The 115,343-nt window shown below is 48.4% G+C and carries 108 protein-coding genes and 1 pseudogene (2 of these 109 only partly in view); 68 read left to right on the forward strand and 41 right to left on the reverse strand.

Translation table 11 applies throughout. The features are described 5' to 3' along the window. From C558_RS0100825 to C558_RS0100835, 3 genes are all read left to right on the forward strand, one after another. Positions 1-180, forward strand: the 3' end of a protein-coding gene (locus C558_RS0100825; protein ID WP_018754305.1) for an ABC transporter permease. Its footprint begins 1,419 nt before the window's first position; the window shows 180 of its 1,599 coding nt (coding positions 1,420-1,599); the start codon falls outside the window, past its left edge; its stop codon occupies positions 178-180. A 508-nt stretch (positions 181-688) separates the two neighbouring features. Beyond that, positions 689-2,185 (forward strand): malate dehydrogenase (quinone), encoded by a 1,497-nt coding sequence (mqo, locus tag C558_RS0100830; protein ID WP_018754306.1) that lies wholly within the window; start codon positions 689-691, stop codon positions 2,183-2,185. 106 nt (positions 2,186-2,291) lie between these two features. Continuing rightward, entirely contained in the window at positions 2,292-2,888 is a 597-nt protein-coding gene (locus tag C558_RS0100835; RefSeq protein ID WP_018754307.1) for a Crp/Fnr family transcriptional regulator, read from the forward strand. Here the strand turns inward: C558_RS0100835 and C558_RS0100840 are convergent. Next, positions 2,885-3,598, reverse strand: coding sequence for a DUF4386 domain-containing protein (locus C558_RS0100840; RefSeq protein WP_018754308.1), 714 nt, complete (start codon positions 3,596-3,598; stop codon positions 2,885-2,887). The two genes, C558_RS0100835 and C558_RS0100840, sit on opposite strands and share 4 nt — an antisense overlap. A gap of 151 nt (positions 3,599-3,749) precedes the next feature. On the opposite strand from C558_RS0100840, the gene C558_RS0100845 reads away from it, so the two are divergent. Beyond that, a complete protein-coding gene (locus C558_RS0100845; protein WP_018754309.1) occupies positions 3,750-4,286 on the forward strand; it encodes an AAA family ATPase in 537 nt (178 codons plus the stop codon). Positions 4,287-4,443: 157 nt separating this feature from the next. Here C558_RS0100845 and C558_RS0100850 read toward each other — a convergent pair whose 3' ends face one another. Further along, the gene (locus C558_RS0100850; protein ID WP_018754310.1) at positions 4,444-5,103 is read right to left on the reverse strand and encodes a TetR/AcrR family transcriptional regulator; all 660 of its coding nucleotides are present in this window, start codon (positions 5,101-5,103) and stop codon (positions 4,444-4,446) included. Positions 5,104-5,396: 293 nt separating this feature from the next. Here C558_RS0100850 and C558_RS0100855 point away from each other — a divergent pair, with 293 nt between their 5' ends. The 10 genes from C558_RS0100855 (at position 5,397) to C558_RS0100900 (ending at position 15,144) form a co-directional block, all read left to right on the forward strand. Then, positions 5,397-6,251 (forward strand): SDR family NAD(P)-dependent oxidoreductase, encoded by an 855-nt coding sequence (locus C558_RS0100855; protein ID WP_018754311.1) that lies wholly within the window; start codon positions 5,397-5,399, stop codon positions 6,249-6,251. After that, a complete protein-coding gene (locus C558_RS0100860; RefSeq protein WP_018754312.1) occupies positions 6,248-7,411 on the forward strand; it encodes an SMP-30/gluconolactonase/LRE family protein in 1,164 nt (387 codons plus the stop codon). The genes C558_RS0100855 and C558_RS0100860 overlap by 4 nt, the downstream gene beginning before the upstream one ends. Before the next feature lie 295 nt (positions 7,412-7,706). Then, on the forward strand, positions 7,707-8,132 hold the full coding sequence (locus tag C558_RS0100865; RefSeq protein ID WP_018754313.1) for a DMT family transporter: 426 nt from the start codon (positions 7,707-7,709) through the stop codon (positions 8,130-8,132). Positions 8,133-8,168: 36 nt separating this feature from the next. Next, positions 8,169-8,885: a Crp/Fnr family transcriptional regulator gene (locus C558_RS0100870; protein WP_018754314.1), complete on the forward strand. Its 717-nt coding sequence runs from the start codon at positions 8,169-8,171 to the stop codon at positions 8,883-8,885. Beyond that, the gene (locus tag C558_RS0100875; protein ID WP_018754315.1) at positions 8,882-9,349 is read left to right on the forward strand and encodes a DMT family transporter; all 468 of its coding nucleotides are present in this window, start codon (positions 8,882-8,884) and stop codon (positions 9,347-9,349) included. Before C558_RS0100870 ends, C558_RS0100875 begins: the two co-directional genes overlap by 4 nt. Before the next feature lie 104 nt (positions 9,350-9,453). Further along, positions 9,454-10,023: a sigma-70 family RNA polymerase sigma factor gene (locus tag C558_RS0100880; protein WP_018754316.1), complete on the forward strand. Its 570-nt coding sequence runs from the start codon at positions 9,454-9,456 to the stop codon at positions 10,021-10,023. Then, on the forward strand, positions 10,020-11,117 hold the full coding sequence (locus tag C558_RS0100885) for a DUF4179 domain-containing protein (RefSeq protein ID WP_018754317.1): 1,098 nt from the start codon (positions 10,020-10,022) through the stop codon (positions 11,115-11,117). Before C558_RS0100880 ends, C558_RS0100885 begins: the two co-directional genes overlap by 4 nt. A 282-nt stretch (positions 11,118-11,399) precedes the next feature. After that, entirely contained in the window at positions 11,400-12,401 is a 1,002-nt protein-coding gene (locus C558_RS0100890) for a LacI family DNA-binding transcriptional regulator (RefSeq protein ID WP_018754318.1), read from the forward strand. A gap of 95 nt (positions 12,402-12,496) precedes the next feature. Next, positions 12,497-14,146: a glycoside hydrolase family 13 protein gene (locus tag C558_RS0100895; protein WP_018754319.1), complete on the forward strand. Its 1,650-nt coding sequence runs from the start codon at positions 12,497-12,499 to the stop codon at positions 14,144-14,146. Between the two features lie 95 nt (positions 14,147-14,241). Beyond that, positions 14,242-15,144: an aminoglycoside phosphotransferase family protein gene (locus tag C558_RS0100900; protein ID WP_018754320.1), complete on the forward strand. Its 903-nt coding sequence runs from the start codon at positions 14,242-14,244 to the stop codon at positions 15,142-15,144. Between the two features lie 113 nt (positions 15,145-15,257). On the opposite strand, the gene C558_RS0100905 is transcribed toward C558_RS0100900, so the two are convergent. Then, complete coding sequence (locus C558_RS0100905) at positions 15,258-16,247, reverse strand: P1 family peptidase (protein ID WP_018754321.1); 990 nt, start codon at positions 16,245-16,247, stop codon at positions 15,258-15,260. A gap of 44 nt (positions 16,248-16,291) precedes the next feature. On the opposite strand from C558_RS0100905, the gene C558_RS30100 reads away from it, so the two are divergent. Next, positions 16,292-16,675 (forward strand): RTX toxin, encoded by a 384-nt coding sequence (locus tag C558_RS30100; protein WP_156825950.1) that lies wholly within the window; start codon positions 16,292-16,294, stop codon positions 16,673-16,675. 159 nt (positions 16,676-16,834) lie between these two features. Next, positions 16,835-17,116 carry an alpha/beta-type small acid-soluble spore protein gene (locus C558_RS0100915; protein WP_018754323.1) on the forward strand — a complete coding sequence of 94 codons (282 nt, stop codon included), beginning with the start codon at positions 16,835-16,837 and terminating at the stop codon, positions 17,114-17,116. A 102-nt stretch (positions 17,117-17,218) separates the two neighbouring features. Here C558_RS0100915 and C558_RS0100920 read toward each other — a convergent pair whose 3' ends face one another. The 5 genes from C558_RS0100920 to C558_RS0100940 form a co-directional block, all read right to left on the reverse strand. Further along, complete coding sequence (locus C558_RS0100920) at positions 17,219-17,776, reverse strand: SMI1/KNR4 family protein (RefSeq protein WP_018754324.1); 558 nt, start codon at positions 17,774-17,776, stop codon at positions 17,219-17,221. An 82-nt stretch (positions 17,777-17,858) separates the two neighbouring features. Continuing rightward, positions 17,859-18,869 (reverse strand): DMT family transporter, encoded by a 1,011-nt coding sequence (locus C558_RS0100925; RefSeq protein ID WP_018754325.1) that lies wholly within the window; start codon positions 18,867-18,869, stop codon positions 17,859-17,861. Positions 18,870-18,935: 66 nt separating this feature from the next. Next, positions 18,936-19,523, reverse strand: a complete 588-nt coding sequence (locus tag C558_RS0100930; protein ID WP_018754326.1) for a TetR/AcrR family transcriptional regulator — start codon at positions 19,521-19,523, stop codon at positions 18,936-18,938. 255 nt (positions 19,524-19,778) lie between these two features. Then, entirely contained in the window at positions 19,779-20,621 is an 843-nt protein-coding gene (locus tag C558_RS0100935; RefSeq protein WP_018754327.1) for an aldo/keto reductase, read from the reverse strand. Between the two features lie 64 nt (positions 20,622-20,685). Then, the gene (locus tag C558_RS0100940) at positions 20,686-21,915 is read right to left on the reverse strand and encodes an MFS transporter (protein WP_018754328.1); all 1,230 of its coding nucleotides are present in this window, start codon (positions 21,913-21,915) and stop codon (positions 20,686-20,688) included. Positions 21,916-22,058: 143 nt separating this feature from the next. Here C558_RS0100940 and C558_RS0100945 point away from each other — a divergent pair, with 143 nt between their 5' ends. From C558_RS0100945 to C558_RS0100955, 3 genes are all read left to right on the forward strand, one after another. After that, positions 22,059-22,454, forward strand: coding sequence for a winged helix-turn-helix transcriptional regulator (locus C558_RS0100945; RefSeq protein ID WP_018754329.1), 396 nt, complete (start codon positions 22,059-22,061; stop codon positions 22,452-22,454). A 255-nt stretch (positions 22,455-22,709) separates the two neighbouring features. Further along, positions 22,710-23,123 carry a VOC family protein gene (locus tag C558_RS0100950; RefSeq protein WP_018754330.1) on the forward strand — a complete coding sequence of 138 codons (414 nt, stop codon included), beginning with the start codon at positions 22,710-22,712 and terminating at the stop codon, positions 23,121-23,123. A gap of 10 nt (positions 23,124-23,133) precedes the next feature. Next, positions 23,134-23,628: a GyrI-like domain-containing protein gene (locus C558_RS0100955; protein ID WP_018754331.1), complete on the forward strand. Its 495-nt coding sequence runs from the start codon at positions 23,134-23,136 to the stop codon at positions 23,626-23,628. An 87-nt stretch (positions 23,629-23,715) separates the two neighbouring features. Here C558_RS0100955 and C558_RS0100960 read toward each other — a convergent pair whose 3' ends face one another. The 3 genes from C558_RS0100960 to C558_RS0100975 all read right to left on the reverse strand — a co-directional run bounded on the left by C558_RS0100960 (position 23,716) and on the right by C558_RS0100975 (position 28,032). Next, positions 23,716-25,005: an MFS transporter gene (locus C558_RS0100960; protein ID WP_018754332.1), complete on the reverse strand. Its 1,290-nt coding sequence runs from the start codon at positions 25,003-25,005 to the stop codon at positions 23,716-23,718. A gap of 86 nt (positions 25,006-25,091) precedes the next feature. Next, positions 25,092-26,246: a winged helix-turn-helix domain-containing protein gene (locus tag C558_RS34910; protein WP_018754333.1), complete on the reverse strand. Its 1,155-nt coding sequence runs from the start codon at positions 26,244-26,246 to the stop codon at positions 25,092-25,094. Between the two features lie 340 nt (positions 26,247-26,586). Then, on the reverse strand, positions 26,587-28,032 hold the full coding sequence (locus tag C558_RS0100975) for a DEAD/DEAH box helicase (protein ID WP_018754335.1): 1,446 nt from the start codon (positions 28,030-28,032) through the stop codon (positions 26,587-26,589). 225 nt (positions 28,033-28,257) lie between these two features. Between C558_RS0100975 and C558_RS0100980 the strand changes: the two genes are divergently transcribed. Then, positions 28,258-28,698: a hypothetical protein gene (locus C558_RS0100980; RefSeq protein ID WP_018754336.1), complete on the forward strand. Its 441-nt coding sequence runs from the start codon at positions 28,258-28,260 to the stop codon at positions 28,696-28,698. 75 nt (positions 28,699-28,773) lie between these two features. Here the strand turns inward: C558_RS0100980 and rsiV are convergent, their stop codons facing one another. Together rsiV and C558_RS0100990 are read right to left on the reverse strand one after the other, a co-directional pair. Then, positions 28,774-29,652: an anti-sigma-V factor RsiV gene (gene rsiV, locus C558_RS0100985; RefSeq protein ID WP_026263660.1), complete on the reverse strand. Its 879-nt coding sequence runs from the start codon at positions 29,650-29,652 to the stop codon at positions 28,774-28,776. Between the two features lie 5 nt (positions 29,653-29,657). Then, entirely contained in the window at positions 29,658-30,167 is a 510-nt protein-coding gene (locus C558_RS0100990) for an RNA polymerase sigma factor SigV (RefSeq protein WP_018754338.1), read from the reverse strand. A gap of 335 nt (positions 30,168-30,502) precedes the next feature. Here C558_RS0100990 and C558_RS32270 point away from each other — a divergent pair, with 335 nt between their 5' ends. The 8 genes from C558_RS32270 (at position 30,503) to C558_RS0101025 (ending at position 44,174) form a co-directional block, all read left to right on the forward strand. After that, positions 30,503-34,576 (forward strand): fibronectin type III domain-containing protein, encoded by a 4,074-nt coding sequence (locus tag C558_RS32270; RefSeq protein ID WP_018754339.1) that lies wholly within the window; start codon positions 30,503-30,505, stop codon positions 34,574-34,576. An 80-nt stretch (positions 34,577-34,656) separates the two neighbouring features. After that, complete coding sequence (locus C558_RS33555; protein ID WP_211220723.1) at positions 34,657-34,821, forward strand: hypothetical protein; 165 nt, start codon at positions 34,657-34,659, stop codon at positions 34,819-34,821. A gap of 144 nt (positions 34,822-34,965) precedes the next feature. Continuing rightward, on the forward strand, positions 34,966-36,429 hold the full coding sequence (locus tag C558_RS0101000; protein ID WP_018754341.1) for a protein adenylyltransferase SelO: 1,464 nt from the start codon (positions 34,966-34,968) through the stop codon (positions 36,427-36,429). A 125-nt stretch (positions 36,430-36,554) separates the two neighbouring features. Beyond that, entirely contained in the window at positions 36,555-37,541 is a 987-nt protein-coding gene (locus tag C558_RS0101005; protein WP_018754342.1) for a sugar-binding protein, read from the forward strand. After that, positions 37,541-39,001 (forward strand): sensor histidine kinase, encoded by a 1,461-nt coding sequence (locus C558_RS0101010; protein ID WP_018754343.1) that lies wholly within the window; start codon positions 37,541-37,543, stop codon positions 38,999-39,001. The genes C558_RS0101005 and C558_RS0101010 overlap by 1 nt, the downstream gene beginning before the upstream one ends. Continuing rightward, complete coding sequence (locus C558_RS0101015) at positions 38,976-40,346, forward strand: response regulator transcription factor (protein ID WP_018754344.1); 1,371 nt, start codon at positions 38,976-38,978, stop codon at positions 40,344-40,346. Before C558_RS0101010 ends, C558_RS0101015 begins: the two co-directional genes overlap by 26 nt. A 256-nt stretch (positions 40,347-40,602) precedes the next feature. Beyond that, positions 40,603-41,988, forward strand: coding sequence for a sugar porter family MFS transporter (locus tag C558_RS0101020; RefSeq protein WP_018754345.1), 1,386 nt, complete (start codon positions 40,603-40,605; stop codon positions 41,986-41,988). Positions 41,989-42,206: 218 nt separating this feature from the next. Continuing rightward, complete coding sequence (locus C558_RS0101025; protein WP_083927059.1) at positions 42,207-44,174, forward strand: methyl-accepting chemotaxis protein; 1,968 nt, start codon at positions 42,207-42,209, stop codon at positions 44,172-44,174. A 96-nt stretch (positions 44,175-44,270) separates the two neighbouring features. Here the strand turns inward: C558_RS0101025 and C558_RS0101030 are convergent, their stop codons facing one another. The 8 genes from C558_RS0101030 to C558_RS0101065 form a co-directional block, all read right to left on the reverse strand. Then, a complete protein-coding gene (locus C558_RS0101030) occupies positions 44,271-45,929 on the reverse strand; it encodes a histidine kinase N-terminal 7TM domain-containing diguanylate cyclase (protein WP_018754347.1) in 1,659 nt (552 codons plus the stop codon). 104 nt (positions 45,930-46,033) lie between these two features. Then, positions 46,034-47,398, reverse strand: coding sequence for a TrkH family potassium uptake protein (locus C558_RS0101035; RefSeq protein ID WP_018754348.1), 1,365 nt, complete (start codon positions 47,396-47,398; stop codon positions 46,034-46,036). A gap of 156 nt (positions 47,399-47,554) precedes the next feature. Then, a complete protein-coding gene (locus tag C558_RS0101040) occupies positions 47,555-48,715 on the reverse strand; it encodes an MFS transporter (RefSeq protein ID WP_018754349.1) in 1,161 nt (386 codons plus the stop codon). 81 nt (positions 48,716-48,796) lie between these two features. After that, on the reverse strand, positions 48,797-49,108 hold the full coding sequence (locus C558_RS0101045) for an ArsR/SmtB family transcription factor (RefSeq protein ID WP_026263662.1): 312 nt from the start codon (positions 49,106-49,108) through the stop codon (positions 48,797-48,799). 86 nt (positions 49,109-49,194) lie between these two features. Then, the gene (gene mraY / locus C558_RS0101050; RefSeq protein WP_018754351.1) at positions 49,195-50,148 is read right to left on the reverse strand and encodes a phospho-N-acetylmuramoyl-pentapeptide-transferase; all 954 of its coding nucleotides are present in this window, start codon (positions 50,146-50,148) and stop codon (positions 49,195-49,197) included. Positions 50,149-50,223: 75 nt separating this feature from the next. Then, a complete protein-coding gene (locus C558_RS0101055; RefSeq protein ID WP_018754352.1) occupies positions 50,224-51,318 on the reverse strand; it encodes an amidohydrolase family protein in 1,095 nt (364 codons plus the stop codon). 184 nt (positions 51,319-51,502) lie between these two features. Next, a complete protein-coding gene (locus tag C558_RS0101060; RefSeq protein WP_156825951.1) occupies positions 51,503-54,637 on the reverse strand; it encodes a hybrid sensor histidine kinase/response regulator in 3,135 nt (1,044 codons plus the stop codon). A 72-nt stretch (positions 54,638-54,709) separates the two neighbouring features. Next, entirely contained in the window at positions 54,710-55,711 is a 1,002-nt protein-coding gene (locus C558_RS0101065; RefSeq protein WP_018754354.1) for a DMT family transporter, read from the reverse strand. A 175-nt stretch (positions 55,712-55,886) separates the two neighbouring features. On the opposite strand from C558_RS0101065, the gene C558_RS0101070 reads away from it, so the two are divergent. Beyond that, a complete protein-coding gene (locus C558_RS0101070; protein WP_018754355.1) occupies positions 55,887-56,741 on the forward strand; it encodes a LysR family transcriptional regulator in 855 nt (284 codons plus the stop codon). Positions 56,742-56,952: 211 nt separating this feature from the next. Beyond that, positions 56,953-58,530, forward strand: coding sequence for a glucose-specific PTS transporter subunit IIBC (gene ptsG / locus C558_RS0101075; RefSeq protein ID WP_018754356.1), 1,578 nt, complete (start codon positions 56,953-56,955; stop codon positions 58,528-58,530). A gap of 102 nt (positions 58,531-58,632) precedes the next feature. Here the strand turns inward: ptsG and C558_RS0101080 are convergent, their stop codons facing one another. Next, positions 58,633-59,490: a class II fructose-bisphosphate aldolase gene (locus tag C558_RS0101080; protein WP_018754357.1), complete on the reverse strand. Its 858-nt coding sequence runs from the start codon at positions 59,488-59,490 to the stop codon at positions 58,633-58,635. 560 nt (positions 59,491-60,050) lie between these two features. Between C558_RS0101080 and C558_RS0101090 the strand changes: the two genes are divergently transcribed. The 4 genes from C558_RS0101090 (at position 60,051) to C558_RS0101105 (ending at position 65,113) form a co-directional block, all read left to right on the forward strand. Then, positions 60,051-60,332 carry a hypothetical protein gene (locus C558_RS0101090; RefSeq protein WP_018754359.1) on the forward strand — a complete coding sequence of 94 codons (282 nt, stop codon included), beginning with the start codon at positions 60,051-60,053 and terminating at the stop codon, positions 60,330-60,332. A gap of 195 nt (positions 60,333-60,527) precedes the next feature. After that, positions 60,528-62,111 carry a sigma-70 family RNA polymerase sigma factor gene (locus C558_RS0101095; protein WP_018754360.1) on the forward strand — a complete coding sequence of 528 codons (1,584 nt, stop codon included), beginning with the start codon at positions 60,528-60,530 and terminating at the stop codon, positions 62,109-62,111. 327 nt (positions 62,112-62,438) lie between these two features. Next, the gene (locus C558_RS32275) at positions 62,439-64,553 is read left to right on the forward strand and encodes an S-layer homology domain-containing protein (RefSeq protein ID WP_018754361.1); all 2,115 of its coding nucleotides are present in this window, start codon (positions 62,439-62,441) and stop codon (positions 64,551-64,553) included. 92 nt (positions 64,554-64,645) lie between these two features. After that, positions 64,646-65,113 (forward strand): acetyltransferase, encoded by a 468-nt coding sequence (locus C558_RS0101105; protein ID WP_018754362.1) that lies wholly within the window; start codon positions 64,646-64,648, stop codon positions 65,111-65,113. A 23-nt stretch (positions 65,114-65,136) separates the two neighbouring features. Here C558_RS0101105 and C558_RS0101110 read toward each other — a convergent pair whose 3' ends face one another. Further along, positions 65,137-65,826, reverse strand: coding sequence for a Dph6-related ATP pyrophosphatase (locus C558_RS0101110; RefSeq protein WP_018754363.1), 690 nt, complete (start codon positions 65,824-65,826; stop codon positions 65,137-65,139). Positions 65,827-65,968: 142 nt separating this feature from the next. Here C558_RS0101110 and C558_RS0101115 point away from each other — a divergent pair, with 142 nt between their 5' ends. Next, positions 65,969-66,655, forward strand: coding sequence for a YdeI/OmpD-associated family protein (locus C558_RS0101115; RefSeq protein ID WP_018754364.1), 687 nt, complete (start codon positions 65,969-65,971; stop codon positions 66,653-66,655). Positions 66,656-66,696: 41 nt separating this feature from the next. Here the strand turns inward: C558_RS0101115 and C558_RS0101120 are convergent, their stop codons facing one another. The 4 genes from C558_RS0101120 to C558_RS0101135 form a co-directional block, all read right to left on the reverse strand. After that, a complete protein-coding gene (locus tag C558_RS0101120; protein WP_018754365.1) occupies positions 66,697-67,515 on the reverse strand; it encodes a GNAT family N-acetyltransferase in 819 nt (272 codons plus the stop codon). A gap of 137 nt (positions 67,516-67,652) precedes the next feature. After that, positions 67,653-68,954, reverse strand: coding sequence for a glycosyltransferase family 2 protein (locus C558_RS30120; RefSeq protein ID WP_018754366.1), 1,302 nt, complete (start codon positions 68,952-68,954; stop codon positions 67,653-67,655). A 202-nt stretch (positions 68,955-69,156) separates the two neighbouring features. Continuing rightward, positions 69,157-70,203, reverse strand: coding sequence for a stalk domain-containing protein (locus tag C558_RS0101130; RefSeq protein ID WP_018754367.1), 1,047 nt, complete (start codon positions 70,201-70,203; stop codon positions 69,157-69,159). Positions 70,204-70,291: 88 nt separating this feature from the next. Then, positions 70,292-70,672: a winged helix-turn-helix transcriptional regulator gene (locus C558_RS0101135; protein WP_018754368.1), complete on the reverse strand. Its 381-nt coding sequence runs from the start codon at positions 70,670-70,672 to the stop codon at positions 70,292-70,294. A gap of 254 nt (positions 70,673-70,926) precedes the next feature. Here C558_RS0101135 and C558_RS0101140 point away from each other — a divergent pair, with 254 nt between their 5' ends. Next, entirely contained in the window at positions 70,927-71,466 is a 540-nt protein-coding gene (locus C558_RS0101140) for an NAD(P)H-dependent oxidoreductase (protein WP_018754369.1), read from the forward strand. An 8-nt stretch (positions 71,467-71,474) separates the two neighbouring features. On the opposite strand, the gene C558_RS0101145 is transcribed toward C558_RS0101140, so the two are convergent. After that, positions 71,475-71,825, reverse strand: coding sequence for a VOC family protein (locus C558_RS0101145; protein ID WP_018754370.1), 351 nt, complete (start codon positions 71,823-71,825; stop codon positions 71,475-71,477). A gap of 146 nt (positions 71,826-71,971) precedes the next feature. Between C558_RS0101145 and C558_RS0101150 the strand changes: the two genes are divergently transcribed. Further along, positions 71,972-72,751 (forward strand): GNAT family N-acetyltransferase, encoded by a 780-nt coding sequence (locus C558_RS0101150; RefSeq protein WP_018754371.1) that lies wholly within the window; start codon positions 71,972-71,974, stop codon positions 72,749-72,751. 232 nt (positions 72,752-72,983) lie between these two features. Here C558_RS0101150 and C558_RS0101155 read toward each other — a convergent pair whose 3' ends face one another. Then, complete coding sequence (locus tag C558_RS0101155; protein WP_018754372.1) at positions 72,984-73,970, reverse strand: ABC transporter substrate-binding protein; 987 nt, start codon at positions 73,968-73,970, stop codon at positions 72,984-72,986. Positions 73,971-74,155: 185 nt separating this feature from the next. Here C558_RS0101155 and C558_RS0101160 point away from each other — a divergent pair, with 185 nt between their 5' ends. The 4 genes from C558_RS0101160 (at position 74,156) to C558_RS0101175 (ending at position 77,839) form a co-directional block, all read left to right on the forward strand. Further along, positions 74,156-75,166: a FecCD family ABC transporter permease gene (locus C558_RS0101160; protein ID WP_018754373.1), complete on the forward strand. Its 1,011-nt coding sequence runs from the start codon at positions 74,156-74,158 to the stop codon at positions 75,164-75,166. Further along, entirely contained in the window at positions 75,163-76,203 is a 1,041-nt protein-coding gene (locus tag C558_RS0101165) for a FecCD family ABC transporter permease (RefSeq protein WP_018754374.1), read from the forward strand. Before C558_RS0101160 ends, C558_RS0101165 begins: the two co-directional genes overlap by 4 nt. Positions 76,204-76,229: 26 nt before the next feature. Then, positions 76,230-77,030, forward strand: a complete 801-nt coding sequence (locus tag C558_RS0101170) for an ABC transporter ATP-binding protein (protein WP_018754375.1) — start codon at positions 76,230-76,232, stop codon at positions 77,028-77,030. Positions 77,031-77,200: 170 nt separating this feature from the next. Beyond that, entirely contained in the window at positions 77,201-77,839 is a 639-nt protein-coding gene (locus C558_RS0101175; RefSeq protein ID WP_018754376.1) for a DUF2306 domain-containing protein, read from the forward strand. On the opposite strand, the gene C558_RS0101180 is transcribed toward C558_RS0101175, so the two are convergent. After that, complete coding sequence (locus C558_RS0101180; protein ID WP_018754377.1) at positions 77,811-78,812, reverse strand: quinone oxidoreductase family protein; 1,002 nt, start codon at positions 78,810-78,812, stop codon at positions 77,811-77,813. The two genes, C558_RS0101175 and C558_RS0101180, sit on opposite strands and share 29 nt — an antisense overlap. Positions 78,813-78,986: 174 nt before the next feature. Between C558_RS0101180 and C558_RS0101185 the strand changes: the two genes are divergently transcribed. The 5 genes from C558_RS0101185 (at position 78,987) to C558_RS0101205 (ending at position 82,189) form a co-directional block, all read left to right on the forward strand. After that, positions 78,987-79,697 carry a helix-turn-helix domain-containing protein gene (locus tag C558_RS0101185; RefSeq protein ID WP_018754378.1) on the forward strand — a complete coding sequence of 237 codons (711 nt, stop codon included), beginning with the start codon at positions 78,987-78,989 and terminating at the stop codon, positions 79,695-79,697. 45 nt (positions 79,698-79,742) lie between these two features. After that, entirely contained in the window at positions 79,743-80,693 is a 951-nt protein-coding gene (locus C558_RS0101190) for a helix-turn-helix transcriptional regulator (RefSeq protein ID WP_018754379.1), read from the forward strand. A 66-nt stretch (positions 80,694-80,759) separates the two neighbouring features. Then, the gene (locus tag C558_RS0101195; protein WP_018754380.1) at positions 80,760-81,293 is read left to right on the forward strand and encodes a DinB family protein; all 534 of its coding nucleotides are present in this window, start codon (positions 80,760-80,762) and stop codon (positions 81,291-81,293) included. Then, a complete protein-coding gene (locus C558_RS0101200) occupies positions 81,290-81,781 on the forward strand; it encodes an EVE domain-containing protein (protein WP_018754381.1) in 492 nt (163 codons plus the stop codon). Before C558_RS0101195 ends, C558_RS0101200 begins: the two co-directional genes overlap by 4 nt. A 66-nt stretch (positions 81,782-81,847) precedes the next feature. Beyond that, positions 81,848-82,189, forward strand: coding sequence for a zinc ribbon domain-containing protein YjdM (locus tag C558_RS0101205; protein WP_018754382.1), 342 nt, complete (start codon positions 81,848-81,850; stop codon positions 82,187-82,189). Positions 82,190-82,264: 75 nt separating this feature from the next. On the opposite strand, the gene C558_RS0101210 is transcribed toward C558_RS0101205, so the two are convergent. Continuing rightward, positions 82,265-82,696, reverse strand: a complete 432-nt coding sequence (locus C558_RS0101210; RefSeq protein ID WP_018754383.1) for a MarR family transcriptional regulator — start codon at positions 82,694-82,696, stop codon at positions 82,265-82,267. A 116-nt stretch (positions 82,697-82,812) separates the two neighbouring features. On the opposite strand from C558_RS0101210, the gene C558_RS0101215 reads away from it, so the two are divergent. Together C558_RS0101215 and C558_RS0101220 are read left to right on the forward strand one after the other, a co-directional pair. After that, positions 82,813-83,400 carry an NAD(P)H-dependent oxidoreductase gene (locus C558_RS0101215; RefSeq protein WP_018754384.1) on the forward strand — a complete coding sequence of 196 codons (588 nt, stop codon included), beginning with the start codon at positions 82,813-82,815 and terminating at the stop codon, positions 83,398-83,400. Positions 83,401-83,476: 76 nt separating this feature from the next. Further along, complete coding sequence (locus C558_RS0101220; protein ID WP_018754385.1) at positions 83,477-83,833, forward strand: nucleotide excision repair endonuclease; 357 nt, start codon at positions 83,477-83,479, stop codon at positions 83,831-83,833. Positions 83,834-84,024: 191 nt separating this feature from the next. On the opposite strand, the pseudogene C558_RS30125 reads toward C558_RS0101220, so the two are convergent. Together C558_RS30125 and C558_RS0101230 are read right to left on the reverse strand one after the other, a co-directional pair. Continuing rightward, a pseudogene (locus C558_RS30125) lies at positions 84,025-85,070 on the reverse strand (LLM class flavin-dependent oxidoreductase). A gap of 260 nt (positions 85,071-85,330) precedes the next feature. Next, the gene (locus C558_RS0101230; RefSeq protein WP_018754387.1) at positions 85,331-85,747 is read right to left on the reverse strand and encodes a VOC family protein; all 417 of its coding nucleotides are present in this window, start codon (positions 85,745-85,747) and stop codon (positions 85,331-85,333) included. Positions 85,748-85,898: 151 nt separating this feature from the next. Between C558_RS0101230 and C558_RS0101235 the strand changes: the two genes are divergently transcribed. The 12 genes from C558_RS0101235 (at position 85,899) to gpmA (ending at position 96,126) form a co-directional block, all read left to right on the forward strand. Next, the gene (locus C558_RS0101235) at positions 85,899-86,852 is read left to right on the forward strand and encodes a helix-turn-helix transcriptional regulator (RefSeq protein WP_018754388.1); all 954 of its coding nucleotides are present in this window, start codon (positions 85,899-85,901) and stop codon (positions 86,850-86,852) included. Positions 86,853-86,881: 29 nt separating this feature from the next. Beyond that, a complete protein-coding gene (locus C558_RS0101240) occupies positions 86,882-87,823 on the forward strand; it encodes a phosphotransferase family protein (protein WP_169445265.1) in 942 nt (313 codons plus the stop codon). 112 nt (positions 87,824-87,935) lie between these two features. After that, positions 87,936-88,421: an anthrone oxygenase family protein gene (locus C558_RS0101245; protein ID WP_018754390.1), complete on the forward strand. Its 486-nt coding sequence runs from the start codon at positions 87,936-87,938 to the stop codon at positions 88,419-88,421. A 105-nt stretch (positions 88,422-88,526) separates the two neighbouring features. Beyond that, positions 88,527-89,327: an alpha/beta fold hydrolase gene (locus tag C558_RS0101250; protein ID WP_018754391.1), complete on the forward strand. Its 801-nt coding sequence runs from the start codon at positions 88,527-88,529 to the stop codon at positions 89,325-89,327. 105 nt (positions 89,328-89,432) lie between these two features. Continuing rightward, the gene (locus C558_RS0101255) at positions 89,433-89,867 is read left to right on the forward strand and encodes a YciI family protein (protein WP_018754392.1); all 435 of its coding nucleotides are present in this window, start codon (positions 89,433-89,435) and stop codon (positions 89,865-89,867) included. Continuing rightward, entirely contained in the window at positions 89,864-91,129 is a 1,266-nt protein-coding gene (locus C558_RS0101260; RefSeq protein ID WP_018754393.1) for an RNA polymerase sigma factor, read from the forward strand. Before C558_RS0101255 ends, C558_RS0101260 begins: the two co-directional genes overlap by 4 nt. 114 nt (positions 91,130-91,243) lie before the next feature. Further along, complete coding sequence (locus C558_RS0101265; protein WP_018754394.1) at positions 91,244-91,681, forward strand: YciI family protein; 438 nt, start codon at positions 91,244-91,246, stop codon at positions 91,679-91,681. Between the two features lie 15 nt (positions 91,682-91,696). Next, on the forward strand, positions 91,697-92,038 hold the full coding sequence (locus tag C558_RS0101270) for a DUF1801 domain-containing protein (RefSeq protein WP_018754395.1): 342 nt from the start codon (positions 91,697-91,699) through the stop codon (positions 92,036-92,038). 177 nt (positions 92,039-92,215) lie between these two features. Beyond that, positions 92,216-93,133, forward strand: a complete 918-nt coding sequence (locus tag C558_RS0101275) for an esterase/lipase family protein (protein WP_026263666.1) — start codon at positions 92,216-92,218, stop codon at positions 93,131-93,133. Positions 93,134-93,271: 138 nt separating this feature from the next. Further along, positions 93,272-93,970 (forward strand): ABC transporter ATP-binding protein, encoded by a 699-nt coding sequence (locus C558_RS0101280; RefSeq protein WP_018754397.1) that lies wholly within the window; start codon positions 93,272-93,274, stop codon positions 93,968-93,970. Between the two features lie 25 nt (positions 93,971-93,995). Next, positions 93,996-95,231: an ABC transporter permease gene (locus C558_RS0101285; RefSeq protein ID WP_018754398.1), complete on the forward strand. Its 1,236-nt coding sequence runs from the start codon at positions 93,996-93,998 to the stop codon at positions 95,229-95,231. Positions 95,232-95,394: 163 nt separating this feature from the next. Continuing rightward, complete coding sequence (gene gpmA, locus C558_RS0101290) at positions 95,395-96,126, forward strand: 2,3-diphosphoglycerate-dependent phosphoglycerate mutase (protein ID WP_026263667.1); 732 nt, start codon at positions 95,395-95,397, stop codon at positions 96,124-96,126. Between the two features lie 97 nt (positions 96,127-96,223). Here the strand turns inward: gpmA and C558_RS0101295 are convergent, their stop codons facing one another. The 3 genes from C558_RS0101295 to C558_RS0101305 are packed head-to-tail and all read right to left on the reverse strand — an operon-like array spanning position 96,224 to position 99,160. Then, positions 96,224-97,231, reverse strand: a complete 1,008-nt coding sequence (locus tag C558_RS0101295) for a FecCD family ABC transporter permease (protein WP_018754400.1) — start codon at positions 97,229-97,231, stop codon at positions 96,224-96,226. Then, positions 97,228-98,235, reverse strand: coding sequence for a FecCD family ABC transporter permease (locus tag C558_RS0101300; RefSeq protein WP_018754401.1), 1,008 nt, complete (start codon positions 98,233-98,235; stop codon positions 97,228-97,230). The genes C558_RS0101295 and C558_RS0101300 overlap by 4 nt, the downstream gene beginning before the upstream one ends. A 4-nt stretch (positions 98,236-98,239) precedes the next feature. Next, the gene (locus C558_RS0101305) at positions 98,240-99,160 is read right to left on the reverse strand and encodes an iron-hydroxamate ABC transporter substrate-binding protein (RefSeq protein ID WP_018754402.1); all 921 of its coding nucleotides are present in this window, start codon (positions 99,158-99,160) and stop codon (positions 98,240-98,242) included. A 205-nt stretch (positions 99,161-99,365) separates the two neighbouring features. On the opposite strand from C558_RS0101305, the gene C558_RS0101310 reads away from it, so the two are divergent. Next, the gene (locus tag C558_RS0101310; RefSeq protein ID WP_018754403.1) at positions 99,366-101,405 is read left to right on the forward strand and encodes a Na+/H+ antiporter; all 2,040 of its coding nucleotides are present in this window, start codon (positions 99,366-99,368) and stop codon (positions 101,403-101,405) included. 84 nt (positions 101,406-101,489) lie between these two features. On the opposite strand, the gene thrC is transcribed toward C558_RS0101310, so the two are convergent. Further along, on the reverse strand, positions 101,490-102,878 hold the full coding sequence (gene thrC, locus C558_RS0101315; RefSeq protein WP_018754404.1) for a threonine synthase: 1,389 nt from the start codon (positions 102,876-102,878) through the stop codon (positions 101,490-101,492). 169 nt (positions 102,879-103,047) lie between these two features. Here thrC and ade point away from each other — a divergent pair, with 169 nt between their 5' ends. The 6 genes from ade (at position 103,048) to C558_RS30135 (ending at position 109,243) form a co-directional block, all read left to right on the forward strand. Next, positions 103,048-104,841 (forward strand): adenine deaminase, encoded by a 1,794-nt coding sequence (ade, locus tag C558_RS0101320; RefSeq protein ID WP_018754405.1) that lies wholly within the window; start codon positions 103,048-103,050, stop codon positions 104,839-104,841. A gap of 27 nt (positions 104,842-104,868) precedes the next feature. After that, positions 104,869-105,843: an aldo/keto reductase gene (locus C558_RS0101325; protein WP_018754406.1), complete on the forward strand. Its 975-nt coding sequence runs from the start codon at positions 104,869-104,871 to the stop codon at positions 105,841-105,843. Positions 105,844-105,992: 149 nt separating this feature from the next. Then, positions 105,993-106,376, forward strand: coding sequence for a GntR family transcriptional regulator (locus C558_RS0101330; protein WP_018754407.1), 384 nt, complete (start codon positions 105,993-105,995; stop codon positions 106,374-106,376). After that, positions 106,373-107,239, forward strand: a complete 867-nt coding sequence (locus C558_RS0101335; protein ID WP_018754408.1) for an ABC transporter ATP-binding protein — start codon at positions 106,373-106,375, stop codon at positions 107,237-107,239. The genes C558_RS0101330 and C558_RS0101335 overlap by 4 nt, the downstream gene beginning before the upstream one ends. Beyond that, a complete protein-coding gene (locus tag C558_RS0101340) occupies positions 107,232-107,864 on the forward strand; it encodes an ABC-2 transporter permease (protein ID WP_018754409.1) in 633 nt (210 codons plus the stop codon). The genes C558_RS0101335 and C558_RS0101340 overlap by 8 nt, the downstream gene beginning before the upstream one ends. A 5-nt stretch (positions 107,865-107,869) precedes the next feature. Then, a complete protein-coding gene (locus tag C558_RS30135; RefSeq protein ID WP_018754410.1) occupies positions 107,870-109,243 on the forward strand; it encodes an erythromycin esterase family protein in 1,374 nt (457 codons plus the stop codon). 60 nt (positions 109,244-109,303) lie between these two features. Here the strand turns inward: C558_RS30135 and C558_RS0101350 are convergent, their stop codons facing one another. The 4 genes from C558_RS0101350 to C558_RS0101365 form a co-directional block, all read right to left on the reverse strand. Then, positions 109,304-109,780, reverse strand: a complete 477-nt coding sequence (locus C558_RS0101350; RefSeq protein WP_018754411.1) for an SRPBCC family protein — start codon at positions 109,778-109,780, stop codon at positions 109,304-109,306. Positions 109,781-109,860: 80 nt separating this feature from the next. Next, entirely contained in the window at positions 109,861-111,144 is a 1,284-nt protein-coding gene (locus C558_RS0101355) for a histidine--tRNA ligase (RefSeq protein ID WP_018754412.1), read from the reverse strand. 324 nt (positions 111,145-111,468) lie between these two features. After that, on the reverse strand, positions 111,469-113,229 hold the full coding sequence (locus C558_RS0101360) for a methyl-accepting chemotaxis protein (RefSeq protein ID WP_018754413.1): 1,761 nt from the start codon (positions 113,227-113,229) through the stop codon (positions 111,469-111,471). A 245-nt stretch (positions 113,230-113,474) separates the two neighbouring features. Continuing rightward, on the reverse strand, positions 113,475-114,059 hold the full coding sequence (locus tag C558_RS0101365) for a GNAT family N-acetyltransferase (protein ID WP_018754414.1): 585 nt from the start codon (positions 114,057-114,059) through the stop codon (positions 113,475-113,477). 119 nt (positions 114,060-114,178) lie between these two features. Here C558_RS0101365 and pdxR point away from each other — a divergent pair, with 119 nt between their 5' ends. After that, on the forward strand, positions 114,179-115,343 hold the 5' portion of the coding sequence (gene pdxR / locus C558_RS0101370; RefSeq protein WP_018754415.1) for a MocR-like pyridoxine biosynthesis transcription factor PdxR. It continues 287 nt past the right edge of the window; the window shows 1,165 of its 1,452 coding nt (coding positions 1-1,165); its start codon is at positions 114,179-114,181; the stop codon falls past the right edge of the window.

Below are 115,343 nucleotides of genomic sequence, written 5' to 3' on the forward strand. Positions count from 1 at the left end.
ATTGTGGCCATGCTTATAGGCTTCATCAGTCTAGTCATCCCATTTGCATTAGTTCTTCTTCTGTCCAATGTAAATGGCAATCTGATCTTGTTAGGGATTGGACTGATCATGATAGCGGTGTGCAGCGTGATTTTAAGATATATCCGAACGAATGGGGAGCAGTTGTTCCAGACGCTTTAACCATCAGCGTGAAAAGTGGGAGGGGGATTCCCTCCATAAATGCAACGCAGCCAATGCTACTGCGTTGCATTTCGCTGACGTGAGCAAAATGCGAATCACATTTTCCATATGGTTCATCCAGTCCGAATCCTCCAGTAGCGGCAAATTTTTTTTAAGTATTTTTTAAGCGATAATCAAATTCGGTACTAACAATTGGATATTTTTATGATATGATATATAAATAGTTCTCAAAATGAAGAAAATCGTGATTTTTTGCTGTTAACATTGCTTTTTTCAAGTCGTTGGTGAGCATGGCGAACCAAAGCCACAACCCTTACAAGTACCTGGGTTAAGGCCTTGGTTTTTGTGTTATTCCTAGGGTTTTGTGTCATTACCTAAAATTTATCGGTTTTTTATAGCATGTAACTATCATATAATAGTAAATATCTTAATCTATTATTAGTGAGCCTAAACAGGCAGGAGCGCCTACATTATTTCTTTCAAATACTAGCGTGTAAGGACGGTAAACATGAGCGACAGACAAACCGAAACAGACGTTATTTTAATTGGTGCCGGAATCATGAGTGCGACTTTGGGGACAATACTGAAAGAATTAGTACCGGACTGGAAAATTACAGTGTTTGAGAAGCTAGCAAGTTCAGGAGAGGAAAGCTCTAACGAATGGAATAATGCGGGAACGGGCCATGCTGCACTGTGCGAGCTTAACTACACGGACGAAAAACCGGATGGATCGGTAGATATCAGCAAAGCTGTAAAGGTTAATGAACAGTTTCAAGATTCCATGCAGTTTTGGTCTTATCTTGTACACAGCAATCTGATTCGTAATCCGCAAGACTTTATCATGCCGTTGTCCCATATGAGTTTAGTACAAGGGGAACAGAATGTAGCTTTTTTGAAAAAACGTTTTGAAGCGATGTCAGCCAATCCTCTGTTTCCAGGAATGGAATTTTCCGATGACCCGAAAAAACTGATGGAATGGATTCCGCTTATTATGAAAGACCGTGCACTGAACGAACCGATCGCGGCAACAAAAATTGACTCGGGCACGGATGTTAACTTTGGCGCTTTAACGCGCATGTTGTTCGACCATCTAAAGAGTAAAAACGTCGGTATCCATTACAAGCATAGCGTAGATGATATTAATCGTACTAGCGATGGCTTGTGGGAATTGAAAGTACGGAATGATAATGGTAAAGTCGAACGCCATACTGCAAAATTCGTCTTTATCGGCGGCGGGGGCGGGAGTCTTCCTTTGCTTCAAAAATCCGGTATTCCTGAAGGAAAACATGTTGGTGGATTCCCGATCAGTGGACTATTTATGGTGTGTAATAATCCGGAAGTGGTGGCACAGCATCATGCCAAAGTTTACGGCAAAGCTAAGGTTGGCGCACCTCCAATGTCTGTTCCGCATCTGGATACCCGATTCATCGATAATAAAAAATCGTTGCTCTTTGGACCGTTTGCCGGCTTCTCGCCAAAGTTCTTAAAAACCGGTTCCATGTTCGATTTGTTAGGTTCGGTGAAACCAAATAACGTTACAACGATGCTCGCGGCTGGTGCCAAAAACCTCTCATTGACCAAATATTTAATTCAGCAAGTGATGCTATCGAAAGAAAAGCGGATGGAAGAGCTGCGAGAGTTTATCCCGAACGCCAAAAGCGAGGACTGGGATTTGCTAGTCGCAGGCCAGCGTGTGCAAATTATTAAAGATACGGCTGCCGGCAAAGGAACGCTTCAATTTGGTACGGAAGTGATTAGTGCTGAAGATGGCTCGATCGCTGCATTGCTCGGCGCCTCTCCGGGTGCTTCTACCGCCGTATCCGTCATGCTTGAAGTCATCAAAAAATGCTTCCCGCAGCATATCAAGGCGTGGGAGCCGAAAATAAAAGAAATGATTCCTTCTTATGGCGTGTCCCTGTTGAAAAACCCAGAGCTTATCCATGAAATTCATACTTCAACAGCACGGACGCTTGGTCTAAACAAAGAACTGCAGCCCGTCAGGTAGACAGCACAAAGAATACAAATCAGTTAAGCGGCCTTCGTCCTGAGTTCCATGGGATGGAAGGCCTTTTGAGTAGATAACGGTATCTTCGCGATGAAAGGAACGAAAAATGAAAGAAATATTGTTCGAGTACATGACGAGATTGACATCCTTGAACGAAGATGAACAACAGGCGATCGTTGAAGATATCCTGATTGAGGAATACAAAAAGGGAACAGTGCTCCTTCGACAAGGAGATGTCCCCACGAAATGTTATTTTGTGTTAAAGGGATGCGTAAGGCAGTATTCAATTAATGAAGCGGGAAAAGAGGTCACCTCCAATTTCTACACGGAGGAGCAAGCCATCGCGATCTCCAATTCTTATAAACGAGATAAGTCATCCGAGTACACATTAACGTGTCTTGAAGATGCGGTATTGGTCGTTGGCGATCTAGCGATCGAAGATGACATGTATAACAAATACGATCAATTGGAATCCATGATACGCAAGATGATCGAGGAGAAGTTCGGTCAAGTCCAAGATGAATACGCTGCTTTTATCGCTTCTACACCTGAAGAACGCTTCAAGTCACTATTACTGAAACGGGCCCATTTAATCGATCGCGTGCCTCAATATCAATTGGCAAGTTATCTCGGCATTACCCCCGAGTCATTAAGCAGAATTAAGAAGCGAGTCCATACAGACAATCATGAAGCAGATATTTAGGCCGTTATCGAGACTTTTCCGCCTTTGAACAGCAGCCATAACCCAAAGCCCAATTCTCCTACAATCATTGGCACAGTAAATATAAATTTAAGTACGGTAATGACCCCATCGAATTGTGGGAGAAACGCGTTGCATAGGTGAATGATTATATAGCCTGCACCAGCAATCATCAATAAGATACTAATGATTCTAGGTATGCCGTTGGATTTGACAGCCACCCCACCCACAATGAGCAAGTGCCCACCAAAAACAATTAAACCAATCGACCACATAGATTCAAAAGCATTTAAATACAGCATGACTTGTGCTTGAAGCGGATCGGATATCGCTAAAGGGTCAGCACTGTTCGCGAGCAGCCGCACAAATAGTAAATTCAATATGGCTATTCCCAATATCGCCGTATAGGTCAGACGGAACCATGCACCGAGCAGTGAAAGGCTGTTGTTCATTGGCTTCAGGAACATATAGAATGCCCAAGTAACCACGATGTCACTCATCAGGATGATGACCCAACCGAAGATTTCAGCTTTGAAAAGCGTGCTTGATGACATGAGATGATGAAATGTGGCGCTGGCATCTCCTTGCACCACAAGGCTTGCATGGACATAGCCATACGAAAAAAATGAAGCAAGTGTCATGATGATAAGCGATATGCCCGCAATCAGAGCAGGTTGTCGCTGATCCGTTCGTTGTATTCCTGTGGTAACCATCCAAATAACCCCCTTGTTAATCTCATTGTAATCGGAGGGTTATAACGGTTCATTGACTTAAATCAAGGGAATTCGTATTTGGTGGTAGTGGTTGGATCGTCGCTTTGAATAAGGGACATCTCAATAGATCCGAGTGGAGGGATTATGAATAATGAATCATATTCCATGTATCATTCTAGTAACCGGTATTATGGCTAGCGGTAAATCGACAGTTGCGCAACTTCTTTCCGAACATTTTGATAAATCAGTACATCTTAGGGGGGATGTATTTCGTAAAATGATTGTGAATGATCGTAAGGAGGTTCATCCAGATGCAGATAAGGATGAGCTTAACCAACTTCGACTCCGCTATCGACTGACTGCTCAAGCTGCAGAAACATACGTGAAGGATGGGTTCACAGTCATTGTACAGGATGTAGTTGTTGGCCCTATGTTGAATGAATTCATTTCGTACATTTCATATCGTCCGTTCTATGTGGTTGTTCTTTGCCCTGATCCCGATGTCGTCGCACAAAGGGAAGCAGAACGGACTAAGACAGGATATGGGATATGGAGCGTATCCGCACTGGATAACGTTCTCCGGCAAGAGACACCACGTACTGGAATGTGGTTAGATTCATCGCAATTAACTGCAGAAGAAACCGTCGATGAAATATTAATGCGAGTGGAGAAAGAAGCGCTCGTATAGAATATCGAATTGATAGGATAATCTTGCCGTTACAGACAGCGCGGAGAACTGTATCACAAGTAACGGCAAGTTTTGGCGACCTGCCAAGAACTTCGAACATAAGTGTCGAAGTTTTTTTCTGTGTAAATTTTTCTTGAATGAAGATTGCTTCTACTGTCTAGAAGCCGCGACTTGAAAACAACGATCCAACAATCAAAGACAACGTTTGCTTATAAACGGCATGAGCGGCTTGTACATCACCCAAATGGCCACCCATGTAGAGATGGATAACGCCGTGAAGCGACGCCCAGAAGATACGGACGACGGTTTCCGTGTCATGCGGACCGGTAATCAGTCCTTGCACTTGCGCATTGCCGATTACCGTCAACAATTGCCGCATGGCTGTCACGGTACCTTTCATGCTCTCCTCGTCCGGCTTAAAATCCGCGAAGGCTCCTCCGAACATCAGCTTGTAATAGCTGGAGTAACGCTGTCCGAATTGCCAGAAAGCCTCGCCTAAATGGTGCAGCTGCTGTGCAGGATCGTCAGTGTGCGGCGTTTCCTCGAGTTCGTTGGCGAGAAGCTTGCAACCGTCGAGATAAAGCTGCTGAGCCAGCCCTTCTTTATTGACAAACAGACTATATATGATTTTGGTCGAGCAATCCATCTTCTGCGCAACTTTACGGACTGTCACGGCTTCAGGACCCTCATCGTGCAAAATCGTTGCCGCAGCATCGACGACGAGCTTGCGGAGATTTTCAATATTTTGGAGGCGAGCCTCCTGATACGTTTTTAACTTTCGTGTATTTGCAGCGGAGGGACTATTTCGGTCGGTCATCGCTATCACCCTCTATTCATGCGTTTTCGATAAGAAACAAGGTTTCCGACTCTTAACAGGAATTTTAAATCGTTGTCGGACCGTTGTCAATGCGACGCGGGATGCTCAGAACCAGCGATTTAAAAAACGATGTTGACATTTTAAAAAAGCGAGATTACAATGAATCAAATTAGAAACAGTGTTACCGAAATGCGCAACAATTCTTGACTCTTATGGGAGTCAGGAATTATTTTTAACTTTTTGGTAACAGTGTTTCCTAATAAAAACAATGAATTCGATAGGAGAGTTGTCATATGAACATTCAAGGAAAATGGGCTCTTGTCACGGGAGCTTCTTCCGGCATCGGAGAGCAGTTCGCCCGGCAATTAGCCAAAGAGGGCGGCCACCTCGTACTCGTAGCCCGATCGAAGAACAAGCTGGAGAGCCTGGCATCGGAGCTTAGAAAGAAGCATGGCGTCAAGATCGAGGTGATTCCTGCCGATCTTGGCAAAGAGGGTGCATCAGGCGGTTTGTATCGGCAATGTCAGCTTCTGAATTTGGAGATCGAACTGCTGGTCAACAACGCAGGCTTTGCCACGCACGGTTTATTTGAACAAGTGTCAGGCGTGCGCCAGCATGAGGAAGTCATGCTCAATGTTGCCGCTGTTGTAGATATGACGCACTTGTTCCTGCCGGAAATGCTGCGCAGAAACTCCGGCGCCGTTATCAATGTCGCTTCGACCGCCGGATTTCAACCCCTTCCCTATATGGCCGTATACGGAGCGACGAAAGCTTTCGTGTTGTCGTTTACCCAAGCTTTGTGGTGGGAAAACCGCAATAGCGGCGTCCAATTTTTCACACTTTGTCCGGGAGCGACGGACACCGCATTCTTCAGCGTCGTAGGCACGGAAGAAGCGGCCGTCGGTAAGAAAGACACGCCGGAGAGAGTCGTAGAAGTTGCGCTTCGCGCGCTGAAGGATGGGAAGCTGTATGTTGTTCCGGGTACGCAGAATTATATAGGTACGCAGATCGGACGATTCATGACGAGGAAGCAGGGACTTCGGCTCGTTGGCGGCATGCTTCGCCCGCGCGACGGCTCCGTCAACCATAAGAAACCGCCCGGTCCGTCCGATCTTGCAGGATGGATGATCCAGGAGGTGAACTCATGACTCATTCGCCAAATATTTCAGCTCATGCTGCAGCACAAGCAAACCGTCCCAAACGTTCGCGATTGAAACGAATACGGAGCGTGGGATTATCTCTGCTCGCTATAATCCTTCTTGGAATCATCATTTTCGTGGTCGTGCCCTCGCCTGTCGATCCGGTGAAATGGAACGCGCCGACAGGCCCCTCTTTTACGGAACCGGGGCCGTGGCAAGAGAACGACAAGCTCAGTCCGGCCGAACTGGTCTCGGATGCTCCTCAATTCCCGGAGTTCATTACGTTTGACAAGGTAGGCGTGCTCTATACCGGGGATTCCAACGGAGTAATTTACAAGGTTGGTTTCGATGCGGAGGGCAAACCGCAGAAGGCCCAGGTGTTTGCAGACACCCATGGGACACCTAACGGGCTCAAGTTCGACACCAACGGCAATTTGATCGTTACAGATATCAAGAAAGGGCTATTGTCCATCAACCCGTCTGGGACCGTACAGGTGCTGGCTGATCATGTGGATGGCAACCCGATCTACTTGGCTAACGAGCTCGATATTGCGCAGGACGGCTCCATTTATTTCTCCGACACCTCGACCTATGGTCGCGTGCTGTTCAAAGAAATGGCTGAGGGCAAGCCGCATGGACGCTTGCTGAAGTACGATCCGGCAACCAAGCAGACGAGTGTCCTGTTGGAAGGACTCTATTTCGCCAACGGAATCGCCCTGTCCAGTGACGAAGATTATGTGCTTATTGCGGAATCCTATCGTTATCAACTGACCAGATATTGGCTGAAGGGTCCGAAGAAAGGCACATCCGACATTTTCACGGACAATCTCGCAGGTTTTCCTGACAACATTTCGCGCGACGAGCAAGGCCATTTCTGGGTTGGGATCTTCACGACGCGCCTATCTTTTGTAGATCAGATGCATGGCAACCCGTGGCTGGCCGGTCTTATGGCCAAAGTGCCGCAGGCGCTGCTTAACGGGGCAAGTACGCCAGTGAAGCACGGGCTTGTTGCGGAGATCAGTCCGGATGGGAAAGTCATTGAAAGCTGGCACGATCCGAAAGGCAAGCTGTATGGGGTAACTACGGCAGTCAACCATAACGGATATTTATATATTGGAACCGCGCCGGGAGGCAGCAAGGGTGTTCATCGGGTACCTTTGATCCAATAATATGAAGAATCGAGGCACATGAGCCATCAAATTCGGCGTGAACGCGATAGCGCCGCATTGTGGTTGGAGATCAACGCTCAGGGAATTCGTGTGACGACAATTCAGCCTGGAAGTAACTTGCCATTATAGAGATGCTCAAGTTCTGCTTGAGTTTTGGGGCTTTCCTAGCAACGGGGAAGCCCTTATCTTCGTCTATTTGTTCCTCATCTTATGAATGAGGACATATGTCCTTTCTCGATTCCTCGACTCATTGTTAAATAAGAGAAAGCGTTGGAGATGGGGAGGAAATCAGAAGATGAAAGGCTTAATATATGCATGTCTGGGAGGTGCTTTCCTGACCTTGCAGGGTGTAGCGAATGCGGTCATCGGAGAGCATATCGGGACTTGGCAGGCTGCCACGATGACTCAGGGTACAGGATTTGTAGCAGCAATGCTGCTCGTCTGGTTGGTCGGCGACAGGTCTTGGCGAAATCTCAAGCAGGTGAAGCTGGTATATCGGTTCGGCGGGGCTTTTGCAGCCTTCATCCTATTCAGCAACATAACGGCGTTTCACCAGAATGGTGCGGCATTGACCGTATCGGCTGTCCTAATCGCCCAAATTACTGTAACTTTAGTGATGGAGAAGATGGGCTGGTTCGGTTCAGCCTCGCTGCACCTGCGGCCTTCTCAATGGATCGGCGTAGGGTTCATGGTTATTGGCATCCTATGTTTAACATTCTAAAGATTGTAATACCTAGCATGGGAGGAATCGTTACGTATGAAAGAGATCATGGACAAGGGAAAGATCGATCATTATCTCAGCCAATTTGGGTTGGAAGAAGTTTTCCCAGAACCGTTGCGACAACATCTGGCCTTATATCGTTTTGAACCGGACGAAGCGCTTTGTTTGCAAGGCGAAGAACCCCAGTTTTTATTTTTGCTGGTACAAGGAAAGGTAAAAGTATATACAACATCAACGGAAGGCAGAACATTGCTGATTAATTTTACAAATCCGCTCGGGGTCATTGGGGAAATTGAATGTCTGAGGGGTAAGGAGAATCTAAACACGGTGACGGCGGTGTCCCCGGTTGAGACGATCGGAGTCTCTAAACGCTGGGTAGCCCAGAATGCGTTGGAAGCATCGTTTTTACGATTTTTACTTGACATGGTGGCCGAAAAATTTTACATGAAATCGATCTCACTGAGCTCCAATCTGCTATATCCGGTCGAAGTCAGGCTCGCTAGTTACCTCTTGTCAGTCTCATATGACGACGAGGTGGAGGCAAATCCAAGAGTAAGCATGTCGAATATGAAGGATACGGCGAACCTGATCGGTACGAGTTACCGGCATTTGAATCGGGTTCTACAAAGCTTCTGTTCAGCAGGGTTGTTGGAGCGGAGAAGAGGCAAACTCGTGGTGATAGATAGGAAGGGGCTAACCGCTGTGGCTGGCCAGAATATTTACGAGAAAGGCGAAAGGAGGAATGGAATATGATCATAGGAATTGTGTTGGCGTTAGCAGCAGGCTCTCTGATAAGTGTTCAAACGATGTTTAATAACAAAGTTAGCGAAGCTGTCAGCTCCCAGACGACGACAGCTCTGGTGCTGGGTATGGGATTCTTAGCATCGTTGTGTATGGGCGTGTTGTTCGAAGGAACGGAATACTTTACGCTCGGGCCTATACAGCCATGGTTCTGGTTCAGCGGCTTGCTAGGGATAGGTGTCGTGACATGCGTAGTAAGGGGAGTGAAGCTGCTGGGACCCAGCAACGCGATCGCCATTGTCATGGCTTCTCAGCTTATCTGTGCTTTATGGTGGGATTCCTTAGGCTGGTTTGGGCTGGAGACCGTTCCTTTTACGTTTCAAAAAGCAATAGGGGCGATTGTGTTGATCAGTGGCCTGATTTTATTCAAGGCAAAGCCGAAAAAAGTACAAAAGGTGGAATCGTCTATCCTATAGGGATGGACTTTTTTATTATAAGAAGGAGTACAGGTGAGAGAAAAAAATTTTCAGTTCGTTGTATAGAGTATAAATCATTTTACAACAAGGGGGAGGGGCTGAGCTTGAGATCCAATGAGAACAACTACATACAGCGATTACAGCGGAAAAAAGAAGATGCGCTAGAGTATATCATTGATAACTATATATCACTAATCAAAGGGACAGTGGTTAAAGTCCTTTCGCCACTTGCGAACGATGGCATCATCGAGGAATGCATCAATGATATTTTCCTGACGATATGGAACAATGCGAAAAAATTCAGTGGGGAGGGAGAGGATTTCAAGAAGTGGATTTATGCTATTGCGAAGTTTAAGGCGATTGATTACTACCGCAAAAATCGGAGGAAGTCCGATGGTCTCTCCAGTTCGGATGTCGACGTGTTGGCTGAGAGGTCCGCTGAAGATGAACTGATCCGAAGAGAAGACCAGACGGAACTCGTTCATTTGATTAATCAGCTGGAGACTGTAGATCGGAATATTTTCATCATGAAATACTTTTTGGGTTTGAAGACGGAGGAGATCGCAAGAAAGCTCGGGTTGACGAGAGCTTCGATCGATAATCGAATTTATCGAGGGAAGAAGAGACTCCATTCCCAAGCGATGAATCTGAATATGGAGGGTCATGGACTATGAAGGATATCTATGAACTATTGAACGATGTGGATATCGATGACAAGGAGTTGGAGGAGATGAAGGTGAACGATTTGGAACGGGCTAGAGTCAAGAAAGCCGTGAAAGCATCCATCCATCGGAAGAAAAGAATCTGGACAAAGGGCATTGCAGCCGCCGTTATTGTAGCTGGACTATCCACTGCAGCATTAGGAGTGGCGTTCCCGGCGTATGCGAGCAATATTCCTGTGATCGGAAATATTTTTAGATTTTTGGATATTGGAATGGGGGTTTATCAGGATTACAAGGAATATTCCAGTGAGATCAACATGTCGCAAGAAAGCAACGGCATTAAGTTCACCATCAAGGATGCGATTTTCGATGGCGAGACGGTGTCATTAACCTATTCGATAGACAGTAATCGAGATTTAGGAGCTAACCCGATCATCCATGGGTTCTTAGACATTAAAGACTCGGAGGGGGTGGGTGGCAGCGATAAAATTACGAAGGTAAGTCCCAACAACTACGTTGGTCTATTGAGGGGAACAGGCTCCCATCGGAAGGGAAAAGACACTGTTGAGTTTAGTTGGAACGTAGAGGGGATCACGATTCAAGACAGCAAAGAACAAATTAAAGGAAATTGGAATTTTGCTCTTGCACTGAAAGCGACAGAAAGCAAGACACAATTGATTTCCCGTCAGGTGGAACATACTGGTGTAGCCGTAAATATCGATAAAATATCCTTCACACCGATGTCTTTCATCGTGTATTACGACCAAGAGGTGAGCGAGAAGGTTAGAAGTAAATGGGGCGGGGTCGATGTATCGCTTGAGATCAAAGATGACCTAGGGAATGTTTACGCGGGTCAAGGTAATGGAGGATCAGGGGATAGCGAAGGTTATCGCATGCAGTGGAGCACAACCTTTGAGAAATTAGATCCAAAAGCTACGAAGCTGATGATTACGCCTCATCTCTCCTTATATGAATACACGGCAGATAACCATGGTTCGGTGGAAATCACGAGGGATGGAACGAAAGAAGTCGCGATACCGCAAAAATCGGGTAAAGGGAAAGAAGAATATACATTGGAAGACATCGTGATTGATTTAAAGAAATAATGGAGCGAAGCGAGAGGGATAACGCGCACTTCGGGTGCTCCAAGAGTAGAAATAAGGCCAGCCTGTTAAGGGTGGCCATTTTCTCATAGATAGAGGATGTATCTCCCGAGAAATTATGAGTAGATATTCCCAGCGGCTTTCAAATGGTTGCTGGGAAAAACCATTGACAGAAGAAAACCAGGGTACTAATATAGGTTACGTAAACGTTTACCTTACAAGATAGAACATGAATATATCAATAAAATTCGATTTTTAGAAAACGTTTACGTGGAGGGTAGCTGGATGGCAGCAACGATTAAGGACATTGCGAGAGTAGCCGGCGTCTCGACCGCAACGGTATCTCGAGTAATCAACAACCTCGGCGGCTATAATGAGGAGACCGAGAAGAAAGTGAACGCTGTCGCCAAGGCATTAGGATACCGCAAGAACGAAAATGCCCGCAGCCTGGTGCAGAAGTCAACCAATACGATCGGCGTCATTATGCCGGATGTAACGACGTCCTTCTATGGCGATATCATTCGAGGTATCGAGGATATGTCGTATGAGCATGGATACAGCGTGATCTTAACGCATGCCGGCAGCAGTGGGTCTCGGATTCTTGAAAGCCTGAATCTTATGGGGGAACGCAGGGTCGATGGGCTGATCATCGTATCGATTGAGCTGCATGACGCCGCGATAGACGCGCTAACATCGCTTGATATTCCCTTTATTCTGCTCTCGACGATGACGAATCGGGCAGATACGCCATATCTGAAAGTGGACGATTACGCTGCAGCCTATGCCGCCGTCGAATATCTCATTGCGAACAATCATCGCGTCATCGGCATGGCCGGAGCGAACCCGAATGATCCGATTTCCGGGGCGCCGCGAATTCTTGGTTATACGCAAGCGCTGCGTGATCACGGCATCAAGGTCGACTTGAACCTGATCAAGGCTGGGGACTTTAGCTTCGAATCCGGGCAAGCGGCGATGAAGTCGTTCCTCGAAGATCAAGCGCCGATGACTGCGGTGTTCTGCGCAAGCGATGAGGCCGCACTAGGGATTATCTCGACGTGCTTCGAACATGGCATTGGCATTCCCACGGACCTGTCCGTCGTCGGCTACGATAATTCCAAAGTATCGTATATGTCGATTCCACCGCTTACGACAGTCGCTCAGCCTTTATACGACATGGGGCGGGAAGGCTGTTCGGAATTGATGGACGCGGTTCAACATAAAATTAAGATTGAGTCCAAAGTGATTCCGCATGAACTGGTGGTGCGCAAGTCGGTCAGGTCATTATAAATTCCTCGTCAGAGGTTTTTATTACGCTTTACGTAAACGTTTACGTTGAATGATAGAAACTACACTCGAATTTCAAATGGGGAGGAATGAGTTCAATGCAAGAGACAGTGACGAACGAAAAAGAAGTGAAATGGTGGCAGACCGCCGTTGTCTATCAAATTTATCCGCGAAGCTTCCAAGACAGTGATGGGGACGGGATCGGGGATTTGAGAGGGATCATTAATCGGATCGACTACCTGAAGAAGCTAGGGATTACGGCGATCTGGTTGTCGCCAGTCTACAAATCGCCGAATGATGATAATGGTTATGATATTAGCGATTACGAAGACATCATGGACGAGTTCGGCACCATGGCGGATATGGAAGAGTTGCTGGACAAGGCGAACGAGGCCGGCATTAAGATCGTTATGGATTTGGTCGTGAACCATACGTCCGATGAGCACAAATGGTTCATCGAGGCGAAGAAGAGCCGAGATAACGAGTACCGTGATTACTATATTTGGCGCGATCCGGTGAACGGGGGCGTTCCGAACGGACTTGGTTCCATATTTAGCGGTCCAGCATGGGAATGGGATGAAGCCAGCGGCCAGTATTTCCTGCATTTATTCAGCAGACGCCAGCCGGACCTGAATTGGGAGAACCCGAAGGTTCGTCAAGAAGTCTACGATATGATGAATTTCTGGCTGGATAAAGGGGTCGGCGGTTTCCGGATGGATGTCATTGATTTGGTCGGCAAGATCCCGGATCAAGAAATTACAGGCAACGGACCGAAGCTGCATGAGTATTTACAAGAAATGAACCGCAAAACATTTGGATCTCACGATGTCCTTACGGTAGGTGAAACCTGGGGAGCTACGCCGGAAATTGCGAAGCTATACTCCGATCCTGCACGCAACGAGCTGTCGATGGTATTCCAATTCGAGCATGTCATGCTCGATCAGCAAGAAGGCAAAGATAAATGGGATTTGAAACCTCTAAATATCGCGGAATTAAAAAGCGTGCTGGCGAAATGGCAGACATCGCTTGGCAACCAAGGCTGGAACAGCTTGTTCTGGAACAATCATGACCTGCCGCGCATCGTGTCTAGATGGGGAAATGATAAGGAATTCCATGATCAGAGCGCGAAGATGTTCGCTGTCCTCCTGCACATGATGAAGGGTACGCCTTACATTTATCAGGGTGAAGAGATTGGCATGACGAACTGCCCGGTCTCGAGCATTGATGAGGTTGAAGACATCGAGGCCGTGAATATGTACCATGACCGCTTAGCTAAAGGGTACGCCGTCGAAGATATTATGACTTCGATCAACGCTAAGGGACGTGATAATGCCCGCACACCGATGCAATGGGATGACAGCAACAACGGTGGCTTCACGACCGGCAAGCCTTGGCTTCATGTCAATGCGAACTATACGAGCATTAACGTGAAGCAGAACCTCGATAACCCGGATTCAATCTTTTACACCTATCAACGATTAATCAAGTTGCGCCAAGAGAATCCGATTGTCGTCTGGGGCGATTTTGAATTGATAGAGCATACGGCTGAGGAAGTATTCGCCTATTACCGCATATATGAAGGAGAGAAATGGCTTGTCGCTGCGAACATGACGGCGAAGGAGAATGTTTTCGCAGCAGATGATCGAGTTATGGAGATCATTATGAGCAATTACAATCGGACCGAGATCGATGTTGCGAACTTGACCATGAAACCATACGAAGCCTTTGCAGTCAAAGTACAAGGATAAAGCAGAAGAAGCCCACATGCCATTTGTGTGGGCTTTTTGCTTGTGGGATAATAGGGGGGAGTGAGCCCGAAATATGGGAAGTGGAGGGCGAGGAAATGAAGGATATTGACGTGAATCTGGTAACACGTCTGATCGAGGAACAATTTCCCGAATGGTCTGCATTCGGGATTAGACCCGTTCAGGTGAGCGGAAATGACAATAGAACATTTCATCTAGGAGAGCGGATGAGCGTAAGATTGCCAAGTGCTGCTGGTTATGTACCTCAAGTGGAGAAAGAACAACGATGGCTTCCGATCTTAAGCAAGCAGTTATCTCTGCCGATTTCACAGCCGATTGCCATGGGACGTCCTAACGATGAATATCCTTGGCCATGGTCCGTGAATCAATGGTTGGATGGCGAGGCATTGTCTCAGAGCATTCTGGAAGATGAAGATCGGGGTCAATTGGCTCGGGACTTGGGGGCATTCCTTCGCGAACTGCAGTCGATCGACGCTTCAGAAGGTCCTCTGGCTGGACCCCATAATTTCTATCGGGGCGGGTCCCTATCGGTCTATGACGAAGAGTCACGCACGGCGATCTCGAGCAATCAGGAGGTATTCGATGCTGAGCTATTGATGGTGATATGGCATCAGGCGTTGGCATCGGAGTGGACGTGGGAACCGGTCTGGGTTCATGGCGATGTCGCTCCTGGAAATCTGTTAGTCCAGTCAGGGAAGCTCTGTGCGGTCATAGATTTTGGCATCCTGGGCGTGGGCGATCCGGCTTGCGATGCCGCGATGGCATGGACCTTCTTCGATGAAGGGAGCCGGGAGACCTTCAAGCAGGCCTTGCAGATGGACGAAGAGACATGGGATCGTGCTAGAGGATGGGCGCTGTGGAAAGCGCTAATTACGTACGACGGGAATAAAGATACGGATAAAGTGCGCGCGGAAGAAGCCTATCACGTGATTCGTTCCGTCATGGACGAATACGCGTCGGCGAAAGCGAACCGCGCCTGAAGGTGATCGTCGAAAGAGGGCTTCTATCTATCCACGGTAAAAGAATAAAGAAAACGTGTTGAACACAAAAACAACCATGGCCTGTATTGAACTCGGCCATGGTTGTTTTTGTGTTATTTCGGCTCGGGCTTTACGTATCCATTGTAAGCCATCCGTACGCCCCGTACGATTGCCTTCTCCAACACGATCGCTGCGGCGGTACCGACTGCGGAGACGGCGAAATCGCCAGTCAATCCGCTCGTGTCGGACCCCGTAGCCATACAGAAGACTGTGTCGCCATCGCTCTGAATATGCACGGGTGAGATGGCTCGTGCCATGCCGTCGTGGGCAAGGGTCGCGACCCGTTCGGCTTCCGCCTTCGTCAGACGCGCCGTTGTGGCGATGACGGCAATCGTGGTGCCTCTTACCTGTGCGTTCGGCGGAATGTCGCCTTCCAAGATGGCTCGCGTCTGATTGACGAACGTATTGTCCGGCCGCAGCGCACCGGCAATAATGTGTCCGCTGTCCCAGACGTCGCCGAGCGCATTCACCACCGCGATTGCCGCTACAGTCGGCCCGCCTGGGATCGTCCACGATGCCGTTCCTATGCCGCCTTTCATCGGCCGGCCATATATTTTTCCGACCGTGGCACCTGCCCCTGCGCCTACGCTTCCTTCAGCCACCGGGCCTGTGTTCGCTGCGACACAGGCGGCGTACCCCATATGCGCATCGGGTCTTCGAGCGCCTTTGGAGAACACGATGTCGAAGATCACAGCGGCAGGTACCGTTGGCAGCGGCCCAGCCTCCGTCATATAGCCGATACCTTGCTCGGCCAGCCAGTGCATGATCCCATCGGACGCAGCCAGTCCGAAATAGCTGCCGCCCGTCAAGAGGATGGCTTCCACCACATCCGTCGTCGTGCCTGGGCGGATGGCGTCGGTCAACTGCGTCCCCGGTGCGCCGCCTCGAATATCTACCCCTGGAACGGCACCTTTCGGGCACAGGATGACAGTGCATCCCGTACGGCCGCTCTCATCCTCTGCATGACCGACCAAGATCCCCGGCACGTCTGTCAATCCACCCGTGAATTTTAATTCTTCGTTCTTCTGCGCTTCCTTCCTCATGTCCTCACCTCTTGATATGAACGTATGAGATGGGAGCTGAATGCTTGCTAGTACGGAGAAAAAATATTGTTTTGATCGGTGACTACCCTGGCTTTCCGTTAATCCGTGAGGGGTATATTGACCCTTATATTTTTATTGGTAACATTTTCTATGATGCGTTTGATATCACGAAAATCACGTACTACAATGATGAACTCCCTCTATATAACCCAACGGAGTATAACACCGTAGCCATTGTTCTGAAAAGAAACGGGCAGGTGGTGGATGTGCTGGGAGATCCGAACTCCACAACGCAATTTATGCCGAACGGCGGGACGCTTGTGCGCAAGTCAGGAATCTATACCGGTTCCGCTGCATTTTCGTTAGCTGGAGAATGGAACGCTTTTTCTAAGGGTACTTATGAATATCTCGGAACGCATAAGAAGTGAACGATTTCAACAACTCTTGAATCGGTTGCAGGGCTGCTTTGCTCTCTCCGGTTTAAGAGTTTTTCTTTTCCCTCTTGGTTATTAACGGAAGCAATAATTAGGCGTCGATATCGTCTTCTCTGGGCATGCTACTGAAAACAGGACTAGGAGGGGTTCCAAATGTCTCGAAGAAGGAAATATGCAGTGCCCGGCGTTGAGCGCGGGATGCAGCAATTTAAGGCTGAAGTGATGAGGCGCGAGGGGTATAACGTGAATCCAGATCGTCCAGATGATGTGAAATACGAAGTCGCCAAAGAACTCGGTGTGCCCCTTGAGCCGGGGGACAATGGGGATTTGAGCACCGGATCTGCAGGCAAGGTAGGCGGTAGAATCGGCGGATCCATGGTTCGAGAAATGATCCGACTCGCGCAGCAGGAGTTAGTGGATCGGAAAAAGGAGTAGCGATCTTGCGCATAAATGTAAAAGTCGGGCTTTCCCGATTTTCGGGAAAGCCTCTTCTATTTGCAATCCATTACTGCGGGTTCATTCGAATATGGCCTTGGGCTAGTATTCGTTCAATTCATCGTCTATTGATGTCGTCCCTATGCATAGTTCTGCAAAAGAATCAGCGACCTTCTTGCTGTCCTCATAGCCCAAATTACCGGAGTGGGCCGCAAGAATCGGGTATTCCCCATCTCTCATGTCAGCTCGCATATCAAAAACATAATGATTGCCGCATCCGTCCATGCCAAAAGAAACCGCTCCCTGCATATACTCCGGCAACTCATAGGCTAGATTCATCTCTCTGAATTCAGCCGCGCCGAAAAATTGAAAGTATCTGTCCCCGTTGCCGAACTCTCCACCGTTGGAATACCTGAGGAATTGGAGATAGCTATCGGGTAGCTTCATTTGCGGGATCGTCCACCGAGAGGGATCGAAGGGCGTATATTGACGATGGAGTGGATCGGTCACGGGAAAAGGATTCCGCTGCCGCTCCACGATTTCCGCGATCTCTTGTCCGGCCATCTGCATATTCCAGGTGCTCAGGAAGTGCTGCAGTTCGTTTTCGGGCAAGCCTTCCTCTTTCATATATTCTTTTTCGAATACCGTATTCCAGTTCATCATTAGAGCCTCCCAACACAAGCGTGATATAGCCCCACTATACCGTTCGTCTCGTAAGCTGTCCATGTGTGGCGGGTCCCATTTACATTTGGGCAGCGCTTTGTACAGGATCTACATCTGGACTCATCATTTTCCGGGCAGGTTCCGCCGCTCTCCGCCCCATCAGATTCGTTCCAATTACACCAACGATAATCATCACCGAACCGATAAGATGATACCAAGTGACTTCTTCACCGAGGACCCAGGCACCGGCGGCGATGGACACGATGGTCGAGAGATTCGTAAATACGCTCATTTTCGATGCTTGGATGCGGGACAGAATATAACTTCCCATCAACGCGGTGGCGAGCTGGACCACACCAAGATAGGCGATCAACAAGAGAAAAGAAATGTCTGCGAGTGGTGCGAATAGGCTGCTCAGCGTTTCATTTGCCGCATGGGTGGTGAATGAATGAACGAGAGTCGCGACCAAGCCGGTTCCTATCATGAAATAACTAATTTCTGTCACGCTAAAATGTCGGGAAATGGAACGAGCGAGCACACTGTACCCAGCAAGAACGACGCATGCAAGCAGCAGTAGGAGAATCCCTGTCATTTTGGAGAAATCGATACCGCTTCCCTTCATGATGAAGATAAATAGAACGCCTGATACGGATAGCAGTGTGGACAGTTTTTGCAAGAAAGACGTTGCTTCTTTCAAAAAAACCGAAGCGAGGATCATGGTGACGACGGGGGTAAACGAGCTTATGATGCCTCCCTCTGCGGAGGTAGCGTGCTGCAGTCCAAATGTTTGTAACATGAAGAATCCGAGTGGATACATCGTCGCCAGCAGCAGCAGTTTATAGAGCGGCTTGCCACGGTAGTTCAGCTTGACGAAGCCGAACGCTACTGGGATGGACAGCATCACAAACGCTGCGGCAAAACGGAACGTCAGGGTATCGAGCGGGTTCGCATAGTCTAACGTCATTTTGACAAACAAATAGGATGCGCCAATTACAACAGCGTTAATCACAGCCAACAGATAAGCCAGCCGTACCCCTTTCAAGCGGATAGATGCAGCTGGATGATATTTCATATTTTTTTCTATCGTCATCTCAATGAACCTCCAATTTGGTTGTTTGTCCGTCAGTACTTACTGACACTCTGTTTGTAAAAAAAGCTAGGGGGTTAAAGCCCTAGCGAATATCTTCACACTCTCATGCATGAAAGGTTCAAGCGCGATATCAGGGTAGTTCTTCCCTGCTTCCAGATTGTTAACGAACGCTCCGAACTGCGACATCATGAAGGTAAAGGCCTGCATCTTCGGATCCGTGCGAATCATCTTGCCCTTCTCACCCATCGCGATGAAGTAATTCGTCAGAATCTCCAGTAATTGCAGCGGATGCTGTTGTGTCCGTTCCTTGAATCCGGGTAATTGAACCTCATCTCTGGTACTGATCTGGATCAACTTCCGGTTGCGGTTCATGATCTCATGGTACGTCCTGGAGACCGTAAGCAGGTCCTCTTCTAGCTCCCACACCAGCTTCTCTTTGAAAAGCTTGCGCATCTCTTCGGCATAGTGATATCGGTCGAAGGCGGATTCGAGGAGCTTCTGCTTGCTTCCGAAGTGTCGGAACAGCGTCTTCTCGCTTAGCCCGGCAGCTGTGGCAATCTCCTGCGTGGTTACACCATTGTAGCCTCTCTCCGAGATCAGGTTAATCGCAGCCAACAACAGTCTGTCGCTGCTTCCCAAATTGTTGTTCTCCATATGCCAGAATCCTCTCTCTACACACAATGTCTGTCAGTGATTACTGACATCATAATATTCGCATTCCATCCACCTGTCAAGGGCTACTTAACCAATTTCTTGATATAGATGGTCTACATCATTTAACAGGTCAGGTATCCAAGCGTCTGATCCCGGAATGATATCGATGCCGTCATATACACTTGATATTTTTCAAGACTCATTTTTTATACAAAAAAACGCCAATCCTCCATGCGGGGATTGGCGTTTCGTGTATTAAAAATCAAAATTATCCGGATCCGGGCCAACGCGCAGATCCTGATTCAATCCATCAATTTGCGACATATCGTCCGTGCTCAACTCAAAGTCGAACAGCTCAGCATTTTCAATAATGCGCTGCTCTTTAACGGATTTCGGAATGGTGATGACGCCATGCTGCAAGTCCCAACGTAGAATGATTTGCGCGACGGATTTACCGTACTTGGCCGCTATCGCAACCAATGTCGGGTTATCCAGCAGTTCGCCTTGCATTAAGGGAGACCAAGCTTCGAGCTGGATGCCCTGCTCCTTCGTGTAGCGAAGTAATTCCTTCTGTGTCAATCGAGGGTGGAACTCCACTTGGTTCACCATTGGTTTGATTTGACCCTTCGAGATCAAATCCTCCAAATGATGAATTTGGAAGTTGCTCACGCCAATGGCTTTGACGCGGCCTTCATGGTACAAGGTCTCCAGCGCTCTCCATGCTTCGTTATATTTCCCCTGCACCGGCCAATGGATGAGGTAGAGATCGAGATAGTCGAGGCCTAATTTCTCTAAGCTGGCTTCATAGGCAGCCAATGTGGACTCATATCCTAAGTCGGCGTTCCACACCTTGGATGTAATGAATAGATCTTCCCGTGCAAGTTGGTTCTCCTGCAGTGCTTCTCGAATGGCCTGTCCTACACTGCGTTCATTCCCGTAAATGGCAGCGGTGTCGATGCTACGGTAGCCATGGGCAATAGCCGATTTGACGGCTTGCACCAACGTGTCACCTTCTTCAACCTTGAATACCCCGAGTCCGAGTCCGGGCATGTTCACGCCATTGTGTAAAGTCATTGTATCTTGCATGTGTTTCATCATCTGATGTCATCCTCCTAAGATGTTGTTTGTTATCGTTAAATTTCAGCTATCGACCCCTGGCCGATTAGCTTGCCTGAGAGCGTAAATTTGTGCGTGTATCGTGTGGTGCGGTTCCTTGATCTCTTTTCTCCAGGGCACGGGCCCAGGCTGTCAAGAATACGGCCCCTAATACCATCAAGGCTCCGATCCAGGTGGTATGAATTATTCCGATTGAATCGGTAACGACACCACCCAGATAGGCCCCAATCGCAATACCTGCGTTGAATGCGGCGATATTGACGGCGGAAGCGACATCTTTGGCCTCTGGGGCTAAGCGTTCAGCCAACATGACGACATACACCTGCAAGCCAGGTACATTCATAAAAGCGAACATCCCCATGAAAAAGATGGTGATCAGCCCAGCGATTTTGAAGGGGGCCGTGAACGTTAATAGGAACAGAATAACGGCTTGAATGGCGAACATATAGAATAATGCCCTCAAAGGCTTGCGGTTAGCCGCTTTACCTCCGATCATATTGCCAATCGCAATGGCAACGCCATAGACCAGAAGAATGATGGCGATCGTCTTCTCATGAAATCCGGTTATATCGTGGAGCAGCGGGGATAAATAAGTAAAGACGACAAACGTACCCCCATAGCCTAAAGCCGTAATTGCAAAGACAAGCAGTAATCGAAAGTTTGTAACGAGCTTGATTTGATCGCCAAGACGTACTTTGGCGCTTTTACGCAAATTCGAGGACACCAGCGTCATATTGGCGATAAAAGCCACAACCCCGACAGCAACAATGGCAACAAAAGCCGCCCGCCATCCCATTTGCTGCCCGATAAAGGTCCCCAGAGGAACCCCGGTTACCGTGGCGATGGTAAGTCCGGAGAACATGATCGAGATCGCACTTGCCCTGCGATGCTCTGGTACGAGATCCGCTGCAATCGTAGAGCCAATCGACATGAAGATGCCATGAGATAACGCGGAAATGACGCGTGCAATGAGTAGAACAGTGATCCCACTAGCCATCGCGGCGAGCATATTGCCGGCTATAAATACGACCATGATCCACAGCAGCAGCGTTTTCCGTGACACATTAGAGGTCAGGGAAGTCAGGACAGGCGCTCCGAAGGTGACGCCTAACGCATATAACGTAACGGTTAATCCAGCAGTGGTAACCGATATATGAAAATCTTCAGCGATTAAGGGCAGCAGTCCCACGCTGATAAATTCGGTTGTTCCGATTGAAAAGGCGCTGATGGCTAATGCGAGTAACGCCAACATGCTTCTTTTATTCTCTATCATCATGGTTCACACCCTTGCATTATTTATTGTGATATCCGGCCGGTAACTGCTATTATGAATGGTATAGTTCAAAATGAACAGTAGGTACTTTTTTGTGCTATAGGTACTTAAAAGTACCTGTAAATAGATAGCAAGGGGATGAAGCAATGGCGGAAGAAGCTGTAGGGAAGAAGAAATATAATATTTCTGTCGAGGCGACGTTGGAAGTGATCGGCGGCAAGTGGAAATGCGTCATCCTATGCCATCTCACGCATGGAAAGAAACGGACAAGCGACCTCAAACGACTGATGCCTGCCATTACGCAGAAGATGCTAACTCAGCAATTGCGGGAGTTAGAGGACGACGGCATTCTGAATCGGATCATCTACAATCAAGTGCCACCAAAAGTGGAGTATGAACTGAGTGAATACGGATGGAGCTTGAAGCATATTCTGGATTCCTTATGCGCTTGGGGAGAGAATCATATCATTAAGGAGTATGGCGATAAATTCGCCGTGTTAGAGGATAACATCCTCAATAATAAAGAACAGATTGATAGCTAAAGGTGGAAAATTACAGTTAGGAAGGCCTATTCCAAGAAAAGGGAGTAGGTCTTTTTGTTATGCAGAGAAGGTTAGAAGCCCGTGTGGGATGGTTTGCGAGAATTCAGACTTGTACAACAATGGGATATTTGCTATCCAGCAAAAGGATTTTACCGTTATCTCGCGAATATGTTCTGTAAAATATTGTATATATAGAAATTGGATGAACGAGACTGTGGTTTTACGAGATTGAAAATGATACATGGAGGTAGATCAATGAACCAGCAGAAACAAACCAAAGAAGAAAACGATACGCAAACCAGTCCGATCAAGAACAAGGTTGGTAGTATTTTTGTCCCCGTTCGAGATATTGAGAAATCGCGCAGTTGGTATTGTCAGGTTCTGGGATTGAAGGAAGCGGACTGCAGCATTATGAATGGCCACTTGTGCCCGTTGCCCATGGTTGGAACCGGAATTATTCTAGATACGATGCCGATGTGGGGAGGCGATCAACCAGGCGGCGCCCCTTCCATTGATACACCTGCCTTTATGTTATTGACGGAAGATCTGAAGGGTTCACTCGAATTTATGAAGAAGATAGGTGCGGAGCTCGTAACCGAAATTGAGCATGATCATTGGTTTGTCGTGAAGGATCCAGATGGCAACAAATTAATGATTTGTGCTGAATAGGGGGATATGAATGAACGAGACCGTAGTTCCTGTTTTGCCTGAGATGGTGGCTCAGATTGTGGATCACAGTGAAATGAAGTTGATCGGTATTCCGTGTATTGGTCTAAATGACATGGGTAGCAAATATCAGCTTGCCAAAGATAGCTTGCTTGGGCTCTCCGCTCATATGCCTCAGATCATCGAAGCTTCTGTCCAGTATGGCATGTGGCCGCAGGTTACCGGTCAAAATATACCCGATACGCATGCATACATTCTCTGCGTGGAAGTGACTACTTTCGATGGCATACCGGAGTGGTTTGCACGTATGACGATTCCAGCGCAGCGCTGTGTCGTAGCGGCTAGCAAAGAAGGGGACTTCGATGGAGCTGGACGTGTGATCGATGCTTATATCGCCGAGAAGGGATTGAAAGTGGATCATCAAGGGTACCCTTACACCATCTGCGAGCGGTACCGCTACAACGCTGAAGGTTTCGCGCGATACTCTTTACCGATAGTGTCTGAGTGATAACGAACGAAAAGGCCTTCCTTTACAGGATGGCCTTTTTCATGTTGGGTAAACAAACCTTCATCTTGACCATACGAGACTGGTGAATTACGCACTTTTGAACGCAACAGCTTGGTTGGCTGGCGCAGGCCACAACATTTTTCCGAATAATATGCCTACTAACCCGATCAGGGCGATTACCATCCCGAAATTCAGGAAGGTGACCGCTGGACCTGTCACTTGAACCAGCAGCCCCCCAAGCAGCGGCGCTCCAATCATCACAATCCCTAAGATCGTGTTCTGAATCCCGAATATGCGACCGATCATATGCGGGGGTGTTTCTTTCTGCAGACAATAGTTGAACGTAACGATAAATATCCCATTGCCGACGCCCATGATGAATCCTAATATAAGTACAGGCAGTACGGAAACCCCGACAGGGAGCAGCCCAAGCCCTCCAATCGATAGGCCGATCAAGGCATAACTACTCCCAAATCTCCACCCATAACCGATTGTCCGCTTGATACGATTCATTGTGATAATGATGAGGATGGCTCCAGCACCCGATGCCGCTACCATCCAGCCGAGTAGTGATTCCTGATCCGGGGCAACCGTTCGGAAAAGGCTGGTGAACTGAAAGTCGACCATCTGAATGGCGAGTGCCCCGGTTAATCCGAACAGCATGGTGACGAGCAACAGTCGGCTGTGCAGGATGAAGCTCCACCCTTCTGCCCACAGCGTACGCAGCGGAATGGGCTGCTCTGGCGCGGACGCAGATTGATGCTCTGCATCGAGCAATTCCCTGCTATTTCCCGTTTCGGTATGCTTGACGGTGAGAAGCAGCAGATAAGAACCTAATCTTAAGCAGGCACAAATCAAAATACACCATTGCGGCGATAACACGGATAGCGCGAAGCCGCCTAACAAGGGGCCAGCGATTTTGGAGCCTTGGTTCACGATGCCATTGAGCGAGGTGGCCTGAAGCAGCTGATCCTCCCTGACGATGCTGCGCGTGAGCGCTTGCTGTGCAGGCACGTTTAACGTCGAGATGGCTGCACGCAGCATCAGAAGCGGGAGCAGCCATGCCATGTTGGGCGCGAACAGCACGAGTAAGGTCAGGATTGCCGTCAACAAATCGCAAATTCGCATGAGTTTCAGCTTGTTCATCCGGTCGGCTGCGGCGCCTGCAACCGAACCGAGCAGAATGCTGGGCAGCGCATTGGCGACCGGAATGAGGGCCAGCATCAGTGGATCGGCCTGCCAGCGATACCCGACAAGCACCTGGATGGCGAGCATATCGAACCAGTCCCCGAAGGATGCAGCGGCAAAGGCACTATAGACGCGCATGTATATTTTGTTGCGAAGCAGGCTGGTCCCTGCTTGTTGCGAAACGATCATGAGTTATTCCTCCAAATCACGATTAAGATCGAATAGGGCATGACCTTACTGTAATGGAGAAATGTCAGAGGATAATCAGAGCGTAATCAGCAACGGCCTAACTCGCTGCGTATCACAGCTTCCAACGGCCCTAACAGCTTGAGGAGGCCAATCTGCTCTTGTTCTTCTTTAAACATATCTGCATATTTCTGCTGCAATTCTTGCTTCGGAGGAAATGTGCCGCAGTAATGATGAATTCGGTGCAAGGCATACAGCTTCAACGGCACAAAACCGGACCTGTCCAGGACGTGAAGCCCCTCGTCCAGCAGATTCTCGGCTTCGCGCCATGCCTGACGCTGCAACATCCACAATCCTTTGACCACCTTATAACTGCCGATCTCCCGCAAAAAAGGCTTGGCGGACAATATCCCATCCTCAATTGCTGTCGCCATCTTCTCCAGCTCGTGATCCTCCGTCCCTGCAACAAGATGCACAAACATCTCTGTAATAGCCGTCTGCGGAATGAAGCTCTCGTATTTCGGTTCTGCGATCACAGCGTGACTCAACTTCAAGCGTTCAAATGCTTTACTAGGTTCACCAGCCAGCGTATAAAAATCAAGAATGTTGAGAATCTCCATTTCTCGGTGCTGCGCGGGAGTTAATAGCTTCTTCTCAAGGACTTGTTCGCAAAGCGCTAGATTCTGCTTGGGGTCTCCCGTGAACATATAGAACAACAGCAGCCAATAGAATCGTTCTCTCAGCGGCACCTCGTCCGTATTCAGCAGCCATTCCAGATTTCCTTGGACAAAATGGACATACACCGAATAAAACGGGTCCAGTTCAAATCCAAGCACATCCTGTTGACGTGCAAGGGTCAGCATCGAACGGCCCTGACCGTATAGATGGTATTTCCCGAACACATCCCGCATCGTCTTATGCAGCTCCGGATCTCGGGTGGTGGGGTTCGCTTCTCTTGCGGTTGAATGCTGCAGCGACAGGCTGTAACCTAATCCCCGGACCGACTTAATCTCTACATCTGCAAAAGGACGCAGCTTCTTACGCAGCCTATATATATGATCATCCACCGTACGTTCAACCGGGTATTCCATCGGCCACACGTGATCCAGCAGTTGCTCCCGGCTGAATGTACGGCCTTTGTTGCGGTAGAGAAATTGGAACAGAGCGAACTCCTTCGGGAGCAGCACAACCGTTATGCCTTCGGCAGAAACCCGATATTCACTTGCGTGTAATTCCAGTTGCATGCAGGCAACCCTTCTTTCCCATGGAAAAACTTCTTAACTTGAGTATACCAACCAACCCTTGCGCAACTCTAGAGAAAATGTGCCCTCCGACCGACTTTATAAAGGTTTTTCAACGTCATACAACGGCGATGGTTACGGCCGGTTTAGCCAAAGTTACAGTACATAAAAAGATTAAAGGTGTCGTTTTTCCTTTCGAAATAACGGATATGGATGAAATACTTTCTGAAATCAATTGTAAAGACATCGTTTTGAAGGAATTTATTACAAGATGAGTAGAGGAATAGATGAAAGAATGCCACCCCTTGGATTGGGGTGGCATTTTCACTTGGGATCTCGGCGTTTATTTTTTCCCTTTGCGTACCTTTAACAGCTTACCTTTTACTGTCGTATCTTTCATCATTTCAAGCACAAGCGGTCCTTTGCCATTCAGAATCTCGACATCCGTCACGAAATCGAGGATGGTAATGATGCCGATATCCTCTGCGGTTACGCCGTCAAGCTTAGCGATTGTCCCGACAAAATCTACGGCGCGAAGCTTCTTCTTCTTGCCGCCATTGAAGTTAAGCTTCATAATCTGCTTGTTCAATTGCTCGCGTTTATCTTTTTTGAGTTCAGGTCCAATATGAAGCTTCTTCTCGAAATCGGCTCTATGGCGATCAACCTCCTCTTCGGAGGGAGCGTTCACTTTCGGAATCGCAAATCCAATATACGCCTCAATATCGGCCAATCGTCTGCCATCCCTCGGCGTGATGAAGGTGATGGCTTTACCCGTCTTGCCTGCACGTCCCGTACGCCCCGTACGATGAACATAGCTTTCCTTCTCTAGCGGAATATCGTAGTTAATCACATGGGTAATATCTGTGATATCAATCCCCCTGGCGGCTACATCTGTTGCAATCAAGTAGCGGAATTGTCCCCTTCGGAACGCATGCATCACCTCGAACCGCTCTTCCTGCTCCATCCCGCCATGGATCCGATCACATGGATAACCGAGATCAGCCATTTCCCGGAATAGTTGGTCCACATGCTCCTGCGTACGGCAGAACACGATACAGCTGTCAGGGCTCTCAACAATTAGAAGATCCTGAAGCAGCGCTAGCTTGCCCGCCTCCGATACCTGAATAACAGCGTGCTCAATCGTGGCCGTCGTAATCCCGCTGGCTTGGATTTCAATTTCAGCAGGATTGTCCATATATTGATGTGACAGCTGGGCCACATCCTCAGGAAACGTAGCGGAGAATAACATGGTAACTCGGTCACGAGGCAGCGCCTGAATGATCGACTGTACCTGTTCAATAAAGCCCATATTCAGCATCTCGTCCGCTTCATCGATGACGAGGTAGGCCATCCGCTCTAGCGATAGTGTACCGCGTTCAATATGGTCCAGCACACGTCCCGGCGTACCTACAACGATATGCGTTCTTTGCTTTAACTCGGCCTTTTGTATATGAAAAGGGTGTTTCCCAAAAAGAGGCGTTGCCTTAATTCGCTTAAAGCGCCCAATGTTCGTTATATCTTCGTTGACCTGTAGCGCAAGTTCGCGGGTTGGCGTTAGGATCAATGCTTGCGGCTTATTCTCGTTCCAATCCACAAGCTCGCAGAGCGGAATGCCATAAGCAGCTGTCTTGCCGCTCCCTGTCTGCGATTTAACGACAAGATCCTTCTTCTGAAGCGCAACAGGAATGACTTCCGACTGCACTTCTGTTGGGGTTTCAAAGCCCAAGCTGTTCAGTGCTCTCACAATCTCTTCACTTAATGGATACGCTGTAAATCGTTTCTCACTCATCAATTAACCTCTTCTACACTATATTCAAAACCTTATACATACAGAGTTCCACCATGTAACTGTCGTATACACTCTATTATACTCCGAATCTACATCGATCGGTGGAAAGACTGTTTTGTTAGGAGATGGATGGATAAAAAAGGAAAAAGAAATAGATTGTCGTTTTTCAGAAAATATTGTAAAATACAATGTGGAAAATATTAACTCTGTAGGGGGAAGATTGCTTTGGAAAGTAACAAAATCGCATTACCAATAATAGGCGCTTTGATCGCAGCGATTGTTGGTGGTGCAGCGTGGGCAGTTATCGTGGCATTGACGGACTACGAATTGGGTATTGTGGCGTGGGCGGTCGGCGGTCTTGCTGGATATGTGGTTGCCACCCTTGCTAATAAACAAATTACTGCAGCACATCAAGTGATTGCAGTGATCGCGAGTTTGCTCGGTATTCTGCTCGGCAAGTATTTTACCGTTGGTTATATTTATACGGAGAGTATCTCTGGGATCTTCGGAAGCGAAGTGATGACGGTATTCCAAGAGAATCTATCGAGCTTGTTCAGCACGATGGATATCGTATTTACAGCACTTGCCGTTGTTACAGCATGGCAGCTACCGAAGAAAATGGCGAATCAAGCCGCTCCGCAAGAATCGACGCATGCTGCTGAATAAATGATGATTAGCCAATAGAAAAGCATCTGACTCATCCATTCGTTGTGTGGATGGTCAGATGCTTTTATCGTCTTATTATTTAATATATTCGCTGCTCACGAGATCCGATGCAATCACATCCGTAGGAATCACGAATTCTACAATCCCCATGTATCCAGGAGCCACTTCATATTTGTCGAAGGAGATAACCAGTTTGCCATCTTTGTTAATGTAGAAGCTCTGGTCTTTTTGAATCGATTGGTAATCATTCATTGGGTCCGTATCCTTGTCGTCCTTCTTCACCCAATAGGTTTTGTCCGGATCGGATTTCATTTGGTCCAGCATCTGCTGCTTGATGTTCTCGCTAATTAAGGCGATATAGGCATTGTCCTTGAACAAGCTCGGAAGACTTATCAACACTTGGTTCTTCTTATCGATCGTATCATATTTCATCGTCGTTGAAGATGAACCTACGGTGTTGACCTCATAACGGCCGATCGAGAGAATTTGGTCATTATCTGTTTTTACCTCATATCCCGTATCGATCCCGAGGTGCCCCCCGCCTTGTTTTTTCAGGTCATCTATATCCTTCTGAAACTCAGCATACAATTTCTTATTCTCGTCAAGATATTTGTTGTTCAGCATCTGTTCGAGTGTTTTATTCTCAAGATTCGTCACTGCAGGCACCTTCAAATGGGCATTGTACGTATCTTCGTCCACTTTATACTCTCGGAAGGTAATCACCTCCACGATTTTGCCGAGCACTGGAATGTTAGAGAAGGCATTTGCAAATACCGGACTACTATTCACACCGGACACGAACACGATAACGGCTGCCGCTGTACCGATAATCCATCGCATATTTGTTCGTTTCATGCGGCTCTGTCGAATTGCTTTCTTCACAATGAAGTCCAGTTCCTCAGGAATCGGAATTTCCGTGTAACTTTGCTTTAACTGCTCTATATTATTATCCATGATCATTATACCTCCATAGTGGATTTATCATTTAACTTTACACGCAGGACACGGAGTGCTTGATACAACCTTGTTTTGACGGTATTGATATTCTCATTCAACACTTCTGAAACTTCCTCAATCTTGAGGTCTTCGAAATATCGCAGTACCACGACGCTTCGGTACTTAACAGGTAACTCCTCTAATGCTCGTTCAAGATCAATATCGTGATAGGAATCCGACGTTCCTTGGCTATAGGCCTCAAGTGTTTCTTCATCAACGACTTGAACGCGCTTTTGCTTCCGAAGGAAGTCCAATGAGGTATTCACGACGATTCGATAGAACCAACTTTTGATGGCGTCAGGGTTCTTGAGGGATTCTGCATTCGCGAATGCCTTATGTATGGAATCCTGTACAATATCCAGTGCGTCTTCTTTATTTCGTACATAGCTATATGCAAGCCGATAAATACTCTCTTTGTGCTCCGTAATGCACTGAATAAGTGAGTTCTCGAATTTTTTTTTAATGCTGGGCATGATTTCTTGCCTCCACCTCTACGTAATTACTTGATGTAGCTATGACGCTGGAACGACGTCAAAAAGTTTTATTTTCGAAAAGACATCTTCATAACCTCCTTCGCGTGTGTCCTTCGTGTGATTTGTATAGGCAAGACGGCAATTGTTCCGAAAAAGTTTGTAGCAGGTTGGCATGACAACGACAGGTCTATTCCATTTTTGGAAGCGGGATAGGCTTTTTTGATATGTCGGAAAAGGGTTTGTGAGGTTGTTTTGCGAGAATTTTGAGAGAGGCGTTTGGTAGAATGCGGGAGAGCGACAGATGATTGAAGTGTCAGAGGAGGAGGATATTCGTCATGATTGACAGACAAGTACAACAATGGGTGAGAAAGCTGTGGATCGGAGCAATGGCCGTTATGATTGCAGCGCTCGGAATCACGCCAATTCCGGTGCAAGCGGGAGCAGCTGAGCATTGGATGCAATACGCAAAAATCGGTAAAAAAGAAAATATGTATCTCGGCTCATTCTCAAATCCAAGAAGTGTTGTGGTGGATAGCAAAGGGAACGTATACGTAGCCGATTCAGGTAATAATCGTATCGAGAAGCTTACGATTGCAACGGGCAAATGGAGCATGTGGGGGACAACAGACGGAAGATATGGGGAGAAGTTAGGCGAGTTTCAAGGTCCGCAAGGGTTGGCCATCGACCAGGAGGATAACTTGTACGTGGCTGACAGCTCTAATTATCGTATTCAGAAGTTGAATATAAAGGATGACAAATGGAGCGAGATTGGTCTCGGCAAAGGAACGGATCTAGGCATGTTCATGGATCCGAAAGGCGTGGCGGTGGATAAGAGCGGGAATATCTATGTCGCTGACTCGGGTAACCATCGCATTCAGAAGCTGGATTCTAATGGACATTGGAAAGCATGGAATCGTGCGAACGGAGGATATGGCAGCGGATTAGGCGAGTTCAGAAGCCCCACGCGCATTGCGGTAGATGGCACAGGTAACCTATATGTCGCGGATCGGGATAATCACCGGATCCAGAAGCTCGACGTATCGGCTGGCGGAGAAGGCGTATGGCATGAGTGGAAAGGTAGCGATGCTCTGGGGGGGTTCAAGTTCCCTACGGATGTGGCGGTCGATCGCAGCGGCAATGTATACGTCGCGGATCGCGATAACCATCGCATTCAGAAGCTGGATCTATCATCGGGCGGGGAAGGCGTATGGAGCGTCATTAGCGATGGGTTAGGCGATGCGCCAGGACAGCTGAAAAATCCGAGCGGCGTAGCGCTAGACAGCAGCGGGAATATATACGTTGCAGACACGTCGAATCATCGCATTCAGAAGCTCACGGTCAGTACTGAACAGTGGAGTGAATGGGGCTATGAAGGCCCGGTTGCCGGGACAAGCCTCGGTGAATTTCACAATCCAAGCGGTGTGGAAGTGGATAAGAGTGGGAATATGTATGTCGCCGATTTCTATAACAATCGGATCCAGAAGTTTGACGCAGGTAATAAGAAATGGGTGGTGGTAGGCAACGGCATGGGCGCAGAGGTTGGTCAATTGGATGGCCCAACTGACATCGCGATTGATGGCAGCGGTAATCTCTACGTGGCGGATAAGTACAATCAACGGATTCAGAAGATGACGCCAGATGGTGTATGGAGCCTTTTTGGCACAACCGCCGGACTTAGCTATCCTAGCGGAGTTGCTGTTAGCCAGAAGGGGGATGTCTATGTGGCAGATCCCTATGAAAAAGTCCTGAAATGGAATGCCGTATCCGAGAAATGGGACAAGATAGGCGGTAAAAAGGAATGCAAACCGGAAGAAGCCAATCTTCCAGGTCATGAAGACGGCTGCGAGTTAGGCGGGTTCAATGAACCAGGAGGCGTAGAAGTTGATGACGCTGGCAATATCTATGTTGTGGACACCCTGAATCACCGTATTCTGAAGCGTGATGAATCCCAAGGCGATGCAACGCTATGGAAAGAGTGGGGAGTAAGCGGACAAGCCGGCAGCGGATTGGGCGAGTTCAACGAGCCTTACGATATCGCGATTGATAGCAAAGGTAATCTCTATGTGGCCGATTCGGAGAACCATCGCATTCAGAAGCTGAATGCAGTGACGGGCGTGTGGAGCGAGTGGGGTAAACCTGGTGCTAGACCAGGTGCCGGCTTAGGCGAATTCAACAGTCCACTAGGCGTGGCGGTAGATCGCGATGGGTATCTCTACGTGGCCGAATTCGGGAACCATCGGATCCAGCGCATGGTATCCGAAATCGTGCCGCCAAGCGCGCCAACGGATATCAAGGCAGAGGTCGCGGCTGGGGAATCCCAAGCTACGGTGGCGTTCAGCGCCCCAGCGAATGATGGCGGCAGCGATATTACGAGTTATACGGTTACCTCGAGCCCGGGCGATATCACGGTAACCGGCACGGGCAGCCCGATCTCGGTTACGGGCTTAACGTATGGTACCGCGTATACGTTCACCGTCGTCGCAACGAACAGCGCAGGGAGTTCTGCGTCTTCAGCGGCATCGAACGCCATAACGCCTACAGAATTGACGGTGCCGACCGTACCTGGCGCGCCGACTGACGTCACGGCCGTGGCTGTGATGGGCGAGTCGCAAGCGACCGTGAAGTTTAGCGCCCCAGCAAGAGATGGCGGCAGCCCGATCACAGGCTACACGGTCACCTCGAACCCGGGAGGCTTGACGGCAACGGGAACGGATAGTCCGATCACGGTGACGGGGTTGACGTACGGTACGGCGTATACGTTCACCGTCGCGGCAATCAATGACCTAGGGGTCTCGAAAGCGTCGGCTCCATCCAATGAGGTCGTGCCGCTGGAACAGCGATCCGTACCGGGGGCACCGACGAAGGTGACCGCTGTTGCAAGCGACGGGGAAGCGACGATCGCTTTTACCACTCCGGTAAGCGATGGCGGCAGCCCGATAACGAGCTATACCGTGGTTGCATCGCCGGGAGGCCGTATCGCGACGGGTACAGGAAGTCCGATCAAGGTCACCGGTTTAACGAATGGAACGAAGTATACATTTATCGTGATCGCGACGAACGAGATGGGCAGCAGCCTCCCTTCAGTGCCGTCGAACGACGTAACACCAAGGGGTTCAGAGACGATTCATGGCGGAGGAAGCGGACCAGTTACGACACCGGCACTGCCATCGGAACCGGATGCGATTGTGTTCGTGAATGGGAAATCTGTTAGTGCTGGCAAGCTGAAGGTAACGAAGAACCAGTCGCAGCAGGTCTCGACGATTACGATCGACCCGAAAAAGTTAGAAGAGAAACTTGCGAAGGAAGGCCAAGCGGCTGTGGTCACCATCTCGGCTGCCAAGGGCTCGGATGTCATGATCGGTGAGCTGGATGGTCAGATGCTCCAGAACATGGCTGCGAAGCAAGCAGTGCTTCAGATTAGAACCGAGCAAGCTACGTATACACTCCCTACGCAGCGGGTTGATCTTCAAGCGATCTTAGCACAGTTCGGCAAGTCGGCGGCACTGAAGGACATTACGATTCAGGTTGAAATTGCTAAGCCGAAGCAGCAGGTACCGGCAATTCTTCAGGAGAAGATGTCGATGGTCGTGCCGCCGGTTGCTTTTATGGTGAGAGCGCAGTATCAAGGCAAAACGGTGGAGGTCAAATTATTTAGCGGCTATGTCGAACGAACCCTCGCAATTCCGGCCGGGGTTGATCCGAATAAAATTACGACAGGTGTCGTCGTGGATGCCGATGGAACGCTGCGGCATGTGCCGACGAAGGCCATTCAGGAAGATGGCCAGCATTATGCTGTGATCAACAGCTTGACGAATGGCCAGTATGCTGTAATTTGGAATCCGCTGACGTTCGCGGATGTCACGCAGCATTGGGCGAAAGACGCCGTCAATGATATGGGATCTCGCCTTGTCGTGCAAGGCGACGGACAGGGTGCGTACCATCCGGACGCAGCCATTACGCGTGCGGAATTCGCAGCGATCGTCGTTCGCGGCCTAGGGTTAGAGCCGAAGGCGGAAGCGGGCGAGTTCTCGGACGTCGAGGCGAAGGATTGGTTCGCTGGCGCAGTGGGCACGGCATGGAAGCATCAATTGATCATGGGATTCGAAGGCAGCGAGTTCCGTCCGAACGATAAAATTACCCGCGAACAAGCGATGGCCATTATGGCTAGAGCAATGGACGTGACAGGGCTGAAGGCGAAGTCTGCGCAAGCGAAGTATGGCCAGCCATTGGCGTCGTTCGCGGATGCTGAGCTTATATCCGGCTGGGCGAAGAAAGGTGTCGGGGATTGCTTACAATTCGGTATCGTATCCGGAAGAAATCATACAGAGCTGGATCCGAAAGCCGATGTCACCCGAGCTGAAGTTGCGGCAATGGTTCAGAAATTGCTGAAAAATTCCGATCTAATTTAATATCGTAAACCATTGAAAAATCCCTTGAGCGCAGAGATGCGACTTGATGCGGCTGGCTTCAGGGCTTGGTCTGCGTGCCGATGCGAAGGCAGCAGCACTGTCCGACGTTTACCCATCAAGAAGAAGCTGTGATTCTAAGCCGTGTCCTCACGTATCTCCATAAAGACGTGAAACCGGGCCATATCGTGCTGGATCAATTCCGCGATGGAGATTCGGTATCGGCGTATGCTGTGCATACATCCTAAAACAAGTTCAATGCCATCCTGATTTGGGGATGGCATTTTTACATCCGGCAATAAACGGTATAATAAATGGGAAGATGTGGACATTAACAATGCAATGGTAAATGACCAGGATTGAATACGTCATAAAGAAATAAAGGAGATCGTATGACAATACATCATAACGTAGGTTGGAATTTCGATAACAGCTATGTGCAGCTGCCGCAATCCTTCTTCACGAAAATAAACTTAGCGCCTGTCCGTTCACCGAAGCTGGCCGTCTTGAATCATTCACTGGCCGCTTCGTTAGGTCTGGATGCAGGGGCGCTGCAGAGCGAAGAGAGTGTCGCAGTGCTTGTGGGGAATGAGGTGCCTGAAGGCGGCATACCGCTTGCGCAAGCATATGCAGGGCATCAATTTGGATATTTCAACATGCTAGGAGACGGCCGAGCGGTGCTGCTCGGTGAGCAGATTACGCCGCAGGGCGAGCGAGTGGATATCCAGCTGAAAGGGTCGGGCCGAACACCGTATTCTCGCGGGGGCGATGGCCGAGCAGCGCTTGGACCGATGCTGCGCGAATATATCATGAGCGAAGCGATGCACACCCTAGGCATTCCGACGACGCGCAGCCTTGCTGTCGTCGCCACGGGGCAGTTCATTACCCGTGAGAAGGACCTCCCGGGTGCGGTCCTGACACGTGTGGCCGCCAGTCATTTGCGCGTCGGCACGTTCCAATACGCGGCACAATTCGGCACCGTGGATGACCTGCGCCGTCTTGCTGATTATACTTTAGCGCGCCATTATCCAGATGTTGAAGCGGGAGATAACCGGTATCTTGCGCTCCTCTCCGAAGTGATCAAACGTCAGGCGGCGCTCATCGCCAAATGGCAGCTGGTTGGTTTCATTCATGGCGTCATGAATACCGACAATATGACGATTAGCGGGGAGACGATCGATTACGGTCCTTGCGCCTTCATGGACGCCTATGACCCTACAACGGTATTCAGCTCTATCGATTCGCAAGGCCGCTATGCCTATGGCAACCAACCGTATATTGCGGGATGGAATCTGGCGCGCTTTGCGGAGACGTTGCTGCCGCTGCTGCATGAGGATCATGAGCAGGCCGTTAAGCTAGCCCAGGAGAAGATCTCTACGTTCATGGATTTGTACACCGCGAATTGGAACGAGGGCATGCGGGCTAAGCTGGGGCTCTTGGGCGAAGAGAAGCAGGATGAGGAATTGATTAGCGATCTTCTCGGATTGATGGAAGCCTACCGTGCGGATTATACCAATACATTCCGCGCCCTAACCTTGAATCAACTGGAAGGGTTAGACCTGTTCGGGTCTTCGGAATTCGCTTCATGGCACGCGCGCTGGAAGGATCGGCTGGGCAGACAAGAGGCATCGAGAGAAGATGCCAATCAATTGATGCGAAGCAGCAATCCGGCAGTGATCCCCCGGAACCATCGCGTCGAAGCGGCGCTAGAAGCTGCAGAAGCGCATGGCGATTACAGTGTGATGGAGCGGCTGCTCGCGGTTCTATCTGAACCTTATGCCTATACGGAGGAACAGACAGAGTACTGTGCCTTGTCTGAATCGAATAAACCTTACCGCACCTATTGCGGTACGTAATGGAAGGATTGGCCGGAGGACACGATGTCCTTCGGTCAATTTCGTACATACGGGGGCATTTCCGTTTCGAACGGAGCCTCTGTATAATAATACTCCATACTTATCTTACAGCTTGGAGGTACGCCATGAGCAATAAAAAATGGACGATGGCGCTCGTCGGCATACTCCTTGTATTCAGTTATTTCCTGTACAAGTTCATGTCGCCAGCGATGGAGATCAATCATTTGGTTCGGGACATGAATCAGAGCAGCACCAAGAGTGAACCGATGAAGCACGTCGTGCTTATCGCGCAAGAGCTGGACAATCCCTTCTGGAGAACAGTCGAGCAGGGAGCGAGAGCATCAGCGGCACAGCGCGGGATCGCGATTGAATATATGGGTCCGAATCGCATAAATCCTTCTGAGCAGAAGAGACTGCTAGAGAAAGCAATCGCGGGCAAGCCGGATGCCATTCTCCTGCAAGGGGTGAAGGATCCGAACTATGCAAGGTTGATCGACCAAGCTGTCAACCAAGGCATTCCTGTGATAACTGTCGATGCAGATCAGCCGGATAGCAAGCGGCTCGCTTATGTGGGAACAGATAACCTTGAAGCTGGAAGACGCATGGGAGAGCTGGTGGTGAACCATGCTGACGGAAAGGGAAAGATTGGCGTCATCATTGGGAGCGAGATCGCGGATAATCAGCAGCTGCGATTAGAGGGGTTCCGTTCCGTCATTTCAAGGACGCAGGGGTACGAGATCGTTGCTGTCCGCGCTTCGAATATCTCCCGCATTCAAGCGGCGACGCAGACAGAAGCGTTATTGAACCAACATGCGGATATGAAGACAATGGTTGGATTTAGCGCCTTAGATGCGGCAGGCATCGTCGAAGGGATGAGAGCAGCGAATCGGTCAGATCTGCGTGTGTTCGGGTTCGATGATGTCGAAGCAACGGTTCAAGGCATCGCGAACGGCGTTATTGCCGCTTCCATCGTTCAGCATCCTCGCGAGATTGGCGCTAGATCGATTGAATTGCTGGCAGCGTATTTCGAAGGGACAGCGCCACCGGTACAGCAATTTATCGCAACAAGTATGCTGGATCGCAATCATTTGGGTTCGAAGGTGAGCAGCTGATGAATATCCGCAGAATGTTGTTTATTGTGATTCCGACCCTTTTTATCGCGAGCAATGCGGTGGCGTTCTTCATCTTCCAGAGCGGCATCACAGTGCAGAAGAGTTATAATGTGATGCTGGATCGGGTATTATTATACAAGCAAATTGCCGGGCAGACGCAGAATAACCTTAGGACACTAAACGTTTATTTATCGGATCGGAGCGAGATGAGCCGTAGTAGCTTTATACTGCAGAGCAATGAGCTGAAGCATCTGCGGGAAAGCCTGTCTGCACAAGAGACGATCTCATCGACAGCGATGCTCGTCCGCAGCTACCTTCATATGATAGACACCTTCATGACGCAAGAGAACGATGTCATGCAGGCATTGAGCCGTACAGATTCCTTGGCGTATGCGGGCTTCTATGCGAAGACGGAGCAGACCGCAGCGTTCATTCAAGAAGAGGGCCATCAGCTCGTTGACCTGGAACTTAGCTATTATCAACCGTTCTACCGGCAAATTTTCACCCATACGAAATCCATGAATGGTTGGGCTGTCGCCGTATTCGTCCTGAATACGCTGATTAGTGTTGCATGTGCTTATTGGATTTCGCTAGGGATTACAAGACCCATCAGGCAGTTGACGCGGACCGCGCAGCAAATATCGAAAGGGAATTTACATGCCCCTTCTCCACGAATCAGCGAGCATCATGAGTTTGGCGTATTATCGGAGGCATTCGAGCGTATGCAAGACAGCTTGAAGACGCTGATTGCGAAGGAGAAGGAAGGCTTAGAGCGGGACAAGCTGGTCAAGTCGCTTGAGCTCGAGGTGCTGCAGAATCAGATGAATCCCCACTTCCTCTTTAATTCGCTGAATGTTCTATCCAAGCTTGCTCTGCTCGAGGGTGCGGAGAAAACAAGCGATCTCACCGTCACCATGTCCAATCTTCTCCGATATAACCTTCGGAAGCTGGATCATCCGGTAACCCTCCGGGACGAGGTGGAGCATGCCAAAGATTACTTTACGATTCAACAGGCCCGGTTCCGTGATCGCATTCGGTTCATTACTGATATCGATGAGCGGGGATTGAACATATGGGTTCCAACGTTGACGCTGCAACCCCTGCTGGAGAATGTGTTCGTGCATGGTATCGAGGGGATGGAGCAGGGGGCTGAGATTAAGCTTGCTGTGTCCTACAGTCCCGGGGAAGTCAGAGTCTCCATCTCTGACAACGGGATCGGCATGAGCGAAGAGGTACGTCAGTCCTTGCTTCAAATCGATGCTAGGCCGCCGGTTGCAGAGGCTAAGGGACAGTCTACGGGCCTTGGCACACGCAATGTGTTCAGACGATTAGAATTGTTCTATGGCAGGGAAGATCTCGTAGACATTGATAGTAAGCCGGGCCTCGGAACGACGGTTCTGATTCGGCTTCCTGCTGCAGGAAAGGAGGAGGAAGATGTATCGTTTATTGATCGCAGATGACGAGGCGCTTGAACGGGAAGGCATCGAATGGATCGTGAACCGAATGCTGCCGAATACCTTCGAGATCATGCATGCGGAGAATGGGCGCATCGCGATTCAGAAGGCATATGAATTCCGTCCGCATATTATTATGATGGACATTAAGATGCCGGGCATTCAAGGGCTTGAGGCGTTAAAAGAAATCAAAGCTCACCACCCGCAGGTCAAAATGATTCTGGTTACCGCCTATGAATATTTTGAATATGCCAAAGAGGCGCTAGCACTCGGAGTCAAGGAGTATTTGGTTAAACCGGCCAAACGCGACCATATCGCCGCACTCCTGCAGCGGTTAATCGACGAGATTGACCAAGACAAGCGGAAGCGCGATGAGGCGATCGCAATGAGGGATAAGTTCTTCCAGCTGCTCCCGCTGGCGGAGACGGAAATGGCGCTCGTCTTTATGTCTGACCAAGTGAATGAGACGGAAGTGGGGCAGCTGGCAGACATCCTTGGTGTCTCCATCGATAAAGGATGCGCGATCGTGCTAGCCCTGCCGGAAATGGGGAAGCTGCCTCACAAGGAGATCGGCAATGACAAAAAATATCTGTTCGAAACCGTAAAAAACGTAGCGAAAGGGTTCATCAAGCAGCGCACCGGCTGTGTGGTCAGCTCCATGGTGTACTGGCATATGGCCATTTTCCTGCTGGAGAAGGATTCGTCGAAGGACGCGGTACTCCGGGAGGAGGCGCATGGTCTTGGCATGAAGCTGATTGAGATTCTTCGCGAGCAGCACGGGATTGACGCGACGGTAGGGATTGGCACGGTGGGAGCAGAAACCCCGGGCATCCGAAGATCCTATTTTGAAGGCGTCTTCGCATCGACATATGAGCAGCAATGGGGCAGCCTGTGTCTATTTGAAGATTTGGCGGTGCCGCCTACGGAAGGATCATTGGACCAACCTGCCGATTCTACGTTCACAGAACATGTCGCTGAGCGTACGTATGTGGAGTTAGCCATCCAGCATATCCGAGAGGAGCGGGAACAGCGTACGTGGAGCGTCATTGATAATGCCGTGACGTTCATTCAAGAGCGATTCCGTGAAGAACTCTCGCTTGAGGATGTGGCGGAGCACGTCCACTTGAACCCGCATTATTTCAGCAAAGTGTTCAAGCAGCAGACCGGAGAGACCTTCATCGATTATGTGACGAGGCTGCGTATCGACAAGGCCAAGGCATTGATCGGAGAAGGCCAGCTCAGCTTGAAGGAAGTCTGTTATCTCGTAGGCTATAAAGATCCGAATTACTTCAGCCGTGTATTCAAGAAGGTCGCTAAGGTATCGCCAACCGAATATCGCAATCAACTCTAATTCATGAGGTTCATGCTGTGATGCATGGACTTTTTTGTTTTTGGGGGACAATAATGTGCTAGCCGATGGCTCTGATGCTAGGCAGCGGAAGCTTGGCCTAATATTATGCTGGTATACGACAAATAAGTGAAGGCAATCGAACCCTGACCTGGGCTCAACCCATGCTATAATGGGCTCTCAGTAACGAATATACCTTGTGTGATCAGATAAAGGACTCGTATGCAAGTACGAAAAAAGTCAGAAAGGATAATCTTCCGTGAGCTTAAAAGAACATCATGAAGAGCAGCAGCAAGTCAGCATGAAATTTGTAACTCTTGTCTCCATGGTTGCCGCATTGGGCGGATTATTGTTCGGATTCGATACCGCTGTCGTATCGGGTGCGATTGGATTTATGAAAGACCATTTCAGCTTAAATGAAGTCGAAGTGGGGTGGGCTGTCTCCAGCTTGATTATCGGTTGTATTGCCGGAGCTGCAAGCTCTGGTGTGCTTGGTGACAGATTCGGCCGGAAGAAGGTGCTTATTACCGCTGCGATCCTGTTTATTATCGGGTCTATCGGATCTGCCATTCCGACGACCTTCAGCGCTTATATCATCGCTAGAATTATCGGCGGTATTGGTATCGGTATTACCTCTACCCTTTGTCCGCTCTATAATGCGGAGATCGCGCCTGCGAAATACCGAGGTCGGCTGGTAGCCTTGAACCAGTTCGCAACGGTGACGGGGATCTTCCTTACCTATTTCATTAATCTCGGTATTACCGGGTATGGGAATGACGCATGGGATATTGCGATGGGTTGGCGCTATATGTTCGGTTTCGGCGTCCTACCAGGCCTATTATTCTTGGTACTGCTATTCTTCGTGCCGGAGAGCCCAAGATGGTTGATTAAGCAGGGCAAGGCAGCTGAATCTCTGCCGATCCTGCTCAAGATTCACGGTGAGGAACTGGCGAAGCAGGAAGTATTGGACATTAAGAAATCGTTCGCACAGGAGAGCGGTTCGATCCGTCAGTTGTTCGGTCCTACGTTGCGGATTGCGCTAATCGTAGGCGTTGGACTTGCGATTCTCCAGCAAGTTACGGGGATTAATGCCGTGATGTATTATGCACCGGAGATCTTTAAGGAAACGGGTGCGGGCACGAACGCTGCGCTGATCCAGACCATCCTGGTTGGATTCATTAATTTCGTGTTCACTATTCTTGCGATTTGGCTGATTGATAAGGTTGGGCGTAAGGTTCTGCTAATGGTTGGATCGGCTTCCATGGCGGTGAGTCTGGCCGTGATTGGTACGGCGTTCTATACGGGGCATACGTCAGGGCCGCTGGTGCTCATCTTTATTTTGGTATACGTCGCCTCCTTTGCGATATCGCTCGGACCTGTCGTATGGGTCATCATATCGGAAATTTTCCCGAATCGGATTCGCGGAAAAGCGACGGCCATTGCATCGATGTCGCTGTGGGCGGCTGATTACATCGTATCCCAGACCTTCCCTCCGATGCTTGCTTCGGCAGGTCCAGCGATTACCTTCTGGATCTTCGGTGTGATGTCCGTGATTACGTTCATGTTCACATGGCGTATTGTACCTGAGACGAAGGGGAAATCGCTGGAGGAAATCGAATCCTTGTTGGCCTCCTCAAAAGGTTAAAAATATAGATGCCGGGACAATTGTCCCGGCATCTTTGTTGTGTATCATTGGCGATTGAACCTTCCTCGCTTTCAAAGCGAGTTTTGTAAGCAAAACTTGTAGGTCAGTCGCTTGCTCCGAAAATGCCTCGGTAGAGGTGTAGTCTATATCGTCAAATGCCGATAATAGTAAAGCGGTGAGAAGGCGTCAAGAATTACATAACTTCAAAAGGTGGGAACATGATGAAATGGAGATTCACAATACGGGCGAGACTTATTATATCTTTTATAGTCATATTGATCGCGCCCAGTCTAGCTATTGGCCTATTCTCCTATAATAGCGCCAGCTCCATTGTAGAGAAGCAAATCAGGCAAGGTACGGAGCAAAGTGTCAAGTTATTGAATGAAAAATTGAGTTCGGTCATTCTGGAAAATAAACAGAATGTTGCCTTCCTAGCCAACACAATCCGAGATCAAGGGGATAAGGAACAGAGTTATACTTCTGCTCGGCAACTCATTGAACAATTCCAGCTTCAGCATAAGGGGATCGAGGGCTCCTATGTAGGCACGTTCGACGGAATCATGATTCAATTTCCTGATGTGAAAATGCCTGATGACTATGACCCGCGCAACCGGGATTGGTACAAGGCGAGCATGGAGCAAAAAGGAAATTCCATCGTTTCTCCTCCTTATAAATCATCTACAACAGGCAATATGGTCATTACGATCTCGCGAGCCCTTGAAGACGGCTCGGGGGTCGTCGCTGTGGATGTAAATCTTGAACAGATCCTAACGATAGCTCAGAACATGAAGGTAGGGGAAAAAGGTTACTCTGTTATTCTAGATCAGAATCGAAGAGTCATCGTTCATCCGACACACAAAGCCGGGCATGTATTGAAGGAGAGTTGGCTGGATGATGTATATGCCAAATCTTCCGGACATGTGGATTATGTACACGAGGGCAGTCCCAAGATCATGGACTTCGTGACCAATGAGCAGACAGGCTGGAAGATAACAGGAACCATCAATGTTCAGGAATTTACGGACGCTGCTGGGCCGATCTTCCGAACGACTGTTATTGTGATCGCTATTGGCCTGTTGGTTGGAGCCGTCTTAGTATATGTTACGATCAGATCGATCCTTAAACCGCTAAGACGATTGATTCAGGCAGCCAATATGGTTAGCGATGGCGATTTAACGAAACGGGTGCATCATAAGACGCAGGATGAGTTCGGTATTCTAAGTGAAGCTTTCGATAAGATGACAGACTCATTGTGCAATGTATTGCAGGAAGTGTCGGATACGTCGATGCAGCTGTCCGCTTCTTCCCAAGAGCTGGCGGCTGCTTCCGAGCAATCAGCCCAAGCCTCCCAGTATACGGCTGAGAGTATAATGCGGCTGGCAGAAGGATCGGATGAGCAGATGAATAACATGAACCGTGTCGATCTCACGGTTCAAGAGATGATCATGGGAGTAAGACAGATTGCGGGGAGCTCACAGACCGTGTCCCAGGCAGCCGTTCATTCGTCTGACATGGTTGAAGCGGGTAATCATTCCATTCAAAAAACAGTTCATCAGATGCATTCGATTAGCAGCAGCGTCAGTCAGCTCGGCCAATCCATGAAAGGTCTAAGTGATCAGGCGCGCAGTATTGATGATATCGTACAAGCGATTACCGGCATTGCTTCGCAGACGAATTTGCTCGCGCTCAATGCCTCGATCGAGGCAGCTCGTGCAGGAGAGCATGGGCGAGGCTTCGCCGTCGTCGCTACAGAAGTGCGTAAGCTTGCCGAGCAGTCTAACTCGATGGCACAGCAAATTGCCGAGACGATCCAACATATCCAGTCAGAGATGCTCAGATCCGCACAGGATACGGAGAAGAGTGCAGCGGAGGTAACGCTTGGTATCGAAGTGATGCATGAAGCAGGCGAAGCTTTCCAGCGTATCGAACAGTCGGTGAATATCGTTGCAACGCAGATCCAAGAAGTATCGGCTTCGGTTCAACAGATGGCAGCGGGAACCGAGCAAATGGCCAGCGATATCCATGATGCCAAGTCGATCACAACGGCGATGGCTGGGAACACACAGAGTGTCTCAGCTACGACGGAAGAACAGCTTGCTTCCATGCAGGAAATCAGCATCTCAGCAGAAGCGCTGTCGAAGATGGCGGATCGCTTGAAAGTGGTTATCTCCCAATTCAAGCTCTAGGAATGTTGTGTATCCGCTCACGGAATGATCTTTGAATACGAAGAAACAGGGCGCCCAACGGGGCGCCCTTAAATTTTACCGCAGCATAGTCGTTGTTTATCTTGCGACGCTTACAATTCGGTTGCGTCCTTCTCTTTTGGCCTGATACAAGGCTTCGTCTACAGATTGGAACAATTCATTAAGGGTTGATTTCGAGTCCTTGGAATGCTGCATCGACATTTTGTCCAAGGCTAGCAATCCTATACTGATGGTGATCGATAAAGCAGGCTTAATCTGAGAGACAATCATCTTTTTCGATTCGACGGTAGACTTGATACGCTCAGCTAGGATGCTTGCTTGGGTTTGATTCGTATTGGGCAGATAGATAATGAACTCCTCCCCGCCATAACGAGCCAAAATGTCACGCGGACGCAGATGCTGCTTAATGGCTTCCACCGTGTTGCATATGACTTGATCACCGACCAGATGTCCGTAGTTGTCATTGACTGATTTAAAAAAATCGATGTCGATTAGAAGCAATGTAAACGGTATTTGATGGTTCATATTTTTCATCACTTCAAGCTCTAATTGTTGTGTTAAGTAATGCCGATTGTAACAATTCGTCAAGCTGTCGGTGATCGCCATCTTCTCGAGTTTCTGGTTGGACTCAAAAAGTTCCTGCTGAATCGCAATTAAGGACTGGTTTCGGTCTTGTAAGATTTGGTTCTGCAAATTGGTCTCGTCGATGAGGCGGCGAAGGACGCTCATATCCTGAAACGTGATGATTCGCCCAACCATGGTATCTCCAACCATAATCGGGGCGGCATGAATATGGACATAGCTGCGATCGATTATATGATGATATATCACTTCAATTTCGGATCTCTCTAGAGGATATTCTTGATAAGCCTGAATAAATAAGTTCGTTTTGTTAGCGGATTCATGATGTGGGAGGATGGATGTTATATCGAAGTGGTCACCAACATGCAAGTCGACATAGGGACGAAGCGACTGGTTAATTTCTACAATGGTCTCATTGTCGTCCAGCACGAGAATCCCGTGCGCTATGGTGTTAATGATGTCTTGGTGGGCAATGGTAACAATATCGAATACTTTATCGCGATGAATGGCAATAACAAAGATGACAGCAGATAGCAAAATGCCGATAGACGTCAACCCTGGAATAACTTCCTGGGAGTGCAAGAAAACAACGTTGATGAAGATGTCTGATAGAATGAACGCAGTCATGACCACAATACCTAACAGCACTTGCTTCACCTGCTTCTTGATGCGAGGCGGGCTGTTGGCTGTCAAAGCGAGATACATGAGATAAAGTGAAACTAACACATACCCTATAAAAATCGTGATGCAGAGCCAAAAAAACGGTCCATAAGCTCTTTGGATATATCCGCCGTCTAGAGGGCTGACGAACATCGCATTGGGATTGCTAATCACGATGAGGGCTGCGAATAGCGCAGGAACAGAAATGGCGAAGGTTACTTTTCTTCGCGGAAATAGAGATCGACCCGTGAGGAAAAGTGTGAATAATAGCCATCCTATGGTCAACATAGACATATCTACAAAAGCGAGCTTCACATAAAGTAATTGAAACTTGGTATTCTCCGTTGCTTTTATAGCAAACTGACAGAACGGCCACACCATCATGGAGAAGTGGAATACTAAATAAGCCTTGTGCAAGTTCGTAATGGTAACGGTAACAAATACGTAAGCAAACAGGGCAAATAAAAGGAAAAACAAAATCAAGTCAATCCACACCCAATATACACCTCTATGTCATAATAATCCAATTCATTATAAGCCCTTCGCTTCATATAAGGAAGTCGAAAGGGCTTATAATATGCAAAATTGTGAAATATTAGTTAACCCGTAATCACTCGCTCGACAGGATAATGGTATCTTGCTTCCTTTTTGTTGCCGCCAATGATATATAAGAATGAGGTAAGTCCGATTCTTCCGATGAACATCAGAACGATAAGAATCGATTTGGCAAAAGTGCTGAGTTCCGGGGTAATTCCTGTAGACAAGCCTACCGTACCGAAGGCAGAGCAGACCTCTAGGAAAATTTCTATCAGCTGAAGCTGTTTGTCCGAAATACTGATTGCTACGACGGATATACCGCACATGATCACGGCCAATAAGGTAATGGCGAGTGACTTCATCACATCATCTTGGTGCAGCTCACGTTTGAAAACCTTAATCTCCCGGTTCCCTCTAGCAAAGTGATAGATAAATAACATGTTCAGTGCAAAGGTGGTCGTCCGAATTCCGCCGCCTACTGAATTCGGAGATCCTCCAATAAACATGAGCACCCCCATAACCAAGAGCGTCGGATGCGAAAATTCACTGATATCCATGGTCGTAAGCCCGGCGCTTCTCGTCGTTGCCGCTTGGAAGAACGAATAGAAAAAGCTCTCATGCCACGCCATACCCTTAAAAAAGTGTTGATATTCGAGTGCGAAAATAAGGACAGTCCCGATCAGAAGAAGAATCCCATACGTCAACGTCGATATCTTGGTGAACAAGGAGAAGCGGAAGGGTTGCTCAAGCTTCGACTTTCTCCTAGACAAGTACGCCTTCACTTCAATTAAGACAGGGAAGCCGATGGAGCCGAAAATGATCAGCAGAATTGTCAGCAGCTGCACATAATAATCGCCTGCAAAAGGGATCAGGGATTTTCCCGTGATATCTAACCCCGCATTGGTTGTCGCACTGACAGACGCAAACAGACCTTGAAGAAATGCTTCATGCCAGGTCGGGAAATATCGCAAGAAATGAAATCCGAATAGGAGTGCCCCGATTAGCTCTGTCAGAATAAAAATCTGTAGGATTTCCTTTACCAATTGAACCAGTCCTGATAAGGCGAACTGATTATTGTCAACCATGATCAGGCGTCGCTCACGCAGTCCAATTTTGCGGCCCAATAGGATCCAGAAGAATGTGCTCATCGCCATAATGCCAATACCCCCGAATTGCAGGACGAGCATAATGACAAAATACCCGAACACGCTAAAGGTTTCCGAGACATTGATGACACCCAAGCCGGTGTCGCTTACGACGCTAACAGAGGTGAAGACCGTATCAAAAAAAGTCATGTTGATCCCAGGCTTATGCACCGCTGGGATATTGAATAATAGGATAGAAATGGTGACTGCGAGTAAATAATAGCCGGATATCACCTGGGCAGGTGAGCGCCTTTCCAGCCAGTTTTTCATTTTCTTGAACATGGATTACTTTACCTCTCAATTGTGTTCATCATATAAATATGAGATATTGGCAGCAGAAAAGAAACCTATAGAAGAGCTGCCCCTTCTATAGGCTTATACGCATAGGATCATTTTTCGTTGCTCAGATTAGAGTCTACCATACTCCTTGTTTTTTCTCTAGTATCTGCTTGATTTGAAAATTTTGATTTTAATCATGATGAATAAGAAAGCTAGGAGAGCAAACATCACACCACTCCAGATGAGTTGATGGATGCCCAATCGAGAAATAAACCAACCACCGATGGAGGTACCTGCAGTAATTCCAAGATTGGAAAATGAGACAAATAGGCTGTTGCCAAATTCAGGAGCTTCTCTCGCCTCCGTCGTTAACCATGCTTGACTGACGATCAGTCCACCCGAATGCACCGCCCCCCACATGAAGACGACCACAATCATCGGAACGAAATAAGGCCCCAGATAATAAACAAATAAGTATATTACCGCATAGAGAAGAGGGAACAGGATGACGGTTTTGGTCATGTTTCTATGCAAAAATTCCCCGAACATAAAATTCCCCAAAATCATGATGACACCAAAAGCCATCAACATGATGCTTACCCATGACCCGTTCATTGCGGTGACTTGTCCAAGATATTCAGCAAAGTAGCTATACACCGAGAACATCGCCGCAAAGATAAAAATAACGGTCAAGATATTTAACCACAATTGAGGTTTACGCAGGATACCAAGTTGTTTGCCGTAGGACATTTTTTCTGTGACAGGCATGGAGGGAAGCCAGGCAAGTATGCCTACGAAGGCAATCGCGCTCACCAATGCGCCGAACAAGAAAGCAGCTTCTAACGAAAACTGCTCGGCAAGATACGAAGTCAAAGGCACGCCAAAAGCAAATCCGACCGTTATTCCAGCAAAAACTTGCGTAATCGCCTTACTGCCCTTCTCTGGGGGAACAAGTCTAGCTGCCGTCACAAGGGCGACGGAGAAGAATACGGGATGGAAAATGGCGGGGATAATACGGAAAGCTAGCATAACTTCAAATTTCGTCGTATAGGCATACACGATATTGGATATCGCGAATAATAGGACGGCCGTTAATAAGACGATTTTCCGATTGATACCGGATGTGAGTAATGTCAGGAATGGACCTGAGACAGCAACGACCAGAGCAAATATACTGATAAGCCAACCAGCCTGTGAAGCCGAGATATTAAATTTTTGGATGACTTGGGGCAGAACCCCGATAATGCCCATTTCGGTCGTAATAATGCCGAATACGCCTAGAGCTAGAATGATGATAAGTAATGAGTTAATCTTTTTCATGTTCGGTGTAAGTCTCCATTCATATTTATATATATAGAAAAATAGATATGTTAAAACAAAAAAAGAGATCCTCCTCTCCATTTACAGTTTATTTTGGATGTAGTCGGAAAATGCTTGTATAGTCTGTTCATTCCGACGATAATACGTCCACTTGCCGATTCGCTCAGACTCTAACAAACCCGCTTTTTGCATCGTCAACAAATAACTCGAGATCACCGACTGTGCAAGTCCAGATTTCGCCTGGATATCTCCTACGCACACGCCAATCCGAAAATTGAGGTCTTGTTGTAAGTAGGGCTTTTCATCAAAAAATTCCTCGGGATTTTTTAACCATTGCATAATCTGACAACGCGTCTCGTTCGATAAAGCTTTATAGATCAATAAAGGTTCCATATAGAACATTATATCTACTTTTATAGATTTGTAAATGTAAAATGACCGAAGGCAACGGAATGTGCCCCGGTCATTTCATTTCGCTCTTATAATATGTACTTCCAGATCGCCCAGGAGATCAATGCGGAGAACCAGGAAATAAATCCGAATATCATCACGATTTTGTTCTCGCTCCACCCGTATTTCAGACTAAAGTGAAAATGAATAGGTGCCATGCGGAATATTCTTAATTTGGTTTTTTTATAGTACCAGACCTGCAGAATCACGGAGAATTGCTCGACGAGATAAACGGAGAATAGGATGGGGATTAAGATTTCCACCTTTTCTATGACCGCTAAGAACGCGAGTGAACCGCCAATGGCAAGGGAACCGGTGTCGCCCATGAAGGCTTTTGCCGGATAAATATTGTAAATAAATAAACCTAGCAGACAGCCGACCATGACCAAGGAAAATGTCTTTACTTCGATTCGCTCCGAAATGACAAAGAAGAAAAAGAAGGTAGGTATGGCAACGTTGATCAGCAGGCCGTCGAGCCCATCCGTAAAATTGATCGCATTCGCAGATCCGACAATAAACAACGTCATGATGACGAGATACGCAAGGATAGGTAAATGAAAGGTGAAATCTTTGAATATCGTGATCTCCGAACTCAAATCGAATTGAAATAGCAAGATAAGCAGCAATGAGATGGTGAACGTGAACTGAAAAATCAGTTTTGTTTTCCCCGATATCCCCGATGGGTCTTGAAATGCCGCCTTCTTGAAATCATCCATAAAGCCAACGAGACTAAATAACACAAATGTTGCCCCGATAAAAAGAACCAGCGGTTTGGGATGGAAGTAGATTGAAGTCAGTACTCCGATAAGCAGGATGATGCCGGCCATGAGCGGCGTGCCACGTTTGGCATGATGTTCTGGCGGCAGCTCTACTCGGATTGGTTGCGTGAGCTTCAGACTACGTAATCCCCAAATTAAGATAGGTGTTAGCATCGCTACCAGCAAAAAAGAAATACTTAAAGCAGCAAATAATGAAGACTCCATAGGAAGTTTCTCCTTTGATCGATATCATTCTAATTTATTCTATTTCCGTAATATGGACAAATATTCCTTGTGGTCCTACGATTTGCTTTCCAACTTGAAAATCAATTCGTTCGCCATTCGTTTATTTAGTCGATAGGTTTCTTTTTTGCCAAGCTTGGCGGATAACGCTGTTATTCTCTTGATCTGCGTGTCCGTCGGAGGCTGCAATTCGATCAATCGTTCATAATTTTGAGAGGCGATTTTGAGAGCTGTCTCAGGGGTTAATAAATCAATCGTCTCGTATAACGCCTTCGCGGCTTGTTCGGTCGTTAGACCAAATCCGGAATCCGTCGATAACATAAATCGGTCTGGGTATTCTTCCATAAGTGGAATGAAGTCTTGTAATTTGTTTGTGCTTTCGGGATTATAAGCCGTAAATCCTGCGAAAAAATCAATATACACATTCGGATGTTTGGCTAATAGGTTTTTGATATGACTAGGGTCGTTGTAGGCATTGGCATGTCCAAAAATAATAATCGTATCCGGGTGCTGCTCCAAGGCTTTCTCGAGATCGGAAATCGGCGGCCCATTGGGCGGGTCGATGTGAAGTAGAATCGGAACGCGATATTTGGCAGCTAGGTCATAGATTTGCGGGAAATAACCGTCATTGGGGTGTTTCGCCTTCCATTCTACTTTGGAGACAATCGGCGAATAGGTCGATGCGGCAGCGATCTCTCCGATATTCAAGTATCCTTGCTCCAATTTGTCTTTCACGATGGACAGCCCTTCTTCTTCATAGATCGGGAAGCCTGCAAAGGAAGGGTATACATGCGCAGGTTCCTTGCGGTATTGGTCCCAAGCCAGCTGATCCGTAGCTTGTGCGCTAGGCTCCGAAATATCTCCGAATAATACGATCCGGTCAATGCCATATTGGCCCCATTTCGATACGACCGCCGGGTACCCAGCATCGTGGTTATGAATGTCAATGAGCGTAAGGTCGCGGTATACCTCGTACAATTCTTTGCTTGCATCTTTATTCTTGCGAATACTGTGAATCAACTCGAGATCTGGCTTAGGCGTATACTCGCTCATTGGCTCGACAGTTACGCTGTTGCCAGAGGTGCATCCTGTGAATAGGAGCATACCGACGGTGATTACGCTAAGTACAACATGCCGTTTTTGTTGAGGCACGTTCATTCCTCCATTCGCTCTATTAAACTCATTCTGGATATATTACCAGAAATTATATATAGAAAAACGAGCTGGTTCAATAGAAACCAGCTCTTTGTTGTGTTATAGCCAAATTCAACTATCCACGCTGCATTATGTTGTTCAGATCCGTGGCGAGTTGGGTGTCGATGTCATTTGGCTCGTGCTATTCGGGTTGTTGATGGTGGTTCGGAATGACGAATGATACGGTCGTGCCTTCATGGGGTTTGCTATGGATAGACAAGCCTTGACCATACAATTGTGTCAACCGACGATTCGTATTGTAAAGCGCGATCCCGCCCTTGCTTTTAGATGGCTGATTCAGCAGCAGCTCCACTTTATCTTGCTCCATACCTTTGCCGTCATCGATGACGTCGATGCGTATATAACCGTCCTGCTTGGCAATCTGGATATGAACTGTGCCCCCTTGTTGCCGGCTGAGGAGCCCGTGCCTAACCGCATTCTCAACCAGCGGCTGGATCGTAAGCGGGGGGAGAAGTACGCGAATGTCCGGGTCAACCTCCCACAAGATTGATAATCGGTCCTCGAATCGCTCTTTCTCGATATAGAGATAGGCTTCGACGAGCTCAAGCTCATGAGAGAGATCTACCAATTTTCCCGCGTTCAGAAAATCAAAGCTAATCCGCAGATAAGAGGCAAAGGCTTCGCCTAGGTTGCGCATCTTATCCGTGTCTATGTCGCTCAATGCCAGAATGGAATTCAGCGTGTTGAATAGAAAATGAGGATGAATTTGCGCCTGCAGGTAGGCGGCTTCCATTCGTAACCGTTCATTGATTGATTGTTTGAGCGCAGTTAATGCTCGGATGCGAGATTTTAATTCGAGTGCATCTACAGGCTTCGTGACGTAATCGTTCGCTCCTGACAAGAATCCGGTGTAGATGTCCGCAGGCTGACTGCGTGCGGTCAACAACAGTACGGGAAGCTCGGATACGGAATAATTCTCTCGTACCCGTCGCGTAAGCTCATATCCGGACATATGCGGCATCATGACATCGGCAATCAGCAGATCCCATGGCTTGGTGCCCAGCAGCTCCAACGCTTCGCGTGCTGAACCCACAATCGTGATATGGTATGGCTCCGTTGCAAGAATGCCGACGAGCACGCTTAAGTTGACGGGATCGTCATCCACCGCAAGAATATTGGCGCTCTCAACACCATGTAACAATGGTCCTGGAAGCATAGATGCTGCCAGTTCACTGATATCGGCGACGGGAATGAACAATCTGGTATGTTCATCACTCCCCATGTTTATCATGCCTTGGAGATACATCGGATTTGGTTCGATGAAGCTAGCCGATGGGTCAGCAAGTGACAGACCAAAGCTGAATGCGGAACCTTTACCCTCTTCGGATTGGACCGTCAAAGTACCGCCATGCAATTCTACTAACTGCTTACAAATACTTAAACCCAGTCCAATTCCTCGCCCGTCATGTATGCCATAGGATCCTTGTTCATAAGGGAGGAACACGCGTGTTAGGATCTCTTCATTCATGCCGACTCCTGTATCGACGACAAGGATAACGACATGACCGTCTCGCGTCTCGGCAGATACCGTAATCGTTCCTTCTTCCGTGTATTTGATGGCATTATGCATTAAGTTATACAAAATTTGAACGAGCCTTTTCTCATCGGCCATGACAGGCGGTATTGATTCAGCGATATTCATGTGCAATTGGACTGGCTTGCCTTCGACCATAAATTTAAGCATTTCCAATACACCGGGCGCGATCGATTGAACCTTTAAGGGCTCTTGCATCAGCACAATTCGGTGTTCTTTAAGCCGTGCCACATCGAGCAGATCACCAAGCAGATGCGACATGCGGCGGCTGATCGTGACTAGCAGCTCCATGTCCTTCAACGTGCTCTTGCTCATCTGCGCTTTCTCTCTCGTAACGACGGTTTGCGCAATATTCATAATCCCATGCAGTGGCGTTCTCAATTCGTGCGACGTATTGGCGAGAAATTGATCTTTAAGCCTATCAGCTTGCGTGAGCTGTTCATTAAGAAGCGTGTTCGCTCGCACGTGACGGTAAAATTTCTTGAACCAATACGTTGAGAAACCGATTAAGGTAGCGATCAGATCGATCGGATAGTACACAATCGTGAACTCACTGTTGGCATTCCATAAGATCCAGATGATGTTCGAGAGTATACATGTAGCGGAAAACAGCAAGAAGACGGCGTCAACGTCGGCTTGCTTGCCGAATATCATGGTACCGATGATGTAGACGAACCAAGTCAAAGGAATGAGATAGAACATTGCGAATATTCCGAATTCTACGGTAGCCTGTACGAGTGGAGCCGTTGCAGCGACGAGTAAACCTGAATAAGCCACGAGCGCTGCGGTATATACGCGCAACCATCGGTTCTTTGGCGATGCCAAAGAGAATCTTCGGAATACGAGAAGAATAAAGAAGGCCTGCCATACCATGGAGAGAAGCTTGATCTTCAGAGCCCATGTAAAATTGATCGGCAGCCACAGCTGGAGCAGATTATCATGACTGACCACTATTTGTATGCTTACCGCCAGCGTGAGTAGAACGACGATGAACAACGCTTTTTCGCGTCGATTCAATAAGTAGAGGATACCTGCGTATAAACCGTGGATCATCAAAATAATAAACATGACCAGTTGGAATCCGATCGAGTACCAGCGTACATAGTCAATGGCAGCCTGCGTGCCGAAGCGTAAGGACTGCACAATGCCGCCGTGATAAGGATCATCGAAGTTGGATACACGAATTAGCAATTCGATCTCCGTTGTCCCTTCTGCATCGTAGGAAGTGGTGTAAGAGACATTGTTAGGTCTGTATTTACTCGCGTGTGAGGCAACATCGCCGATACCTCCCGTGGCTAGCCCGTTAATTTCTATGGCCGATGAGGCCTGTATTCCTTTCATCCAGATTGCGATAGGCTGCTCCAGCGGATCAACAAGAATGCGCAGCCGATACGTTCCATAGCCGTACGAGGAGTCCGAGCCGTCCGTCAACGCATGGCTCCAATCGCCCGGAACCTGAATGCTGCGAGGCTGCCGCTCCGTCAACTGGATGTCTTGATGAGACAGGAGGCTGCCTGGGTAGAACTGCCACGCTCCATCTAATGGGAACGTAGACACGTTATCGAGCTCGATGCCACGCATGTCGAATACGCCATGGGTGGCACGAGGCGCCTCCGATGCTGTGAAAAATTCGGACCAAGTCCAGCGGAGGCTAAAAAGAACGCCAATGAATAGTAAAATAATCGTTATATGTTTGAGGGAAGATTTTGTTATTCGCATCATACCGGAGAAGTTCGACATAAGATGAGATGGTTCCTCTATTATGCCAGATGAAGAGAAAAGCAGCCCCAGGTTTTAACTGGAGGCTGCTTTCATGCGTTCTTCTTTTACCGTTGTTGTCGTAGGCGCCGTCTTTGGAATATCAATGCGGATATTCCGCTGTGCCTTTCTCTGATGCAGGTTATTCCGCAAGAGCGCGAAAATAATGAGTAGCGTCCCATAGAATTCGTACATACTGACCTGATATCCTTGGAACGCCATAATGACGAAGGTCGTAATCGGAACGAAATTGATAAATAAGATACCGTTGAGCGGAGATAACAGTTTAATCCCTTGATTCCAGCAGAGCAGAGCAGCCAGCCCTGGCAACAGGATCATGAATGCCATCTCGTACTTAATCGAGAAAATTGTGTGTAAGGTCGGCACCGGAAGTGCACCTGAGATCGATGCAGCCGATACGACGATGAGAGATACTGCGCTTCCCAGTAAGCAAGTGAGCGTGGAATAACGTAGAATCGACCAGTCTTTGAATCGGGTTCCGCCCATCGAGTAGATAACCCATCCCATAACACCTGTAAAGACCAACAGCAATGGGAATAGGTGCTGTCCAGCCATCAAGAAGAAGTCTAGTTTACCGTTCGTGATGACTAGTAGTGCCCCCGCGAGCGCAATCACAACACTGATGAGCGTGAATTTATTCGGCGCTTTGCGCGTCGTGAGCCAGAGGACCATGATTGAGATCATCGGCATCATGACTTCCATAATGGAGGCGGCGATGGTGCCGGCTTCCCCCATGAGTTGTTGTCCGAGGAAAACGCCCATATTATAGACCGTAAAGGCCATCGTGCCGAAGAACAACAATGCCTTGCCCCGGCCCTCCAGACGAAATGCTGCACGACCTTCTTTCATCCACAGCATGACGCTGAGTATGATGGCGACGACGAAATATCGGATGAACGAGAAATAGAATGGATCAATTTGCTGCAAGGCCACGTGTGCGACGGGAAACATCGCCCCCCATGACATACTTGCGATTAAGCACAGGATGGACCCGATGATGGTTTGTTTTTTAAGCATGATGTCTGACTCTCTCCCTTTGTCTCTCTCTAACATAGAACTGCCATTTTTTTGTCTTAACTCATCATAGGAGAGGAAAGATGGATAGTAAAATGATTGATAATAAAGTTTGGCATCATTTATAATGATACCTAGCAAAAGTCATAGACATCTGGGAGAGTAGAGGCGAGGCGCGTTGGAGTTCAATGATTTGAGAATTTTTCAGACGGTTGCTGTCCATGGGAGTATCAGCAAAGCTGCACTCGAGCTCAATTATGTGCAATCTAATGTAACAGCGAGAATCAAACTGCTGGAGAAAGAGTTGCGGACGCCGCTATTCTATCGACATAAACGAGGGATGATACTCAATCCGGAGGGCAAGCGGCTGCTCGAGCATTCGCGCGAGATTCTGTCGGGCGTTGACGCAATGATCCGTTCCTTCGAAGATACATCGAGCCCTTCGGGCGTCCTCGAGATTGGGATCGTGGAGACCGTGAATGCCCTCCCAGGCATTCTATCCGCTTACTATAACAAGTACCCCCAAGTGGAGTTGTCATTAAAGGCCGGGGTGACGGATCAATTATTGCAAAATGTGATCTGTATGAAGCTTGATGGTGCTTTCGTGTCCGGTCCGATCCGGCATCCCTCCATTGAGCAGGTGGAGGTTATGCAAGAACAACTCGTACTTGTCTCCAAAAACCCTTCCTTCTCCATTGAAGAACTGACGAAAAGGCCGTTATTGCTGTACAATAAAGGCTGCGGTTATCGCGAGAAGCTGGAGAGCTGGATGAAAGCAGAGGGAATTATTCCGAAGCACATTATGGAATTCGGTACGTTCGGGACCATTATCGGCAGCGTTGCTGCAGGGATCGGCATCACGATCTTCCCGGAATCCTCCGTTACCGATCTGGCGGCAAGTGGCACGGTGTATTGTCATCGCATACCTGAACCTTTTCGCGAGATTACAACGATTTTCATTCGACGCAAAGATTCCTATGTCACGAGCACCTTGCAATGCTTCATGGATGAAATTGTAGCTCGAACGACATAAGAACAAGTCAGATCAATACGTATGTGAGGGGAAGGTTGCTGCTTATCTGATTCGGCTAAATAGCTCGTAGAATCCTATTATGGATTTTACGGGCTATTTATTTTGGAAAGGGCGAAAGGGCATCTGAGTAATTATTCCATTCCAGGAAATAATAACGTCAATATTACGATAAGCGGCACAGGCTGCTAATTGTTAAAGTGAGGTTAATGGGATGTTCAAAAATATTTTCGGGGTACTTCAAAAAGTCGGTAAAGCACTGATGCTTCCGGTAGCGATATTGCCAGCCGCAGGGATCCTGCTTGCACTGGGAAATGTATTGCATAATCCGTCATTGCTGGAATGGATTCCTGCCCTTGATAATGACACTGTTCGAGGGGTTTCAGCTGTTATGGAGCAGGCGGGCGGCATCATATTCGATAATTTATCATTGCTGTTCGCGGTGGGGGTCGCGATTGGTCTTGCCGGCGGCGATGGTGTTGCCGGTTTAGCGGCGATTATTGGATATCTCGTGATGAATGTGACGATGAAACTTATCATTGGTATCACACCGGAAATGGTCAAAACAAATTTGTCGTATGCCAACGTGTTGGGGATTAGTACGCTGCAGACCGGGGTATTCGGGGGAATCATCGTCGGCATACTGGCAGCAGCGCTGTATAAGAGGTTCTTTACGATCGAGCTTCCATCCTATTTGGGATTTTTTGCAGGTAAACGATTTGTTCCGATTATTACAGCGGCATCCTCTCTGCTACTCGGGATCATCATGGTTTTTGTATGGCCACCGATTCAAGGCGGCTTGAATGCATTCTCCCACAGTATGATTGATAAAAATCAGACTTTGGCGGCATTCGTATTCGGGGTTATTGAACGATCGCTTATTCCTTTTGGATTGCACCACATTTTCTATTCGCCGTTCTGGTTCGAGTTCGGTCAATATGTGAATAAAGCCGGGGAACTTGTCCGCGGGGATCAGAAGATCTTCTTCGCCCAACTATCTGATGGCGTGAAGTTAACAGCAGGTACATTCATGGTCGGGAAATTCCCGTTCATGATGTTCGGATTACCAGCAGCAGCGTTAGCGATGTACCATGAAGCAAGGCCTGAGCATAAGAAATTGGTAGCCGGGATGATGGGTTCCGCAGCACTGACGTCCTTCCTGACAGGAATTACGGAACCGTTAGAGTTCTCCTTCTTATTCGTGGCACCCCTTCTTTTCGCGGTACATGCGTTATTCGCGGGATTGTCGTTCATGACGATGCAATTGTTGAATGTGAAAATAGGGATGACCTTCTCGGGCGGCGTCATCGACTTCTTGCTGTTTGGTGTGCTGCCGAATCGTACGCGCTGGTGGTTAGTTATCGTGGTTGGTCTTATACTGGCGGTCATTTATTATTTTGGCTTCCGGTTTGCTATTCGTGCCTTTAATCTAAGGACTCCGGGCAGAGAAGAAGTTACCCGAGAAAGAGGAACGGTTAGTGCGAAGGATGCGGATGAACTGCCCCGCAATATTCTGACAGCCCTCGGCGGTCAAGAGAACATCACGTCGCTAGATGCATGTATTACGCGGCTGCGCGTGACTGTGAAGAGTTCAGCGGATGTAAATAAAAGTAAGTTGAAGGATCTAGGGGCTTCTGGAGTATTAGAGGTAGGTAATAATATTCAAGCGATTTTCGGTCCGAAATCGGACATCCTGAAGACAAAAATTAGCGAGATCATTACACGAGACAGTATGGAGCTGGATGCATCGAAGGATGTTGTGAAGGATACAGAGAAACCTAGCGATAAATGATAATTCGTACCAATCAATTGAATAATAACAAAAACGACCTTTCCTAGATTCATCTAGAGAAGGTCGTTTTATTTATCGTGATGCTTGTCCTAAGAGCTAAGCTTACGCTTTGTTCGAAGAACCGAATTCACGCATTTTACCGATAACTGTAGCTTTGATTGCGTCACGTCCAGGAACCAAGAATTTACGTGGATCGAATGCTTCGCTATCTGCTGCAAGGACTTCACGAACTTTTTTCGTGAACTCGATTTGGTTCTCTGTGTTCACGTTGATTTTTGCAGTACCCAAGGAGATAGATTTTTTGATTTGATCTGTTGGGATACCTGTTCCACCGTGAAGAACCAATGGAAGTTGAGTCGATTTGCAGATCTCTCCCATTTCTTTGAAGCCAAGGTTTGGTTCGCCTTTGTAAGGACCATGAACAGAACCAAGAGCTGGAGCTAGGCAATCGATACCTGTAAGCTTAACAAGCTCAGCGCATTCTGCAGGGTCAGCGTAGATAACACCGTCAGCGACAACATCATCTTCTTGACCGCCAACTGTACCAAGCTCAGCTTCTACAGAAACGCCTTTGCTGTGTGCATATTCAACAACTTTTTTCGTTGTTTCAACGTTCTCAGCAAATGGGTGGTGGGAAGCATCGATCATAACAGATGTGAAGCCAGCATCGATCGCAGCTTTACATTTGTCGAAGCTTGAACCATGATCCAAGTGAGTCGCAACAGGAACTGTGATTTTCATTTCTTCGATTAGTGCCGCAACCATAGCAGTTACAACTTTGAATCCGCCCATATGACGAGCTGCGCCTTCAGATACACCAAGGATTACTGGAGATTTCTCTTCTTCTGCTGCAGCAAGAATCGCTTGCGTCCACTCCAAGTTGTTGATGTTGAATTGACCAACCGCATAGCCTTCTTTAAGCGCTTTGTTGAGCATGTCTTTCATTGATTCTAATGCCATGATAAATCCTCCTAAGTATGGTTTCTATTTACTGTTAAGGGTTCCTTGCCAGATAAGAGCGTGACAAGAAATGCAGCCGTAAGCAATACTCTCCGCTACAGATTAACAGTATATCACTTAAGTTAATATAAATTAACTCACGCATGTTAATTATTATTTTACCATAAATATGTTTTAATTCCTCTGGAAAATGTGTGTGGAACCTATTATTTAATTCAAGAATGCATCAGGATTCATCAATTTTTGCAAAATATTCATTTTTGTACGTATTGGACTGCATCCGATACTCATATTTTACTTGTAACATTTCCCAGATCAGCTCCGTTTAACATAAAAGAAGCATTCACCTGTTAGAGGGAGAGGGAATATTTAGGATGAGTATGAAAAATAGAATTGCGTTGTTTATCGTAACGGTTGTACTAGCCTTTCAGTTTCATGGATCATTGGCCAACGCTGGGGAAGCTGTAATCCCAAAATCATTGGCTGAAGCATTCGATACCACGATAATCCTTCCTTATCATTTCCAAGGGGCGTGAGTCTGCATCAGTTTCTATTATACGGTGAATAAGAATGCGATATCGTATCAAGCGGGTGTGTTATACGAATACGAGATTGCATCTGGGCAGAGCAAAAAACGCTCTGAACATACCGTCAGCGCTTATTATCTTGGAAAGTCTGCGACGTATTACACGCTTGACGGCTACGAACCGGGTTTGTACCGCATCAATCCGGATGGCAGCTCAACGCGCCTTGTCGCAGGTAATATTCGGCAAGTGATCGTGACTGAGGATGGTGTCGCGTATATGTTGACGTACAAGGAAGGGATTTATAGTGTGAAATAAGTATGTATGACAACAAAGCCTCCATGACAGTCAAATGTCAGAGAGGCTTTTTTTGCTGGGCGGACCTATCGATTATTAAGGATCTAATGATAAATTATGGATATTAAGAAGGGGCTTTTTTGGTATGTTGAGGGTGTAACCTTTGAGGATGTTAACGGCACTATGATATAGAGACTGAAGAAAGGAGCGGTGCGCATGCTTGAATACATCGAAGAAGTGAAACGGGGGGAACAACAGGCCTTCGAACAAATCGTCAAGCACTATACTGTGATGGCGAATGCGGTAGCCTATGAGAAGCTTCATGATTTCCAGCTCGCAGAAGACGCGGTGCAGGAGGCATTCACGGAAGCTTACCTACATATCGACAAGCTGAGGACACCAGCAGCATTTCCGGGCTGGTTCAAATCGATCGTGGAACGGCAATGCTATCGGATGCTGCGAAGGAAGAAGCATCTTGTAGTCCCCTATGCAGATGCGGAGCAATCGGCTGTTTCGCCGCTTAATGTATCCGAGTTAATGGAGCGAAGAGAACTGCAGCAAATGGTTCATCATTCGATATCGTCATTAACTTCGAATATGCGGATTGCGGTACAATTGTTTTATTTACAAGGCTATTCGATCCCGGAGATCTCTGGGTTCCTGAACGTATCGGTTCCGGTATTGAAGAAGCGGCTGTTCGATGCTCGGCGCAAACTAAAACAGGCGCTACCCGTAGCCGATCTGATCTCGGTATTCAACCATCTGTATGAAGGAGGAGAAGGGATGCTTCACATTGTAAACGGGGATTACGTCGCGGAGAAGCTTCGTCAAGGTGTTGTGAAGGGGGATATCCTCGTTTGGAGAGAAGTGTATCCACACGGTCCTGTGTTCAGGAATCCAGCTGAGTCGGAACATCGTACGTTCCGAGCGACCTATTTGGAACAGACGATCGGGGTACCCCATGCTGAATTTATTCAGAGTAGTGAAGTGCAAGAGAAGATGCTCGCGGAATGCCACAAATATAAGGAAATCGTGTTATGGTTCGAGCATGATTTATTCGACCAGGTGATGCTGGCCTATTTGCTGGATTGGTTCGCAAGACAGTCGATGCCAGAGACAACGTTGAATTTGTTATGCATTGGCAGCTATCCGGGCATTGAGCTCTTCCGGGGGCTTGGACAGTTGTCGACGGAGCAGTTAAGCACAATCTCGGGAACATGGAGAACGATCCGCACGGAGGAGTTAGAGCTTGGCAGCGCATTTTGGCAGGCATATACATCACAGGATCCAGAAAAGCTTCAACAATTGTTGAATAACGATACGTCTGCACTTCCGTTCGCTCATGATGCGTTCAAGCACCATCTTGCCCAATTTCCTTCGACCTTTAACGGACTGGGGATTGTAGAGCAGACTACACTTACGATGCTTCATGCAGGAATGAGTCCTTCTTATGATCTTTTCAAGCATGTGGGCGATCAGCTTCATGTCCTCGGGATGGGTGATTTGCAATATGGACATATCCTTAGGCGTATGGCGCAAGGTTCGCATCCGCTGATTGAGCTTCATGGTGCCGAAGAAATCCTTGCCAATAACGGTACATACATGTCCCTGCAGAATTGTGAAGTCTTGATGACACCATTCGGTAATCGCGTCATGGAGGGACAAGAGGATTGGGTCACACGGAATGGAATCGATGAATGGTATGGCGGAGTACATGTCCAAGGCCATGATCCAGCATGGCGCTGGAATATCGAGGAACAGAGGATCGTACGCGAATCCCCTCGATGCGGTGAAGAATAACCATGTCTATGAAATCAACATTAATATTTCACGAGTGATCCGTTATCAGCGCTTTTGCAAGCCTAGGAAATGGCGGGATTGTTGACCGCAGCGAAGAAGTAATAGGGCAGCGAGAATAGGATCGTCCTCATAGAGGGCGGTCTTTTTTGATTTGTTCGAGAATATGCTCGTTCTCTGGATCTTTGTACCTGCCCCAACACATAGATTTTATGCATCTTATGACATAATTCGACAATAATTCTAGTAATCGATTGCTATAATAGTCTAATCGTGCATAAATCTATCTACCTATGTGCTAATTCATTGGGGTCAGGAGTGGTGTGAAGTATGAAGAAATGGGCAGGAATGTTGTTGGGTTTATTGCTAGCGGTTACTTTGTCTTTTCCAAGCTCTTCATTTGCGGAAGAAGGAAATAAGTTCACAGATGTTAGTGGTACTTTCTGGGCGCAGGATGAAATCAGCAGTATGGCTCAGCTGGGACTTGTGAAAGGCTATTCTGATAATACCTTTAAGCCTAATAATACTGTGACACGAGAGGAATTTGCTGCGCTTATTACGCGGGCTTTTTATTTGGATTTGCCTGATGGGAGTACGCCAGGAACTTTTGTTGATGTTACAAAATCGAGATGGTCCTATACAGCGATAGAGGCATCCAAAGATTTCATCACTGGTTATTATCCGCCTTCGGGCAAGGCTTTTTTTGACCCGACAGGAAAAGCGACTCGGGAGGATGTTGCAGTAGCACTTGTGAAGACGTTGGGCTATAAGACAGACGACTTGAAGGATAAAGAAATTTTAAGTCGTTTTTTCGATGAAGATGATATTTCCCCTAACATGCGTACATATGTGGCTCTAGCTGTAGAGAAAAAGTTGATAAATGGATATAACACAGGAACATTTAAACCTGCCCAGGCGGTTACACGGGCAGAGTCTGCAGCGCTACTGTACCGAGTAATTAAGGGTGCAGCAGGAGATAGTCAGCAAACACTTACGCTGAATGTTGAGGTTCCTGAGACGACATCGTCGCCGACATTTTATATCACAGGTGATGTGACCAATGGGGCCGAAGTGCTCATTAATAATCAAAAGGCTGAGGTTGATCAAGGTCAATTTCGTGTTGGATTCCGATTGAAAGAAGAAGGTAGCTACAAATATACCGTGTCAGCACGACTACCTGGCGGTAAGACACAGTCTGTAACAAAGACAATTAAGTTTGAAAAGGGTGCACCTACTTTAGATGTCAAAGGGGTACCGGAGAAAACGGATAAACAATCCATTACAGTGTCTTGGACGGTTAAAGATGAGAACGATTCATCTCCAGTCGTCTACTTAAACGATGAGAAGCAATACGGTTCTTCTGCGACGGTTAGTCTTAAGGAGGGCGATAATGAAATTACTGTTGTCGTTCAGAATAGCGCTGGGAAATCAGCTAAAGTTGTCAAACACGTTGTTTTCCAAGGCGATGGTCCGGTGTTGAATGTGTTTGATGTTCCGGCATCATCGGATAAGGAGACATTGAAAATAAGCTGGACCGTACAAGATAAAAACGATAGTTCCCCAAAGGTGTATCTGAATGGAGAACAGCAGTACGGTACGAGTACAACAATTACGCTTAAAGAAGGAACAAATACGTTATTATTTAAAGCTGTGAACAAGATGGGCAAATCAACGGAAGTAACGAAAACGGTCGTATTGACTGGAGGAGCTCCTGTTCTGACTGTAGACCCATTACCAGAGTCAACGAACAATAATTCTATACGCGTAAACTGGAGTGTTAAGGATCAAAATGACAGTTCTCCAAAAGTGTATGTGAATGAAGAACAAGCATATGGCAGCAGTATGACTGTCTCATTAAAGCCAGGACTAAATAAGATAACAGTTAAAGCGGTTAACAAGTTAGGAAAGATTGCAGAAGTTTCGAAGAACGTTGCCTTTGCAAGTAATGGCCCGACATTAATTGTTGGTGACATTCCACAGACGACGGGTAAAAAATCATTGCAGATTAGTTGGACGGTGTCGGACACTAATGACAGCTCTCCTAAAGTATATGTTAACGACGAGCAGAGTTATGGTAGGAGTACAACCATATCCTTGACGCCAGGAACCAATACAATTAAGATCAGAGCGGTTAACAATCTTGGTAAAACAACGGAAGAGACACGTACAATCGTATTTGAGCCCCAGGGCCCGAATCTAGTCTTAGGATATACACCGGAAACAACTTCTTCAGAGACGATTACGCTCTCTTGGACAGTAAGTGACGACAACGATGACTCTCCTAAGGTGTATGTGAATGATAAAATGGTCTACTATAGCACCAGCATGGACGTAAAACTGACTCCTGGTGTTAATACGTTCAAAATCGTTGCTAGCAACAAGCTTGGAAAAACAACGGAAGTGATATGCACGGTCACGTATACTCCATCTCTACCACAACAATAAACATTTGCAAATGACCGGATCAGTTGATGCTGCTCCGGTCTTCTCATGACAGAGGATCCAAGTAATTCAATCAACAAAAGCGAGGTGAAATCATGAATTCATATACGCTTATCCATAAAGACAACCTCACGGACAACGAGTTGTTCCAAATCCTTCGAGTATGGGAAGCCTCAGTCCGTGCAACGCACCATTTTCTGGCGGAGGAAGATATCGTATCGCTCATCCCACTTGTACAGAGCGGCGTACCCCAGGTGGAACATGTTATCTGTATCGAAGACCAGCAGCAGGAGATTCAGGCCTTCATGGGGATTCACGGGGATAAGATCGAGATGTTGTTCGTTGACCCCGAGCTACGAGGGAAGGGCATAGGGAAGAAGCTCATCACATATGCATTGGATGACATGAATGTGAATTACGTGGATGTAAATGAACAGAATCCACAAGCTGTAGGATTCTATGAACACGTCGGATTCGAAGTCTATGAACGTTCGGAGCTCGATGATCAAGGCAATCCATTTCCGATTCTACGGATGAAAAAGGCTCGAACTGCCCATCGTTAGGCGGTTACGAGCCTTTTGGCTGCTTATCGATCTAGCTCCAATGGCAGAAAAGCGTAATCCCCGTCCCTCAGGATCGTACATTTGCGAACAGGAACGTGAGTCTTGAATAGAGGCCCATCGATAACGGTCGTATGGAATTCTCCACCTTCCCCGCAGGGATCAATCCCGCGATCCACAAGCTCTTGTACATAATCGAGCGTTAGAACACGCCCCAAATCATCTTCTGTCATGCCTAATGAACAATTGACCGTCACAATCAACGTGACGAATCCGAGTCCGATGAACGTTTCGACCGCTTCGCGGTGATCCATTTCCCACAGCGGCATGCCAAGCTTCATGCCTGCATTCTGAGTTACTTTATCATGCCAGCAGCCATGCTCAGGCATATCCAGATCGCCCGTTACTAACGCTTCAGCCCCGTGCCGTTTAGCGGTCGCTAACAGCTCCATATAGTTCGCTTCATAATCTGCCCAGCTCGAAGCGGCTGTAAATACAGGTAGACCGATCGATTCCGCTTGGGCCTGAATGACTTCAGGCGGCATGCCATGGGACCTCGAGCGCTCTCCTTTTTCCTCCAGCATGACGATGAGCCCCACGGCTTCTCCGACCTGCATGGCCTGATACAACGCTAGGACACTATCCTTCCCTCCGCTAAAAGAAGCAATAAACTTGCGCCCGTGCGCACCCGTTTTCCAATCAACGACTTCTGTCATGCATATCGCTCCCCCTCGGTTATTTCGAACTTCTATTCTATCATTTTACTCGATTTATTTTGAATGCTCACTTGGATATAATGAAGTTATATTGAAGGACCGAAGAAGAAGCACACGAAAACGTCTTAGGAGATGAATCATAATGACCAAATCGATCGTAGAGAAATTGAATTTACATAAATACGAGCAAGTTGCTGTATTGTACAAGCCCGAAGGAAGCGGTTATCTGACGGAGTTGAACGGCTATGATACAACGCTAACCGAAGGTGCTGCGTATGATCTTATTTTTGCCTTTGTGCTGGATATGGAATCGTTACGGTCCTTGATGCATCGGGTTATTGAACACCAGCATCTAAAGCCGGGCGGTTATCTGTTCGCGGCGTATCCGAAGAAAGGCAATAAAGTCTATCCGACCTTCATTCACCGTGATGAGCTGTTAGGCGGGCTTGACAGTGATGAGAATGGTTATGTTGGGACAAGCTCCATTAAATTTGCTCGTATGGTGGGCTTGGACGATGTGTTCACGGTTGTCGGGTTCAAAGAGGACGCGAAGGGCAAGAGCAAGGCAGATCAGCCGTCTACGAAATCCAGCCAGCGGGTAGATGATTATATTGCCTTGATTCCGGAGATCGAAAAGGATCTGGCGGATATGCCGGAGCTGCTTGCCACCTATCAAGCTCTGACGCCAGGGTACCGTAAAGACTGGGCACGTTATGTATACAGCGCAAAGCAGGAGGAGACCAAGGCAGCTCGGCGCGAGGAGATGAAGATGATTCTTCAGGCAGGTTACAAAAGCCGGGAGTTATATCGGAAAGATCAATCCAATTAAATGAATGGAGGGCATCCATCTAAGGGTGCCCTTTCTCGTCGCTAGATCGAGAACCAATACACGTATTGCTTATGTACTAACGTAAACCCTGCCTTCAAGGCGGTTCGCCATGAACCGGTATTCGATTCCATGCAGTTCCAATGGGCAATCAAACCCTTTCGTATACATGCATCTGCAAAACGTACCGTCAGTTGATGAGCAAGTCCTTGTCGTTGATGTGCCGCTACTGTCTCAATATCAATGGGGAGCATCTTATTATAATAAGCCGTACCTAGGGCGACTGCGACAATTTCGTCCCCGTGTAGTGCGGCATAAGCTAGCCCTTTGCTTAGAAAAGCTTCATTAGAACCCCAAGCCCCTAAGATCCGCTTACTTATCATAATGCTGTTCGTGATCTGCCCGGCATTCATCCGTTCCAAAAATGCTCCGTCAATGTTGTGAATCGTATACGGTCCATAGTTATTCGTTCGTTCCTCTGCAGCTACAGTAGATTTTTGGTAGGTGTGCTCGTATTCACGATCCACTTTCACATGTGAGAATAACGCAAGAATGGCTCTTTCGGCTTCAGGATCGGCAATAGAAAATTCAAAATAATGGTCTCCGCGGTCTCTCAATTGAGCGAATAATTCGTTATCAAGGAAACTTTTGAACTGTGCATAAGTCTGCTGCTGCTCAGGTTTTCCTAAAATACAGAACCCGCCTACGGATGAGGAGTACACCAATGCAAGTGTAGGTTGTTCAAGATCATCAACCCATACGTCACCCTTACATTCTCCGGCTACAATACCTGAGAAGCTAGGATTCGCATTACTTCCAATAGCTCCTAATTGATCTATTTCCAGTCTGTCGACTCTGATCATCCAGGTCACAACTCCTTCCATTAGGTTGTTATGAAGCCATTATAAGGGATGATGAAGCCGCTTGACAGCAGTAAGCGCATTTCAGGCGGCTTCGACAAGGAACAGCTGGATTGAAAGGTTAGAAGACTATGCTGAACTTACGAAACTTTATGAAGTTTACGGGTCTTGCGAATTTTGCGGAGCTTGCGAATTCCACGGAACTTATGAACTTTATGGATTTTATGAACCTTACGAACCTTGGAGACTTTCGGGGCTTTAGACATACTTAGTTTTCTGCAGGCGTGGCTTGCAATTCGTACCATTTCCTGTTGATTGTGTTCGGATTGATCCTGAACGAATAGTTCATTCATAGCGATAAAAGCTTCTTTTAGAACGGTTAAGCCATGTTGGTAAGCCGGGGAATGGTGGTCTTCATAGTAGAGCTCGGCGCTTCGTGTGCAAGCGTGTCTCAGTTTTCTGGATGCATTGCGGTATACCGAGTGCTTGCTTTTCTGCCAAGACTTTATGATACGCAACGTGTTCTTATATAAGATGATACTATCCCAAGGTTCACAAATGGACAATATGCTTAATTCGGGATCCTCAAATCCATGGGACTCATAAACGAGCTTCAGGTTCTCATCTGGCCAATCGAAATTGCGGTAGGATTGAGGATGCTGCTGGTGATATCCGATCATTTCCTGGATACTGACGAATTTATAGCCCGTGCGATGGAGCCGATAGCCGAGCTCCCAATCCTCGAGCCCATATTTTTGGAATTTATCGTTGAATCCGCCTACTTGCAAGAAGACCTTTTTTGGTAGGGACATATTACGGGTTACGGATAAGAGCCAGGGGGATACGTCCGTTGAGCAGTATTGGGCTTTGCCGACATCATCGATATCCCAAGGCATAATGATACTATCGAGCGGAATTGTTTGGTTCCGAATATGGTCCTGCGTGACTAAATCAATGGTCTCACGTGTGATGAAGTAACGTTCGCTCCATAAGCCGCTAGGTCTTAGAATATGGGCCGCTGTGACCTTCTCCTGCTCAGAAAAGTCAGCATGTATTTGTGTGTAGATATTTCTCCACATGTTAGGTATACCGGAAGCAATGAGTGGTTTCTCTTCATGATACTTTGCATGAACGCTAATGAAATCCGGGGTAACCAAAAAATCGGGGTCGCAGAAAATGATGTAATCCTCTTTGGCGGCTGCGACACCAACATTCCGTGCCATGGATCTACCTGACGTGTGGCTCAGCGAGGTGAAGAGAAGTCGATACGGCGCTTGAGCTTGATACTGATGAAGCCGTTCCAATGTGTTGTCGACCGAACCATCGTTGACAACGATCACTTCGAATTGGTCCAGCGGATAAGTCTGTTTCTCAAAAGCAGTCAAGGTCAGCATTAACTGATATGACCTATTATACGTAGGAATGATTACGCTAAATCTCATAGGGACAGATCTCCTCCGTCTATTCGTGGATTTATTCATTGTATACGTGAGTGATCTGCCCTGCGATGGACAAATAACCATTCCTGCAATAAAAAGGGATTCGCCTATTGCTCTAGCATAATGATTAGGAGAAAGTGTGATTGAACAAAAAAGCAAAGAGGCAAGGATGGATTCCTGCCTCTTGTTATGCTGCAAATATAAGTTAGAATACGCGCCTTGCGGTAACGAACCGTTTCTTCCATTGCCCTTCAAAGGCTTCCATATGGACGCCTTGTTCCTTCGAATACGTATGAAGAATTTGATTGTTCCCGGCATAGATGGCAACATGTCCGATGTCCAGCTTACGTGCCGTGAAGAACAGCAGGTCGCCTACGCGCAGGTCATCGAGCTTGACTTCCTTGCCGACCTTCGCTTGATCATAGGACACGCGAGGGAGGTCGATCGATAACGTATCTCCGAAGACACGCTTCACGAACGAGGAGCAGTCGAACGTCTTTGTCTGGTCGGACGAAGCCCCGAACACGTATGGTGCACCTAGATATTTCATGCCGGTTGCGATCAGCTCGCTGCCTTGCTTCTGGATTAAGGCAGGGCTGGTGTAATCCGTATATTGGGGCTTGGCCGATATGTACCCGTTCCCGTTATTCTTCGTCTGGACTTCCAGCCAGAGGGCATCCACCTCACGGGTGACATGGATCTTCTCACCAGCGGGCAGTAATCCTAAGGCGTTGGAATCATTCTGTGAGTTCGGTGACGTTCGCAGATTGACGCTTTGCAGAATTGAGGTCTCATATTCGACAGCGGATGTGATCCAAACGGACTTGGTGCTTGGATCCCACTTGACGGTGCTTCCGAGCGCCTCACTGATGAAGCGTAACGGTACCAAGGTATACCCGTTCGTAATTTGACCAGGGACGGATATATGCAGGGTCTGTCCATTCAGATTGGCCGTCTGATCTCCTATCCGGTAAGTAAGCGTTGTGTTCCCTTTCGTTGCCGTAACCGTCTTGCTGGCGTTATCCCAAGAAAGCTTGGCACCTTGAACTTCGAATAGTCCGCGCATTGGTACGAGAGCCGATCCGTTTACGACGACTGGGGGTGTCTCTGGTTGAAGCTGGCGACCATCCATATAGATCGATACGGCCTTAGTTGTCGTTTGTTCTTGCGGAGCTGCTGCTGCATGCGTTGGGGCTGAATAGAGAAGTGAAGCGGCTAGCAGCATGAGGAGTGTATAATTGTTCTTCTTCATTTGTCATCACCTTGTTGATAGATTTGTACTCTATCATTGGACGACAATTAGCCGAATTGGTTATGTGGTAAATGTTGTAATACCCTGCTTACAGCGTACCCGCATCCCCTAGATCGTCAGCTTTCGCGGCCTCTTTCTCCATAAATGCCATATGCTGAAATCCCCACCCGCACATATCCGCGAGCACGGAGCTTAACGACTTCCCATGATCGGACAAGTAATATTCCACCTTGGGTGGGATTTCTTGATACACCTGACGCACGATGAGTCCGTCACGTTCCATCTCACGTAGCTGATTGGTCAGCATGCCTTGTGTGATGTTCGGGAGCAGGCGTCTTAATTCCCCGAATCGTTTGGTGCCCTCATGCAGCAGAATAAACAGGATGAGCGGCTTCCATTTTCCTCCGATCACTTGTAATGTCGCCATAATTCCCTGTGTCGTGCGCGGGTCTCGTAATTCCTCTTTCATGCTCCAAATCCTCCCTATCCGTTCGAATCATTTCTTTAGCGTTACTATATCAGAGTATCTGGATTCACGACAGTACGATGATTTAGCGTACATAGTATGATTTTCCGTACTATCGGACTGAACACCAAGCAGCGTCTAGAGTACGTTCAACAGGACTTAGTATGGAAAAAGATCGTACTTAACAAAAGCAAATTTCTACTCAATAATGGGGGTGTAATCGCGATTCGAAAAACAACGTGAAAGGTTGATAAACAATGAAAACGATGGTTATTATAGCACATCCCCATTTAAATACATCCCGTGCCAATCTGGCTTTTAAGCATGAATTGGAGCAACATGCAGACATTGATGTACGCGATCTTTATCAGGAGTACCCCAATTGGGAGATCGATGTGGAGCGAGAGCAGCGGCTGCTCCTGCAATATGACCGAATTGTATTTCAGTTCCCATTCTATTGGTACAGCTGTCCGCCTCTTCTGAAAAAATGGTTCGACGACGTACTGACATTTGGTTGGGCTTTTGGTCCAGGGGGAGAACATCTGAAAGGCAAGGAGTTCATGGTGGCTACGACGGCAGGAGGAACGGAGAGCGCGTATCGTTCAGGAGGTGAGAACTGGTTCACGATTAGCGAACTATTACGACCAATCCAGCGCACACTGACGAAGTGTAACGGCACATTCCTGCCTGCGTTTGTCACCTATAATGCAAATGCAGGCACGGATGCCTATATCGCACAAGAAGCGAGGAAATATGTGGAGCATATCCAAGCGGGGATGCTTGCGCTCGTCCATTAAGTGCTTATTTACTTGTGCGCAAGAATGTTGATGAGCTTGCCGAAGGGATCGCGAACGTAGAAACGGCGTACGCCCCAAGGCTCATCTGCGGGACCATATTCAATTAGAAATCCGGATTCCTTCATGCGCGCATACGCTTCATCGACATCATCCACTTCGATCGATAGATCCGGTGTAGGTGTATTGGATCCGCCTTGTGCAGCGAAGCTGATCTGAATCCCCATCTCTTCTTGTGAACCATAGGTTGCAATCCAACCGTGATCCATGAGCAATTCAAGCCCGAGTATATCGTGGTAGAAGGATTTGGCGAGCGCAATGTCTGGCGTGGCAATATTCGCAACAATTCGGCTGACCTTCATAGGAATCTCCTCCAGTGAATCATAATTTTCCATAGTATACCAGAAGAAAGTATCCATACGACAGCGTTCTAGTGTTGCGAAATCCTGGCCGGATATAGAATAATAGATCACATATATCAATGCGTAGGGAAATGGAGACTGGAGACATGATTCGCAAGTTGTCGCATGATGAGCTGGATACGCTATTGCACACTTTTGAGAGGGAACAGCATTTTCTCTATTATTCTTATCTAACGAATCGCAGACAGCACACCGTTCATTATGGGCAGTTCACAGATGGAGGCGAGCTGCTTGGCGTTTTGGCATACTTTACGGGATTATCGTTCAACGCCTTTTCCGTATACCCTGTGCAGGAGTCCTTTCGAATTCAATCGATGTTGCCCTTCATGCAGCAGGAGCTTCAACTGCCGGAGAATGCCGTCGGCAACTTTATCCTCACGGAAGAGGAGATGGGGCTGCTCGCTCCTCAGCTCACATTCGTTAGGCCTCCGAAGCCGCTACTGCTTATGAAGCATACCGATAGAGAAGCGATGCCGTCGGAGGATCAACAGGTCATGCGTCTTGGAGCAGGCGATTATGAGCGGATCGAGTCGAGGTTGGCTGCGCTGAATACGATGGCTTTCTCCCGCGAAGAGTTGAAGTACCCATTCTTTGGCGTGATGGATGAGCAGGAACTGGTTGCTGTGGGCGGGTATCATGTCTACACCGAGGATTATGTCGAGCTCGGGAACATCGGAACAGATGCCTCGAGGCGAAGACAGGGGCTGGGCAGACGGATCTGTACCGAGCTGACAAGGCAGGGAAGAGCCATCACGCCGCATGTGTATTTGAATGTGCTGGAAGATAATACGGCCGCTGTTCAACTCTACCGCTCGCTTGGTTATGAAGTGATCTGTAAGCAATACATTGCTGAATTTGCTATTTGATGCAGGTGAAATAGCTGGAGCCGATCATGATGATCGGCTCTAGTTGTGTTGCTATGTTTAACATCCCATAACGTATGTGTTGTTGCATGAATTTCTCTTTGTTTCTGAATCGATAACGTGCTGCTCATGATCGGGCCCCTCTCATCGTAGAAACGCGACAAATATAGCGCTAATCCCCACAAAAAAACACCCCCTAGACCGTCTAAGGGGTGCGCTGTATATGGCTGTGATCTTATTTCTGCAATCCGTAAATGTTGTAGAGCTCATCAACCATGAGGTTCGCTGCACGAACGCCGCCAGCTGTGTTAAAGATCGCGTCATCGACTTTGAACGCTTTCTTGTTCTTCACGACATTCAGGTTCTGCCACAATGGATCATTCATGAATTCTTCCGCTTGTTTATTCCCTTTGTCGTCACCTGTCTCATACGTGAAGTAGAGCATCATATCGGCATCGACTTCAGGAATGCGTTCTTTCGTAATTTCTTCCACGAAGGTGTCTTTGTAGTTCGTTTCCGGACGCGCAATTCCGATTTGTTTGAAAATGATACCTGTGAACGTGTCGGAGAGGTAAATACGCGTTTTGCCACCCATAAAGCGGACAACGGATACTTTCTCGTTCAGCTTATCGCCAGCTTTGGCTTTGAAATCATCAATTTTCTTATCGAAATCTGCTAGAACCTGCTCGCCTTCGGTTTTCTTGCCTAGGGCTTCCGCATACAAGGAGAAGTTCGATTTCCATTCACCGCGAAGCGTCTCGGAGAATACGGTTGGCGCAATCGCGCTTAGCTGTTGGTAGACTTTCTCTTGGCGCATTTTGTTCCCTAGAATCAGGTCTGGCTTGAGGCTTGCGATCATTTCGATGTTCGGTTGGGACTCTTCCCCTAGCACCGTGACGCCTTCCATGTCGGCTTTGATGTGATCATACCAAGGGTCGCCTGTAAAAGATTTCACCGCACCCACTGGCTTGATGCCGAGCGCTAGTACGGCTTCGGTTCCTTCGTTCGTAAGTACCACGATACGTTTCGGTGTTCCCTTAATCGTCGTCTCGCCCATGGCATGCTTAACTGTATATGATGTTGTGTCCGCCGCTGGAGCCTTGTCTTCCGCAGCCTTCGACTCGGAGCCAGATTGGCCACCGCAAGCGGTAAGCACGAGCATCACTGCGCATAATAGGGCAAACATTTTGGTTAACTGAGAAGTATGGCGTTTGGCACGCATGATGATATATCCCCCTAATATCTTTGATTGATAATGATTATCATAGGGGAAGGTAAGGGGAGTGTCAATAATTAATTGAAAATGATTCTCAAAACAATTGACAGCGCTGGCTTGGTCTCCTACAATTTAACTTGGATTAAAGCGCTAGAGCCTCGAATAAGCATAGGCAGACGGAGTCGATCATAATGAATAGAGGAATTTTGACCAACCCATATAAAATTGCAGGACTGTTCATCTTAGTAGGACTCGTTGCCGTGGCGATGATCTGCAGTGTGTTGTTCGGCGTAACGCAAATATCATTACACACGGTTATTGAATCTTATACGGCATTTGACGGCTCGAATGAGCATTTAATTATTCAGAATACCCGGGTGCCCAGGGCGCTCATTGCGGCTTCGGTCGGTGCAGCGCTCGCGGTTGCAGGTGCTTATATGCAAGGTCTGACACGGAACCCATTGGCTTCGCCAAGCATACTCGGGGTTAATTCCGGTGCAGCCTTTTTTATTATTGCGACATACGCGATCTTCTCAGACATCTCGCTGAATGTGCTGACTTGGGTAGCATTCTTGGGCGCTGCGGTTGCAGTCGTCATCGTCTATATTCTCGGTTCCCTCGGCAGGGATGGCATGACACCGATTAAGATTACGCTCGCAGGTTCAGCGATGACGGCCTTCTTCGCCTCTTTAACGCAAGGGATTCAATTAACGAGCGGCAAGGCATTCGAGCAGACGTTGTTCTGGTTAGTCGGTTCGGTCGCGGATCGCGAGCTGAATATGCTGACTACCGTATTCCCTTATATGGCGATCGGCTTAATATTGGCGTTGTTCATGGCGGGCCAGATGAATGTGCTCAGCATGGGGGAAGATGTCGCGATTGGTCTTGGCCAACGTACGGCAGTCATTAAGGTGATGGCGGTGATCATTATTTTGCTACTGGCAGGGGGATCGGTTGCGGTTGCGGGACCGATTGCTTTCGTCGGGATTATTATTCCGCATATTTCTCGTTATTTTGTGGGAACCGATTATAAATGGGTGATTCCTTATAGTATTTTGCTGGGTGCACTCCTTCTATTAGTGGCGGACATTGGCTCTAGATTTATTGTGATGCCGAAGGAAGTGCCAGTCGGTGTCATGACCGCGATCGTCGGTGTTCCTTTCTTCGTGTACATTGCGCGCAGAGGAGTGGATGCGAAATGAAGAAGTTCATCACGGTTCGAGGTCCGTTCTATTCTTTTCTCATGAGCCGCAAAGTCTTAATGGTAAGTATGCTGTTGTTCTTCGTGATGCTGGCCGTCATTGTCTTAAGCGTTGGGATGGGCAGTGTGGGGATTGGTGTTATGGATACGATCTCGGCCCTCTTCGGGCATGCGAAGGATAGCTCGCATCAGGTCATTATCTTCAGTCTGCGCCTGCCGCGAATCGTCGTGGCGATGCTCGTCGGTGCTGCGCTCGCGGTATCTGGGGCAATTCTGCAAGGGATGATTCGCAATCCGCTCGCATCACCCGATATTATCGGGATTTCGGGCGGAGCAACGCTCGGCGCGGTCATCTATTTCTATTTCTTCGCGGAGACGACAAGCATTCATATGCTGCCGATTGGCGCAGTCATCGGTGCGTTCGTCTCTACATTCGCTATCTATTTGATGGCTTGGAAAAAAGGGGTATCCCCCTTGAAGCTCGTGCTGATCGGAATCGGGATGAATGCGGCTTTTACCTCGATTACGTACATGCTCTTGATCTCGGCGCCGTTCGTGCTGGCACAGAAGTCGCTGACGTTCATGACAGGTAGTATCTACGGTACCTCATGGCAGAATGATGTGCTGCCGCTGCTGCCTTGGGTTCTGATCTTGATGCCGGCTGCGATGCTGTATGCGCGTCATGTGAACGTACAGGAGCTCGGCGATGATGTCGCAGCAGGTGTGGGCAGCTCGGTTCGGAAGCATCGACTGGTGCTGTTGATTCTCGCCGTTGGCCTTGCAGGCGCTGCAGTTGCGATTGGCGGGGCGATTTCTTTCATCGGTCTTATGGCACCGCATATTGCGCGCCGGCTCGTCGGGCCAGCCTTCGGCGGGGTACTCCCCGTCTCGGCCTTGATCGGCGCATTGCTGCTGCTCCTTGCCGACTTTATCGGCAGAACGATGTTCACACCGCTCGATATTCCGGCAGGTGTATTCACCGCGATTATCGGGGCGCCGTTCTTTGTCTACTTGCTCTATCGTCATCGTAAATCATAAATGTGTACATCGAGGGGGTTCGACCTATGATCGCCATGGAAACGAAGGATTTGAGTCTTGCGTATGGTGATGCGCTCATATTTAATAAATTGAATTTTGCCATTCCAAAAGGCGAGATTACGGTCTTCGTCGGCAGCAATGGCTGTGGGAAGTCCACGCTGCTGCGCTCCCTCGCACGCTTAATTAAGCCGAAGGACGGGACAGTTCTGTTAGATGGCAGTGAAATTGCCAAGCTGTCGACGAAGGAAGTGGCAAGGCGTCTAGCCATCCTGCCGCAAGGGCCCATTGCCCCGGAGGGGCTTACGGTGCTGCAGCTGATTAAGCAGGGACGCTACCCATATCAATCCTGGCTTCGGCAATGGTCGCAAGAAGATGAGGACATGGTGAAGCAGGCGCTTGAAGCGACAGGTATGACGCCATTCGCAGAGCGGACGGTCGATTCCTTGTCGGGAGGGCAGCGGCAAAGAGCATGGATTGCGCTAACCTTAGCGCAGGGGACGGATACCATCTTGCTGGATGAGCCTACGACTTATCTGGATTTGACGCATCAGATTGATGTCTTGGACTTGTTATACGAATTGAATGAGCGTGAGAATCGGACCATCATTATGGTGCTGCATGATATTAATCTCGCCTGTCGATATGCGCACCATATGGTTGCAATCAAAGACAACCGGATCTGGGCGGCAGGCAAGCCGGAGGAGATCGTAAATGCCGAGCTCATGTCCTCGGTATTCGGCATGGAATGCGTGATCTCGCAGGATCCGTTGTTCGGCACACCGATGGTCATCCCGCACGGGAGAGGGCGCAAGCCTTTTGAAGAATAGTTCGAATATAGAAGAATCGACGACCCTCCACGGCTTACGGGCTGCTGGGCGGTCGTCTTTTTGTATGGTAAAGAGACGATAAAGTGATTGTAGAATCATCAGCGGAATAATATACTAATTGTGGAATTTGGCGTTCATGTTATTAATCTTACGATGAGGTGATCACCGTCTTGCGAAAAACAAAGACGTTTCTTGTGTTCCTGTGTGCCATTTTGATTGTTCTTTATACGGTGATTCAATACGGATTTTTTGATGCCAAGCTCGCTGGATTGGTGCAATTTAAGCTTCAAAGTCCAGATTTTCATGTTACGCCTTGGGTCTATTTTTTGTATGCTCACATTGTGACGGGGGCGCTTGCGCTGCTCATCGGCCCATTCCAAATCTTTCGCAAGCAGCGGCATGCGAAGTCTCGCGATTGGCACCGCCGTCTCGGGATGGTCTACGTTATTTCGATTTTTATTAGCGGTATCGTCAATATTTATCTATCGTTATATGCTACTGCGGGATGGATCGCGCAGACCGGGTTCATCGCTTTAGATCTTGCATGGATGTTCACAACCTATATAGCCGTTGCCAAGATTATGCGGCAAGACGTTCCCGCACATCGGAACTGGATGCTCCGCAGCTATGCCTTGACGTTCGCTGCGGTTACGCTGCGGGTGTATCTAGGACCCCTGAGTCTCGCCTTTGGGGATTTTGAGCTCGCCTACAGATTTACGGCCTGGCTGTGCTGGGTACCGAACTTAGTCATTATCGAGATGGTGATTCGATCTCGCTCGGTTAAGGGACCAACAGGATTCGGCCGCTGATCTTCCGTTGTTCGAAGGCTTCATGGGCTCTTGCAGCATCGGCGAGGGAATAAGTACGATCGATTTTGACAGATAGTCGGCCCTCCTGAACCCATTGGACGAAATGCTCTGCATAGGTCTGCCATGAATCTCTAAAGTATAAGAGGGAGAAGCGATTAATGTAGATCGAACCCTTCTCCTGCAGGGTCATGAGATCGAAGGGCGGAACGAATCCGCTAGCTTGTCCGAAAAGCTCCAAATATCCGCGCGGGGCAAGGCTGTCGAGGCTGCCTTCGAACGTATCCTTGCCTACGCCATCATAGACGACATTGACGCCTCGGCCATTCGTGATGCGCCGTGCTTCCTTCGCAAAATCCGCCTGCGTCGAGATAATAACCTCATCAGCCCCTGCTTCTTTGGCGGCGTGCGCTTTCGCTTCGGTCGACACGACCGCAATAACGCGCCCTCCGCGAATTTTGGCCATCTGCACGAGGAAGAGTCCTACGCCGCCTGCGGCAGCATGCACAAGGCACCAATCGCCTGGCTTAATCGGATAAGCCTCATGCGTCAGGGCATAAGCCATGAAGCCTTGCACCAGCCCGGCTGCCGCTTGCTCAAGTGTTAGCTCCCCCGGGACAGGAATAAGGTAATTGGCGGGCGCTACGACATGTGTCGCGTATGTTCCGCCTCCACCCCCGCAAATAACACGATCCCCAATCTTCACATGAGTGTCTCCCGATCCGAGTGCTTCTACAATCCCTACACATTGACTGCCGATGGTTGCAGGGAGTTCGTATTTCAGACCGCCTTCTTTTTTGTAAAAAGCTTGCTGCACGAGGTCGCCTCGCCGATGCTGCATATCGAGGAAATTCACGCTTGCTGCTTGCACGCGGATGAGGGCTTCGCCTGGTGCAGGCGTGGGTATCGGCAATTCCTCGAATTGCATCACTTCAGGACCACCGTAGGCATGGATACGAATCGCTTGCATGTTCATTGAAATACACTCCTTTGATATATTTATTTTGTTTCATGGATATAAATTATTGTTTCTTGGAAAATATATTAATATGCGTATGCTGTTTTGTCAATATTGTTTCGGAGAAACTTTAAAATGAAGAGCGTTCTTGATATACTGTGCGTAAGTCTATTTTGTTAAGGAGATTATCGTATGACGCAACCATCAGACTCGAATTGGAGCACAATCGAAGCAACCCATAAAGCACAATTAGTTCAGGAATTAATGGAGACGACGGCCAAGCTGCAGGCCAAATTCCAAGCGGAGGATGATGAAGAAAAGCAGTGGTTGGTTGCGAATAGCAGTAACCCGGAGGTTCTAAGCTTCTTGCAGGAGTCGACGGTGATTATGCTGCATGTGATTGATGCCATCGGACGACTGGAGCCGGTGAATGGCATCACGATCTCCAAGCAGTTCGGCATTCCGAAAGGCAGTGTCTCGAAGATCACACGGCGATTGGTGGAGAAGGAGATCATTCGCACCGAATATCTTCCCGGAAACAAAAAAGAGGTGCTATTCTGCACAACACCACTCGGCAAGGAGATCTTCGATCTGCATCAAGCGCTGCATCGTCAGATCGACCGGGGCGTGCATCGATTCCTCCAGCGGTATAGCGAAGACGAGCTAAAGTTCATCACGCAATGTCTGCAAGATACGCTCGAAGCCTCGTGGGTCCATGACGATTCACAAGGGGAATGGTCTCTGCCTGATCCTACACCCGTCCAGCCGCCAGCGCAGCCGATCTTGCAGGATGCCGAAGATCGGGACGAAATCATGAAGATGTTGAAATCACTGAACGGTCCCGAATTGAAGAAGGCGAAGGCCATTTTGAAGGATGTCTTTTTTACGTCGTTTGATGAATAAAGTAGTAGTCGCACCCGAACAGAGGGAAGAGGAGTGTGCAGCAGCTTGAACAAGACAGACCGATTATTGGCCATCGTATTGGAATTGCAGCGCACTGCGGTGTTACGCGCGGAGGATCTAGCGGCAATTTTCGAGACGAGTGTGCGGACTATTTATCGTGATATTCAAGCGTTAAGCGAGGCGGGTGTACCCGTGGTAGGAGAGCCGGGGGTGGGTTACTCCTTGATGGAAGGATACTTCTTGCCGCCGGTTAGTTTAACAGCCGAGGAAGCGGTCACTTTGCTGATTGGGACGGATTTCATCGAGCAGCGATTCGATCAGGATTATGGTCAGAAGGCACGCTCTTCACGCGGGAAAATCGAAGCGATTCTGCCGGAACCCGTTCGGATGGAAGCAGCTCGGGCACGTAAGACGATGCGGCTGCTGACGACGGATGACGAGAGATATCGCGGTCCGGAGAAAGCTTATGTAGAGATGATTCGCCAAGCCATCCTACTCGGTCGCAAAGTGAAATTCGGCTACGCCAAACGATTGCCGGGAGAGGACGGGAATCGCCACAGCGTGCGGGTGGCGGCACCTTATGGACTGGTGTTCACTAGAGGCTCGTGGGTTCTTGTGGCGAGCTGTGAGCTGCGGCAGGATATTCGTCATTTTCGGTTATCGCGAATGAACGAACTGACGGTGCTGAATGAACCCTTCCAACTCCCTTCGGATTTTAACCTACAGGATTATGCACCTCCAGATGACCGTAATATCGTCGTGCGGGTTCAGGTGCATGCGGCGATCGCGGATAAAGTGAAGGAGTCCCCGAACTATTACAGCGAAGCCATCGAGGAGCAGGAAGGTGGGGATCTGCATATGACCTTCCGTGTCCGCCAGCCTGAGGAGATGCTCCAATGGGTGCTTGGGTGGGGCGCGGGCGTCGTTGTGCTTGAGCCGGAATCACTCTGTACACGGGTTCGTGAAGAAATTCATCATATGCTCGAACACTACTGACATAATGGTGTCAGTAGTGCTGTGATATCGTGGAATCAAATGACAATAAAGGAGCTGTTCGTAAGAATGAATACACGCGAATCTTTACTGAAATTTGAGGAAACGGCAAATCACTATATTCATGCATTAGATCAATTCAGTATGGAGCAATTGACTCGTCAGCCTGGTGAAAGTGAATGGTCACTGGGGCAAATGATGCAGCATCTTATCAACTCGGCAATCTATATGCATTTACGGAATGTAGAGCTGTGCATGACAGTGAATGAGACCGGGGCTGATCTAGCTGCTGAGAAATCCGAAGCTGGCGTAGCGCTATTTGAACAGGGAAGCTTCCCGCCAGTGCGTATCCAAGTCCCGCCATCCCCGCAATATACCCCTGTGCAACCGGCCAGCAAGGAGCAGCTCGTGCAAGGGCTGAATACGGTGATCCAGCGGATGCGAGAAGTAGAGCCGACACTCGTTCATACGTCTCAGTCCAATAAAGTCGCTCATCCGCGATTTGGTGCGATGAACGCGACAGAATGGTATTTGCTCATCGAAATGCACTACCGTCATCATCTGCTGCAGATGGATCGGTTGAAGGAATTTCTATACGCATGAATATAGGGAACGAAGGGATGGGAACGATGGCAGCCGATGATGCCCTAAGCGAGCCATGCCGATACTGGATTGGTGTCGTATCTGCAACACATGTGAAGCGCGGCGTGGCGGGTGGGTTCGCACAGCTCTGTCATGGCAAGTCAGCGCCTTTGCGAAGAATGCGTAAGAATGACTGGTTGATCTACTATTCTCCACGAACGGAAATGGCTCAAGGGAAGGCGCTCCAAGCATTCACGGCCATTGGGCAGGTTGCAGATGACAGCGTCTACGAATTTCAAATGTCTGAATCCTTTGTGCCATTTCGCCGGAATATTCACTATCGTCCGAGTCGGGAAGTGAAGATCGCCGATTTATTGGACCAGCTTAGCTTCACGCGCGGGAATCGCAATTGGGGATATTCCTTCCGTTACGGTCATTTCGAGATCGGAGGGGAAGATTTCCTGATCATTGCCAGAGCAATGCTGGAAGATGCGGGTTTGTCTATATGAGGAGTCTATGTTATCATTCAACCCTATAAGGTACCCCTAACAACGAAGAATAGAGGTAATCATTCGATGTCTAATTTGCCCAACTGCCCCAAATGCCAATCCGAGTATACGTACGAAGATGGCAGTCTATTTGTCTGCCCGGAATGTGCACACGAGTGGACGCTAGAAGCGGAAGCTGCGAATAGCGAAGATACGAAAGTCTACAAAGATGCCAATGGGAATATCCTAAGTGACGGTGACACCGTTAGTGTCATCAAGGATTTGAAGGTCAAAGGCAGCTCTTCCGTCATCAAAATCGGTACAAGAGTCAAAAATATCCGTCTCGTCGACGGCGATCATGATATTGATTGCAAAATTGATGGGTTCGGTGCGATGAAATTAAAGTCGGAGTTCGTGAAAAAAATATAATATCTGCACGAAAAGGGCATTCCTCTCGCAGGAGTGCCCTTTGTTGTTCATTTGAAATGCAGCGATAGCGACAGATCAATAAAATACTTTGGTATGAAGCACCTGCATGGCTTGTTGAATATCCTTCCATTCCTCTTCGGATGCGCCTTTCATGCGCTCTAGAAAACGCCCTCCAATACGCGCGAAAGCGACATTCATCATTGCCTGTCCTTCCTCGGAGAGGCGAATCATTTGTTTTCGTCGATCATCCGCCGCATCGAACTTCTCGCATAGATTTTTCTCGCATAATTTACGGATTTCACGGCTCGTATTCGGCATGGAGATATGCTTACAATCGCTGATCTGGCTTAGGGTGACGGGTTGGCTAACGGCTAAGTATTCTAGAATGCCGTACTGAAGCGGTGTGATGTCATCAGGTTTAATATCCTTCGTAAATGTATGAGTTACTTCATGAACGGCCGTCGTGAAGGCCACGATCTGTTGAAAAAATGCTTCTTTATCCACCATAGCTCACCTCTCCTTCCACGATAACAAATTCATTATCTATTAACAATTATCATTTGACAACTAAATAAGTGCATGATAGCATCTAGTTATCAAATGATAACTAATGAGGTGGGACCATGAAAGTACTGGTAATCTATACGCATCCGAATCACGAGAGTTTAAGTTATGCGTTTTTGCAGCAAGTGATCCAAGGCAGCAGCGAGAACGCGAATATCGACGAGATTCAGACGCTTGATCTATATGAAGAGGGGTTCAATCCTGTCTTAGTCTTTAATAAGGAGAAGCGCAGACGAGATATGCATATCGATCCGAAGCTCGCGAAATATCGAGATCAGATCCAGTGGGCTGATAAAATCGTGTTCGTCTATCCGATCTGGTGGGGACGGCCTCCGGCGATGCTCCTCGGCTATATTGACCAAATGTTCTCTTCGAACTTTGCGTATCGCGATACCGGCGGCATGTTGCCTGAAGGGTTGCTGAAGGGGAAGTCGGCGGTGTGTATTTCAACCATGAAAGGACCGACATTCTATCCGCTGTACTGGCTCAATAACGCCCAAAAAATATTAATGCGCAAAGCGCTGCTGCATTATGTCGGGATCAAGCCTGTGAAGTTTTTCGAGTTCGGGAATATGGAGAGCCCGAAGGGGCGGCATGCGGAGAAATTAGATAAGGTTTATCGGTATTTTAAAGCGGTCGCGAGGTAAGCCGTTGATCTTCATGGATTCATTCGATAATCTATGATAAGATTTACACTTATATTGAATGAGGAAGTGAACGTAGATGATCAACATTACCATTCCAACACCGGATGTTACAATTTTGAAGCAAGACAACCCGCAGCTAAGCCATATTTATGGATTTACGGATTTCCATTTGATCTCGAGAGAGGTGGGGGGGATCTTCATGTTCTACAATGCGAAGGATGAATTGTTGTTCGTCGGGAAAGCAAGAAAGCTCAGACCACGGATCAAGAAGCACTTCGAAGACACGGTATCCCCGATCAAAGAACACCGCGAGGAAGTAACGAAGATTGAGGTTTGCGTGGTGGAGGATGCGGTTCATCGCGAAATCTACGAGACATATATTATTAATGCGTTGCAAGCCAAATACAACGTAGACAAAGTTTTCTACAAGTAGAAAAGCTGTCCATTCCAAATCCTCTCCTCGGAATAAGATAGAGTGTATCGATTTCGAAGATGAGGATCGGTGATGGCGATGGCTAAAAAGCGATCTGAGGAAATAAAAGGGACATTCACTGTCATCAATCGATGATGTGTGAATGTCCCTTATTTTATTGTGCACAATCGTTATAGATGAATGAGGATCGGTTAGTTGGCCTCCATACGGGCAATTTCCTTGTGTACGATCGGCGCAACCTTGGTGCCGAGGTACTCAATGGTACGAAGGGTTTCTCGGTGAGGCAATGCGCCGACATCGACATGTAGGAAGAACCGATCCAGACCAAGATTCTTGCGTAAAAGAACGATTTTCTCTGCGACATATTCCGGATCCCCGACATAGAGCGCCCCCGAAGGCTGCGTGCACCATCGAAGGATTCACGCGTATACGGCGGCCACCCGCGTTCACGACCGATTTTGTTCATGGCTGCATGCGTGGAAGGGTAATACAATTCGGCGGCTTGCTCGTTCGTATCACTAATAAAGCCGTGCGAATGCGATGCGATCTGCAGCTTGGATGGATCGTGACCGGCCCGCGCTGCAGCTTCCTTATAGAGCGAGACTAATGGAGCGAACCGCTCCGGCATGCCGCCGATAATCGCGAAGGTAATCGGCAGGCCGAGTGTTCCTGCGCGAACTGCGGATTCTGGCGTGCCGCCGCTGGCAATCCATACAGGCAGTGGTTCTTGAACAGCTCTTGGATAGATGCCGAGATTATCGAATGCTGGGCGATGACCGCCGCGCCATGATACCTTTTCCGATGCGCGAACGGCTAGCAGTAACTCGAGATGTTCTTCGAATAACTCATCATAATCCTCCAGACTATAGCCGAAGAGCGGGAACGATTCAATAAATGAGCCACGACCCGCCATAATCTCAGCTCTGCCGTTGGAGAGTCCATCGAGTGTAGCGAAATCTTGATATACGCGAACCGGGTCCGCTGAAGATAGTACGGTAACGGCACTGGAGAGCCGGATATGCTTAGTCGTGGAAGCTGCGGCTGCGAGAATCACAGCTGGTGAAGAAGCCGCGTAATTCGCGCGATGATGCTCACCGATGCCATAGACGTCGAGACCGACTTGATCGGCGAGGACGATTTCTTCGACCGCACGGCGCATCCGTTCTGCATGGCTGATTGCTTCGCCGGTCACTGGATCTGGACTTGCATCTAGAAAGGTGCTGATACCAAGTTCCATTCGTTTTGTTGGTTGGGTCATGTTCTCTGCCTCCCTTAATTACGATTATTATACTATAATTTTTATTGTGACTCAAGTAAAGTTAGTTAAAAACAAAAATAAAAGTGGATCCCTCATGGTGTTGTGTGCATGCACGATGGGGGGAGCAAATTCCCACCATATCAAGCAGGGGGCCATCCGGGGTGGATGGCTTTTTTTGTGCTCCATGAATGACAACAGCCCCTTCAACTCTAAAGGTTGAAGGGGCTGTTCCATATCCATTAACGAGGTCTTTTCGTGAAGATCTGGAACGTGACGCCGAATTTATCCGTTACCACACCATACGCAGGGCTGAAATAAATTTCTTGCAGCGGCATCTCGACTTTGCCTCCCTGTTGCAACGCTTCGTAAAATTGCTGCGATGTGGACGCATCGCTCGTCGAGAGGCAGATGCCTACATGGTTTCCAGTCACAAGTGAATCGCCTGGGATACTATCGGATACGAAGAATACCGCCTCATCGATGCTTAATACCGAATGTGCGATACGCGCCTTGGCATCAGCAGGAAGCGTACCTTCCGGTGCATCTCCAAAGGTTTGTTGGAAGAGAACCTTAGCTCCTAACGCTTGCTCATAGAATTGAATCGCTTCCTTGGCAGTTCCGTCCAGTAGTATAAATGGGTTGACTTGTGTAGACATATTCAACAGCTCCTTCATGTTTGTGATCGATTTGATCCAGCTCTGGTGCATTGCTGCTGGACTTTGATCTTATTGTAGATCATAATAGTGACAACTATTGTCATGGTTATTCCAACGCAATAAAATTTTCTAATAAAAATGGGGGCAGATCATGCCGAAATCCAAACGATTGATGGAAATGATGATGGTCGTCAATCAGAAGCGAAAGTTCACGGTGAGGGAGCTCGCCCAAGAATTCGGTATCTCGCAGCGGACGGTACTTCGGGATTTGCAGGAATTAAGCGAACTCGGTGTACCTCTGTACTCGGAAGTAGGGCCACATGGCGGATATCGCGTGTTGAAGGAGAGAATTTTGCCGCCAATTGCTTTTACGGAGGAAGAGGCGATTGCCATCTTTTTCGCGACACATGCTTTGCGCCACTATACCTCGCTGCCCTTCGAGACGGAATCGTCATCGGCCTTGGGTAAGTTCTATTACTATATGCCGGAGGATGTGCGGGCACGGATCGATCAGATGAAGTCTCGGGTTGATTTCGTCACGCCGATGAGGCAGACGGGATCTCCGTATCTGGCTCTACTGCTCGATGCTGCCGTCCAACAGAAGGTGCTCAGCATCGATTATGAGTCTCGTGGCGGCAGGTCGGAACGCGAGGTTCAACCGATTGGCATTTATACCAAAAACGGCTTCTGGTATTGCTCAGCTTACACGTTCTCGTATCAATCGATACGTGTCTATCGTTGTGATCGGATTCATAACGTGCTTCCTTCGCCAACTGAACCGCTGCCATCCATCCGCTCACTCAATCTAGATACGATGGATTTGAATCATTCACCGGGTCTGGAAGAACCGAAGATAGAACTGGCTGTGGAACTCAGTAAAGAAGGCGTAGAGCTGTGTGAGGCCGAAATCTGGTCAGCGCCTTATGTTCGTAAGCGTGAGGATGGGGCGGGTTCGATGGAAGGCGAGATCCCGCGCAGTGAGATTCCATACTTAGCGAAGTTCTTCATTGGGCTTGGCCAAGATGCCAGAGTGCAGCGTCCGCAGGAGCTCGTAGACCGTATTCGGCAGATGCTTAGCGTACTGGTGGATCAATATGGCGGGTGATGAAAATATATTTTAGTGATAAAGGAGAAATGGATTGGATGAAACAAGAGGCCCCATCCCTTGAGGGTGTTCAACAAGTTGTATCGGAATGTCTTCGTTCCTCAGATTTCACGGTTGAAAGAGTACTCAGTGGCGTATCTACCTATGTTTATCGTGTTCATTCGGCGGGTAGAGTGTTATATCTTCGCGTTCTACCGGAGAGAGAGTTGAGCTTTGGCGTAGAAGTGCATTTGCACCAGTTGCTGAGACGAAGAGACGTGCAAGTTCCTGAAGTGATCCACTTTGAGCATCACAATGAAATACTGGGCATGTCCATCATGTTGGTCACAGAGATTCCGGGTATAGACGCAAGTAGCTGCGCATCCTTCGATAGGTATAAGAATCTCCTTAAGGAGGCAGGGCATCAGATCGCTCGAATTCATCAAGTAGACGTCGACGGATTCGGTTGGATCGTGAGAGGCGATGCTTCTCTTGAAATGACTTTACGGGCTGAGAAAAGTAACCTTTATGATGTCATTCATGCATTTTTGGACGAAGATTTATCAATATTAGCAGGTCATGTAATTAGTCTGGAGGAAGCTTCTCGGATCAGGAGGATATTGGGTGATGGTACCGATCTTATGACTCGGCATTCTTCGAAATTAATCCATGGGGATTTTGATGACTCCCATATTTTTCAGCAGGATGGCCGGTTTACAGGCATTATTGATTTTGGAGAAATACAAGGGGGCAGCCCATTGTATGATCTGGGACATTTCAAGTTACATGACGGCCAACGTTATCAAGGATTTGATGCTTTGGCGGCGGGGTATCACGAAGAGCGAATGCTTACGAACGATGATCATTCGGAAATTGACCTCTGGGCTTTATGGATTGGGATTCGAAGGCTTGGCATGATGTATAAAAGGCCTTGGGGCGGCTATCACGAGCACTTAAGCCGTATAGTGAAGCAACTACTAGCGCAAATGTAACCTATGAAATAATTTATTTTTGACGTATAATTTCCATTTATTTCATGGTAAGTTAGAGATGACCTCATAGATTTACATCACACATTTTGATGTCTATAGGAGGCAGCGAACCATGGAAAAATTGATCTTGAGCTTAACGTATTTCTCAGCATTGGGTGCTGGGTTGATGGCAGGTTTGTTTTTTGCATTCTCGACCTTTGTGATGACGGCGCTAGAACGGATACCGAAGTCACACGGCATTAGCGCGATGCAATCCATCAACCTGACCATTCTGAATCCCTTATTTGGGCTTGTATTTGGCGGTACGGCCTTGGCGTGTATTTTCCTCGCGATTACATCCTTCTTTCGACTAGGTACCGTCAGTGCCAATCTAATTCTGGCAGCTAGTCTACTCTATCTGATTGGTGTCATATTGATAACGATGGTATTTAATGTACCGCTCAATGATGCACTCGCTGCTGTGGATCCGAATAGTGCCGCTGGCGCTGATGTATGGCGTACCTACTTAGACCGCTGGGTGCCATGGAATCATGTGCGTACGATCGCATCGCTTGGATCCCTTATTTTGTTTATCATCGCGCTTCGTTGGAAGTCCTAATTATATTTTTTTCTAAAAATTATCGCGAACCTGTCGATTTCGGAAGTGTCCGTTCGTCGTCCTAGTAAATGCAACGTTAATCCCTATCGAAAAGGAGACATTTCCATGTTAACAGCAACTTCAAAGGACGGAACTAAAATCGCGTATGACAAAGCAGGTCGCGGACCATCACTCATCCTGGTAGCGGGAGCGTTTAGCTATCGTAAATTTCCGGGACAGGTACAACTGGCGAAGCTGTTATCTGATCAATTCACGGTATATAACTATGATCGTCGCGGTCGTGGCGATAGCGGTGATTCATCCACATACGATACTGCGCGTGAAATCGAAGATCTCCAAGCGATGATCGATGAAGCTGGCGGCTCGGCTTATGTGTGGGGATTGTCATCCGGAGCGGTCCTTGCGCTGCAAGCGGCAGCGAGCGGGGCGAAGATTACGAAGCTGGCTCTGCATGAACCGCCATTCGTCGTGGATGCGGCAGGCCACAAGCCGCCGAGTGATTTCGCCAAGCACGTGACTGAGCTTATTGCTGCGAATCGCCGGGCGGACGCGATCAAATATTTTATGACGCAGGGCATGGGCGCGCCTTCGTTTGTGGTCGGTATGATGCGGCTAATGCCAGGGGTATGGTCGAAGTTGATGGCCGTGGCACACACGCTCCCTTATGACGCGGCTCTACTTAACGGATATATGGACGGCAAGCCGCTGCCCGCTGACCTGTGGACCGCCGCTACGATGCCAATCGTTATCCTCGAGGGCACAGAGAGTTCGACTCAGCTGCGACACGGTGCACAGGCGCTGGCGGGTGTGCTGCCTAATGCACAGCTGCGGAGCAAGAAAGGGCTCGGACATACCAAGAAGCTTAATGCGCCAATGATTGCCTCCGAGCTGACAGCATTCTTTTGAAAAAATAATATTGGATGTCGATTGGGTCCAATCGCATTCGTCGTATAGATAGAAGCGGCTTTCGTAAGAAACGGAGCTTCAACACATTAGAGGAGGAAGATCGCCATGAGATTTATGATGATTGTCAAAGCAACAACCGATTCGGAAGCAGGGGTAATGCCTAGTCAGGAGCTTATTGATGCGATGCAAAAATACAACGAGGAATTGGTGAAGGCCGGTGTGCTGCTCGCTGCGGATGGTCTCATGCCAAGCTCAAGCGGTATTCGCATTTCCTATCCAGAGCCTGGAGGCAAGCCAAAAGTGGTGGACGGTCCGTTCACCGAGGCGAAGGAAATGATCGCGGGATATACGCTGATCGAAGTGAAATCCCGAGAAGAAGCGATTGAATGGGCGATGCGTATGCCGGACCCTCATGGTTTTGGGCAGGGTGAGGTTGAGCTTAGACAAGTATTTGAAGTCGAAGACTTAATGAGCGACCCTGACACGTTGGCCAAGGAAGCGTTGCTTCGCAAACAGCTTGAGGAGCAGAAGCAAGCGTGACGGTAGCGAATACACAGCGAACCATTGATGCCATATGGCGTATCGAATCTGCCAAGCTGATTGCGGGATTAACGCGAATGGTAAGAGACGTGGGTCTCGCAGAGGATTTAGCCCAGGATGCGCTGGTGATTGCCTTGGAACGGTGGCCGGAGATCGGTATCCCAGACAATCCGGGTGCCTGGTTAATGACGACGGCCAAGCGGCGCGCGATTGATCTGCTCCGCCGGAACAAGGTGCGTGACCAGAAATATGTAGAGATGGCTCACACTATGGATTTGTATACTGAAGAAGACATAGATGCTGCACTAGACGGGGAGATCCATGATGATCTCCTCCGTCTGATCTTCATGACCTGCCATTCCGTGTTATCGCAGGACGCTAGAGTTGCCTTGACGCTGCGTTTACTGTGCGGGCTGACAACGGACGAAATCGCACGCTCGTTCCTTGCGGCTGAATCCACGATTGCTCAGCGTATTGTGCGCGCGAAAAGAACGCTGAATGCAGAGAAGGTTCCTTTTGAGGTGCCTGTGGGGGACGAGCTTAAGGAACGCTTGGCCGCTGTGCTTGAAGTTATTTATCTGATGTTCAACGAAGGGTATTCAGCAACTTCTGGCGATCATTGGATCAGGCCGCTGCTCTGTCAGGAGGCGCTTCGACTCGGGCGCGTTCTTGCCGAGATTGCACCGCAGGAATCGGAGGTACATGGGCTGGTTGCCTTAATGGAGATTCAATCCTCCCGGTTCAGAACTCGGGTGAATGCGGCAGGAGAACCTGTGCTTCTCATGGATCAGAACCGAGCGCAATGGGATCGATTATTGATTCGCCGCGGGTTGGCGGCACTCGAGCGCAGTCAGAAGGCTGGACGTCCACTCGGACCTTACGCGCTGCAGGCTGCGATTTCGGCTTGCCATGCCGTGGCGCCTACCGCAGCGGAGACGAACTGGATTCGGATTGCAGCCTTATACGAAGCGCTGTCTCGGGTATCACCATCGCCGATTGTTGAACTAAACCGGGCAGTTGCTATTTCCATGGCGTTCGGTCCGGACTTCGGCCTGCAGATTGTTGATGGGCTAAGCGCTGAACCTTCCTTGAAGGGCTACCATCTGCTGCCGAGTGTGCGCGGCGATCTACTGGTGAAGTTAGGGCGGCTCGATGAAGCTCGTGTGGAGTTTGAACGGGCGGCGTCCATGACTCGGAATGCAAGGGAGCAGGAATTGCTGCGAGATCGAGCTGCCGAATGCGCGTCTGACGTATCGAAATAATTTTTTTAGCCACCATGTCGATTACCTCGTTTCCCGTTCGTCGACTTCATAGAGGAAGAGATTCGGCAGCTTGCCGCTGACCTAGATCATCTTTCGATTAGGAGGAAAACGATAATGCGATTTATGTTGATAATCAAGACGACAGCATACTCAGAGGCGGGTGTGAAGCATAGTCAGGCATATGATGAGGCGAGGATAGCTTATATGAAATCGTTGGCTAGAGCCGGTGTGCTCCTCGCGGACGAAGAGCTTCAGCCGAGTGCCACCGGGCTTCGAATCGGGTATCCGGTACATGGTGGAGAGCCTGAAGTAACGGCTGGACCTTTTCCGGTAGATCAAGGGCTCATTGCCGGGTATACGCTAATTGATGTGTGTTCTGAAGAGGAAGCGATCGATTGGGCGCGCCGGATGCCGGCCCCTTATGGGCCTGTGGCATTTGAAATCGAGGTGCGCAAGCTCGAAGAGAATCGGCACACGCCAAGGAACCCCCGGATTCTGGCAATGGAAGATGATTTAGAAGACCAACGGAGCATGTTAAAAAAATATAATTAAAGGGGCATATACAAGATGAATCAGGAAATCACCGACTTTATCGAAGCGTTAAAAGAACCATGGCAGGGAGAACTGTCCACGAATTTGCGTCAGATTGTGCATCAGGCGATACCGGAAGTGCAGGAGCGCATGCAGTATAAGAAGCCCCATTTTCTGAAAAACGGCAAATATGCCGCTGTGATCTCGACCTCCAAGGATGCGGTTAGCTTTACGATTTTCCATGCTATGGACCTGGAGCTTCCAGAGGGAATGTTCGATGGCCCGCCAGAAAGAAAGACCTTGAAGCTGCGCAAAGGGGATACGGTGGATTCCGGGCAGCTCGCGTCATGGGTCAGCCAAGCATCGAGCGTACTTTGATTGTGAATATCAGGTTTAGGTTGTCAGGTAGGAGAAGGACTGTTCCTTGCAGCACACATGTGCTTGGGGCGGTTCTTTTTTACGTCAAAGAGGCGAAAGACGAACGAATTCATGAGATAGAGAAGGCATAAGCATAAGAGTGAAAGCAATACAGTTTGTAGAAAAAGTTGGTGGAACATGCCGATCCGTCGCACGAACCGGACACCCCTCGTCTTTGTCCCAGGGATGTTCGGATCAATGAGCAGTACCATTATTCCATTCTACGAACCGTTCATTCAATTGCTGCAGCAAATGGGTTATCAATTACATGTTGATTTGTTCATCGCCTACTACGATTGGCGGCAGCGTATTCCCGATATCGTGGATACGTATCTTATGCCTGTCTTGAACAAAGCCAGACGTGTAACGGGAGCAGCTCGTGTCCATCTCATCTGTCACAGTATGGGGGGATTGGTCGCGAGAGGTTATGTTCAGAGCAGGCATTATCAGGACGATGTAGACCAGCTCATCCTGTTATGTACGCCCAATGCAGGATCGCCGTCCAATTATCGCTACTGGACCGGGGGGACACTAGAGTCTGATTGGGAGGCATCTGAGAATATTGTTACCATGGCCATGAACAGTTACTTGGATAATTTGAAGCATGACAACCCGGAGAATCCGCTCGAAGCCGTACATACGTTGTTTCCGAGCTTGCATGAATTCGTACCTGCCAAGGACTATGGCGATTACCTTGTCATTGGCTGTGACAATGCGATGCGGTTCGTTCCTTATCGCACGATGCAGATACAGAATGCTTTCCTCGATCGATTGAATGCGGGTCGTTCAATTATTTACCATCGCGGAATCCGGGTGACATTAATCGCAGGGATTGGGACTCGTACCGTGCAATTTCTTCGCATGGTGCAAGGATCGATGAATAATGGGGAGCCTCATGGCGCCTCCGTCTGGCGTACGATCAATAGTGATGCGGGTGACGGGAATGCCATGGTGAGCAGCGTATTTGTGCTGGAGGGCGACAAACATCTCGTTGAAGGCAATCATATGCAGGTGTTATTGCGAAGTGAGTTCATTCTTCGCTCGAAGTTGATTTGAGTGGAGATAGGCGAATTGGGCTCAAAGACACTAGAGTGAGTATGAGGCGCTAGTGTCTTTGTTGTGTCTCGCGTGTCGTCGTTCGCGTTTTTGCGTTAAAATGAAAAGGATAGCAGGTAATGAAGGGGGCGGACGAGCATGACAGTGTTAGAAGTGGATATTATCGAAGCGGGTTACGAAGTCCACGAGCCGAAAATTCATGGGATTCAGTTCGAAGTGAAACCCGGTGAATTGGTAGGATTGATCGGACCGAACGGCGCGGGCAAGAGTACGACGATGAAGAGCTTAATGGGCTTACTGAAGCATTGTAAAGGCGAGATCCGATTCACAGGACCGCAGCAGTCCTACGGTTATATTCCGGAGAAACCGATTATGTATGATGCGATGACGCTGTGGGAGCATTTAGAGCTGGCTGCTGCGGCCTATGATCTCCCAGTGGACATATTCGAACGGCGAGCGAATGAGATGCTGCGGCAATTCCGGCTACAAGATGTGAAGCATCAGCTCCCAGCCAGCTTCTCCAAAGGCATGCAGCAGAAAATGATGCTCGTCATCGGCTTCTTAACCGAGCCGGATGTCTACATCGTGGACGAGCCCTTCGTCGGGCTGGATCCGAGAGCGACGAAGGATTTCCTCCGCATGCTGGATTTGGAGCGGGAACGCGGTGCGGGCGTGTTGATGTCGACTCATGTACTTGATACGGCCGAGCGGATCTGCAGCTCCTTCGTCATGGTCGACCAGGGGAGAGTCGTTGCGAGTGGCACACTTGCCGAGATTCAGGCACAGAGCGGATTGCCTGATGGCACGCTGCTCGATTGTTTCGATGCTTTAACTTGAGTGAGAGAGAGTAGGGTGAACAGGCATGCGCATCAATGCGAAGCAACTAGCGACGAGACGGCTAAGAGAAGAAGCGGTCTATCAATATAAAGCGCTGCGGAGTGCAGTGGACTGGACCGTTATGCTGTACTTGATTATACCAGGCATTTTTTTCGCGATTATCGGATATCGTTCATTGTGGACGGACGCATTCCCCGTTTGGATTGAATATATGCCAGCATCTGTAGTGGCGGCCCTCTTATTCCTCTGTGCGAGAAGAGGGAATATCCGCGTGCTGGTGCAAGAAGCGGACGTCTTATTTCTTCGGCAAAAAGAAAATTGGGCACACACGCTAACTCGGGTTGGGTGTCTCTACAGTATGGCGCTGGATGCAATCATCAGTGTCTTGGCCTACGTGACGGTGCTGCCGATCGGGATCCGTTCCTTCGGATGGACGTGGACGGCGTGGACAGGACTCCTCCTGTTCCATCTATGTTATTCAATTCTATGGTCCTTCATAAATAATCGCATCCAGATATCGTTCTCAGGCTGGCGGCGCTGGTTGATTAAATGGGGCGTGACCGCGGCTGGCGGCGCATTGTATGTGCTGCTTGCTCTTCGATGTAATCAGCTAACATGGCTGCTGTTTGGGTGTGCAGTGCTGGTGGCGGCAATCATCGTGATATTCATGCGGTCACGTATACAGCGCGTGAATGCTTTCGAACAGGACATCATCGTAGAGGGCAAGCAGCGGATGCGGTTGACAGGGTTGCTGTTGAATAATACTTTGGAGAAGTCCCCATGGTTTCGGATGCGCAGACCGATGTTGTTCCGCCATTCGAATCATGTGTTCTCTTCCCGCAAGCCGCATATGGTGGTGGCCGAACTCGCGATCAAATCCGTATACCGATCGAATTTGCAATTAAAGACGATGCTCCAGTTTCTAGGTGCAGGTCTTGTTGCTGTGTTACTGACCCCTGCGACGATCAAGATCATTGTGTACGTAGGGTTAATCTTGTTAATCTGGTATTGGATGCAGGGCGACTGGAATGATTTCGTGAAATCGGCGTATGTCAAAATGTTTCGTTGGCGGGAGGAGGACCTCCAGGCGGCCAAACCGATCGCGGTATACGGCATGATGCTGCCGCTCACCTTGGTACTCGGTCTGATTACCGGACTATTGATCCAAGGGGTGTGGGGCGGGATCTTCGCGCTTCCTGCAAGTGCGTTGTTCGGCTGGATCATCGTACAGACGATCGGTGCGATCGATATTCGCAAATAATGTTCAAATATAAGAATTTATAAGTTTCACCGATAAATTGTTCTTATATTTCCGAAGATACGCTTGTCGTCCAATAAGGACGACGAAGTCGTTTCTTCTTGTTTTGTATGGAATTGGGCAGGATAACACCCGTAACCACCTTCAATACGGAAAGAAGTGAGCCATTATGAAAATCGTACTTATTCGCCATGGGCAAAGCGTATGGAATGTAGAGAATCGATTTACAGGTTGGACGGATGTGGATCTATCCGAGAACGGTCTGAACGAAGCGCGTCAAGCCGGGCAAATCTTGAAGAAGCATGGGTATGTATTCGATGAGGCGTATACGTCCGTGCTTAAGCGGGCGATCCGTACCTTATGGATTGTGCTTCATGAGATGGACTTGATGTGGATTCCAGTCCATAAGACATGGATGCTGAACGAACGGCATTATGGTGCACTGCAAGGACTGAACAAAGCAGAGACGGCGAAGCAATACGGCGAGGAGCAGGTTATGCAGTGGCGAAGATCTGCGGAACTGCGGCCCCCGGCGTTAGATAAAAATGATGAGCGATATGAAGCTTCGAATCCGAAATATAAGTCCTTGGCGGAGGGGGAATTCCCTCTGACGGAGAACTTGGAAGATACGGAGAGACGAGTGCTAAAATATTGGACGGAAGAGATTGCGCCCGCCATTCGCAAAGGGGAAAAGGTCATTATCTCGGCCCATGGTAACACACTCCGTGCGCTCGTCCAATATCTGGACAATATCCCTGCGAATGGGATTGTTGATCTCAATATTCCGACCGGCGTACCACTGGTGTATGAGCTGGATGAAGACCTGAAGCCGATCCGGCACTACTATCTCGATATGGATGGCGAAGTGGCGGAAGACGCAATTCCGAAGCATATATAATGGGATGAAGCCAAATCCGCAACTAGAAAGGGATACGGCTATCAAATGAAGAAGCCTCCGTTACGCCCTATGAAAGGGAATTCGGAGGCTTCGCTTATTATTTCTTGAGCAATAAGTAAATAAAATACGGTGCACCGATCAAGGCGACCATAATCCCTGCAGGAATACCGTCAGGACCGACGATTTGGCGGCCGATGGTGTCTGCGACTAAGAGCAGCCATCCACCGATCAGAATGGCGATCGGAATGAACAGTTGATTCCGAGGACCGACCAGCGCTTTGGCGATATGCGGTGCCATCAGTCCGATGAAGGCGATCCCACCTGTAACCGAGACAGCGGAAGCAGATAGAGCAACCGCAACTAACAGCAGAATGAGACGCTCCTTGTTGATGGAGACACCGACACCGATGGTGACGGGCTCATTCATCGCGAGCAGGTTCAAGCGATTGGCCCGATAGAGCGTAAATGGAATGAGGATGACCAGCCAAGGCAAGATCGCCCAGACGAACGGCCAATCCGTACCCCAGATGTTCCCGGCAAGCCATTTGGCGATAAAATCAACCTTGGTACGTTCGGCCGATGAGATCAGTACAATCATGATGCCGGATAGTGCCATGGAGAACCCAACCCCGGTTAACACGAGCTTAACCGGCTGAAGGCCCGTGTCCTTGTGATACGCGAACACATAGATCAGACCAGCCGTAATCAACGCCCCGATAAAGGCAACGATCGGTATTACATAGATAAAGGAGCCTGCATCAATCGGGAAGAACAAGAAGAAGACTGCAATCGCTACGCCAGCTCCTGAATTGATGCCGATGACACCAGGATCAGCCAGATCATTGCGCGTAATTCCTTGAAGAATCGAACCCGATAGCGCGAGAGCCATCCCGGCTAAGAGCGTAATCACGATCCGCGGCAGTCGAATCGAGTATAGGACGAACTCTTCTTTGAATGTACCTTGCCCGAACAGCGTAGGGAGAAGTCGATCATACGACAATTTCGAATACCCCAGTCCCATACTAATCGTAACCGTAAGTATAATAAGTACGAGTAAAATAAGTAGAATAAGCCGTTGCTTGCGAATAAGTGCAGGTTGAATCATGAGAAGGACTTCCCTCCTTTACGAACGATAAACAGGAAGAAAGGTAAGCCAAGCATCGCCACAATGGCTGCAACAGGCGTCTCATAAGGCGCATTGATCGTACGTCCGAGCGTATCAGCGAACAACATGAACGCAGCTCCTGTAATCGCGGACATCGGAATCGTGTAGCGATAATCATTGCCGACAACCGCACGCACGATATGTGGAATCATTAATCCGATAAACGTCATATTGCCGACCAGTGCAACGGATGCGCCTGCGAGCAGAATGGTCGCGAAGATCAACAGTGCTTTTAACTTCTGAACCTTCTGGCCGAGTCCAACGGCAACCTCTTCGCTTAGGCTCAAGATCGTTAACTGCTTGGATAGCGCCATGGCGATCAATAGCCCGACGATAATGAAGGGCACAATGACTTGAAGCTGTTCCCATGAGGTGCCGATCATTCCGCCTGCGGTCCACATAGACACGTCTTTGGAAATTTTGAAATAGATGCCGATACCTTCCGCAATCGCATACAAAAAAGCAGAAATGGCTGTACCGGCAAGCACGATTCGAAGCGGAGAGAAGCCGCCTTTCTTAATCGTACCGATCCCGAACACGAGGGCGGACCCCAGCGCGGCTCCAATAAAGCATGCAATCATAATATAGAAATAATTCGCGCTCGGAATGAAGGCCATGGTCACGGCGAGCGCTGCATTAGCGCCAGCGGTTAACCCAAGCAGGCCTGGATCGGCCAACGGGTTACGCGTCATGCCTTGCATCATCGCGCCGGAGACGGCCAAAGCCGCTCCGACGAAGATGGCTGCAACTTCACGAGGTAAGCGAATTTCACGAATCAACGATATTTTATCCCCCGTAGCGTCTGTCGAGGTTAGCGCGAGCCACACATCCTTAAGGGATGTATCGGCTGCTCCAAATACCATCGCAACCGTGAACATCGCCACGAACAGGAGAATTCCTGCGATCAGTTTGTAGACAAATGGGAAGGGACGTCGATTCGTCATCGGCTTAGTTCCCTAGAAATTTATCAATAAAGAATTGAAGTTGGAATTCAAGCGTTAACGGGTCATTGAAGTAGAAAGATTTGGCATCCGCTTCAAAGACACGATTGTTTTTCACCGCAGGAATGTTTTTGTACGTATCGGTATTTTGGAACGAGTTGTCGGTATCTTTGGTTTTGCTGAAAATGATATAGTCGCCAGCGAACTCAGGCAATACCTCGGCGGATAGTGCATAATAGCCGGGCTTCATAGCCAGTTCTTTCACTTTTTCAGGCATTTTCAATTTCATTTCCTGATAGAGGATCTCCGTACCGCGTGCCCAGTGATCGCCGAAGACATAGAGCTGCTTATCGAAGTTCTCGATAACCGATACGGTGGCATTCTCACCGATTTTTGCTTTGATATCAGTGCCTGCCTTGGCTGCGCGTTGTTTGAAATCATCGACCCAGGCTTGTGCTTCCTTCTCTTTGTTCAGGAGCTTGCCGATTTCGATATGCTGCGTTAAGTAGTCTAACTTGCCGTAAGTATAGGTCACGGTCGGCGCGATTTCTTTCAATTTGTCCACATTCTTTGTCGTAGACAAACCGATGATGAGATCCGGATCAAGCTCGATGATCTTCTCTAGGTTCTCATCCGATACTTCTTGAACGTCCTTCAATTGATCTTGGAACCGTGGGTTCATCTTCGACCAAGAATCGACGCCGATAAGCTTAACACCAAGCGACATCACATTGCCTGCATACGACGATAGGACAATGACACGCTCAGGATGGCTAGGCACTTCGACAGGGCCCGTCTCGGATTGGTACGTAAATGTTGCGGGCTGCTCTGCCTTCGCGGATTCATCCGCTGGCTTAGCTGCTTGGCTGCTGCAAGCGCTCATCAAGATGACGAGTACAGCAAGGACGGGGAGTAATAGTTTTTTCATGATCGGTTCTTCTCCTTTGAGCAATGTATTGTAATAAGTATCAATGTCTATTATTGATAATGATTATCAGTATCGATGACCTTTTAATAAAATAGCCGTAAACACGCCTTTTGTCAACAAAAAAATGCCTATATTTTCGCGCATCAATATGGTACGAATAGAAATACTAAATGGATTATGGAAAAGAAAGGATAAAGTGATTACGATGGAGTTTGTCATCCCACTATTAGCGTTAATCGGTGTCATCGTGGTGGCAACGGTGCTGAATAAGAAGTTCCCGCGCGTACCGCTTGCCTTATTTCAAATTTTACTCGGTGCGATGGTGTCGTGGTTGCCTTTCATCCCTCTCACCCTAGAGTTCGAACCTGAAGTATTCATGGTCTGTCTCATTGCTCCCTTATTATTCAGTGATGCTCGCGTGACGTCTCGTAAAGAATTATGGGTCTATCGCAAGCCGATCTTATTCATGGCTTTGGGTTTGGTATTAATTACTGTCATAGGGCTTGGTTATGCGATACATATGTTAATTCCGTCCATGCCGCTCGCCGCTGCATTCGCGCTTGCAGCTGTGCTGTCGCCGACAGATGCCGTTGCCGTGAAGTCGATTACACAGGGGCTTCCGCTGCCATCGAGCTTGATGCCTATTCTGGAGGGGGAGTCGCTGCTGAATGATGCGGCGGGCATTGTGAGCTTCAAGGTAGCACTGGCGGTTGTGTTATCGGGTGTCTTCTCCGTTCAAGCGGCGACGTTCAATTTTCTCATCGTCTCGATCGGGGGTATTCTAGCGGGACTGATCTGCGGGTTTTTATTCGTTAAGTTAAGGCTATCGCTCAGGCAGAATGGGTTCGAAGAGGTGAATTCGCTCGTCGCGATTCAATTTATTACGCCTTTCGTGATCTTCATTATTGCGGAGGAATTAGCGGTCTCCGGTATTCTAGCGGTGGTCGCTGCGGGGATCATCCATGGCATTGAGCGGGACAGGCTCCAACAGACGTCGACGAAGATTCAAATCACCTCGAGTACGACTTGGTCCGTCCTTAGTTATCTATTTAATGGGTTTGTATTCGTGCTGCTGGGTTTTCTTCTTCCGGAAGTCGTGCATGGATTGCTCATGAGTCAAGAGATATCGATCATGGTGGTTCTTGGCTTTACACTCCTCATTAGCGTAGGGTTATTCTTAATTCGGTATATCTGGGTATATGTGCTCCATCGCAATTTCGCCGCGATCGAGGGGCATGAGACTCATGGAGAAGCCGACAATGTATCCAGAGGTCGGTATGCGTTCCTGACTGCAACCTGCGGCATCCATGGAACGATAACGCTGGCGACAGCGATGTCCATCCCATATGCGCTTTCTAACGGGACGATGTTTCCTTACCGGAATACGATTCTGTTCATCTCGGCTGGGGTCATTCTCCTTAGCTTGATCTTCGCGACTGTCGTTCTGCCGCTGGCCTTAAGGCATGCAGCTCATCACGTAAAGGACGAGAAGTCACTTCTGTCTATTCAAGAAGCGACCCAGCTCATTCTCCAGCGGACCATCCAACTGTTGCATGCGGAATCCGATCAAGGACATAAGCGTGCGACCTTCCGGGTAATTCGTGAGCTGGAGGAACAACGGCGTATGATGGAGGAAGGCAAGGCGTCCCGGCTGTCGAGCAGTGTATTGCGTAAACTCCAGGAGATCGCTCGTGAAGCAGAGATGAAGAAGCTGACGGAAATGATCGAACAAGGCGAGGTGTCCTCGCAATTGATGATGCATTATCCGGTGATTAGCGAACCTCAGGAGCTCTATACCGTGCGCTCCAATCTACGTAGAATATGGTTCGGATATAAGATGTATTGGATGAAGAAGAAATTGAAGAAGTTAAGTTCCGCACAGCTTCCGCCCAAAATCGCATCCCGTACGAAGAAGATGACGGAGTTCGTCGAAGAGCTGCATCGCGTAAAAGGGGGACTCCGGCAGGCTGCGATTCAAGCGATTCAGCAGCATATGACGCCGGATAACCGTTACGAGGCGATGTTCATGATTCAGTATTATGCAAGGCTGCAGCAGGCAACGCTCAGTGAGGAAGAAGAAGCGAACTTCATGGAGAAGGTGAGCGAGGTACGGCTGCTGAGCATTCAATTGAAGCGAGATCTGGTGCAGAAACTAGAAGAATCAGAGCAGATTACGCCTGCAACGCGGCTCAAGCTGCTGCAGAATATGAACTATGAAGAGATGCTGCTGCTCGATCCGGCGTGAGTAAGCAGCAAAAAGAGCCATTCCACGGTTGCGATTCAACCAGCCGGAATGGCTCTTCATCATGGATCGTAGATGCTCTTACAATTAGAAGAACTTAACGAGTTGATCTTTGATCGCCTCATTCGTTCCGCTAACAACGGTCCGAATTTGCGGTTTATTGAATAAGGCTTGGATCTGTGCAGGATATTCCTGACGGATCTCACGCAAGCGAATGGACTCGTCGAACTTCGCTGGATGCGCCGTGGATAGGATGATCGTGACATCGTCCTCAGCAGCTAGCTTGTCGGCTGCCGCTGCGCCGCATGCGGTATGCGGGTCCATGAGATAGTTGTATTTCGTATAGTAGTCGCTCAGCGTGTCGAGACACGCTTCGTTCGATACGCTGTAGGCGGAGAAGTCGGACTGCACGTGGCTCAGCGCATCGGACTCCACGATGATCCGTCCTTCAGCTTTGAACTGTGCCATGAGCGTGGACACCACATCGCTGTTCCCGCCGTTCAAGTAGTAGAGATATCGCTCGAAATTGCTCGCCACTTGGATATCCATCGATGGGCTGTACGTACCGCGGAATTCTCCAGGCTGGTACAAACCAACATTTACGAAGCGCTCGAGGATGTTGTTCGCATTTGTCGCCAAGATGAGCTTATGGACCGGCAATCCCATTTGCTGTGCAAGGTAGCCGGCGAAAATATCGCCGAAGTTCCCTGTCGGAACGCTAAAGCTGATCTTGCGATCGACGCCTTGCTTCGCTAATTGGAAGTAAGCATAGAAGTAGTACACCGTCTGCGCCAGAATCCGGGCAATGTTGATGGAGTTGATCGCACGCAAGTGGTATTCATGTTTGAAGTCGACATCAGCGAACAGCTCCTTGATGATGCGCTGGCAATCATCGAACGTACCTTCGACTGCAAGATTCAATACGTTGGCATCGTCGACAGTCGTCATTTGCAGGGCTTGCACCTCACTGACCTTCTGATGCGGATGCAGGATACAGATACGAATGCCTTCTTTGCCGCGTACGCCTTCGATGGCCGAAGCTCCTGTATCCCCTGAAGTTGCGCCGACGATGTGGATGATCGAATTGGTTTTTTTGGACACATAAGAATAGAGGTTACCCAAGAATTGAAGCGCGACGTCTTTGAACGCAAAGGTCGGGCCATGGAATAGCTCTAGAATATAACGCTTATCGTCTAGCTTGTGGACCGGTGTCACTTCCTCATGACGGAAGGTGCCATAGCTGTCATCAACAAGCTTCTTCAGATCGGCTCTTGGAATTTCATCGTTCACGAACAAGGAGAACACCTCGAGCGCAAGTTCGGGATAGGTGAGCTCTTGCCATTGACGCAGTGTCTCTTCGGATAATTGCGGCAGGTGTTCTGGAACGAGTAATCCTCCATCATTCGCGAGTCCCATCAGGATGGCGTCGATGAACCCGATCGGGGCGACTTGCCCCCGTGTGCTGATATACTTCATATTTAATCTCCTCGTTAAATAAAATTACATCCATTGTACATGATCTGGGGGTCAAGGTCGATACAGAACTTGAAGTCAGCCAAAACGTTGAAATCTGCAGGCCGAACTGGTTAAATGAGGGATAAGTATGAAATGGAAATTATTCAATTGGATAAGGAGAAGTACTGCCATGACGGATATGAAAAGAAACAAGCTGACCGAGGTCAGCAGACAATTAGCGAATGTCGCAAGGGGGCAAGCCCATGCGGACCTCGTCATTAAGAATGGAACACTCGTGAATGTATTCTCGGGCGAACTCGTCGAACAGATTGATGTTGCCATTGTAGCAGGGAGAATTGCGCTTGTAGGGAACGCGGATCACACCATTGGGGAACAGACGACCGTTATTGATGCTGCAGGCAGATACATCGCTCCAGGGTTATTGGATGGACATATGCATGTCGAGAGCACGATGTTGTCCGTGACGGAGTTCGCTAGAGCGGCACTATCGACGGGGACGACAGGTATTTTCATGGACCCACATGAGATTGCGAATGTATTCGGCAGCGAGGGCGTACGCTTGATGCATGAGGAAGGGCAGCAGCTTCCGCTCAAAGTCTTCACGACCTTCCCGTCGTGTGTCCCTGCGACGATGGACTTGGAGGATGCCGGAGCCAGCTTGTCCGTCCAGGATATTCGTGCAGGCATGCAGTGGAATAATGTCGTAGGACTGGGTGAAGTCATGAACTTCCCAGGCGTCGTATTCGGCGATCCGCAGATGTGCGGCGAGATTGAAGCGACGATTGAAGCAGGCAAGACGGTGACGGGACATTTCCCAAGTGATGATGATCGGATGCTGCAAGCTTACCTTAACGCTGGGGTGACGTCAGATCATGAGACGGTAACGCGGGAGCAAGGGCTCCAGAAGGTTCGCCTGGGCATGCACTTAATGATCCGGGAAGGTTCCGCATGGCATGATGTGAAAGAAGTTATTAAGATCGTGACCGAGGATAAAGTGAATACGAGCAATATCTCGCTGGTCACGGATGACGTGAATCCACAGACACTTGTGGAACTCGGGCATTTGAACCATGTTGTTCGTCGCACGATTGAAGAGGGAGTAGATCCGGTAACGGCGATTCAGATGGCGACCATTAATGTAGCGCGATATTTCCGCATGGACCAAGACCTTGGCAGTATCGCGCCAGGGAAATGTGCGGATATTCTTCTCATTGATGATCTCCACCGCGTTGTTCCTTCAACAGTGATTACCGATGGTCAAGTGATCTATGATCAGGGCCAATATACCGTGGAGCTCCCGAAATTTGTCTATCCGGAACATATTCTGAATTCGATGAATGTGAAGCGGGCGTTAACGGCGGATGATTTCAAGCTTGCAAGCCGGGGTACCACGGATAAGACCGAAGTGAATGTGATCGGCGCAATTGAGAATAGTGCGCGGACGGAGAAGAGGAAGGCTGTGCTGCCTGTGGCGGAGGGCATCATTCAACCGGACCTACAGCAGGATGTCATTCGACTTGCATGTATTGAGCGTCACCATGGAACTGGCCAGATCTCGAATGCGTTTACCCATGGCTTCCAGATCCAATCGGGCGCCGTGGCTTCAACTGTCGCACATGACAGCCACAATCTTATTGTGATGGGCGTGAGCGAGGAAGATATGGCTTTTGCAGCGAATGAGCTGGTTCGCATCGGCGGAGGAACGATTGTCGTTCGAGACGGTAAAGTACTTGCGCAAGTGCCACTCGCGATCGCAGGGCTCATGTCGGAGAAATCCTTGCAAGAGGTTGTGCAAGAAGTGACTCAGCTCGATGAGGCGTGGAAGGAAATTGGATGCCCGTTGAACGCGCCATTCATGACATTCTCCCTGATCGCGCTGCCTGTGATTCCAGAGATTCGAATCACGAATCGCGGTCTTGCCGATGTTACCCAATTCAAGCTGATTGATGTAGAAATCGGATAATATTCGAACGTAGAGGAGTGGAGACGTATGAAATATCGTCGACTCGGAAAAAGCGGGCTCGAAGTATCATTATTAGGTCTCGGAACCAATGCCTTCGGCAAACGCGCGGATGAGGATACTTCTATTCGGATTATTCATCATGCGATCGATCGCGGGATCAACTTCATCGATACAGCCAATATCTACGCTGGCACGGAATCCGAGCGCATTATCGGTGAAGCTCTCGTAGGGAAGCGGCAGCACGTTGTGCTGGCGACGAAGGCCGGGCTCCCGACCGGGACGGGCCCGCATTCGCGCGGCTCATCGCGGTATCATCTGCAGCAGGAACTGGAGCAGAGTCTTCGGCGTCTGAAGACGGATTATATTGACTTGTACCAGATCCATACGTTCGACCCGAGCACACCGATCGAAGAGACGCTGCGCACGCTGGATGATATGGTACGGTCCGGAAAAGTGCGCTATATCGGCGCTTCCAATTATGCGGCTTGGGAATTCATGAAGGCGCTAGGCATTAGCGACAATAAAGGCTTCGTGCGTTATGTGTCCAGTCAGACGAGTTATTCGCTGGCTGATCGTACGCCAGAGCAGGAGCTTATCCCGATGTGTATCGATCAAGGCGTTGGATTGATTCCTTACTTCCCGCTGGCTGGCGGTATTCTAAGCGGTAAGTACCTTGCTGTTGAGCAAGCACCGCAAGGCTCTAGAGCAGAGACGGATCCTAACTTCAACCGATTTCTAAATGATCGGACAATAACGTTAGGGCAGCAGGTGAGCAAGCTGGCGGCGGATCGAGGCTATACCCCTAGCGCGCTGTCACTCGCATGGCTCATGGATCAGTCTGTCGTCTCGACCGTGATCGTAGGTGCGACGAAGGTCCAGCAGTTAGAGGATAACTTGCAAAGTCTAGAAGTTCAGCTTACGCCAGAGCTCGCGCAATCCCTCCAGGAGATTAGCGAACCTTTCCGCGATGGCAAGCCTTTTGCCTTATATCGCCTCACATAATCAGGTGCGCCTATAGTTGCTCCCATCCCCATCTTCCAAGAGATGGGGATTTTTTTTGTATCCAAGTGTTGACAATCTGCGAATATTGTATATAGTATATATATACACTATTTACTTAATAAACGCACATCAATTATCGGAGGTAGATAATGAACATCATCATATCTCACGCATCTGAAGATCCGATTTACATCCAGATTGTGAATCAGATTCGACATAGTATATTGAGCGGCGAGATGAAGGCCGGAGACAGTCTCCCGTCCATTCGCCAGCTAGCCAAGGATTTGCAAGTGAGTGTGATTACGACGAAGCGTGTGTACGAGGAGCTCGAGAAGGAGAAACTGATCGACTCGGTGGTCGGCAAAGGCTCATTCGTCTCGGGCGCCAATATGGAGTTTATCCGGGAACAGCGCATGAAGCTGTTGGAAGAGAAAATGATTGAAGTGATTCGTGAGAGTCGTGATTTGAATATGAGTGAGGAAGACGTTATCAACCATCTGAAGTTATTGTTCGAGGAGGAACAGCCATCATGAATGCCATAGAAGTACGTAACATAAGCAAGTCCTATTCCCAATTTTCCGTTGACAATATATCGCTTGATATCAAGAAAGGTTATATCACCGGGCTGATCGGACCGAACGGCGCAGGGAAGAGCACGCTGATCAAGATGATGCTCGGCATCGTCCGTCCGTCGGCGGGAAGTATCCGCATGCTCGGCGCTGAGATGCCAAGCGAGGAGATTGCGATTAAGCAACGCGTAGGGATTGTCTCCGATGATTGTTTCTATTATGAGCATTTATCTTTGAAGGATATGAAGAAAGTGATCGCGCCTTTCTATACGAAATGGAATGAAACGAAATTCAACCGCTATATGGAGCAGTTTGAGTTGTCGCCGACGAAGAAGATCAAAGAGTTGTCCAAAGGGATGAAGATCAAGTTCGCCCTAGCGATTGCCTTATCGCATGAGGCTGAGCTACTCATTATGGATGAGCCTACCTCGGGACTTGATCCCGTATTCCGCAGGGAGCTATTGGATCTGCTCGCTGACATCATGCAGGATGAGCGGAATACGATTCTATTCTCGACGCATATTACGACCGATTTGGATCGGATTGCCGATTACATTGCCTTCGTTAATCGCGGCAAGCTTGTGTTCAACGATGTGAAAGACGATGTATTGGATCGTTATGCGATCGTCAAAGGCGGCCAAGACCTGCTCGACGCAGATATTCGGGCCAAATTCATCGGTCTTCGCGAGTCATCGGTGGGGTTCGAAGGACTCGTCGACGATCGCAAGCAAGCGCAGGAGTTGTTCGGCAGCTATGCCGTGCTTGAGACGCCTTCACTAGAAGACATCATGTATTATACCGCTAAGGGAGGTCCTATCTATGCTTAACCTGATTCGTAAAGATTTCATCGTCATGAGGAGCTCGCTTGGACTCATTCCTTTATATTTCGTGATTTTCAGTATTGTTCTCATATCCAATACGATGTCAGCTTACTTCCTGGTCGCTGTCTATACGGCTTTCACTACGTTGATGATGAGCACGGGTGCGGATGTGAAGAACGATAATCATGCGTTTCTCATTACGATGCCAATGAACCGGGCGCAAATGGTTAAGTCGAAGTATGCCACAGCGCTTCTGTATACGGGAGTTGCAGCGATTGCTTGCTATATTTTCTACACCATTGTTCGTTACGTGAAACCAAGTCTGGGCATGCCCGCTTATTCGATGGGACAATTCCTGGCTTCGATCGGGATATCTTTGGTACTCGTATCCATCTACTTGCCTCTGTTCTACTGGCTTAGCAAAAAGGGCATGGCGATCATCAACATGGCCTTCATGATTATACTCATTGGGTTAACGCCGTTCATGAACATCGGGACGTACCTGATGCATAAACAGAATGTCGGTTCAATCAACAATGCGAGCGTAGCGCTTATCGGATTAGGTGTCGTGCTTCTATTCATTGCTTCTTACTTCTTCGCCAAATACTTGTTCAACAGAAAGGACTTATAATTAACATGAAAACATCACTTGCAAACATCATGAAATTTACGGCGATTTGCGCCATGGTCACATCGATTGGTCTTACTTCCGCGTTCGGTTCGGCATCCGCAGCTCCAGCCGCGAAGCCGCTGCCTGTGAAGGCGAATACCATTCAGACGATTGAATTTAAGACGGATGACAAGTTCGAAGACCTGAAATTCCTCAAGAAAGCGATTGGCGATAAACGAATCGTCATGCTTGGCGAGAGCTCGCACGGTGCGGCGGAGTTCAATAAATCAAAAGCGAGAATGGTGCAATTTTTACATAAAGAAATGGGCTTTAACGTCCTTGCCTTCGAATCGGGACTCGGGGACGCGAGCGGTACATATGCAGGGATCTCGAAGCTGACAGCCGAAGAAACACTGCGCAAATCGATCTATCCGGTATGGCATGCGAAGGAATTGGTACCGATGTACGATTATATCAAGCAGCAATCGACGACGAAGCAGCCTCTGATCCTGACGGGATTCGACATGCAGCCGAATGGCGCTTTCGGCCGGTTCATGGAAACATGGTTCGCACCAATCGACAAAGCATTCGCGGAAGAAGCGAAGACGCTTGAGAACAAGCTAACCGATATCTATTTCAACATGGATTGGGATCAAAAGGATTGGGATAAAGACTACGCGTATGTGCTGGATGGCTATACGAAAATCCAGAAGTTTATAGCGGCGCACGAAGCTGAACTGCAGAAGGATTTCCCGAATGACAAGACGATTCTGCCGATTATGAAACGTGTCATCTCGGATCGCATCTATATGATTCAGAATGTACTTAAGGCTCAAGTGGCTTTTAACAATCTAACGATAGAGAATTATGTGGTCTCGACGAGCCTGCGCGAGAATGTCGCTTACCTGCGTGATGAGATGATGGCGAATACATTGACATGGCTGGTGGACAATGTCTATAAGGATCAGAAAGTCATCGTATGGGGCCATAACTATCATCTTCGGAAGAACAATTCCGTGATGGCTTCGCCGGTTCAGCTTCACCTGTACGAAGGCGGTTCGGTGCCGAACATGGGAGAACTGATGCCGTCACGCTTGAAACAGCAATCGTACACGATCGGTCTATTCATGTACGGAGGGGCAACAGGAGCGAATGATGGGTCAGCGATGCCAGTGAACGCGAAGATGGGTCCGAATAGCTTGGAGACGATCTTGAAAGGCGCGGGTAAACCGTACGCATTCTTCGATCTAACTTCGACAGACAACAAGGAATGGAAGAATAGTATGCATACAGGCCTGTATTGGGGCATGATCGAAGAGCCGTTCGTGCCGAGCGAGCAGTATGATGGGATTTTATTCATCGAGAAGACGACACCATCTGTCTATTTACCGAAGAAATAATACAAGGAGCCCCGCTTCGTCTCGAAGTCGGGGCTTTCATATGTCATGTTGCGCGATGTTCTACTTCAGCGCATCCATCGCTTCTTTATATTGTTCATACAACGGCTTCCACACTTTCTCACGCGACCCGAAGTCTCGTCCATCGAGCAGCGATGCAATGACGTCGAGGCAGACATGCCAACCAGCAAGGTCTCTTGGCGTATGCGGCGTGATCCGATGGATCGTCTCCTTCATCACGAGCAGGCAGCCTTCCTGCGCTGGATGTAATTCGAACCGAACGACATCTTCCCCCCACGTAAACGCGAGTACGGCATTATGCTCGTAAGAGGTAATCGTCATCTCCTCGAATGTACCATTCTGCATGTCGAATAGAATTCGCCCGCCTTCGCGAAGGGATTCTACGCGCAGCTCCGAGAACCATTGCTGCAGCTTCTCGTTGTCGGTCAGGTAAGCCCATACTTCCTTGATGGGGTGCTTCAATATGCGGCGGAATTCTGCAATGCAACCTTCTCCATTTGGCGCTATGTTCGCTAGCATGTCTCATTCCTCCTTCATTCGATTCCTAAGACTGATTGTATACTACGGCAAGGCGATCATGCCATACAGAAAAGACGCGATTATAGGCTATGTTCGATGCAGTAGAGAGCTTCTTCCGCCGTGACCACGGATTCGGTCATCTCGTTCATGTCTTTTAGGCGCACTTTCCCGGCGCGCGCTTCATCTTCACCGATCAGGATGACGTATCGAATACCTTGCGATGAGGCCGACGCTAGAGATTTCTTCAATTTGCGCTTCGAGAAATCCGTCCGTGTACGAACGCCGTTCGCTCGAAGGTCGGCCGCGATGCCTAGTGCTTCGGGGGCTGTGTCTCCAATGGGGATGACGAGGACGGAGGCAACCGGCACGAGGTTCGCACGGTTCTTAAGCATCTCCATAATGGATTCCATCCCAAACGAAAGCCCAACCGTGGGATAATCGATGTCATTTCGACCAATGAGCTGCCCGATGATCGCATCATATCGGCCCCCAGCACCTAAGCTGGAGCCATAGGACAGGGAAGCATCGAAGATTTCATAGACGGTGCCGGTGTAGAATGACAACCCTCGCGACAGGAACGGGTCGAATGGGCATGCTTGTGATAATCCGAGCGATTGGATCAGGGCTTGCAGAGCGCGAACCTCCACAGCCCCAGGGCGTTCTTCAAGTCCCTCGTACTTCGAACATACGTCCACAAAGGTCCAGTCCTTTTTCGCAGCGAATTCAAGGATTGCATCTGTAACCTGCTTGCTTAGTCCCTTGGTGTTCAACTCTTCTTGAATTCCCGTCGGTCCGATTTTCTCGATTTTATCGAGCGTCAGCATAACCGAGAGCATCTCCTGGGAGGGCACGCCCATGGATTCCAATAGTTCCCCAAGAAAACGGCGATTATTCCATTTCACCGTAACCGGGATTTCTAATCTGCGAAATGCTTCAATCGCAAGCTGCATCAGCTCTGCTTCCGCTTCGGGCCCCTGTATGCCTACTACATCCACGTCACACTGTTGAAACTCACGCAGTCGACCGCGTTTCACCGGGCCATCGCGGAATACTTTGCCCATTTCATATCGTTTGATCGGCAAGCTAAACCCTGGATTCATGGCGATCAGCTTCGCAAAAGGAATCGTTAAATCATATCGAAGTCCAAGCTGCCGCTTCCCTTGGTCCGTGAGTTGATACATTTCCTTGATGATCTCATCCCCACCTGCATATTTCGATGTCAGCAGCTCCAGCTCATTCAGAATGGTCGTATTCGTGCCTTCAAAATCATACAATTCAAAGACGTCCTGAAGTGTGGCTTGAATGTTATGCCGAAGTGCTTGCTCTTGTCCCCAGAAATCATAGGTTCCTTTTACATTTTGCATGGCCGTCATCCCTCTCTTTTTGTAGGTAAAACAAAAAACGCGCCGGACCCATAGGTCCTGCGCGCCTCAATATGCCGCAGGTGGGCCAACGCGAGAAGCGTTAGCCCACCCTGAATTTCGATCAGGTGGTGCTAACGCTGTTTGTAATGATGAAGTTGATTATTCCATTGGATCGTATCCATTGTGATGATCTCCTTCAGAACGTGATTTAGAACGATTATAGAGGATTCGCTGCGGACATTCAAGGGCTGTTTTCATCGAACCGGTTCCCTCTATACACAAAAAAGAGGAGAACACACTTCACGTGCGTTCTCCTCTGAACGGTTACTCGTTCAGCTTAAACTTCTTCACTTCCTGATCGAGCTCAATGACCATATCGCGCAGAGTAGAAGCGGAGCTTGAGATCTCTTGCATCATGGCCATCTGTTCCTCGGAAGAAGCTGCTACGCTCTGTGAGTTCTGCGAAGCATTCTGGCCGATTCGAGCAAGCTCATCGAGGGATGCGGCAACCTGCTCACTGCTTGCTGACATTTGTTCTGCGGCTGCGGAGACTTCATGCACCTGCTCATTGACGCTCTGTAGTGCACCGACGATACCGCCAAAGGTCTCGCCTGCGGTATGCACCGCGCGTGCCCCATGCTCGACTTGATCCATGCTGGTGTTCATCGCAGTCGATGCCTGATGAATGTTCGCTGCAATATCGTTTAATAATTCCGAGATCTGCTGTGAAGAGTTATGCGATAAATCCGCAAGCTTACGAACCTCTAACGCGACGACAGCGAATCCTTTGCCGTGTTCCCCGACTCTCGCCGCCTCAATGGAAGCGTTCAGCGCTAAGAGGTTGGTCTGTCCCGCAATGTTCGTAATGGTGGATAGTATATGTTCAATCTCTTGGGATTGTTGTTGTAAAGTAGCCAGAATTCCCACTGTATTCGAGACGGATTGATGAATTTCTTGCATGTCATGAACGGATTGGCGGATGATCACATTCCCATGCTCCGCATTTCCGCTAACTTCGCGTGCATAATCGGACAACCGTGAAGAGGACTCTGCGATCCGCTGAATGCCCGTTGCCATTTCCTCCATCGCAATCTGGCTCTCCATTGCAGATTGCCTCTGTGTCTCAGATCCTGATGCAACCTCTTGGATAGAGCCGGCAATCTCTTCGGTCGCTCTGGAGGTCTGTTCTGCACTCATGGTTAGCACCTTGGACGAAGAGGTAACATGGTCCGCCGTGGTCTGTACATTCTGAATAAGCTGACGGATATTGTGAATCATCGCATTGAAGTTGGTCGATAGAATTCCGACTTCGTCTTGGTTATGGACCGGAATAGTAACCGTAAGGTCCCCCTCTGCGACGCGCATACTGAGCTCGGACAACTTCCGAATAGGACGCAGCGTGATACGTACCAAGAAAATGACTAAGACGATGAACGAGAATACGACGGAAAGCGCAATCGAGACCGTCTTGATGAGCATGGCGCTCTGTTGTTCTTTCAGGAGAGAGTATTTAATGTCGATGCCGAATATGGCAAGCTTTTTTCCATCCTTATCGGTAATGGGGCTGATGATACTAATCCATTCGCCAAAGTTATCTTTGTATACCTCGGACATGGCGTAGCCGTCTTGCTCCATCTGATCAAACGCTTTGGCAAATGCCCCTGTGGCTTCATAAGGGTCTCCTGGTTTGGTGACCTTATCGTACATCGCTTGGTTAGCAAGGAGGATGGTAGCCTTCTTGTTATCCCCGTTGGAGGCAACTTCAGGCAAGTATATATAGCTGTTCGAAATGATTTCATTCTGATTCATGCTGTTGAGCTGCCGCTGGAGACTTTGGATCCCCGGATCTTGCGTGAATTCGTTCGTGCCAACTAATTTTTTTGCTTTCTCAATCTCCCTAGTATTCTGAGCAATCACATTTTGCAGCGTCCATCCCATGTTGAGAATTTCGTCCGTCTGCTGACTGCGTAATTGCAACCATGACGTGATCGTAAGAATACTCTCGAGCAGGAAGAATAACACAGCAAGAATAACACTAGATTTGAAAATTAAACTTTTTCTGTTGACCCAACTTTTCTTTTTCACGATAAGCCCCCCAATACATTCTAAGAAGTGCAAGACATCATTTCAGGTGAAGCTAAATAAATATTTGTGATTGTGATTATTTATTTATCGTCATTATTCACATCGAAGTTTAAGGATTTTATGTAAAAATCATATGCAAATGGAGAGGTGGATCAACAAAATGGAAGGCGTGGGAATTAATGATATTCAGCACGAAAAAACAGGACGATACCGTCCTGTTTTCTGCATGATTCCCGAGGTTTCGGTTATGAAGTGGTGTGAGTCAAATACCGTGCACGATACTCGTGCTCCAGCATGCTCATCAAGATCGCATCGTGATACTCGTGATTGTAGAATAGGGCGTCTCGCTGAATGCCTTCCTGCTGAAACCCTAATTTCCGATATACATGCTGCGCCCGCTCATTATAAGCGTAGACGTTCAGTTCGATTCGGTGTAAATTCCGAATGCCGAAGCCGTAATCGAGGAGCAGCAGGATCGCTTCGGATCCATAGCCTCGTCCTTGATGACGCGCTGCACTGATCGCTATCCGTAGACCGGCGCTGCGATTGGTATCGGAGATGTCCTGCAGCGCAATATCGCCGATAATCTCGTCCGTTGCAGCATCCGCGATGAGTAGGAGAATGCTGGATGAATTCTGCGATTTGCTATCGATGTAACGCTCGATCTGTTCTCTCGTGAAATGATGCTGCGTTCCGGTTAGACGAAGCATGTCCGTATCGTGCAGCAGTTGATAATAAGCTTCCGTATCCGCGCTGTTCACCGGGCGTAAATAGATCTTCGTGCCTTCCAGGAATCGTACAGGACGATCCGCTTTGGCGTTATGACTCATGAGATGCCTCCTAACTTGATCGTGATTGATCATATTGTGATGTACATACCGTATCGCAAATCTGTATACTTGAGAATATACAGATTTGAATAATTCTAAAGGACAGGTAGGGGTGCAAGATGCGTAAGGTCTTAATGTCGAAGCTGGACCCCGATGCGAAAGCTCCCCAGTATGCGCAATTATATGAGCAGGTGAAGACGGCAATTACCGAAGGAGAGCTGACAGAGCACATGCGGATGCCTTCGATTCGCTCCTTAGCCGGGACGCTCGGTGTTAGTGCGACAACGGTTGAATTGGCTTACAGTCAGCTTGTCGCTGAAGGTTTCTTAGATAGCCAGCCTAAGCGAGGGTATTATGTTCAGAAGCTCCCGGATCCTTACCGGCAAGCTGGAGGTAATGAGTCAAGGCGAGCGTTATCCGTTGTATCGTCTATTCCCCGAACTGTGCCGGCGAGAGATAATCGAGAATACCAGTATGACTTTCATCTATCGAAGAATGATCACACGATATTTCCCTTTGAATTATGGCGCCGGCTATCGAATCAAGTGCTCCGGCAGAGCAATCAGGACCTGCTGTTCTATGGTGATCCGCAAGGCGAATACGGACTTCGCGTGCAGATCAGTAATTATCTTCGTCAATTCCGCGGGTGTGAATGCTCACCGGAGCAGGTGGTTATTGGTTCAAGCCAGCATCATCTGTTATCGTTGATGTGCCATCTCTTGAAGGGGCGGTTACAGCATATCGGGGTTGAGAATCCGGGCTATCTGCTGCATGCGGAGACATTTAGACAGCAAGGGCTGCAGGTGTGTCCGATCCCACTTCAAGATAACGGCATGCAGGTGGAAGAAGTCTATGCACGACAAGTTCAGGCGGTCTGTGTATCACCTTCCCATCAATATCCGAGAGGGATCGTGATGCCGATCGCGAAGCGGCTTCAGTTGCTCGAATGGGCAGAACATGTACAGGGATATATTATTGAAGATGACTATGATGGAGAATTCCGGTATCATGGTCGCGTGATTCCATCCTTACAGGGCTTACAGGGCGGGAATCGTGTGATCTATTTGGGTGGATTCTCGCAGGTGCTGGCTCCGGCATTTTGCATCCATTACATGGTACTTCCCCCTGACTTGATCGCAGTCTATCAACAGGTTGAGTATAAGATGCTGCTTGAGCAATCGGCTTCTCGCATTCATCAATGCACCTTACAAGCGTTTATGGAGCGAGGGCATCTGGAGAAGCATATCCGCAAAATGCGCAAACGATATGGGCAGAAGCATGATC

The organism is Paenibacillus terrigena DSM 21567, assembly GCF_000374845.1.
GTDB lineage: Bacteria > Bacillota > Bacilli > Paenibacillales > Paenibacillaceae > Paenibacillus_K > Paenibacillus_K terrigena.

Coding starts and splice junctions, on each gene's coding strand:
- mqo (WP_018754306.1), top strand. CDS start 689: ATGAGCGACAGACAAACCGAAACAGACGTTATTTTAATTGGTGCCGGA.
- C558_RS0100835 (WP_018754307.1), top strand. CDS start 2,292: ATGAAAGAAATATTGTTCGAGTACATGACGAGATTGACATCCTTGAAC.
- C558_RS0100840 (WP_018754308.1), bottom strand. CDS start 3,598: ATGGTTACCACAGGAATACAACGAACGGATCAGCGACAACCTGCTCTG.
- C558_RS0100845 (WP_018754309.1), top strand. CDS start 3,750: ATGAATCATATTCCATGTATCATTCTAGTAACCGGTATTATGGCTAGC.
- C558_RS0100850 (WP_018754310.1), bottom strand. CDS start 5,103: ATGACCGACCGAAATAGTCCCTCCGCTGCAAATACACGAAAGTTAAAA.
- C558_RS0100855 (WP_018754311.1), top strand. CDS start 5,397: ATGAACATTCAAGGAAAATGGGCTCTTGTCACGGGAGCTTCTTCCGGC.
- C558_RS0100860 (WP_018754312.1), top strand. CDS start 6,248: ATGACTCATTCGCCAAATATTTCAGCTCATGCTGCAGCACAAGCAAAC.
- C558_RS0100865 (WP_018754313.1), top strand. CDS start 7,707: ATGAAAGGCTTAATATATGCATGTCTGGGAGGTGCTTTCCTGACCTTG.
- C558_RS0100870 (WP_018754314.1), top strand. CDS start 8,169: ATGAAAGAGATCATGGACAAGGGAAAGATCGATCATTATCTCAGCCAA.
- C558_RS0100875 (WP_018754315.1), top strand. CDS start 8,882: ATGATCATAGGAATTGTGTTGGCGTTAGCAGCAGGCTCTCTGATAAGT.
- C558_RS0100885 (WP_018754317.1), top strand. CDS start 10,020: ATGAAGGATATCTATGAACTATTGAACGATGTGGATATCGATGACAAG.
- C558_RS0100890 (WP_018754318.1), top strand. CDS start 11,400: ATGGCAGCAACGATTAAGGACATTGCGAGAGTAGCCGGCGTCTCGACC.
- C558_RS0100895 (WP_018754319.1), top strand. CDS start 12,497: ATGCAAGAGACAGTGACGAACGAAAAAGAAGTGAAATGGTGGCAGACC.
- C558_RS0100900 (WP_018754320.1), top strand. CDS start 14,242: ATGAAGGATATTGACGTGAATCTGGTAACACGTCTGATCGAGGAACAA.
- C558_RS0100905 (WP_018754321.1), bottom strand. CDS start 16,247: ATGAGGAAGGAAGCGCAGAAGAACGAAGAATTAAAATTCACGGGTGGA.
- C558_RS0100915 (WP_018754323.1), top strand. CDS start 16,835: ATGTCTCGAAGAAGGAAATATGCAGTGCCCGGCGTTGAGCGCGGGATG.
- C558_RS0100920 (WP_018754324.1), bottom strand. CDS start 17,776: ATGAACTGGAATACGGTATTCGAAAAAGAATATATGAAAGAGGAAGGC.
- C558_RS0100925 (WP_018754325.1), bottom strand. CDS start 18,869: ATGACGATAGAAAAAAATATGAAATATCATCCAGCTGCATCTATCCGC.
- C558_RS0100930 (WP_018754326.1), bottom strand. CDS start 19,523: ATGGAGAACAACAATTTGGGAAGCAGCGACAGACTGTTGTTGGCTGCG.
- C558_RS0100935 (WP_018754327.1), bottom strand. CDS start 20,621: ATGATGAAACACATGCAAGATACAATGACTTTACACAATGGCGTGAAC.
- C558_RS0100940 (WP_018754328.1), bottom strand. CDS start 21,915: ATGATGATAGAGAATAAAAGAAGCATGTTGGCGTTACTCGCATTAGCC.
- C558_RS0100945 (WP_018754329.1), top strand. CDS start 22,059: ATGGCGGAAGAAGCTGTAGGGAAGAAGAAATATAATATTTCTGTCGAG.
- C558_RS0100950 (WP_018754330.1), top strand. CDS start 22,710: ATGAACCAGCAGAAACAAACCAAAGAAGAAAACGATACGCAAACCAGT.
- C558_RS0100955 (WP_018754331.1), top strand. CDS start 23,134: ATGAACGAGACCGTAGTTCCTGTTTTGCCTGAGATGGTGGCTCAGATT.
- C558_RS0100960 (WP_018754332.1), bottom strand. CDS start 25,005: ATGATCGTTTCGCAACAAGCAGGGACCAGCCTGCTTCGCAACAAAATA.
- C558_RS34910 (WP_018754333.1), bottom strand. CDS start 26,246: ATGCAACTGGAATTACACGCAAGTGAATATCGGGTTTCTGCCGAAGGC.
- C558_RS0100975 (WP_018754335.1), bottom strand. CDS start 28,032: ATGAGTGAGAAACGATTTACAGCGTATCCATTAAGTGAAGAGATTGTG.
- rsiV (WP_026263660.1), bottom strand. CDS start 29,652: ATGGATAATAATATAGAGCAGTTAAAGCAAAGTTACACGGAAATTCCG.
- C558_RS0100990 (WP_018754338.1), bottom strand. CDS start 30,167: ATGCCCAGCATTAAAAAAAAATTCGAGAACTCACTTATTCAGTGCATT.
- C558_RS32270 (WP_018754339.1), top strand. CDS start 30,503: ATGATTGACAGACAAGTACAACAATGGGTGAGAAAGCTGTGGATCGGA.
- C558_RS33555 (WP_211220723.1), top strand. CDS start 34,657: ATGCGAAGGCAGCAGCACTGTCCGACGTTTACCCATCAAGAAGAAGCT.
- C558_RS0101000 (WP_018754341.1), top strand. CDS start 34,966: ATGACAATACATCATAACGTAGGTTGGAATTTCGATAACAGCTATGTG.
- C558_RS0101005 (WP_018754342.1), top strand. CDS start 36,555: ATGAGCAATAAAAAATGGACGATGGCGCTCGTCGGCATACTCCTTGTA.
- C558_RS0101010 (WP_018754343.1), top strand. CDS start 37,541: ATGAATATCCGCAGAATGTTGTTTATTGTGATTCCGACCCTTTTTATC.
- C558_RS0101015 (WP_018754344.1), top strand. CDS start 38,976: ATGTATCGTTTATTGATCGCAGATGACGAGGCGCTTGAACGGGAAGGC.
- C558_RS0101025 (WP_083927059.1), top strand. CDS start 42,207: ATGATGAAATGGAGATTCACAATACGGGCGAGACTTATTATATCTTTT.
- C558_RS0101035 (WP_018754348.1), bottom strand. CDS start 47,398: ATGTTCAAGAAAATGAAAAACTGGCTGGAAAGGCGCTCACCTGCCCAG.
- C558_RS0101040 (WP_018754349.1), bottom strand. CDS start 48,715: ATGAAAAAGATTAACTCATTACTTATCATCATTCTAGCTCTAGGCGTA.
- C558_RS0101045 (WP_026263662.1), bottom strand. CDS start 49,108: ATGGAACCTTTATTGATCTATAAAGCTTTATCGAACGAGACGCGTTGT.
- mraY (WP_018754351.1), bottom strand. CDS start 50,148: ATGGAGTCTTCATTATTTGCTGCTTTAAGTATTTCTTTTTTGCTGGTA.
- C558_RS0101060 (WP_156825951.1), bottom strand. CDS start 54,637: ATGATGCGAATAACAAAATCTTCCCTCAAACATATAACGATTATTTTA.
- C558_RS0101065 (WP_018754354.1), bottom strand. CDS start 55,711: ATGCTTAAAAAACAAACCATCATCGGGTCCATCCTGTGCTTAATCGCA.
- ptsG (WP_018754356.1), top strand. CDS start 56,953: ATGTTCAAAAATATTTTCGGGGTACTTCAAAAAGTCGGTAAAGCACTG.
- C558_RS0101080 (WP_018754357.1), bottom strand. CDS start 59,490: ATGGCATTAGAATCAATGAAAGACATGCTCAACAAAGCGCTTAAAGAA.
- C558_RS0101095 (WP_018754360.1), top strand. CDS start 60,528: ATGCTTGAATACATCGAAGAAGTGAAACGGGGGGAACAACAGGCCTTC.
- C558_RS32275 (WP_018754361.1), top strand. CDS start 62,439: ATGAAGAAATGGGCAGGAATGTTGTTGGGTTTATTGCTAGCGGTTACT.
- C558_RS0101105 (WP_018754362.1), top strand. CDS start 64,646: ATGAATTCATATACGCTTATCCATAAAGACAACCTCACGGACAACGAG.
- C558_RS0101110 (WP_018754363.1), bottom strand. CDS start 65,826: ATGACAGAAGTCGTTGATTGGAAAACGGGTGCGCACGGGCGCAAGTTT.
- C558_RS0101115 (WP_018754364.1), top strand. CDS start 65,969: ATGACCAAATCGATCGTAGAGAAATTGAATTTACATAAATACGAGCAA.
- C558_RS0101120 (WP_018754365.1), bottom strand. CDS start 67,515: ATGATCAGAGTCGACAGACTGGAAATAGATCAATTAGGAGCTATTGGA.
- C558_RS30120 (WP_018754366.1), bottom strand. CDS start 68,954: ATGAGATTTAGCGTAATCATTCCTACGTATAATAGGTCATATCAGTTA.
- C558_RS0101130 (WP_018754367.1), bottom strand. CDS start 70,203: ATGAAGAAGAACAATTATACACTCCTCATGCTGCTAGCCGCTTCACTT.
- C558_RS0101135 (WP_018754368.1), bottom strand. CDS start 70,672: ATGAAAGAGGAATTACGAGACCCGCGCACGACACAGGGAATTATGGCG.
- C558_RS0101140 (WP_018754369.1), top strand. CDS start 70,927: ATGAAAACGATGGTTATTATAGCACATCCCCATTTAAATACATCCCGT.
- C558_RS0101145 (WP_018754370.1), bottom strand. CDS start 71,825: ATGAAGGTCAGCCGAATTGTTGCGAATATTGCCACGCCAGACATTGCG.
- C558_RS0101150 (WP_018754371.1), top strand. CDS start 71,972: ATGATTCGCAAGTTGTCGCATGATGAGCTGGATACGCTATTGCACACT.
- C558_RS0101155 (WP_018754372.1), bottom strand. CDS start 73,970: ATGCGTGCCAAACGCCATACTTCTCAGTTAACCAAAATGTTTGCCCTA.
- C558_RS0101160 (WP_018754373.1), top strand. CDS start 74,156: ATGAATAGAGGAATTTTGACCAACCCATATAAAATTGCAGGACTGTTC.
- C558_RS0101165 (WP_018754374.1), top strand. CDS start 75,163: ATGAAGAAGTTCATCACGGTTCGAGGTCCGTTCTATTCTTTTCTCATG.
- C558_RS0101170 (WP_018754375.1), top strand. CDS start 76,230: ATGATCGCCATGGAAACGAAGGATTTGAGTCTTGCGTATGGTGATGCG.
- C558_RS0101180 (WP_018754377.1), bottom strand. CDS start 78,812: ATGAACATGCAAGCGATTCGTATCCATGCCTACGGTGGTCCTGAAGTG.
- C558_RS0101185 (WP_018754378.1), top strand. CDS start 78,987: ATGACGCAACCATCAGACTCGAATTGGAGCACAATCGAAGCAACCCAT.
- C558_RS0101195 (WP_018754380.1), top strand. CDS start 80,760: ATGAATACACGCGAATCTTTACTGAAATTTGAGGAAACGGCAAATCAC.
- C558_RS0101200 (WP_018754381.1), top strand. CDS start 81,290: ATGAATATAGGGAACGAAGGGATGGGAACGATGGCAGCCGATGATGCC.
- C558_RS0101205 (WP_018754382.1), top strand. CDS start 81,848: ATGTCTAATTTGCCCAACTGCCCCAAATGCCAATCCGAGTATACGTAC.
- C558_RS0101210 (WP_018754383.1), bottom strand. CDS start 82,696: ATGGTGGATAAAGAAGCATTTTTTCAACAGATCGTGGCCTTCACGACG.
- C558_RS0101215 (WP_018754384.1), top strand. CDS start 82,813: ATGAAAGTACTGGTAATCTATACGCATCCGAATCACGAGAGTTTAAGT.
- C558_RS0101220 (WP_018754385.1), top strand. CDS start 83,477: ATGATCAACATTACCATTCCAACACCGGATGTTACAATTTTGAAGCAA.
- C558_RS0101230 (WP_018754387.1), bottom strand. CDS start 85,747: ATGTCTACACAAGTCAACCCATTTATACTACTGGACGGAACTGCCAAG.
- C558_RS0101235 (WP_018754388.1), top strand. CDS start 85,899: ATGCCGAAATCCAAACGATTGATGGAAATGATGATGGTCGTCAATCAG.
- C558_RS0101240 (WP_169445265.1), top strand. CDS start 86,882: ATGGATTGGATGAAACAAGAGGCCCCATCCCTTGAGGGTGTTCAACAA.
- C558_RS0101245 (WP_018754390.1), top strand. CDS start 87,936: ATGGAAAAATTGATCTTGAGCTTAACGTATTTCTCAGCATTGGGTGCT.
- C558_RS0101250 (WP_018754391.1), top strand. CDS start 88,527: ATGTTAACAGCAACTTCAAAGGACGGAACTAAAATCGCGTATGACAAA.
- C558_RS0101255 (WP_018754392.1), top strand. CDS start 89,433: ATGAGATTTATGATGATTGTCAAAGCAACAACCGATTCGGAAGCAGGG.
- C558_RS0101265 (WP_018754394.1), top strand. CDS start 91,244: ATGCGATTTATGTTGATAATCAAGACGACAGCATACTCAGAGGCGGGT.
- C558_RS0101270 (WP_018754395.1), top strand. CDS start 91,697: ATGAATCAGGAAATCACCGACTTTATCGAAGCGTTAAAAGAACCATGG.
- C558_RS0101275 (WP_026263666.1), top strand. CDS start 92,216: ATGCCGATCCGTCGCACGAACCGGACACCCCTCGTCTTTGTCCCAGGG.
- C558_RS0101280 (WP_018754397.1), top strand. CDS start 93,272: ATGACAGTGTTAGAAGTGGATATTATCGAAGCGGGTTACGAAGTCCAC.
- C558_RS0101285 (WP_018754398.1), top strand. CDS start 93,996: ATGCGCATCAATGCGAAGCAACTAGCGACGAGACGGCTAAGAGAAGAA.
- C558_RS0101295 (WP_018754400.1), bottom strand. CDS start 97,231: ATGATTCAACCTGCACTTATTCGCAAGCAACGGCTTATTCTACTTATT.
- C558_RS0101300 (WP_018754401.1), bottom strand. CDS start 98,235: ATGACGAATCGACGTCCCTTCCCATTTGTCTACAAACTGATCGCAGGA.
- C558_RS0101305 (WP_018754402.1), bottom strand. CDS start 99,160: ATGAAAAAACTATTACTCCCCGTCCTTGCTGTACTCGTCATCTTGATG.
- C558_RS0101310 (WP_018754403.1), top strand. CDS start 99,366: ATGGAGTTTGTCATCCCACTATTAGCGTTAATCGGTGTCATCGTGGTG.
- thrC (WP_018754404.1), bottom strand. CDS start 102,878: ATGAAGTATATCAGCACACGGGGGCAAGTCGCCCCGATCGGGTTCATC.
- ade (WP_018754405.1), top strand. CDS start 103,048: ATGACGGATATGAAAAGAAACAAGCTGACCGAGGTCAGCAGACAATTA.
- C558_RS0101325 (WP_018754406.1), top strand. CDS start 104,869: ATGAAATATCGTCGACTCGGAAAAAGCGGGCTCGAAGTATCATTATTA.
- C558_RS0101330 (WP_018754407.1), top strand. CDS start 105,993: ATGAACATCATCATATCTCACGCATCTGAAGATCCGATTTACATCCAG.
- C558_RS0101335 (WP_018754408.1), top strand. CDS start 106,373: ATGAATGCCATAGAAGTACGTAACATAAGCAAGTCCTATTCCCAATTT.
- C558_RS0101340 (WP_018754409.1), top strand. CDS start 107,232: ATGCTTAACCTGATTCGTAAAGATTTCATCGTCATGAGGAGCTCGCTT.
- C558_RS30135 (WP_018754410.1), top strand. CDS start 107,870: ATGAAAACATCACTTGCAAACATCATGAAATTTACGGCGATTTGCGCC.
- C558_RS0101350 (WP_018754411.1), bottom strand. CDS start 109,780: ATGCTAGCGAACATAGCGCCAAATGGAGAAGGTTGCATTGCAGAATTC.
- C558_RS0101355 (WP_018754412.1), bottom strand. CDS start 111,144: ATGCAAAATGTAAAAGGAACCTATGATTTCTGGGGACAAGAGCAAGCA.
- C558_RS0101365 (WP_018754414.1), bottom strand. CDS start 114,059: ATGAGTCATAACGCCAAAGCGGATCGTCCTGTACGATTCCTGGAAGGC.